This is a genomic window from uncultured Bradyrhizobium sp. (assembly GCF_947648125.1).
Lineage (GTDB): Bacteria > Pseudomonadota > Alphaproteobacteria > Rhizobiales > Xanthobacteraceae > Bradyrhizobium.
This window is the reverse complement of sequence record NZ_CANSMR010000023.1, coordinates 1-115,343: the sequence shown is the minus strand read 5'-3', so window position 1 is coordinate 115,343 and position 115,343 is coordinate 1. Positions and strand designations below refer to the sequence as shown.

The window sequence follows — 115,343 nt, the reverse complement described above, 5'->3', positions numbered from 1 at the left end:
TTCCGGTCTCGATCTGTCCGCGGACAAGCAATATCTGATCGAAAGCCGCCTGCTGCCGCTGGCGCGCAAGTGCGGCCTGTCCGGCATTCCCGACCTGATCGCCAAGATCAAGGCCGGCTCATCGACGCACACCGTCCAGGCGGTCGAGGCGATGACCACCAACGAGACGTTCTTCTTCCGCGACAAGGTGCCGTTCGACCATTTCCGCGACACCATCATGCCCGAGGTTCTGAAAGCGCGTGCCGCGCGCCGCAGCATCCGGATCTGGTGTGCCGCCGGCTCGACCGGCCAGGAGCCTTATTCGCTGGCGATGTGCCTAAAGGAAATGGGCGCGGCGCTTGCGGGATGGCGGGTCGAGATCACAGCGACCGATCTGTCGCAGGAGGTGCTGGAGAAGTCGAAGGCCGGCATCTACAGCCAGTTCGAGGTGCAGCGCGGGCTGCCGATCCAGATGCTGGTGAAGTACTTCAAGCAGTCGGGCGAACTCTGGCAGATCAATCCCGAGTTGCGCGCGATGGTGCAGCACCGTCAGCTCAATCTGCTGCACGATTTCTCCCAGCTCGGCACGTTCGATGTGATCTTCTGCCGCAACGTGCTGATCTATTTCGATCAGGACACCAAGATCAACATCTTCAACCGGCTCGCCAGGTTGATGGAGGCCGACGGCTTCCTGGTGCTCGGCGCCGCCGAAACCGTTGTCGGCCTGACCGACACGTTCAAACCCATTCCCGAGCGGCGTGGCCTGTACCGGCCGAGCGGCGTGCGGGCAGCGCTTGCAATGCCGAGAGCTGCCATGGCGGTCGGATATTGAGCGATGACGGAGGACGGCAAATCCATTGAGCGTGTCTCGTTCAGCCGGGGCGTCGATGTCTGCATCATGGCCATCGATGGCACCTGGCGGCGCGACTGCCAGCTCAATGCCATCTCCGACAATGACGCGGCGCTGACCGTCGAGGGTTCCATTCAGGGGCTCAACCTGAAGGAGTTCTTCCTCTTGCTGTCGTCGACCGGGCTCGCTTATCGCCGCTGCGAGCTGGTCCGCGTCAACGGCACCGAAATGGACATCAGCTTCCTCAAGGGCAAGCCGAGCAAGCGGCGGTCGGGCTCCGACGAAGAGCGGGCCAGGGCCTGATATCAGGAAGGCCTGACTTCCAGAAGGCTTGACCCGGCTGGGCGGGAGATGCCTGCCGCCAATCCGAATGTGGAACGGATCGTCGCCTCGCGGGTTGGGCCGTCGTCGGCACAATCTGCGTGATGGCGCCGAATTGGGTGGCGGCCGGTCCGGCTGGTCAGTTCAGGAGACGCGCCGGCGCCTCTGGATCGCGCAGCCGATCGAGCGCCATGCCGAGGCCGGCGTCGCAGGCCTTTAGGGCCGTGAAGGCCACCGCGTAGCGCGGGGTGACATCGTCGAGCACGAAGACGTCGGCGGCGGCGTCCTGCTCGGCCAGAAATGCCTCGCGCGCAATCGCCGCCTCGATCAGCCGCAGGCTCGCCTGGACATGGCCGATCAGCGCGACCAGGTCCGTCACGATCAGGCTGTGGGGATCGCTGCCCTCGTCCAGGCTCACCTAAACGCCGTCCGCCGCTGCATTTTCCATGCATGTTTCTCCACTGCCACACTTTTAGGGAACGCGGTGCTACTTGTGCGTTAAGCGGACGTCCCGTACAAATACGGGTCCATTGATCGAGATGGTCAAGTTACGTCTTGTGCAGTCTGGGCAGCACGCTTCACCACTGATGGACGGATGCATATGGTTGAGAATGGCGCTCCTCGCGGGGAAATCTTCGTAGTCGACGACGACCCCGCCGTTCGCGAGACGCTTTCCGTGGTCCTGTCGACCGCTGGCTACAAGGTGATCTGCTTTGCGGACGGCGCCGCGCTGCTTGCGGTGGCGCGCAGCCGGACGCCGGCCTGCATCCTGCTCGACGTGCACATTCCCGGCAAATCCGGCCTCGATATCCTGAAGGAACTCCACGGCGAGGATTATCCGGCGCCGATCTTCATGATCTCCGGCCAGGGCGACATCACGATGGCGGTCAGCGCCATCAAGAACGGCGCGCTCGACTTCATCGAGAAGCCGTTCCGCGGCAACGAGATCGTCAGCCGCCTCAATGAGGCGATCGACGCCTATACAAGGCGCCAGGCCGAGACCTCTGCATCGCGCATCGCCGCGCTGCACTTTCCCGGCCGCGAGCCGCTGACCCGCCGCGAACGCGAAGTGCTCGAGCAGTTCACCGCGGGCGCCTCCAACAAGGAGGCCGGGCGTCACCTCGGGATCAGCCCGCGCACGATCGAGGATCACCGCGCCAACATCATGAAGAAGCTCGGCGCGCGCAACGCCGCCGACCTCGTCCGCATCGTGATGACGGCGCAGCAAAAGTAAGCCGAGGTCGGGCAAGGCTGGTTCACGCTCCGATTTCCACGTTGCGGAGTTTGTGCGCCGCACGCCCAGCGGGTGGAGCAGGCCCGTACAGATTTGTGCAACGGGCGCGGGCGGCGAACGGCACGTCTGCGCCGCGCGCGGGACGACACGTCCGGAAATCCTGTATATGCGTGGCGCAGGGCATGCGCGCTGAGGCCGCGCGCGTGCAATGTCGAAACACGCGATATCGAAACACGCAATATCGAAGCAGATGGCGCATCCAAGATGACCAAGAGGAACAAAACCCCGGATCAATTGCGCAGCGCGCGCTGGTTTGCGCCCGACGATTTGCGCGCCTTCGGCCACAGATCGCGCGCGATGCAGATGGGCTACGCGCCGGAGGAGTGGCGCGACCGGCCGGTGATCGCGATCATCAACACCTGGTCTGACGCGCAACCCTGCCACATGCACTTCAAGAGCCGGGTCGATGACGTCAAGCGCGGCGTGCTGATGGCCGGCGGCTTTCCGCTGGAGCTGCCGGCGCTGTCGCTGTCGGAATCGCTGCTGAAGCCGACCACGATGCTCTATCGCAACATGCTGGCGATGGATGCCGAGGAGCTGTTGCGCGGCCATCCGGTCGACGGCGTGGTGCTGATGGGCGGCTGCGACAAGACCACGCCTGGGCTGCTGCTCGGGGCCACCAGCATGAACCTGCCGGCGATCTATCTGCCGGCGGGGCCGATGCTGCGCGGCAACTGGAAAGGCAAGACGCTGGGCTCCGGCTCGGACGCCTGGAAATACTGGGACGAGCGACGCGCCGGTAAGATTTCCGACAAGGACTGGGTCGACATGGAGGCCGGCATCGCCCGCAGCTACGGCACCTGCATGACCATGGGCACGGCCTCGACCATGACTGCGATCGCCGAAGCCATCGGCATGACGCTGCCCGGCGCCTCGTCGATCCCCGCGGCCGACGCCAACCATATCCGGATGAGTTCGGAAGCCGGCCGCCGCATCGTCGCGATGGTGTGGGAGGATCTGACGCCGCAGAAGATCCAGACGCGAAGAGCGTTCGAGAATGCGATCACGGTCGCGATGGCGATGGGCTGTTCGACCAACGCCATCATTCACCTCATTGCGCAGGCGCGCCGCGCCGGCCAGGACATCTCGCTCGACGATTTCGAGATCGCGAGCCGCAAGGTGCCTGTCATCGCCAATGTGCGGCCGAGCGGCGACCTCTATCTGATGGAGGATTTCTTCTATGCCGGCGGGCTGCCCGGCCTGATGAACCGGATCAGGCAGCATCTGCATCTGGATTGCGTGACCGTCACGGGCAAGACGCTCGGCGAAAACATCGAAGGTGCGGAGGTCCACAATGACGACGTCATCCGCACCGTCGACGACCCGATCTACAAGGAGGGTGCGCTCGCGGTCTTGAAGGGCAATCTCGCGCCCGACGGCTGCGTCATCAAGCCGAGCGCCTGCGATCCGCGTTTCCTCAAGCACACCGGACCTGCGCTGGTGTTCGACGACTATCCCTCGATGAAGAAGGCGGTCGACGATCCCGATCTCGACGTCACGGCCGATCACGTCCTGATCCTGCGCAATGCTGGCCCGCAGGGTGGGCCCGGCATGCCGGAATGGGGCATGCTGCCGATCCCGACCAAGCTCGTGAAGCAGGGTGTGCGCGACATGGTGCGGCTGTCGGACGCGCGGATGAGCGGCACCAGTTACGGCGCCTGCATCCTGCACGTCTCGCCGGAATCCTTCATCGGCGGTCCGCTGGCGCTGGTGAGGAACGGCGACCGCATCACGCTCGACGTCGCCGCGCGCACCATCGATCTCGATGTGCCGGAGGCGGAGCTGGCCAGGCGCCGCGCGGAATGGAAGCAGCCCGAGCAGCGCTTCGAGCGCGGCTATGGCTGGATGTTCTCGAAGCACATCAAACAGGCCAATGAGGGCTGCGACTTCGATTTCCTCGAGACCGGTTTTGGCAAGCCGGTGGGCGAGCCGTCGATCTATTAGCCGTCATTCCGGGGCGCGAAGCGAACCTGGAACCTCGAGATTCCGGGTCTGGTCCTTCGGACCATCCCGGAATGACAACCGGGAAAATCACATGTCCAAACTCAGCGACACCACCCGCAACAAGCTGAAATCCGTCTCGACCGCGACGGTTGCGACCGCGCTGTTCAAGCGCGGCTTGCGCATCCAGATCATCCAGGATGTTCACCCCTTGAGCCCGGATCAGCCGACCATGGTCGGCGAGGCCTTCACCTTGCGCTACATGCCGGCGCGCGAGGACCTCAACTCGATCGAGGTGTTCCGCGACCGCGCGCATCCGCAGCGCAAGGCGATCGAGGATTGCCCGCCCGGCAGCGTGCTGGTCATGGACAGCCGCAAGGATGCGCGCGCGGCGTCGGCCGGCGCGATCCTGGTGACGCGGCTGATGAAGCGCGGCTGCGCCGGCGTCGTCACCGACGGTGGCTTCCGCGATTCGGCCGAGATCGCGCGGCTCGGCTTTCCGGCGTTTCATCATCGCCCAAGCGCACCGACCAACCTGACGCTGCACCAGGCGATCGAGATCAATGTGCCGATCGGCTGCGGCGACGCGCCGGTGTTTCCGGGCGACGTGATCCTCGGCGACAGCGATGGCGTCATCGTGATCCCGGCGCATCTCGCCGACGAGATCGCGGACGAGACTTTCGAGATGACCGCGTTCGAGGATTTCGTCACCGAGCAGGTCCAGAACGGCCGCGGCATCTTCGGCCTCTATCCCGCGACCGACGAGCAGACGCTGAAGGATTTTGCTGCCTGGCGGAAGGCGAAGGGGCGGTAGCTGCCGCAACCTCCGCCGTCTTCCTTGATCAGCGACCGCCACGCATTCCGCTGTCGTCCCTGCGAAAGCAGGGACCCATCACCACAGGGAGGAGTTTGGCGAAGACTGGCAGTTGCGTTGTGTGCGGTGGTCCTGCGACTTCCTTGCTCAATAGATCACGCGGTATGGGTCCCGGCTCCCGTGCGCAATTGCGCACTAGGCGGGACGACGATGGGGAGGGGACCGCGCAAGCCAACTGGCACCCCTACACCTCCGCCCTGTCCGCCATCCCGACCGCCCACAGCGCGAACGCGTAGACGATCGCGACTTCGTCGAGGCGGTTGAAGCGCCCGGAGGCGCCGCCGTGGCCGGCGCCCATGTTGGTGCGCAGCAGCACCGGGCCGCCGCCGCGCATCGTGGCGCGCAGCCGCGCGATCCATTTCGCCGGCTCCCAATAGGTGACGCGCGGATCGGTCAAGCCGCCCATCGCGAGGATGGCCGGATAGTCCTTTGCCGCGACATTGTCGTAGGGCGAATAGGACAGGATGGTGCGAAAGTCCTTTTCGCTCTCGATCGGGTTGCCCCATTCCGGCCATTCCGGCGGCGTCAGCGGCAGCGTGTCGTCGAGCATGGTGTTGAGCACATCGACGAACGGTACTTCGGCGACGATGCCGGCGAACAACTCGCCGGCGCGGTTGGCGACCGCTCCCATCAGCATGCCGCCCGCCGAGCCGCCATGGCCGACGATGCGTTTCGCATCCGTGTATTTCGCATCACACAGCGCGCGCCCGGCGGCAGCGAAATCGTCGAACGTGTTGGGCTTCTTCTCGCGCTTGCCGTCGAGATACCAGCCCCAGCCCTTGTCGGCGCCGCCGCGGATATGCGCGATCGCATAGACGAAACCGCGGTCGACCAGCGACAGCCGGTTGGCGGCAAACGACGCCGGCATCGCCATGCCGTAGGAGCCGTAGCCATAGAGCAGCAGCGGCGCGTTGCCGTCGCGAACGAAATCCTTGCGGTGCAGGATCGAGACCGGCACCTGCGCGCCGTCATGCGAGGTCGCCATGATGCGCGTGGTGACGTAGTCGGCCGGGTTGTGGCCGGAGGGAATCTCCTGCCGCTTGCGTAATACCCGCGTCCGCGTCGCCATGTCGTAGTCATAGACCTCCGACGGCGTCGTCATCGACGAATAGGCGAAACGCAGATTTGTGGTCTCGAATTCGTAGCCGCCCATGGTGTCGAGCGAATAGGCCGCCTCGTCGAAGGCGATCGCGTGCTCTTCGCCGCTCTTGAGGTCGCGGATGATGATCGCCGGCAGCGCGTTGGCGCGCTCCAGCCGCACCATGTGGCCGGCATAGAGCTCGACGTCGAGCACATAGACGCCCTCGCGATACGGGATCAGGTCGCGCCAGTTGGCGCGCCCGGGCGCGGCGAGCGGCGCGGTGACGACCTTGAAGTCGATGGCGTCGTCGGCATTGGTCAGGATGAAGAGCTCGTCGCCGCGGTCGGCGATCGAATATTGCACGCCCTCCTCGCGCGCCGCGACCAGCCGCGGCGGGGCGTCGGGATTGGCGAGATCGATCAGCCGCTGCTCCGAGGTCTCGTGGTCGCCGCCGGCGATGACGCAGAAGCGGCCGCTGGCGCTCTCGTGCAGATGGGTGAACCAGCCGGAATCCTGCTCCTCATAGATCAGGACGTCGTCGGCCTGCTTGGTGCCGAGCCGGTGCCGCCACACCTGCATCGGGCGGTGATTGTCGTCGAGCTTGACGTAGAAGAAGCTTTTGGAATCCGCGGCCCAGACCACGCCGCCGTCGGTTTCCTCGACGAGGTCGTCCAGATCACCGCCGGTTGCCCAGTCGCGCACGCGAATCGAGAAATATTCGGAGCCCTTGGTGTCGGCACTCCAGGCATGCAGCCGGTGATCGTTGGAATGCCGGCTGCCGCCGAACTTGAAGTATTTATGGTCCTTCGCTAGCGCGTCGCCGTCGAGCACGACATGGGCGTCGCCGCCGTCGCGCAGCGTGCGGCAGTACAGCTCGTGCTGGCCGCCTTCGCGGAACTTGCGGAAATAGGCGAACGGACCGTCCGGCGACGGCACGCTGGAATCATCCTCCTTGATCCGGCCGCGCATCTCCTTGACCAGCCGCTTCTGCAAACCGTCGGTGTGGCCGAGCAGGCTCTCGGTGTAGCCGTTCTCGGCTTCGAGATAGCTCCGGATGTCGGGATCGAGGATCGAGGGATCGCGCAGCACCTCCTGCCATTTCGGATCCTTGATCCAGGCATAGTCGTCGCTCACCGTGATGCCGTGGGTGGTGAAGGAATGCGGCCGGCGCGGCGCGACAGGGGGCGATGTTGTGGTGGCGGATTTGGTCACGCGATCCTCATGGTGCGGGGTTCCGCTTTATATCGGGATGAATGTGGCGATTGCCAGATGGATGTTGTTCGTGCCCCGGACGCAGTGCAGCGCGTAGCGGTGCGCTGCTGAGCCGGGGCCTATGGTTGCTGGGTCCCGGCTCTGCGCAGCAGCGTTGTCACGCCGCAGCGCGTCCGGGACGCGAGCGTCGCTACCCGTTCCGCAGCTTCGCGCCGGCGTTGCCGCCGGACATTGGGATCTGGTTCACCGCCAGCACCACAGCGAATGTGATCACCAGCATCGCGATGCCGAGTACGGCGATCGCGGCGAGGTCGCCGCCTTCGTTGAGATCGTAGATCAGGACCGACAGCACCTTGGTTTGCGAGGTGAACAGCACGATCGCGGCCGACAGTTCCCGCATCACGCCGATGAAGATGAAGCACCAGGTCGCGATCACGCCGGTGCGCAGCAAGGGGGCGGTGATCTGGCGCAGTGCCTGCAGCCGCGTCGCGCCGAGGATGCGGCTCGCTTCCTCGAGTTCGGGATGGATGGTCGTGAACGCCGCCTGCAATTGCTGATAGGCCGACGGCAAATTGATGGTGAGGAACGCCAGCAGCAGGATCCACAGCGTGCCGTAGAGCACGAAAGGCGGCCGCGTGTAGCTCAGGAACAGGCCGACGCCGAGCACGATGCCGGGAACGGCGACAGGTGCGGTGGCAAGGAATCCAAGGATGCGATGGCCGGCGATCACCTTGCGCGTCGTCACATAGGCGATGACCAGCGCGAGGATGGTGCCGATCGTCGCGGTCGAGGTGCCCAGGATCACGGTGTTCTTCAACGCGAGCTGGGTCGACGACAGCTCGGTGAACACGAAGACGATGTTGTGCAAGGTCAGCGTCGACGGCGTCACCAGCGTGGTGGCGTTGGGCGAGAACGCGGCGTTGAGCAGCGCGAGGTAAGGCAGGAAGACGGGATTGAGCAAGACCAAGAGGCAGAAGCCGAGCGCGGCCCAGCGCCAGCCGCGCAACTCGACCCGGCGCGGCGCGCCATATTTGCCGCCGATCACCGAATAGCCGCGCCGTCCGAGCAGCGCCTTCTGGCCCTGCAGCAGCAGGATGGTCAGCACCAGCAGCGGCACCGCGGCGGTGGCCGCGAGCTCGAGCTTCGGCGGATACTGGAATAGGCTCCAGATCTTGGTCGTCATGGTGTGGAAGCCGGCCGGCAGCGCCAGGATCGCCGGCGAGCCGAACAGCGTCATCGCTTGCAGGAAGGCGATCAGCGCCCCGGCGATCAGCGCGGGCAGCGCCAGCGGGATCGTCACCCTTCGCGCCGTGGTCCAAGCATTGCCGCCGAGGATCGCGGAGGCGTCTTCCAGCTCGCCCGGCATGGTGTCGAGCGCATTGGCCACCAGCACGAACACGAACGGGAATGTGTAGCAGGAGATCACGAAGATGATCCCGGTCATCGAATAGATGTTGAACAGCGCATCGGCATCCTCGCCTGCGAACAGCCGGTAGAGCTGGTTGAGCAGCCCCGAATTCGGCGCCGCCAGCAGTTCCCAGGCGACCGCGCCGAGGAACGGCGGCGTCACGAACGAGGCCGTCACCAGCGCGCGGATGGTTTGCCGGCCCGGCATGTCGGTGCGCGACACCAGCCAGCTGATCGGTGCCGCGACGATGCAGCAGATCAGCGCCGAGGTGGTCGCGATGATCGCGGTCGTCAGCAGCGGATCGAGGAAGTCCGGATTACTGAACAGCGTGACGAAGTTTGCCAGCGTCGGATGACGGTTCTTGTCGGTGAACGCGTAGACCGCGAGCCACGACAGCGGCAGCAGGATCAGGAGAATGAGAACCGCGGCGAACAGCCACAGGACGGGGCGCGTCCAGTCGATGCGGGGGCGGACGATCGAGGAGGGGGTGGCCGTCATTTGAAGACTCTCTCCCCGTCATTCGCGGTGCGCAATTGCGCACCTGAGGGCATCGCGAAGCGATGGGCCCGGAATGACGATGTTGGGTATGTTGGCGCGGCGCATCCTCACACCCGAAACAGCCGCGCATAGCGCGTCTTGATCTCTTCGGTCATCGCCTCGACGCCCGCCGGGTCCTCCTGCATCAGCTTGATGTCGGCGAGCTTGCGCCGGCCGGCCTTCGGCTGCACCTGCGCGTGCACCGAATACTGCCCGGTGAAGTCGACGAAGAATTGCTGGGTCTCGCGGGTGTGCAGCCAGGCCTGGAACAGTTTTGCGGCGTTCGGATGCGGCGCGCCGGCGAAGATGCCGGTCGGTCCCGAGATCGTCGGCGTGCCCTCGGTCGGGTAGACCGGTTCGACCGGCTGCCCGGCTTCCTTCAGCAGCACGATGCCGTATTCATTGCCGTCGGCCATGACCGCGCGCTCGCCGAGCGAGAGCTTCTTCGGTGGATCCGTCGAGGATTGCACCTGCATCACGCGCTGCTTCGAAAGCTTCTCCAGGTAGGGCCAGCCAAGCTCGCGCACGATCTGGAACGTGGTGGTCATGATGGTGCCGCTATAGGCCGGATGGCCCTTCACCATCTTGCCCATCCACTTTGGATCGAGCAGGTCGGCAAAACTCTTCGGCGCATCCTCCGCCTTCACCAGATTGGTGTTGTAGGCGATCGACGACAGCCACAGTCGCGTGGTCACGGCCATGCCGTCCGGGTCGCGATATCCGTCGGGAAAGTGCTTGGCGACGTCCTCGGGGACGAACGGCATCAGCCAGCCGCTCTTCTTCCAGGGAATGAAGTGCGAGGCATCGGCGCTGTTGACGACGTCGGCGGCGTGGATGTTGGCGTCGTATTCCTGCGCCACGCGCTGGAACAGCCGCTCCGAGCCGGAGCGCTCGATCTGCACGCTGATGCCGGGGTAGGCCGTCTCGAACGCCTTGCCGAGCTTTTCGCCGACCGGCAGGTCCATCGACGAATAGAACACGAGCTTGCCTTCCCTGGTCGCGGCCGCAACGAGGTCGGGCGTGATCGCGACCGGCTCGGGTGCCGCGGCGCGCGCGGGCGACGCGAATATCTTGCCGAGCGCAAGCTCCGCAGAGCCTTTCAGGACGTGGCGTCTGGAGATTTGTTTCCGCATCGCGTCCCTCCGTTTCTTGTTCGTTATCGACTGAGCGCCCGGCAGCGTTCCGCCGGAAGTGTCAGCCAGACCTCGCTGCCCTTCTCGACCGCGGTTTCCGTCGGCGTGGTCACCCGCAGCGAGGTGCCGTCAGGGGTTTCCACCATGTAGTCGCGGTTCATGCCGAGATAGACTTGCCGCGTCACGATGGCCTTGAGCGTGTTCTGTGCTGCCGCGGGGGCTTGCGTCGAGATCTGGATTTCATGCTGGCGGATCGCGACCGGCGCGCTCTGGCCGGCCGTGAGCCTGGCGCCGACCACGGCGAGCGTCGCGCCGGCGAAGTCGACATGGGTCGCATCGCGCGCGGTGCCCTTGATCACATTGGCCGCGCCGATGAAGCGCGCCACGAATTCGGATTCCGGCCGCGCATAGATGTCTTCGGGGCTGCCGAGCTGGTCGATCTTGCCGGCATTCATCACCGCGATCAGGTCGGCCGTGGTCATCGCCTCGGATTGATCGTGGGTGACGTAGACCGTGGTGTAGCGATATTCATCGTGCAGGCGGCGGATCTCGAACCGCATCTCCTCGCGCAGGTTGGCGTCGAGATTGGACAGCGGCTCGTCGAGCAGTAGCGTCTCGGGGCCGACGATCAGCGCGCGTGCCAGCGCGACCCGCTGCTGCTGGCCGCCGGAGAGCTCGCCCGGATAGCGCTGCGCCAGCGGTTCCAGCTTGGTCGTCGCCAGGATCGCGGCGAGTTTTTTCGCGATGGTGTCGCGATCCATTTTGCGCAAGCGCAGCCCATAGACGATGTTCTCGGCCACCGTCATGTGCGGCCACAGCGCGTAGCTCTGGAAGATCATCGACATGTTGCGCTGCTCGGGCGGCAGCGTGCGCGCCTTCGACGACACGACGCGGTCGCCGACGCGGATCTCGCCGCCGGATGGCTCGAGGAATCCCGCGATCAGCCGCAGCGTCGTAGTCTTGCCGCAGCCGGACGGCCCGAGCAGGCAGACCAGCTGGCCGTGGTCGATCGTGAGCGAGACGTCATCAACCGCGACAAACGATCCAAACCGCTTGACCAGGCCACGCAGTTCCACCGACGCCAAGCGATCCCTCCATCTTGTTATGTTGCAGGGATCCGTGCCCGGCTGTTGCCGGCAGTAAAGCGGAAAAAGATGACGGCGGAAAGTGTTGGGGCCTTAGCAATGCGTTGCATGCACTGCCTCCCTCATCCTGGTGAGCGGATCATTCACAAGCGACGTCAAACATTCAGTCTCGTCCCGGCCTAGTGCGCAGTTGCGCACGGGGGCCGGGATCCATAGCCACCGATGGTCATTGTTGTGCGCCGGCGGAACGACGAGTCTGCGCACAACATCCGCCGCGGATTATGGGTCCCGGCCTTCGCCGGGACGACAGCGGAGCGTGTGGCCTCGTTCGTACCTCGGGATGATGGGGCGCTGTCTGCGCTTGGCCTACGCCTTCACGTTCTCGCCGAGCCACTGGATGGCGGCGTCGGCGCCGGCCTTGCCGTGCGGGATATTCAGCGCGGTGAGGGCGACCTCGACGACGCCGAGCGTGCCGAGGATCATCGGCGCATTGACGTGGCCCATATGCGCGATGCGGAACGCCTGGCCCTGCAAATCGCCGATGCCGGTGCCGAGCACCACGCCGCATTTCTCCTTGGCATAGCGCTGGATCGCAGCGGGATCGGCGCCCTTCACGGTCACGGTCGTCACCGTGTTGGAGCGCTCGGCGGGTTCAGTGATGTTGAAGCCGAGCACCTGGCCCTCGCCCCAGACCGCGACGGCGCGGCGCACCGCTTCACCGAGCAGGCGATGCCGTTCGAACGCATTCTCCAGGCCCTCGGCGTGCAGCATGTTGATCGCCTCGCGTAGCGCGAACAGCAGATGCACCGGCGCGGTGCCGGCATATTTGCGGTAGTGCTCGGAGCCTTCGCGTTCGGTCCAGTCCCAATAGGGCGTGCGCAGATCGGCCTTCTTGTGCGCGTCCCAGGCGCGGTCATTGGCGGCGACGAAGCCGAGGCCGGGCGGCGTCATCAGGCCCTTCTGCGAGCCGGACATCGCGACGTCGACATACCACTTGTCCATCTCGAACGGCGTGCAGCCGAGCGAGGCAACGGTGTCGACCATGAACAGCGCGGGATGGCCTGCGGCCTTGATCGCCCTGCCGATCGCCTCGATGTCGTTATAGGCGCCCGACGCTGTGTCGACCTGCACGGCGAGGATCGCCTTGATCTTGTGCTCCTTGTCGCGGCGCAGCCGCTCCTCGACCTCGGCCGGGCGGATCGCGCGACGCCAGTCGCCCTTCAGCACCTCGACATCGGCGCCCATCGCGGCCGCCGCCTGGCCCCAGCCGATCGCAAAGCGCCCGCTCTCCAGCACCAGCACCTTGTCACCGCGCGACAGCACGTTGGAGAGCGTCGCCTCCCAGGCGCCGTGGCCGTTGGCGATGTAGATGTAGGATTTGCCCATGGTGGCGAACAGCTTCGAGAGATCGCGCAGCAGGCTTTCGGTCAGTTCGAACATCTCGGCGGAGTAGATATCGAGCGCCGGGCGATGCATCGCCTGCAGCACCTGATCAGGCATCGTGGTGGGCCCGGGGATGGCCAGAAATTCCCGGCCCGCGCGAACGGTCATCGTCCTGTTCCTTTTGGGTAAAGCAACGCAAATCATGCGTGTGAGGGGTCAAGCGTGGAGGATATTCCATCGCGGCCGCGATTGCGAGCAGGTCCAAGCAATCCAGCGTTTCCAAAAGCGCGGGACACGGCCGGCCTTATTTGCCTTTGTCGATGGTCTCGACCACAGAACGCCAGATCTGGTCCTTGAACTGGGTCGCGGCGGGGCTTGGAATCTGCTCGACGATGCCGTCGTTCTTGCGGCAGGCCTCGACCAGCCGCATCACCCAGATTTCGCCGTCGGTGTAATACAGGTCGCCGCCGCCATTATGCCCGTCGAAGGTCGGACCGATGCCGGTGACCTGGTATTTCGCGGTGACCATGCCGGCGGACTCGAGGTCAGTCGCAAGCAGCGCGCGTTCGGCGTCGAGGTCGGCCGCGATGTGATGCGTCACCGCGCCGGTGTAGCTGGAGATGCCGACACTGCGGTCGAGCGTCGCAGCGCCGAGCCACACCGGGCGCTTCTCCTCGCCCTGGTCGAGCACCCGCCAGAAACGGACATGGTTGCGGCGATCCGCGCTCGATCCGACCGGCCGCTCGAAGGCAAGGTCCTCGCGGCGGCCGAGATAGAACAGGTTGCTCACCGGCGCATCCTTGTAGGGACGATCGAGCAGCACGGAGCCGACGATTTCGATGGAGGATTTCAGCGTGACCGGATCGGCCGGGAACCAGCCGGCCTCGTGCATCGCGCAGACCACATCCTTGGTGTCGCCGATCAGCCCGACATTCATGGGATCGCCGGGAATGCCCTGCGCGGTGCGGGTCACCATCGGCAGATTGGCGAGGCCCTTCTGGTGCTCGTAATGCGTCCACAGCGCCGGCAGCACCAGATAGGCCGCGATCAGATAGGTGACCAGGACGAATAGCAGCAGCTGCAGATAGCGCACGCGTTTGCGACGGTGCGCCGCAGGCGGGTTGATTTCGACGTCAGTCACGGCACACGCTTCCAGATCAGTGCGTGGCGCGCGTTAGCGCCGCGTCTCGCGGCAGCCGGCGGCCTCGGCTTCCTCGACCGAGCAGAACCAGCGCGTGCCCTTGCTGATCTTCATCTCGATCTTGGCGTACCAGCGGCTGCTTCGCTGGTGGAAGATGCATTCGCCGGAGCGGTTGACATTGCCCTTGATGGTGCAGTCGGGCGAGGGCGCCACCGGGCCGGAGGCGGAGGCGAGCAGGATCGCGTTGGCGCCTTCGGGGGGCTTCACGGCACCGAGCACCGTGGTCTTCTTGTTGCGCACGCGCCAGTCCCACGGCGCGATGAACGCGCCCTGCCACATCCCGGCTTTGGCCTCGCGCGCCGCCTTCTCGTCCGGCTCGTACTCATGCGAGATGCGGGTGAACGCCAGCGCCCAGCCATTGCTGACCATCCACTTCTGGATGTCCTCGCCGTCGACCTCGCAGCGCGCAATGGTGCGGCCGCGGCGATCGACCGTGCGCGCGTGACAGGTCCAGCTCTTGTTGCCGGCATGCTTGATCAGCTCGTCGCGCGCGGCGACGCCGCAGGTCCAGCGCTCACCCTTGGTGTTGAGGCAGAGCTGGTCGGTCGACGGTGCGTCGATGCCGCCGAGCCGGATCTTGACGCTGCCGATCATGAGCTGGTCGCCGTCGCGGATCTTCGGCACGCCGGTGATGTCGGCGGCGACAGCCAGCGTCGGCAGCGACAGCAGCAGGCCGGCAGTGAGCAGCGTCTTGAGCATCGGTATTCCCGGCCAGGTTCTTCGTTCAGCGTTCAGGGTCCAAAGGATCGGCAAGGATTGTGCGGGCAATTGGGCAACCGTGCCAGTGGTGATGTGTTTCCGCCAGTTTCAACTTCGCGTCATCCCCGTACGCCTGCGCCATTCGCCTTCGTCGATCCGTAGGATGGGTAGAGCGCAGCGAAACCCATCATCTCACCCCGCGGACAAAATTGATGGGTTTCGCTTCGCTCTACCCATCCTACACGGCTACACCGCAACCATCCGCTTCCTGGCCAGCGCGAGGGCCATCAGCACGAACGCGGACGTCACCTCGGGTCCGCCGACCAGGATCCGGGTCGGCGTCTTCATCTTATTCCATTCATAGGCCCTGTAGGGCCCCTTGCGTCCGCCCTCGCCGAGGCCCTGCACGATGCAGTGCAGTGCCGGCGTGAAGGTCGAGACCTCGGCGCCAAGATGCGCCAGCGCCATCAGCGCGAGCGCGGCGTCGAACGGGTTCATCTCATGCGTGATCAGCTCGCCCTGCACATAGCCGAGCACGCGGGCGCGGATCAGCGCGAACACATTGCCGGGATCGATCACGCGCTGCGCCGCCAGCGGCAGTGCGATGAAGGCGGCGTAGCAGCGGCCGAAATACGCCGAATAGAGCTCCGGCAGATAATAGATATGCGAGCGCGGATTCCTGAACGCGCCGCTTTCGACCAGATTCTTCTGGAACGCGATGATGCGATGCACCGTCTCCAGCCGCTGCGGCGTCTCGAGGATGCGCCAGCGCGTGAGGTTGCGGAACGAGACCTCGAGGATGTCGAGGTTCAGCGTCGGATCGAGGTCGTTGCCGTAGGGCCGCTCGCCCTTGAGATTGTCGATCCAGGTGACGACGCCGCCCTCGTAATCGATATTGTCGTTGAGCGGCACGGTGACGCGCGGCTCGTTGGCGCCGGCGCGGACCTGGTAGCCGCGGTAGAAATCCAGCAGCGGCTGCTGCAGGATCGGATCGTCGGAGCCAGCCTGCGTCGCGGCCGAGAACGAACACGCCGTGGTGTCGCAGTCGGGCACATAGACGCCGAAGCCGAGGTCCTGCTTGATCTGGGCGAAGAAGCGCGAGAAGCGTGGATGCCGTCCCGGCGCCAGCGCGGTGATCACCTTCACGACCGAGCCGTCATGCGACGGCACCTCTTCGGCACTGGTCTTCAGGCAGAAGTCCACCATCTCGGCGACCGCGCGCCGCGCCGCGCCCGCCTCATCGGGTGATGCAAGTCCGGTCTCGACAAAGCCGAGCAGCGCCTCGGTGAAGAAGGCGTCGTAATAGGCCGAGCGGTGGCGGATCTGCACCGGCTCCCACATCGGCTCGGCGATGCCGCGCCAGGGCGGGTTGATCAGCGCGCGCGCCGGCGAATGCGCGATGAAGATGCGCGCCAGGCTGAACAACAGCGTCGAGTTCTTGTAGCCGCGCGCGTTCAGCCCGGTCAGCGCCATCAACATCTCGCGCCCGCTGATGTCGGCATCGCCGATCAGGTTGAAGGCGGCATAGGTCGGGATGAAGCCGCGTCTGCCGAACGAACGCAGCAGATGCGCGCCGGTCAAGCGGATTACGCGGTCCATCTCGGCCATCGCGGGCGGGTGGTGAGGTGCGGTCGCGGCTGGCGGGGCGGGGTGACGCACGCCGATGCCGTCCATCAGGTGAGCGACGGGGGCGCCGATCGCGGCCCAGTCCGGCGCCGCGGCGTCGCGCGCCTCCCTCAGCGCTGCGCGCAGGCCCGCGAGGCGGTCGGGGTCGTTGAGGGCCGGCAGGCCGGTGCGGCGGAGCAGCGCGCGCAGCGGCGGATTGCCCAGCGCGGTCCGGTAGAACTTCCCGAGATGGGCATCGCCGCCGCGGTAGGCCTGCAGCACGGGGTCGCAGACGTCGTAAAGCGACGGGCCGTCCTTCCTGGCGGTCAGCGCCCGGCACACCGTCCCGGCGATTTCGTGAAGGCTCATGAATGCCTTTCTCAAGGAACCGGTTAACGCCGCCGCCCCGGCGGTGTTTCCTCCGGTCCTCCCCCAAACGCGCAAGTCTTTGGAAAGCTATATGAATCCCTACGAAATACAAATGTGACCGAAGTCACGTAACGGGATCTTAACGGCGTCAATGGCCTGTGCCGGGCGGCAGCATGCTGCAAACCGGGTTGCTCCGGCGGTCCGGCCGGGTTAAGGGAGTATTTGTTGCGGCGCCGCAAATTGAGCTGAATTCAACGGCACACACACCTCAACCCCATTAAACCTGATCGTCACTGACGCGACTAACTGGCGCGATTTCGCTCGAACGCCATCGGGATAGAGATTGGGACTAGAACGTTATGAACCTTAGGCAGCTTCATATTTCCCGTCGCACCATCGCCGTCTGCGTGGCGGTGGCCGGCACGGTGTCGCTGGCGATTGGCGCCCATGCCGCGCTCAACAAGCGGACACCTGACGTAGCCAAGGGGACCGTCGCCGGCTCCGTCACCGCCGGTCAGACCGGCAGCATTGCGGCCGGCACCTCCCGCCTCGCGCTGATCATCGGCAACGGCCATTATCCGGACGCCGCGGCGCCGCTGGCCCAGCCGATCAACGATGCCCGCACTTTGTCGTCGGCGCTGCGCCGCGAAGGTTTTGACGTCGACGTGGTCGAGGACGCGACCAAGGACGATATGTTCCGCGCGGTCGAGCGCATGAAGGCCAAGATCCGCCCCGACACCGTCGTGATGCTGTTCTTCGGCGGCTACGGCGTGCAGGTCGGCCGCGAGAGCTACATGATCCCGGTCGATGCCACGATCTGGAAGGAAGCCGACGTCAAGCGCACCGGCGTCAGCGTCGAGTCCGTGCTCGATGCGATGAAGGAGCGTGGCGCGAAAGCCAAGCTCGTGGTGCTCGATGCCTCGCGCCGCAATCCCTATGAGCGCCGCTTCCGCGCCTTCTCGCACGGCCTCGCCCCGATCAGCCCGCCGGAGAACACCATCGTGCTGACTTCGGCGACGCCGGGCAAAGTCGCCGACGATTCCAAGGGTGCCAACAGCGTCCTGGTCTCCGAGCTGATCAACAACCTCAACGCCCAGGCCGGCGCCGAGACCGCCTTCAACAAGACCCGCGTCGCGATCTCCCGCGCCAGCGAAGGCGAGCAGGTGCCGAGCGTGTCGTCCTCGTTGCTGGAAGACATCAAGCTCGGCGGTTGAGCCCGACTCTTTCCCCACGTTGTCCCGGCGAAAGCCGGGACCCATAACCACAGGGCTGAGTTGTTGAAGCGCGCTGTGGCCACAGCTCTTCAGCACAATTCGCGTTCGTGGTTATGGGTCCCGGGTCGCGCTGCGCTTGCCCGGGACGACACTGTGAATGTGACGGCGCCTACTTCGCGTCCGCGCTCGTACCCACCGGCCGCACCGGATCGCCTTCGCGCAGTAGCGCGCCGGCGCGGGCGACGACGATGTCGCCTTCCAAGATGCCGTCGCGGATCTCGACCTGGCCGGCCGACATCAATCCGGTCTCGACCCGCCGCGTCTCGACGCGGCCGCCGCGCACCACCTGCACCACGGTGCCGGCGGTGGAATAGAGGATCGCGGTCAGCGGCACCGCGACGCCGCAGCTCTGCCCGGTCTTGATCTGCGCGCGGCCGGACGAATTCACCAGCAGCCGCTGGTTCGATCCGATGCCGACGAACACCTGGCCGAGCTGGCTGTTCGGCTCGATGGTCGGCGCGATCATCCGCACCTTGCCGTCCATCTCGCCGGCGCCGATGATCTTGAGCCGCGCGGTCTGCTCGGTCTTCAGCTTGGCGATGTCGCGGGTCGGCACCATGCCGACCAGGTCGTATTCGTTTCTGGCGATGATCGAGAACAGCGCATCCTTGCCGGAGGCCGGGCTGCCTATGATCGCCGACGACGCCGAGATGGTGCCCGCCACCGGCGCCGTGAGGTTAATCGAATTGGTGCCGTCGGTCAGCCGCGCCAGCACCTGGCCGGCGGTGACGGTGTCGCCGGGATCGGCCTTCACCTCCGCCACCTTCAAGCCGAACCGGTCCGGCCGCACCTGCTGCTCGTCGCGCGGCAGCACGATGCCGGACACCTCGACGATATTGCCGAAGCAGAATTTCGAGGCCTTCAGCACCGTCACCGCCGCGCCCTTCGGCACCGCGTCGGCCTCGCCCGCGGCAAGCGCGGGAGAAGCCGCGAGCATGAACAGCACCGAGGCGCCAAGAGCGGCTGCGTAGGATGGGTAGAGCGCAGCGAAACCCATCAATCGCCTCACACGCAAAATCATCGGCAAACTATTCCCAAAATGAGGGCCTCCTGAATACCAGATGCGGCCTCGCCGAGCCAGCCGGCTGCGCCGCGGCGGCAGCCGCCTCGGTCGGCCCGGCGCACGCGGCGAGCTCCAGCTTCGCCAGCTCCTCGGCACGCCAGATGTGCTGCAGGATCTCCGGGTTGACCCGCTCGGCATGCGTCACCGGCAGCATGTGACCGGCCGCCGGCAGATGCCGCACCTCGGCGCCATCAATGATCGCGGCGAGTTTTGCGACAATGCGCTGCGTCACATAGGGCGACAGCCCGCCCGACACCAAGAGCGTCGGCACCCGCAAGGAACGCGCGGCCGCCGCCACGCCGTCGAGATCGAGCGCGGCGTTGAAATCGTAAGGCAGCTTGTCGGCCTGCTCGATCATCCGCAGCCGCCCGCTCGGCGAGAACTGCTCGCGCGGGCCGGAGCCGGCCCAGAACGCGGTGAACGCCTCGACCGCCTCCAGCGCCGCGCCGTCGAAAATATCCTGCGACACCACCTGCGCGATCCGCGCGAAGCGATCGTACAGCCGCACGTCGGCGGAGCCGTCGCGCAGCAACGTCGGTAAGACAGGCTCGATCAGCGTCAGGCTGCGGATGCGCTGCGAATAAGGCGACGTGGTCGCCAGCCGAAACGCGATCGCCCCGCCATAGGAATGCCCGACCAGATGGATCGGCCCCTTGGCCTTGGCGAGCCAGGGCTCGAGCCGCGCGATTTCGCCATCCAGCGTCCGCGGCCAGTCGCGCCCGCAGGCGGCGACGCCATAGCCGGAAATATCCGGCGCCATGAACGGCGTGCCACCGAGCGCGCCCGCAAGCTTCGTCCATTGCCGTCCCGACCCCAGCGAGCAGTGCAGCGCCACCACCGACGCCGCAGCGTGCGTCCCGTCCAATCCTGTCATCAAACCCATTCCTCGCGTGTTCTTGTTCTCAGCGAGTGCGCGGTTCCGCGCGCCCGTCATGACGCGAGCGAGGTGGGGGATGGGTTATTCCTGCGATGGGGTGGGAGGGGTCGTGATCGTGATTGCAGAAGCAAACAGATTCACTGGATGTTGATTTGAGGCCCGTGGGAGTTCGCGGAAATGAAAGCAATGTCGCAGCAGCCGTTATTTTCTACCCACTTGCGTTGTTCTGAATATCAGAATTTGACCTGACGTCACCCCCAACTCTCGTTCCGCGAGCGCGTATGTTGATCGGGGACTAGATTGGGTGCAGCGCCGTTGTGCTGCCGCTCCGTCACCCCCGCGCAACGGCTTTGCCGTTGTCGCTGGAGGAGCGCGCTCTTGCGCGCGTCTCGAAGGGTCGACGGCCCGACTGGTGGCCGTCCATCCTTCGAGGCTCGCTCCGCTCGCACCTCAGTATGACGGGACCAACGGTCGCGCAGAGCCGTCATTGCGAGGAGCGTCAGCGACGCGGCAATCCAATTCCTGTCGCCGTTTGCGGCAAGATGAATTGCTTCGCTTTGTTCGCAATGACGGCGCCCACAGTGCAGCGTCAGCGCACGATGCGCTTCACGCGCGCCTTCTTCTTGGCGATCGGTGCCGGTGCCAGCTCGGCCTCGGCCGCAGCTTTGGCCTCGCGGGCTTCGCGCAGGGCGCGCAGGCGCTCCATGTTCTTGCGGATCGCGGTCGCGTCGCGCTCGACCTCGGCGATGGCGCGCGCGCCTTCCTCGGCCGCAAGCCGCTGGCGGTCGGCCCTGGCGAGGCTTGCGGGCGATGGCGTGGGCTTCCTGGCGGTCATCGGCAATCTCTCCAAGGCATGATCCCTCTGCGAACGCTTCGCGGCTGTTGCACGGAACGGCGCGATGCGACGTGCTTTGAGATCACGCGCAGCAAGACATGCTAAAACCCGCCCAATCCGGGTGGATCGAGCGGGCCGCAACGTCATCCCAGTACATCCGTGGAATGACGAACTGGCATGATCGCGACAAACGCGGAACGCGTTTGCGCGGAAATCATGCCGAAGCAAGAACCTCAGACGATCTGAAGATTCTCGGCGCTGGTCTTGCCGCGCATCTTGTCGGTCTTCAGCTCGAACGAGACCTTCTGGCCTTCAGCCAGGCCAGTCAGACCGGCACGCTCGACTGCGCTGATGTGAACGAACACATCCTTGCTGCCATCGCTCGGCTCGATGAAACCAAAGCCCTTCTGGCCGTTGAACCACTTCACAGTACCTGTCGCCATCTTCTCTTCTCCAAAATGCGCGTCTGCGCATGTGTTGCGCAGAATCGCGCGCCATCCATTCAACTGACGATGTCTTTGGAGGAGGGCCGTTCTGACCATTCAACAAGGCGCAACGGCTAATCGAATGGCCCCAATATACACACTTTCCGCGCGAATGCAAGGTTCGGACGGTAGCGGGTTCCCGCTCGGAAGGGCGAATGGAGAAAGCGCGGATCACTCCGCTGCCGCCTCCGCTGACGGCTCGCCCTTCCAGCTCAGGATCTCCGCGGCGAGGATCGGGTGATTAAAACCCTTCAGCACGAGGTCGTCGATGGCGCGGCCCTCGACATGGGGCTCGACCATGCCGTAGACGCGGCGGCTCACCACGATCTGGCCGGCCTTGGCCTCGCCGCACAGGCGGGAGGCGAGGTTGGTGACGCTGCCGATCGCGGCATATTCCAGCCGCTGCTCGAAGCCGACCTGGCCGAGTGTGGCGTAGCCGAGCGCAATGCCGATACCGAAGCCGAGGCTATGCCCGCGGTTGCGCCACTTCTCGGTCAGGGGGCCGACCGTGTCGCGCATCTCCACCGCCATCCGCACGGCGCGCGCGGTGTGGTCGGCGAGCTGGATCGGCGCGTTGAACAGGATCATCACGCCGTCGCCGGCATATTTGTCGAGCGTGCCTTCGTACTTGAAGATCAGCTTGCCGAGTGCGGCGTGGTATTCGCGCAGCACGTTCATCGCCTCTTCCGGCTCGGTCGCCTCGGTGAAGGCGGTGAAGCCGCGCAGGTCGCAGAACACGACGGTGACTTCGCGGCGGTGGCTGTCGAGCAGGCCTTCGGGATTGTCGGAGGAGGCGATCAGCTGCGCCACCTGCGGCGCCAGGAAGCGCTCGAGCCGGCGGATGCGCTCGATCTCGCCGAGCTGGGTCTCGACTCGCTGCTCCAGCGACTTGTTCCAGTCCTTGAGCTGCTCTGTCTGCTCGCGCAGCTTGTCGGCCTGCTCGCGCACGGTGGTGTTGGCCTGCTCCAGCGCGTGGCTCTTCTGGTCGACTTCGGTGAACAGCCGCGCATTGCGCATCGCCAGCACGGCCTGGTGCGCAAAAGTCTTCATCAGGCCGATCAGGCTCGCGGGGAAATCGCCGGCCGCCTTGCGCAGCACCACCAGCGAGCCGAGCACGCCCTGCTGGTCGACCAGCGGCACCACAAGCACCGAGTGGAAGCCGGCGCCGACCACGACATCGCGCAGCGGATGATCGGCACTTGCCGCGAGATCAGGGAAGGCCAGTGGCTCGCCCTTCGCCGCGGCCTCGCCGAGCGGGCTGTTCGCCGCGTCGATCGCGCGATGATGGCCCTCGGCTTCGGCGTCGATGCCGATCGATTGCGTCAGGTTGAACGTGCGCTGTGTCGCATCATAGCCATAGATCAGCACGGCGTCGGCATGGGTGATCTCGAGCGCGCGGGCGGCGACTGTCGGCAGCACGGCGTTGAGGTCGAGCGAGGACGCCACCGCGCGGCCGACCTCCTCGAGCACCTTCAGCTCGTTGATCGATTGCGCGAGATCCCGCGTGCGCTCCTTCACCTTGCCTTCGAGGCCGGAATAGGTCTCGGCGAGCTGCGAGGCCATGCTGTTGAATTGCCCGGCGAGCTCTTCCAGCTCATCGGCGGTCTTCACCTCGATGCGGTGACCGAAATCGCCATCGCCAAGCCGCCGCGCGCCGGCGCGCAGCGCGGTGATCGGCACCAGCATGCGCCGCGCCAGAATCGTGCCGGCGATGATCGCGACCACGAGGCCGAGCGCGATCAGGAGTGCGATGCGCACTAGCTGGTCGCGGATTGGCGACAGCGCCTGCGCGGTCGGCTGCTCATAGAACACGTGCCAGCCGAGGTCCGGCGCTGCTGTCGCGGTCGTCAGCACCGCGTTGCCGTCGACATCCTTGCCGGAGGCGATCGGTCTGCCGCTCGGCGACAACACCGCCGCCACCTGCGGCAGCGCGGCGAGGTCCTTGCCGATTTCGGGGCCCTTCGACGAACTCGCCAGCACGCGGCCCTTGGCGTCGACGAGATAGGCATAGGCGGTGCGGCCGACCTGGGAATCGCCGAAATAATCGCCCAGGAAGCGCAGGTCGATCTCGGCCACCGTGACGCCGGCATTGAAGCCGGAATGCTGCTCGCCGATCGACATATACGGCCGCTCGTCGCGAAAGTACGCCGGCGCGTAGGCGGTGCCGCGCGCGACAGCCTCGGTGAAGCGGAGGTCGCGGGAGAGGTCGGCATTGGAGTTCAGCGTGACGGTCTGGCGCGACAGCCGCAGCATCTCGCGGCCCTGGCCGTTGATCAGGGTGAGCTGGTTCACTGCCGGCACCTGGCCGAGCAGCTGGGCATAATCGGCGCGGCGCAGTTCGATCGTGTTGGAGGAGGCGCGGGTCACCCAAGAGATTTGGCGCTCGAGATCGGAAATCGATTGCTCGATGCGCTTGGCGGTGGCGTCCGCCTTCTCGCTCATGGCGTCGGTCAGCGTGCTCTTGATGCCGCGATAGCTGATCCAGGTCTCGAGCGCGCCGTTGACCGCGAGCACGAACACGACGAGGCCGACCAGCGCGAGGACGTATTTGGCGAACAGGCCGCCGCGCAGGAACCAGTTCTTGCCCTTGTCCGGTGCCCCGTTCATCCAGCCTCGTCCGTTCCCCTCCAATCAGTCGGGTGCGCCACTGTATCCGCTGCTGTTTAGCACGGATCGGCCGGGCAAGGCGGGGCCTCCCGTCGCATGGTTAGCCCTGCATTCCAGCGTTGGATATTCGGGAATATTTCAGCGGTTGAACAGCTGCCGCAGCACGTCGTTCATCGCGGGATTGTCGTGCTGCTCGGCGGTGTCGGCCGGCGGAGGGGCGGGCGGTGGCGTGGCGGCCACCGGCGCGTCCGGGTTGGGCTGTGCCAGGCTGCGGCTCGGGCGGGAGGCGCTACCCTGATTGAGGGTGGAAAGGCCCTGCTGCAGCAGGTTCCCGATGGTGTCGCCGAGCTGCCCGCCGAGCGGGTTGTTCTGGCCGGCCGCCGCACCGGCTGGCGCCTGGCCCGTGCCGGGCTGCGCGCCGGTCCCGCCGCCCTGCACGCCGTTGAGGAGGTTGCTGAGCCCGTTGAGGCCCTGGCTCAGCCCTTGGCCATTAGCCCCGAACAGGCCCTTGCCCATCTCCTTGAGCTTGGCGTAGGCGGCCTGTGGGTTGTCGAGGATGCCCTGCATCTCTGGATAGATCCGCGGGGATACCCAGGGGCCCTCGATCATCACGGGAATGCCGAGGCCGACCGGGTTGCCGACGCGGCCCTGGCCCTCTGTGGTCATCACGAGCTGCGGCTCGACGCGGAACCCGATCTGGCGGGTGTTGAGATCGACGGTGCCGACCCCGCTCATCTTCACCAGCGGGCCGATCAGGTTGAGATCGGTGGTGACGGCCTGGCCCTTGTCGAGCTTGAACGACGCCGAGAGTTGGCTGAGATCGGTCGACAGCTCCTGGCCCTGCTGCCAGCCCGACAAGGTGCTGGTGGTGAGGTTGCGGATCATCTGCGCGACGTTGAGGCCGAGGATCTTGCCGTCCTGGAACACGACGAACGCAGTGCCGCCGAGACTGCGGACGATGGCGCGCGCGCTGGTGCCTTGCGAGGCGAGCGCGATCTTCGCCTGCATCTTGCCGTCGAGCTTGTCGAATTCGGCGAGGCTCCGCAGCACCGGCAGCGCGCGCACGCCGGCGAGATCGAGCCGCAGCGCGTAGGTCGGAGTGGTGGTTCTCACATCGATCGTGACGTCGCCGTTGGCGGTGCCCTCATAGGCGCCGAGATCGGCGAGCCGGGCCTTCAGCACGCCGCTGTCAACAGATGCATCGATCGCCGCCTGCGCGAAGCGGCCGTCGCCGATCACGAGCTCCGCCGCCGAGATGCGCGCCTGCGCGTCGACATAGTTCAGCCCGCCGAGATCGATCGACGCGTTGCTCCAAATGTTGGTGCCCAATGGCTGCGCCGCATCGGGCTGGCTCGGTGTCAGCGCCATCGAGATGCGCTGGAAGTCGAGATCGAGCTTCACCAGCGGCTTGTTGCTGGCGAAGTCGACCGAGGCCCAGCCGGTGAAGCCGCCATCGCCGAGCGTGCCCGACACGCCGTTGAACATCACCACCGTGCCGTTCAAGCGCGCTTCCGCATTCGCCTTGATCGGCGCGGGCAATAGGCCGGGCGCATCGATGTTGAACTCGGCCGGCACGCTCTGATGGTCCAGCGGCGCTTGCGGCGCGCTCGCGCGGATCTCGAACTTCAGCGGCTTGTCACCGGCGCCCGCGCTCCCCGTGACGACGATCCTGCGGTCGTAGCCGATGGTCGCATCGGCATTGAGCGTCTCGATCCGATTCTCGACCCGGTCGCGCACATTGGAGAACACGATGGTGCCGCCGCTGACGCTGACATGCCGGATCGTGAGGCCGCCGCTGTCGGACGCGGAAGACTTCGCCGGTGGATTGTGGTCGCGGGTGCGCTCGCGCTGCAGCGGCAGATTGATCACCGGCTTGAGGATCACGAGGTCAGTGATGTCGGGCTGGCCCGACCACAGGCTCGACAGCGTCATCTCGGCTTCGACCCGATCAGCTGCGAACCGGTTGTTGGCCTCGCGCTCCCGCGGGTCCTGCAGCACGACGTCGCGCAGCGTCAGACTGACGGTCGGCCAGAGGCCAATCCTGGCGCCGCCATTGACGGCGAGCGTGTAGCCGGTCTCGCGCTCGACCCGGTCGGTGATGGCCGACGTGAGGATCGAGGACGGGATCCCGACCGCGGCCACCAGCGCGATGATCACGATCACGGCAGCGATGGCGGCCCCGGCGAATTTCAGTGCTCTCATCTCGATATTCCAGGCCGGGCAGAGAGGGTTCCGCCGCGGAAAGGCACGGCCGATCGCACGAGATTATCCCGCAAACGGGACCGCGCTCCAACGAGGCGAAAAATAATCCGTTACCAGCATGAACTTATGTGACCTCTCACACACTCTTATGAGGGTGATTGTTGCTAACCGGGCGTCGGGGGACCGCTCGGATCGATTTGGAAGGCAATACAATGAGCAAACAGGCCGAATTTGCGGTCATTCTGAAAATGAACCCGATGTTCGCCGATCTCGGTGCGGACGAATTGGCGCGGCTTTCGGGCCTCTGCCACACCCAGCAGCTCGCCACCGGAGAGGTGCTGTTCCAGAAAGGCGATCCCGGCGACGCCCTGTTTGGGGTCCGCCGCGGCCAGGTGCGCATCGAAACCGGTGCCTCCGACGGCAGCCGGCTCACATTGAACTTCATGGGGTCCGGCGATCTGTTCGGCGAAGTCGCCGTCCTCGACGGTCAGGATCGCACCGCGGATGCGACCGCGGGCGAGCCCACCGAATTGTTCGTCTTGCGGCGGGAGGATTTCCTGGGCTTCCTCGAGCGCGAGCCGAAGGTCGCGGTCCGCCTGATCGAATTGCTGTGCCAGCGCATCCGCTGGCAGAGCGAGCGGATGGAAGAATCCGTGCTGCAGCCGTTGCCGGTCCGCCTCGCGCGCCGGCTGTGCGCGCTGGCCGAGGATTTCGGTTCCGAGGTGCACATCTCGCAGGAACAGCTCGGCATCTTCGTCGGTGCGGCGCGTGAGAGCGTCAACCGGCAACTGCAGACCTGGCGCAAGGACGGCATCGTCGACCTGCAGCGCGGCCGGATCATGCTGCACAACATGACCAAGCTGACGGCGGTCGCACGCAACGACTAAGCGGTTGCATGCAACGCGCGCGCGAGGATCGCCGTCCTCTCGCGCGCCTTGCTTGCGAATGTTGACGCACTCCTGCCTAAAAGACTTGCTTGCATGACGAGGCGGGTATCGCTTTCATCCGCCTGCCGGTCCTTGGGGTGACACCCAGCCTTGCTGGCCTCACGCCATCCACCTGCAAACCCCTGCGGTCTTTCCCGTTGACCGCAGGGGTTTTGCGTTCCGCGAGTGCGCGACGCGAATGCGCCTACCTCAACACCACTTCGGGATCGGCCCAGCGCAGATACTGGCGCGGCGCGGCGCCGAGCTCGCGCTTGAACATCGCGGCAAAAGCGCTCGGGCTGTCATAGCCGACGTCGAGCGCGACGCAGGTGACGGCTTCGCCGGCGCCGAGCCGGGCCAGCGCTTCGAGCAGCCGCACGCGCTGGCGCCAGGCCGCAAAGCTCTGTCCGGTCTCGCGACGGAACAGGCGCGTCAATGTGCGCCGGCTGAGCTGGCTGCGGTCGGCCCATTGGTCGAGCGTGAGATCGGAGCTCGGATCGAGCAGCACAGCTTCGCAGATCGCGGCGAGCCGCGGATCGGGCGGCACCTGCACATGCAGCGACACTTCGGGCATCCTGCCGATCTCATCCAGCAGGAAATCGACCAGCCGGCCGTCGCGTCCTTCCGGGTCGTAACGGGTCGGCATATGCACCGCTTCTTCCATCAGTGCTTCGACCAATGCGGAAACCCTGATCAGGCGGCAGGTTGCCGGCGCATTCCGCACGCGATCCGGCGTGACATAGATGGTCTGGATCTCGACCTCGCCCCATGCACGCGATTGGTGCGCAACGCCGGCCGGAATCCAGAGGCCGTGGCCAGGTGGCACGACGAAATGGCCGCGCTCGGTCATCATCGAGGTCACGCCTGCGGTCTGCAGAATGAACTGATCGCGTCGGTGCGCGTGTCGCGCGCTCGTGCTTTCGTTCGGATAGGAGGCCGCCATCGCCGCGAGCGGCCGTTCGACCTGTTGCAGTTGTCCGGCATAATGCGCGGCGGCTACGGGACCGGCTTGCTTGCGGCATACGCGCAAACCGGCGGTGTCATTTCGTCGCGCTGCGACTTTCAAGTGTCGTGAGCTCCTGATCGATCGTCGTTTTCGCAGGGTGCTTATGCATCTTCCGGGCCAGTTGGCCCGATCGCGATGGTTGTTGTCCCCAATCAGGTAGCGCGGGATAGGGCGTTTGGCAACAATGCCTCACCCCGCGACATTCGCCGAAATCGAATGCCTGACGCGCGGCGACGGAGAGGTCCGATGAACAGACGCGAATTCACCAAGGCAATGCTGGCCTGCGGTGCAGCCATCCCGTTCGGCATCACGCGGGCGGCGGGCCAGACCCGCGGTGGAACGCTCAACACCATCATCCAGCCCGAGCCGCCGGTTCTGGTGACCGCGCTGAACCAGCAGCAGCCGACCCTGACGCTCGGCGGCAAGATCTATGAAGGCCTGCTGAAATACGGCGCCGACCTCAAGCCGATGCCCGGCATGGCGCAGTCCTGGGAGATCTCGCCCGACGGCCTGACCTACACATTCAAGCTGTTTCCCGGCATCACCTTCCACGACGGCAAGCCGATGACCTCGGAAGACGTGGTCTTCAGCTGCATGAAGCTGCTGGTGGAGACGCATCCGCGCGCGCGGCAGAATTTCTCGCGCGTCGCGTCGGCCGAAGCGCCCGATCCGCTCACCGTCGTATTCAAGCTGAAGCAGCCGTTCGCGCCGTTCATCGGCTGCTTCGACTGCACCTCTGCGCCGATCGTGCCCAAGCACATCTACGACGGCACCGACTATCGCAAGAACCCGGAGAACGACAAGGCGATCGGCACCGGGCCATTCAAGCTGAAGGAATGGGTGCGCGGCTCGCATGTTCACCTCGTCCGCCACGATGGCTACTATCTGAAGGACGAGCCTTATCTCGACGAGATCGTCTACCGCGTGATTCCGGACGCGGCGTCGCGCGCGCTCGCGCTCGAGAACGGCACCGTGCAGCTCGTGCAATGGTCCGACGTCGAATTCTACGACGTGCAGCGCTTCAAGGCGCAGAAGAACCTCGAGTTCACCACCAAGGGCTACGAGTATTTCGCGCCGCATCAGTGGCTCGAGATGAACAACCGCATCGCGCCGATGAACGACAAGCGGTTCCGGCAGGCGGTGATGCACCTGATCGACCGCGAGGCATTCAGCAAGCGGGTCTATTTCGGCAACGCCAAGGTCGCGACCGGCCCGATCTCGTCGAAGACGCGGTTCTACGATCCGAACGTGAAACGCTACGAGTTCTCGGTGGACAAGGCCAAGGCGCTGCTCGACGACATGGGATTGAAAGTGGGCGCCAACGGCAAGCGGGCCGAGATCAAGTATATCGTGCCGCCCTATGGGGAGTCCTATCAGCGCGCGGGCGAATTCTTCCGCCAGAGCTTTGCGCGCGTCGGCATCGACCTCGTGCTTGTCGGCACCGACATGGCCGGCTGGGCCGAGAAGGTCGGCAACTGGGATTACGAGATGACCCAGAACCTGCTCTACCAGCTCGGCGATCCCGCGCTCGGCGTGGCGCGCACCTATATTTCGTCGAACATCAAGAAGGGCATCCTGTTCTCCAACACGCAAGGCTACTCCAATCCCGAGGTCGACAAACTGTTCGACGAGGCCGCAATCACGCTCGATGAAGCCAAGCGGCAGGAGCTCTACAGCAAGGTGCAGCAGATCCTGGTCGAGGATGTGCCGGTGGCCTGGACGCTCGAGATCGAATATCCCATCATCTACGACAAGGCGTTCAAGAACATCGTGACCACGGGCATCGGCTCGCACGAAACCTTCGGGTCGGTCTACAAATCGTGACCCGGCTCGGGAGCGCAGCGGCGATCGGGCTCCAGGCGATCAGCCGCATCGCCCAGCTCGTCGCCGTGATCCTCGTCATCGCGACGTTCAACTTCGTGCTGGTGCGGGCCGCCCCCGGCGACCCGGCCCAGGTGATGGCCGGGCAATCCGGTGCGTCCGATCCGAAACTGCTCGACGATCTGCGCAAGGAGTACGGACTCGACAAGCCGTACTTCGTACAGCTCGTCAGCCACCTCGGCCGCGTCGTCAGGCTTGATCTCGGCTACTCCTACCGCCAGCGCCGTCCGGTCGTCGATCTGATCCTCGAACGGCTACCGGCGACGCTGCTGCTGACGGTCACGGCGTTCTGTCTCGCGCTCCTGATCGGCACCGCGCTCGGCGCGCTGGCTGGCCTCGCGGCGGGCAGCGTGCTCGATACGGTGTTCACCGTGCTCTCGCTCGTGCTGTACGCGACGCCGGTGTTCTGGCTTGGCCTGATGCTCGTGCTGGTGTTCTCGGTGACGCTCGGCTGGCTGCCGCCGTTCGGCTACGAGACCATCAACGTCCAGCTCTCGCCGATCGCGCATGCGCTCGACATCATGAAGCACATGATCATGCCGGTCACCTCGCTGGCGGCGATCTATCTGGCGATCTATGCGCGGCTGATGCGTTCCTCGATCATCGAGGTCGCGCAGCAGGATTTCATCAAGACGGCGCGCGCCAAGGGCCTGTCCGGCATGCGTATCGTTGTCGGCCACATGCTGCGCAATGCGCTGGTGCCGGTCGTCACCGTCGCCGGCATGCAGGCCGGTGCGCTGGTCGGCGGCGCCGTGGTGATCGAGACGGTGTTCGCCTGGCCCGGCCTCGGTCGCCTGACCTTCGAGGCGCTGCTGCAACGCGACTATCCGGTCCTGCTCGGCATCTTCCTGATTCTCTCGATCGTCGTGATCGCGCTCAATCTCCTGACCGACCTGGTCTACCGGCTGATCGATCCGCGCATGACCACGGGAGCGGCGTGATGGAGACGGTGCGCGCCTTCCTGCGTCATTCCAGCGGCATGATCGGGCTTGTCCTGCTGCTGATCGTTGTCGTCGTCGCGATCATCGCGCCGATCGTGTTCCCGGTCTCGCCCTGGGAGATGGTCGGTGCGCCGTTCACGCCGCCCGGCGAGGACGGCTTATGGCTCGGCGGCGATACGCTCGGCCGCGATGTCGCGGCCGGCGTCGCCTATGGTGCGCGCGTTTCGCTGTTGATCGGCATCGCATCGGCGCTCGCAGCGATGGCGATCGGCGTCGTGGTCGGCGCGATCTCAGGCTATTTCGGCGGCAAGGTCGATCTGGTGTTGATGCGGATGACGGAACTGTTCCAGACCATTCCGGCCTTCGTCCTGGCCATCCTGCTGGTCGCGACCTTCAATCCATCGCTGCTCACGATCATCCTCACCATAGGTGCGGTGAGCTGGCCGCCGTTGGCGCGCTTGACGCGCGCGGAATTCCTCCGCCTGCGTCATCGTGAGTTCGTCGAGGCGGCGCTGTGCCAGGGCGAGCGCACCGGGCGCATCGTGCTCGGCCACATCCTGCCGAACGCGATCTCGCCGATCCTGGTCGTGACGTCGCTGACGGTGGCCACCGCGATCCTGCTGGAAAGCGCGCTGTCCTTCATGGGGCTCGGCGATCCCAATCTGATGTCATGGGGCTTCATGATCGGCGCGGGACGCACCGTGATCCGCAATGCGTGGTGGATGAGCGTGTTTCCCGGTCTCGCCATCCTCGTCACCGTGCTGGCGATCAACTTATTCGGCGAAGGCCTGTCCGATGTCCTCAACCCGCGTGTCTCGAGGCGCCGGTCATGAGCGACGCCATGCAGCCCAGCGCGCCGGTTCTTGCCGTCGAGGGTCTCTCGATTGCGCTTCCGAAAGGTGGCGACCGGCCCTTCGCGGTCGAGAATGTGTCGTTTGAGATCAAGCCGAACGAGGTGGTCTGTCTGGTCGGCGAATCCGGCTCCGGCAAGTCGATGATCGCCCATGCCGTGCTGCAGCTGTTGCCGCGGGGCGTCGACATCGTGTCCGGCACTGTGACGGTCGCGGGGCAGGATCCGTCGAAGCTCGACGGTCGCGGGCTGCGAAACCTGCGCGGCGGCAATGCCGCGATGATCTTTCAGGAGCCGTTGTCCTCACTCAATCCGCTCAAGCGGGTCGGCAAGCAGATCGAGGAGATGATCCTGGCGCACCAGCGGCCGACGCCGTCGATGGCGGAGGTCCGCGCGCGGGTGCAGACGCTGCTGACGCAGGTCGGGCTGCCGAATCCTCAACTGCTGGAGAAGAGCTACCCGTTCGAACTGTCCGGCGGCCAGCGCCAGCGCGTGATGATCGCGATGGCGATGGCCAACCGGCCCGCGCTGCTGATCGCGGACGAGCCGACCACCGCGCTCGATGTCACGACGCAGCGCCAGATCCTGCGCCTCATCGACGATCTCCGGCGCGAGCGCGGCATGAGCGTGTTGCTGATCACCCATGATTTCGGCGTCGTCGCCGATGTCGCCGATCGCGTCGTGGTGCTGCGCCACGGCAAGGTGGTCGAGCAGGGCACGGTCAGCGAGGTGCTGCGCAATCCGCAGGCCGCCTACACGCGCGAATTGATCGACGCGGTGCCGAAGGCGCGGCTCGCCGACATCCATGAGACAATCGTGCGACCGGAGCCGCTGCTGGAAGTCGTCGGCCTGCAGAAGACCTTTCGGGTCAAGCGCGGCTGGTTGCAGCCGCCACGCGAGGTCGTCGCTGCTAACGGCATCTCGCTGACCTTGCACGAGGGCGAGACGCTGGCCGTCGTCGGCGAATCCGGCTCCGGCAAGTCGACGCTCGGGCGCATGATCATGCGGCTGACCGAGCCGGATGCCGGCGCCATCCGCTTCGGCGGCGCCGACCTCCGGCTGTTGCGTGGTGAAGCGCTACGCCAGGCGCGGCGGCAGCTTCAGGTCGTGTTTCAGGATCCGTTTGCCAGTCTCGATCCGCGCCAGAAGGTCGGCGATGCCGTCGCGCGCGGCCCGATGGCTTACGGCACCGCGCGGGCCGAGGCGATGGCGCAGGCGAGGAAGCTGCTGGTTCGGGTCGGATTGTCGGAGACGACAGCGGATCGCTATCCGCACGAATTCTCGGGCGGCCAGCGGCAGCGCATCTGCATCGCGCGGGCGCTTGCGCTCAAGCCGCGGGTCTTGATCGCCGACGAAGCGGTGTCGGCGCTCGACGTATCGGTGCAGGCCCAGGTGCTGGCGCTGCTCGCCGAGCTGCGTCAGGAGATGCGGCTCGCGATGATCTTCATCACCCATGATCTGCGCATCGCCGCCGAGATCGCCGACCGCGTCATCGTCTTGCAGAAGGGGCGTATCGTCGAGGAGGGCACCACGGCCGAGGTTTTCACCGCGCCGCGTCAGGCCTACACCCGCGACCTGCTCGATGCGATCCCGGGCCGCGATTTCTTCGACCAGCCGGGCTTTGCGGTCGCGGCCGGCGCACGCCAGACGGCGAGGATCGATTCCGGCATCGACGCGGTATAGACTAACAACAAAGGGAGGTTCGCTATGGGTCACGAGGGCGCAGGCGGCAAGCCGCCGGTCAAGTCGCAGGAGGATCTTCGCGCGCATTTCGGGCAATTGAGCCCGCTTGCCGAGAAGAAGGTGCTCGACCATCTCGACAAGTTCTGCCGCGACTTCATCGCGCTGTCGCCGTTCCTGGTCATCGCCTCCAGCGACGGCAAGGGCCATGCCGACGCCAGCCCGCGCGGCGATGCGCCGGGCTTCGTCTCGGTGCTCGACGACAAGACGCTGCTGATCCCGGACCGCCGTGGCAACAACCGGGTCGACACGTTCGGCAATATCATCGCTTCACCCGGGGTCGGCCTGATCTTCATGGTGCCCGGCATCAACGAGACCCTGCGGATCAACGGGCGAGCCGAGATCTCGCAGGAGCCGGATCTCTTGACGCCGCTGACGGTGCAGAACGTCACGCCGATCATCGGCATCAAGGTGCACGTCGATGAGACCTACTTCCATTGCGGCAAGGCGCTGATGCGATCAAAGCTCTGGAATCCTGCCGCCCAGGTCGAGCGCCACAGCTTCCCGACGCTCGGCCGCATCATCGCCGAGCAGACCGCCGCGATCGAGGTCGAGGTCGCCGAGAAGACGATGGAAGAGGCCTATCGCACGCGGCTGTATTAGAGCGCGACAGGACTCGCTTCGGCGCGCCGCCATATCCTCGTCCACCGTGGTCATCGCCCGGCTTGACCGGGCGATCCAGTACGTCGCAGCCTCTCGGCTCAAGCACTGCGGTCTCTGGAATACTGGATCACCCGCATGCGCGGGTGATGACACTGAGCAAGGTGAAGGGGCGTCTGCACGATTTCTGGATAATGGAAAAATACCGCTGATTTGCCCGACGAGTCAAGCTGCCGTTGCGAACGCCGGCGGCCGCCGGCTACTTTGCATGGGGTTGTTTTCGATATTTTGGCAGCGCGCCCCTGCGACGGCGGCCTGCGCGACCGCTGCCAAACCTGACTTCACCATGCTTTAGCGGCGCCGCTGGCGAGGCGCGGCTTCAGCTCACTCCGCGGCGGGAGAGATCATGCTCGGCGGGCCGGGCTTCTTGGCCTTGTCAGCCTCGGGCTCGCTCGGGGTCAGCTCGTGGTCGGCATGTGAGACCACGAGCCGTCTGCCGAAGCGCCAGATCAGGCTGCCGATATCGTCCATCACCATGAACATCGCCGGCACGAACACCAGCGAGAGCACGGTCGAGAAGATCAGGCCGCCGATCACCGCGAGCGCCATCGGCGAGCGGAATTCGCCGCCGGCCCCGAACGCCAGCGCCGACGGCATCATGCCGGCGGCCATTGCGATCGTGGTCATCACGATCGGGCGGGCGCGCTTCATGCCGGCGTCGATCATCGCCTCCTCGCGCGCCTTGCCGTCGCGGATCGCCTCCACCGCGAATTCCACCAGCATGATGGCGTTCTTGGTGACGATGCCCATCAGCATCAGGATGCCGATCCACACCGGCGTGGTGAGCTGTTTGCCGGTCAGCAGCAGTGCGCCGATCGCGCCGCCGATCGAGAGCGGCAGCGAGAACAGGATGGTGATCGGCTGCAGGAAGGTGCCGAACAGCAGCACCAGCACGGCATAGACCATCATCAGGCCGGCGGTGATCGCTGTGGCGAAGCCGTCGGAGAGTTCAGCGAGGCTCTCGGCGTCGCCGGACGGGCTGACCTTCACGCCCTTCGGCAGGCTCTTCATCACAGGCAGGTCGTAGATCAGCTTGGTGGCATCGCCGAGCGCGGCATTGCCGACGAGGTCGGCCGCGACGGTGGCCTGGCGCTCGCGGTCGTAGCGGTTGATGCTGGTCGGGCCCTGGTCGAGCTGGATGTCGGCAACGACGGAGAGCGGCACGCCGCCGCGCTCGCCACGCGCACCGAGCGGCACGCGCAGCTGCTCCAGCATCTGCAGGTCGCTGCGCGCATTGTCCTCGAGCTGGACGCGGATCGGCACCTGACGTTCGCCGGCGTCGAATTTCGCCAGCGCCGGGCCGACGTCGCCGATGGTGGCGACGCGGATGGTCTGCGACAGGCTCTCGGTCGAGACGCCGAGCCGCGCCGCGAGCTCGGCGCGCGGGCGGATGCGCAGCTCGGGCCGGTCGAGCGCGGTCTCTGAGATCACGTTGGCGATGATCGGGATCCGCTTCATCTGCGTCGCCAGTTCGCTGGCGACGTTGTTGACGATGTTGCTATCGGTGCCGGTGACGACCAGCGAGATGGCGCGCAGGCCGTTCTCGTCGAGGAACCAGAACCGGATATCGGGGACGTTATCGAGCTCCTTGCCGATCGACAGCTCTAGCTCGCGCTGGGTGATCCTGCGGTCCGCCTTCGGCGTGTAGTTGATGATCAGCGCGGCGCGGCGCACTTCCTGGATGCCCGGCGGCACGCGGCCGCCGTCGACGAACACGCTGCGCACCTCGGGCCGCTTGCGCAGCCGCGCCACGATCTCCTCGGTGACCTTCTCGGTGTAGGCCAGCTGCGAGCCGGGCGGCAGCTCCATCGCCAGCAGCGAGCGCGCGGTGTCCTGCGCCGGCAGGAAACCCTGCGGCAGCAGCGTGATGCTCCAGATCGACGCGGCGAACACCGCAAAGCCGATCAGCACGGTGACGTAATGGTGCTTCACCGACCAGGTGACGAGGCCGTGATAGCTGCGCAGGATGCGGCCGGGCGGCGGGTCGTCGTGGTCATGATGCTTGAGGAAATAGGCGGCCAGCATCGGCGTCACGAAGCGCGCGGCGAGCAGCGAGAAGAACACCTGCACCGACACGGTGATGCCGAACTGCTTGAAGAACTGCCCGGCGATCCCCGACATGAAGCTCGCGGGCGCGAAGATCGCGATGATCGTGAGCGAGATCGCGATCACCGCGAGGCCGATCTCGTCGGCAGCCTCAAGCGCGGCCCGATAGGGCGTCTTACCCATCCGCATGTGGCGGACGATGTTCTCGATCTCGACGATGGCGTCGTCGACGAGGATGCCGGTCGACAGCGTGATGGCGAGAAAAGAGACCAGGTTGAGCGAGAAGCCGAGCAGGTCCATCGCCCAGAATGCCGGGAAGATCGACAGCGGCAGCGAGACCGCGGCGATGATGGTGGCGCGCATGTCGCGCAGGAACAGCAGCACGATGATGACGGCGAGGATCGCGCCCTCGAACAAGGTCGAGATCGCGGCCTCGTAATTGCCCTTGGTGAACTCGACCGAGGTGTCGATCAGCTTGAGGTCGACGTCGGGATAGGCAACTTTCAGCGCGTCGATCCGCTTCTGCACCGCTGCCGCGACGACGACGTCGCTGGCGCCCTTGGAGCGCTTGATGCCGAGCGCCACCACCGGCTCGCCGTTGAAGCGGGCGAAGGTGCGCCGGTCGGCGATGGTGTCGGTGACCGTGCCGAGATCGTCGAGCCGGATCTCGCCGCCGCCGAACAGCGGAATCATCGTGCCGGCGAGCTCGTTCAGCGTCTTGGCGCCGGCGAGCGTGCGGATGGCCTGGTCGTTCTTGCCGATCTCGGCGCGGCCGCCGGCAACGTCGACGTTCGTGCCGCGCAGGATCTGGCTGACATTGACCGCGGTGAGCCCCACCGCCTGCAGCTTGTCGGGATCAAGCGAGACCAGGATCTCGCGCTCGACACCGCCGATGCGCTCGACCTGGGCGACGCCGCGCACGCCCTGCAGCGCGCGCTTGACCACGTCGTCGACGAAATAAGATAGCTGCTCCGGCGTCTTGCCGGGCGAGATCGCAGCATACGTCACGATCGGCAGGCCGATCACGTCGACGCGCTGGATCAACGGCTCGGTGACGTTCTGCGGCAGGTTGGCGCGCACCCGCGTCACCGCGTCCTTGACGTCGTTGAGCGCGCGGTCGGTGTTGGTCTCCAGCGCGAACTGGATCGTGGTCACCGACAGGCCGTCGGTGATCGAGGAGGAGATATGGCGCACGCCCTCGACGCCGGAGACGCCGTCCTCGATCGTCTTGGTGACCTGCGACTCGAGTTCCGAAGGCGCGGCGCCGAACTGCGAGACCGCAACCGAGATCACCGGAATGTCGGCGCTCGGCAGCCGCGTCACCGCGAGCTTGGTGAAGGAGACCCATCCCAGCACCAGCAGGATGATCGAGAAGACGATCGAGGGAAGCGGGTTCCGGATCGACCATGCCGAGATGTTCAAAGCCATGAGCGTGCCCGAATTAGCGTGATCGCGTGCGATCGAGTTCGTCGGCGAACATGGTCTTGATCTGGTCGCCGTCATGCAGCGAGGTGCCAGCATCGGCCACGACGATTTCGCCGACGTCGAGGCCTTCTAGGATTTCGGTCGAGGTGTCGGAGGTCAGCCCGACGCGCACCCTGCGGGTCTCGACCGTATTGCCCTTCACGACCTGCAAGGTCAGGCGGTCGATCGCGGTGCGCGGCACCGCGACGCCGCAGGAGCGCTTGGCGTCGATATTGGCGCGCGCGAACATGCCGACCTTCAGCGTCGGATTGTTGTTGATGGTGATGCGGACGTGCCCGAGCTGGGTAGCGCGATCGATCTGCGGCGAGATCTGGCGGACCTTCCCGACGATGTCGGGCGCGTCGTCGCGGCTGATCCGGACATTGGCGCCGGGATTGAGCTTCAGGAGCTGGAAGCCCGGCACCTCGGCGTCGAGCTCGATCTCGTTGTTAACGGAGATCTTGAACATTGGCGGCGCCTGCGGCGAAGCCGGGGCGCCGGGCGCGGTGCGCACCTCGGTGACAAGGCCGGCGGCCGGCGCGCGCAGCACGACCGGCTTGGCATTGCCCTGCGCCGCCTGCTGCGGCGGCGGGGTCAGCCGCGCCAGTTCCTGGTTCTCGGTCACGGTGTCACCCTCGCGGACCAGCACGTCGGTGACCTTGGAGCCGTCCTGGTCGACATTCACCTGCGCCTCGCGGCGCGGCACGATAAAGCCGGTGACGCGGACCATGTCGGAGAAGCAGGCATTGGTCGACTTCGTCACCACGACCAGCGCCTGGCCCGGCGTCTCCTTCTCCTCCGGATGGGAGCGGTGCTCGAACGCGTAATAGGCGACAGCCAGCGCGAGGAAAACCACCGTGCCGAGCGCAGGCTTGAGGTACTGGGAGAAATTCATCGCCTGATCAATCCAGAACTTGGCGCGTATCGACAGGGATTGTCTTGGGCGCTCGTCGAAGTCTCATCTCGCCGTCGTAGTGTGTGGGCATCGGAAAGGCCGGGGTCCATTGTTCCGGATCATGCCCTGACGTCATGTGAGGCGGGTCACCTGTGGCCGCTTTGGGCATTCGCCCCAAAGCAAATGCGCCCCGCCGGGGTGCGGGACGCATTGTAACCTTAAAAAGGAGCCACGCCACCGCCCATCACTTGGAGGCGGTGTCCTTGTTTTCGACGTTCACGACCTGCACGCGCCGGTTGACGTCCGCCATCGGGTGGCTCGGGTCCTTCAGCTTGCTCTTGCCATAGCCGACGGTGACGAGATCGGTGCCGTTGATGCCATATTTGTCGACCAGATAGCGCTTGATGGCGTCGGCACGGCGCTCCGACAGGCCCTGATTGTAGTCCTCACCACCGGCGGCGTCGGTGTGGCCGGCGACCACGAAGGTCGAGCCCTTCAGGTCCTGATTGGTCAGGGCGCGGCCGAGCGCTTGCACCGACGGCAGCGACTTGGCGCTGATGTCGGCGGAGTTGTAATCGAAGTTGATCTCGAGATCGATCTTCGGCTTGTCCTGGACGATGGTCGCGATTTCCTCGCGCTCAGCCGAGGACAGCGAGCGGGTGGCGCGGCCACGGACGCTCTGCACGAATTTGGCCTGGTCGGCATTCAGCCCGGGCGAGGTCTGCGGGCCGGCCGAAAGGCCGCGGGTCAGCGGTTTCTTCTCGGGCGTCAGCGCCTTGATGATCTGGTCCTCGGTCACGTCACCAGCGCAGGCGGCCGCCATGCCGAACGACAGCACGGCGCCGACGGTTACGATTGAAAGGATCGCGGCCCTTGCCGACGGCTTGAACATTTCGGTCCCTCCTGCGCCGGCTGGCGCGGTTCCATGCAACGCTTCAGATTGATCGCGGGCATCGCTGCCCGGCACGCACCCTCTGATTAGTCGCGCAATTCCATCCGCGGTTCGAGCCGCGGGCGGGTCTCGGCCTGTTGTCATTGCACGCCGTAGTCGGCGAATTCCTTGACGATATTCGGGTCCATCGCCTTGGCGTTGGCGATGTCGAGATCGCCTTCCGCGACCGCGCCGTTGCGCTTCTTGGCCAGGCCGCGCCCGTACAGCGACGAGGTCAGCCGCGGGTTGATCTTCAGCGCGGCGTCGAAATCGGCGATCGCGTTCTTGTTCTGCCCGCCCTTCAGGTTCATCAGGCCGCGGCTGTCGAGCGCATCGACGAAATTCGGGCGCAGCCGCAACGCTTCGTTGCAGTCCTTGAGGGCCGCCTGCAGGTCGCCGATCACGGTGCGGACCCAGCAGCGGTTGTTATAGGCCTCGACGTCCTTCGGGTTCAGCCGCAGCGAATTGGTGAAGTCCTTGACCGCGAGGTCGTAGGCGCCCTTGCTGGCAAAGACCTGGCCGCGGCGATACAGCGCAGCCGCGTCATCCGGGTTCTTGTCGAGCTTTTCGTTCAGGCTCTTGATCGTCGGATCATCGGCGAGCACGGGCGAATTGCTCGGAGCCGGTGTGGGCTGGATCACCACCGGCGGCGGAGGCGCGGGTGGCGGCAGCGCGATCTCGGGCGCTTTTGGCGGAGGCGGTGGTGCCGCCGGTGCTGTCGCGACGGCTGGCTTCGGCGGCGCGGGTGGTGGCGTCGGCGCGGTTGCCGCCGGAGGCGTCGGCGTCGGCTTCGGCGTTGCGGCGGGCGGGGCTGGCGGCGCCGGCGGCGAGACCGGCGGTGCCGTTGCCACCTCGGGCGACGGCGATGCGGCCGGCGCGGGCGCAGCGCTCGACGGTCCCGGCGCGCCGCTTGGAGTGGCTGCGCCGCTTTGCGTGGCTGCGCCGCTTGGAGTGGCTGCGCCGGCTGGAATGAACGAGAAATCCTCGGCCAGCGACGACGAGATCCACGGCACCTGTTCCTGCCGCGAGGCGCGGGTGACGCCGACGCGGGTGCGGTTCAGCGTTTCCTCCGCCATCAGGTCGGGGGTGCGGATCTCCTTCAGCAGTTCCCGCACGAACAGGCTGCGGTCGCTGCCATTGTCCGAGACCACGGACGACAGTGCGGCCGAATACATCACCAGCGTTCCGTTGGGTGCGATCACCGGGGCAAGCCCCGCCGAGAAGCTGCGGAAGCGGCGCTCGAACGGGTTGCGCCTGGAGGCGTCGACCAGGGCGATCTTCACCCCGGCGCCGCGGCTGTTGATCTCGCCGAGCACGGTCTCGAGGCTGAAGCCGTCGCGGCGGACATCGGCCTCGGCCCAGATCTGGGCATCGATCGGGATCATGTAGCTCTGCCGGTTCGACTGGATGCCGTAACCCGAGAAGAAGATCAGCGCGACCGAGCCCGGCTTGATCTTGCCATAGAGCCGGTCGAAGGCGCGGCGCATGCCGTCGCCGGTCAGGTTCTCGCCGACCTCGACGGTGAAGCCGTCGCGCTTGAGCTCGTCGGCGACGTCACGCGCGTCGTTGACCGGCTCCTTCAGCGGCGCGTCAGCGTCGGGATATTTGGCGTTGCCGATGACCAGCGCGAAACGATCGCCGGCGGCGAAGGACAGGGTCGGCGACGCGATTGAAAAAATCAGCGTGGCGAGCAAGGCAAGGCGGATTTTCATAATCGCGGCAAATCCAGATCGCGGCATTGCAATGAGATGGCGCCGCTTCCAGCCTGCGCCCCGAGGACCTTACTCTAGCGAAATCGCATTATCAAACCACGGCTAAACCCCCGTCAACGACTTGCGGCAGCATCGTTTATCCCGGTGACGATCATTAAGCCGCACTGCAACAGCATGCGGTCACGGCGGCCATCGCCGTCGTGGCATGGTGCTGGTTCCTTAGAGCCGATAATGTGATTGCACTCACAGTGGCTTGGGCTGCCCTGTCATGCGCTCGTTGCACGCCGCGCGGTTTGACCTTTGCGCGAGGCGATGGCTTTGTGTTCGGGACGGCAAGCCATTCAACAAGACTGCAAACAAGAGCGAAACCGATGGGAAACGCCTACGAGATCTACGCCCTGCGCTATGCGACGATGTCGCCGCGCACGCCCCACCTCAACTTCCTGCTGCCCGATCCGCACGACACCACGGCGCAGGATCTCGACTATTTCGTCTGGCTGATCCGCGGCCACGGCCGCGACATCCTGGTTGACACCGGCTTCAACGCCGAGGAGGCCAAGGCGCGCGCCCGCAAGCTGACGCTCAACCCGGTCGATGCGCTCGCCGGCTTCGGCGTCAGCGCCGATGCGATCCGCGACGTCATCGTGACCCATCTGCACTATGACCATGCCGGCAATCTGGATCGCTTCCCGAATGCCAAATTCCATCTGCAGGAACGCGAGATGAGCTACGCGACCGGCCGCTGCATGTGCAACGGCATGCTGCGCCATCCGTTCTCCATTGAACACGTCACCCAGATGATCCGGCACGTCTATGGCGAGCGCGTCACCTTCCATTCCGGCGACGGCGAGATCGCGCCCGGCGTCACCGTGCATCGCGTCGGCGGTCATTCCGACGGCCTGCAGGTGGTGCGGGTCGAGACCGCGCGCGGTCCGGTCGTGCTGGCGTCGGACGCCGCGCATTATTATGCCAACCTGCACAAGAAGAGCCCGTTCCCGATCGTCTACAATGTCGGCGACATGGCGCAGGGCTGGGAGACCGTCGAGCGGCTCGCCGGCCATCCCGACCGCTTCATCCCTGGTCACGATCCGATCGTCAGCGAGATCTATCCGCGTGCCAGCGACAAGGTCGATGCGTTCGCGCTGCATCTGGCGCCGTCGCGATCGTTCGCGAAATAGCCTCGCCGATCGGGCGAGGCGTATCCACAACACCTCAAGAAGCGTCAAAAAGAAGAAGCGATATGACTGAATACAAGACTCTCGGATTCATCGGCCTCGGCGTGATGGGTGAGCCGATTTGCCGCAACCTGGTCAAGAAGAGCGGCAAGCGCGTCGTGGTGTTCGACCTGTCGACTGAGCCGCTGCAGCGCCTGCGTGCTGACGGCGCCGAGATTGCCGGCTCGGTCGCCGATGTCATCAAGCAGAGCGACGTGCTGTTCCTCTGCCTGCCGAGCGCCAAGCACGTGCGCGCGGTGTTCGAGGGCGACGGCATTCTGAACAACATCAGAAGCGGCCAGGTCGTGGTCGATCTCGGCACGTCTTCAGTCAGCCAGACCCGCGACTTTGCCGGGCAGCTGCAGGCCAAGGGCGCTGCCTGGGCCGACGCGCCGATCGCGCGCACGCGGCAGGCGGCGCAGGACGGCACGCTCAGCGTGATGGTCGGTGCGGTGCCCGCGCTCTATGCCGCGATCGAGCCCCTGATCCGCTGCTTTGCTACCGACGTCACCAATTGCGGCGATGTCGGCGCGGGGCAGGTGACCAAGATCCTCAACAACATGGTGCTGTTCGAGACGGTGAACGCGCTGGCTGAGGCCGTCGCGGTGGCGAAGCACAATGGCGTCGATCCAAAGCTGCTGCTGGAAACCCTGTCGAAGGGCTCGGCCGACAGCTTTGCGCTGCGCAACCACGGCATGAAGGCGATCGTGCCCGGCGTGTTTCCCGAGCGCGCGTTCTCGACCGAATATGCACTGAAGGATCTGTCCTACGCGCTGGAGCTCGCCGCCGATGCCGGCATCAGGATCCGCGGCGCGGAGCTGATCGGCACGGTGCTGCAGGAGGCGATCGACAAGGGGTCGAAGGATAATTATTTCCCGGTTATCGCCAGGCATATCGATCGGGCGTGACACCCTTCGTCGTCATTCCGGGCTCGTGCTTCGCACGCCCCGGAATGACGAGGGGATAGAGCGGAGCGCCAAACCCCAGCGTCGTCCTGGCGAAAGCCAGGACCCAGAACCACAAATGTCTTTTGTTGGGCTCGCTGCAACGACGAGTCCCGTCCACAACACCGGCCGCGGAGTATGGGTCCTGGCTTTCGCCAGGACGACAGCGGAGTGTGTGTCCAAAGCGGAGTGCGCGGCTAATACACGTCCTTCGCGTCGGCCTCTTCGCTGGTCTGTACCAGCTCGAGGCTGGTTTCGACCTTGCCGAGCAGGCGTCCGAGATCGCGACGCTCCTGCGCGGATAGGCAGGACAGGATCTCCTGCTCCTTGCGCAGCAGGCGCGGGATCAGCTCCTCATAAAGCGCCTGGCCATTCTTCGTCAGTCGCAGGCGGAATTCGCGGCGGTCGTCGGCGTTCTCGACGCGCTCGACGATCTCGCGCTCCATCAGCGCCGATACTGCGCGGCTGATGGTGGATTTGTGCGTGCGGGTGCAATGCGCGATGTATTGCGCGCTGCAGGGATCGTTGCGGAAGCCCAGCGTGGCGAGCACACGCCATTCCGGAATATCGAGGCCGTAGCGTGCCTGATATTCGCTCGACAGCGCCGAGGACACCTCGGCCGCCAGCCGGTTCAGCCGGAACGGCATGAAGTGGAAGAGGTCGAGGCGCTTCTTGGTCGGCGCGACGTTGTCGCGCGCGTCCGCTTCCACGGCGCTGCGCGGCCGCATCGGAGGCTGGCTTGCAGAGGTCCTGGCCAAAAATTCCTCCAATTTGAGTTGACGGCGAGCCCGACTGGGAGTTTAAGATAGTTGCAAGTGAGACTAATTTAGCAAGGTCGCGGCCGGCTCGCAAGGTGCTGGTTGCCAGCCGGTCACACAAGCCGCAGTCCGAGCCACAGACAAGGGCCGGCGCCAGGGAACATCCAGGGTCACGCAATGGCAGCCAATACGGCACAGGCCAAAACCCAGTTCGGCTACCGCCGTCATCCCGACCAGGAGCGGTCGGGCGCCAACGTCGCGGAGCATCCAGTCGTGGTGGTCGGCGCCGGGCCGGTGGGATTGTCGCTCGCGATCGACCTCGCGCAGCGCGGCCAGCGCGTGGTGCTGCTCGACGATGCCGACCGGATCGGCGAGGGCTCGCGCGCGATCTGCTTCTCGAAACGCTCGCTGGAATTCTGGGATCGCCTCGGCGTCGGCGACCGCATGGTCGAGAAGGGCGTAGTGTGGAGCGTCGGCAAGATCTTCCACGGCGCCTCGCAGCTCTACCAGTTCAATCTGCTTCCTGAAGAGGGCCACAAGCGGCCCGCCTTCATCAACCTGCAGCAGTTCTATGCCGAGGCCTATCTGGTCGACCGGGTCGAACAGTTGCCTGAAATCGATCTGCGCTGGCGTAACAAGGTGATCGCGCTGGAAAGCCGCAACGATGGCGTCACGTTGACCATCGCGACCCCCGAAGGCTCCTACCAGGTGCATGCCTCCTTTGTCGTCGCTTGCGACGGCGCCCGTTCCTCGCTGCGGCAGATGGTCGGTGCGGACTTTGCAGGCCAGGTGTTCGAGGACCAGTTCCTGATCGCCGACGTCAAGATGACCGCGGCGTTCCCGACCGAACGCTGGTTCTGGTTCGATCCGCCGTTCCACGCGGGACGCTCGGCGCTGCTGCACAAGCAGCCGGACGATATCTGGCGGATCGATCTGCAGCTCAATCCGGATGCCGATCCGGTGGCCGAGAAGCAGCCCGAGAACGTCCGGCCGCGGATCGAGCGCATGCTCGGGCATGACAAGTTCGAGTTCGAATGGATATCGCTCTACAAGTTCCAGTGCCGCCGGATGGCCAAGTTCATCCACGGCCGCGTGATTTTTGCCGGTGATTCCGCGCACCAGGTCTCGCCGTTCGGCGCGCGCGGCGCCAATTCCGGGCTCGAGGACGCCGAGAATCTGGCCTGGAAGCTCGACCGGGTGCTGCGCCGGCTCTCGCCGGAAGGCCTGCTGGAGAGCTATCATATCGAGCGCAGTGCGGCGGCGGATGAGAACATCCGCGAGTCCACCCGCTCGACCGATTTCATGGCGCCGGTGACCCGGCAGGAGGCGCGGTTGCGTCAGGCCGTGCTGTCGCTTGCCAAGGACACCGAGTTCGGCAAGCGCATGGTCAACGGCGGCCGGCTGTCGGTGCCGTCGGTCTACGACACGCCGCTGTCGAGCGGCGATCGCGACGCCTGGCGCGGCGGCCCGCGGCCGGGCGCCTCGATGCTGGATGCGCCGGTGACCGAGCAGGGCGGCGGTTCCAGCTATCTGACCGACGTTTTCATCAGACAGGGAACGCGATTCACGCTGCTGGAGTTTGGTAATGGCACGGCTGCCGATGTGCCTGACGGCGTCGGCACCATCCGCATCGGCGGCGATAATGGCCTGGTCGACGTGCAAGGCTTGGCCGGCAAGCGCTACGACGCCGAGCCCGGCACCGCCTATCTGCTGCGGCCGGACGGTTACGTCGCGGCGCGCTTCCGGAACGCGGCGCGGCCGGCACTGGATGCGGCGCTGGCGCGCGCGGCCGGCCTGAGCTGAGGAGCAGTCATGGCGCTGTCGACCAGTTCGAACTTCGCAAAGCCCGATGACGCCTTTCGCGCCATCGTCGAGGCGCATCGCGGCCTCACCGAGGCGCAGAGCGCCGATCTCGATGCCGCGCTGGTGCTGGTGCTCGCCAACCACATCGGCGATCTCGATGTGCTGCGCGAGGCGATCGCGCTGGCGAAGCGGCGGACGCTGGACGCGAGCCAGCAGCAACAACAGCAACAACAATAGCACTGATCAAACGGACAGGATTGAACTGATGGCCAAAGGTTTCGCATCGACCACGGATCTCGCGGAGAAGAAGGTCACCTTCTCCGAGATTGGAACCGATCTCTACGCCTTCACCGCCGAGGGCGATCCCAACACCGCCGTCATCGTCGGCGACGACGGCTGCCTGGTATTCGACGCGCAGGCAACGCCCGCGATGGCTAACAAGGTGATCGAGCGGGTCAAGACTGTCACCGACAAGCCGATCAAATATGTCGTGCTCTCGCACTATCACGCGGTGCGCGTGCTCGGCGCCTCGGCCTATCACGCGCAGGGCATCGTCGCCTCGCAGGAGACGTACCGGCTGATCCAGGAGCGCGGCCAGCAGGACTGGGATTCCGAGTACGGCCGCTTCCCGCGGCTGTTTCAGGATGCGGCGAGCATTCCCGGCCTGACCTGGCCGACGCTGACCTTCGAGGGCGAGATGTCGATCTATCTCGGCAAGCGCGAGGTGCGGCTGATGCAACTCGGCGCCGGCCACACCTCGGGCGATATCGTCGCCTGGGTGCCGGATGCCGAGGTGATGTTCTCCGGCGACCTCATCGAATATCATTCGGCCTGCTATTGCGGCGATGCGCATCTGCGCGAATGGCCGATGACCTTGAACGAGATCCGCGCCTTCAATCCGAAGGCGATTGCGCCGGGCCGCGGCGATGCGCTGAAGGGTCTCGAGACCGGCCGCGATGCGATCGCGATGACCCGCGATTTCGTCACCACGCTCTATGGCGCCGCCGAATCGTCGGTCGCCAAGGGCCGCAGCCTGAAGGAATCGATGGCGGCGACGCGCGAGGTGATGGATCCGAAGTTCTCGAAGTTCGCGATCTACGAGCACTGCCTGCCGTTCAACGTTTCGCGCGCCTATGACGAGGCGTCCGGGATCGACGATCCCGTGATCTGGACCGACAAGCGCGACCAGGAAATGTGGGCCGCCCTGCAAGGAGGAGGATAGTCGTGAACATCAACACCTCGCCTGATCAGATCGTTCGCAGCTCGGGGCAAGTCACGCCGGGCTACATGTCCGGCTTCGGCAACAGCTTTGAGACCGAGGCCTTGCCCAGCGCGCTGCCGATGGGGCGCAACTCGCCGCAGCGTTGCGCCTACGGGCTCTATGCCGAACAGCTCTCGGGCTCGCCGTTCACGGCGCCGCGCGGCACCAATGAGCGCTCCTGGCTCTATCGCATCCGCCCGTCAGTGCGGCACTCCGGCCGCTTCGCCAAGGCAGATAGCGGGCTGTGGCGCACCGCGCCGTGTCACGAATACGACATGCCGATCGCGCAGCTGCGCTGGGACCCGGCGCCGATCCCGAAGGAGGACATGACCTTCCTGCAGGGCGTGCAGACCATGACCACGGCCGGGGATGCCAATACGCAAGCCGGCATGGCGGCGCACATCTATCTCATCACCAAATCGATGGTCGATCAGCATTTCTACAATGCCGATGGGGAGATGATGTTCGTGCTGCAGCAGGGCAATCTGCGGCTTGTCACCGAATTCGGCCGCATCGATGCCGAGCCGGGCGAGATCGTCGTGATCCCGCGCGGCGTGAAATTCCGCGTCGAGATTCCGAATGGCCCGGCGCGCGGCTATCTCTGCGAGAACTACGGCGGCGCCTTCACGCTGCCGGAGCGCGGCCCGATCGGCGCCAATTGCCTGGCCAATTCGCGCGACTTCCTGACGCCGGTGGCTAGCTACGAGGACAAGGACACCCCGACCGAGCTCTACGTGAAGTGGGGCGGCGCGCTGTTCAAGACCACATTGCCGCATTCGCCGATCGACGTCGTCGCCTGGCACGGTAACTACGCGCCCTACAAATACGATCTGCGCACCTTCTCGCCGGTCGGCGCGATCGCGTTCGATCATCCCGATCCGTCGATCTTCACGGTATTGACCTCGCCGTCGGAGACCGCAGGCACCGCGAACATCGACTTCGTGATCTTCCCGGAGCGCTGGATGGTGGCGGACAACACCTTCCGTCCGCCGTGGTACCACATGAACATCATGTCGGAGTTCATGGGGCTGATCTACGGCGTCTACGATGCCAAGCCGCAGGGCTTCGTCCCCGGCGGTATCAGCCTGCACAATTGCATGCTGCCGCACGGGCCCGACCGCGAAGCCTTCGAGCACGCCAGCAACAGCGAGCTGAAGCCGGTGAAGCTGACCGGCACGATGGCCTTCATGTTCGAGACCCGTTTCCCGCAGCGCGTGACGCAGCATGCCGCGACGTCATCGACGCTGCAGGACGATTACTCGGATTGCTGGAAGGGGCTCGAGAAGAAGTTCGACCCGACCAAGCCGTGATCTTACCCTCCCCTGGAGGGGGAGGGTCGACGCGAATGAAATGAGCGGCGGGGTGGGGTGACAGTCTCTCCCTTGAGGCAGTACCCGAGTGGAGGGATCACCCCACCCCGTCTCGCATTTCGCTTCGCTTCATGCGAGCCGACCCTCCCCTCCAGGGGAGGGTGGCGAAACTGGCACCACCATCATTGCATCGAGAAAACGATGACCCACCCCAACGACCCATCCCTCCGCTCCTTCATCGACGTCGCGCCGACCTCCGACTTCCCGATCCAGAACCTGCCCTACGGCGTGTTCTCGTCGAAGGACGGCCTCGCGCCACGTGTCGGCGTAGCGATCGGCGACTATGTGCTCGACCTCTGGGAGCTCGAGCAGGACTCGCGGCTCGACGTCGGGCCGCTCGGCGTGTTATCGCAGCCGTCGCTCAACGCCTTCATGGCGCTCGGGCCGAAGGTGTGGTCGGCGACGCGGGCGCGGATCAGCGAGCTGCTGCGCGCCGATCATCCGGAACTGCGCGACAACAGGGAGTTGCGGGCGCGGGCGCTGGTGCCGATGGCTGACGTCCGGCTGCACATGCCGTTTGCCGTCTCGGGCTACACCGATTTCTATTCGTCGAAGGAGCACGCCACCAATGTCGGCGTCATGTTCCGCGGCAAGGACAATGCGTTGCAGCCGAACTGGCTGCACATGCCGATCGGCTACAACGGCCGCGCCTCGACCGTGGTGGTGAGTGGCACCAAGGTGCGGCGCCCACGCGGCCAGCTGAAGCCGCCGACCGCTGAGGTGCCGAGCTTCGGCGCCTGCAAGCGGCTCGACTTCGAGCTCGAGATGGGCGTCGTGGTCGGACAGGCGTCGCCGATGGGCGAGATGCTCACCGAGAAACAGGCCGAGGAGATGATCTTCGGCTTCGTCATCCTCAACGACTGGAGCGCGCGCGACATCCAGCAATGGGAGTATGTGCCGCTCGGCCCGTTCCAGGCCAAGGCGTTCGCGACCTCGATCAGCCCGTGGGTGGTGCCGCGCGAGGCGCTGGAGCCGTTCCGGATGCAGGGCCCGGCGCAGCAGCCGGAGCCGCTGGCCTATCTCAAGCAGACCCAACCGAACAATTACGACATGCAGCTCGACGTCGCGCTGCGCGCCGGTGCGATGAACGAAGCGAAGACGATCTGCAGCACCAACTTCAAATACATGTACTGGTCGTCGGTGCAGCAGCTCGTGCACCATGCCTCGAGCGGCTGCGCGATGAATGTCGGTGATCTCTTAGGCAGCGGCACGATCTCCGGCCCCGAGAAGCATCAGCGCGGCAGCCTGCTGGAAATCAGCTGGAACGGCACCGAACCGGTCGATCTCGCGAGCGGCGTGACCCGCTCGTTCCTCGAAAACGGCGACTCGCTTGTCATGCGCGGCTGGTGCCAGGGCGACGGCTATCGCGTCGGGTTCGGTGAGGTCGAAGGCACCATCGTCGCGGCAGACTAATTCTCTTGCTGTCATTGCGAGGAGCGAAGCGACGAAGCAATCCATCTATCCCTGCGCGGAGAGGATGGATTGCTTCGCTTCGCTCGCAATGACGAGAGGAAACTCACCGCTCCTCCGGCCTGACATCCCTCAGCCGCGCGGTATTCGCCGCGCAGTCCTCGAGGCTGTATTTCAGATGCACCCGCTTGTCGGACGGCGGCTGGTTCACGGTGCAGACACCCGCCCGCCACGGCTTGGCCGGGCGTATCGGCCGCGGCGCGAAGCCGCCGCCGCAGTTCGGGCAGACATTGCCGAGCTTGGTCTCCGCGCAATCCGCACAGAACGTGCATTCATAGGAGCAGATCCGCGCCTCTAGCGCGCTTGGTGGCAGGTCCTTGTCGCAATATTCGCAGTTCGGTCGCAGCTGCAGCGCCATGGTCGTCTCTCTCGGGGAATGTTGGAGAAATGATCGCAAATCGGGCCGGGAAAGCGAATGACGGATTTCCCTCGATTTGCGCCAGTCAGGTCTGCAGAGCCTTCAGCGGCAGCTTGGTGCTTTCCTTCAGGCGGTCGAGCACGATCGAAGAGCGCACATGCGCCACGCTCTGGTGCGGCATCAGCACATTGTTGACGATGTCCGACAGGCTCTTCAGGTCGCGCAGCATCACCTTCAGCACGTAATCGGCATCGCCGGTCAGCGCGTAGGCCTCCTGGATGTCGTCGACGCGGTTGACCAGCTCGCGAAACCGCTTGGCATTGTCGGGCGAGTGGGTCGCCAGCGTAATGTGGATGAAGGCGATCAGGCCGAAGCCGAGCGCCTCGCCGGCGATATCGGCATGGTAGCCCGAAATCACCTTCTCCTCCTCCAACCGCATCCGCCGCCGCGAGCATTGCGAGGCGGAGAGCCCGACCAGGTCGGCGAGCTGCTGGTTGGTCAGCCGGCCGTCATCTTGCAGCGCGGCGAGCATTTTGAGGTCGAAGGCGTCGACTTCAGGCATGCGTCGAATGTCCATTTCATGCACAGATTGTGCGCGATTCTAGCAAATCAGGGGCTATTTTGCACGCACGTTGCGCAGCAGATGACGGAAACTGATCCCAGACAAATCAGGGAGTTACCGTCATGGGACCGTTTCCGCACGATGCGCCGCCGGCCGAAATCAGCGCTGAGAACCCGATGGGCACCGACGGCTTCGAGTTCGTCGAATATGCCCACCCCAACCCGGCGGAGCTGCATGCCTTGTTCAAGTTGATGGGCTTTGTCGCGGTCGCCCGCCACAAGACCAAGAGCATCACGGTCTATCGTCAGGGCGACATCAACTATCTCGTCAATGAGGAGCCGGGCACCCACGGCTTCAATTTCGTCGCCGCGCACGGCCCCTGCGCGCCGTCGATGGCGTTCCGCGTGGTCGATGCGAAGCGCGCCTATGAGCGCGCGATCGCGCTCGGCGCAGAGCCGGCGGATGTGTCGTCCGCCGAGAAGACGCTGGATGTGCCCGCGATCAAGGGCATCGGCGGCAGCCTGCTGTATTTCGTCGATCGCTACGGCGCCAAGGGCTCCGCCTATGGTGCCGAGTTCGAGTGGTTAGGAGAGGAGAATCCGCGTCCCGCGGGCTCGGGCCTGTATTACGTCGATCACCTCACCCACAACGTCCATCGCGGTCGGATGGATGTCTGGACCGGCTTCTATGCCAAGCTGTTCAACTTCCGCCAGATCCGCTTCTTCGACATCGAGGGCCGCGCGTCCGGCCTGTTCTCCCGCGCGCTGACCAGCCCGGACGGCAAGATCCGGATTCCGATCAACGAGGATGCCGGCGATTCCGGGCAGATCGAGGAATATCTCAACATCTATCACGGCGAGGGCATCCAGCACATCGCTTGCGGCGCGCGCGACATCTACCGCACCGTCGAGACGCTGCGCGCGGACGGCCTGCCGTTCATGCCGTCACCGCCCGACACCTATTTCGAGCGGATCGATGCCCGCCTGCCGCAGCATGGCGAGGACGTGGCGCGGCTCAAGACCAACGGCATCCTGATCGACGGCGAGGGTGTGGTGGACGGCGGCCAGACCAAGGTGCTGCTGCAGATCTTCTCGGCGAACGCAATCGGGCCGATCTTCTTCGAGTTCATCCAGCGCAAGGGCGACGACGGTTTCGGCGAAGGCAACTTCAAGGCGCTGTTCGAATCGATCGAGGAAGACCAGATCCGCCGCGGCGTGCTGAAGGTCGATCACGCGGCTTGAAGCCGTCTCAGGGGTGCTACGCTAGCGCACAGCCAAAAGGTGTCGTCCCGGCGAACGCCGGGACCCATACCGCGGAATCGATCGAGTTTGCCAGGTGGGAGTCCCGCGGAACGGTTGTGCGCAACAACTGCGTTCCGGGGTTATGGGTCCCGGCCCCCGTGCGCAATTGCGCACTAGGCCGGGACGACGGTTCTATTTCCCCGCCTTCCACGCGCTGGTCACGTCGCCAATGCTTGCCAGCTCCGGCTCGCGGATCGCCGACGGTGTCCGCGAGAAGCGCGGTGCGGGGGCGGGCTGGGTGACGCCGTGGCGCTCGACGAACACCTGGCGTGCTGCCATATGCGGATGCTTCGGGGCCTCTTCCATGGTGAGGATCGGCGCAAAGCAGATGTCGGTGCCTTCCATGATTGTGCACCAGTCCGCGCGCGACTTGCTCTTGAACACCTTTTCCAGCTTCGCCTTCAGCGCCGGCCAGGCCTTGCGGTCCATCTGGGCGTCGAAGTCGGCATCGGTCAGGTCGGCATGCTTGCGCAGCAGCGCATAGAACTGCGGTTCGATCGAGCCGATCGAGATGAAGTTGCCGCAGGAGCATTCGTAGACGCCGTAGAAATGTGCGCCGCCGTCCAGGAAGTTCTGGTCGCGGCCGCCGCTCCAGCGGCCCTGCGCGCGCATGTCGTAGAACATCGACATCAGCGAGGCCGCGCCGTCGCACATCGCGGTATCGACCACCTGGCCCTTTCCGGACTTCTGCGCTTCCAGCAGCGCTGCGAGCACGCCGACCACGAGATAGAGTGCGCCGCCCCCGAAATCGCCGACCAGGTTGAGCGGCGGCACCGGCTTCTCCTTGGTGCCGATCGCGGCCAGAGCGCCTGTGATCGAGATGTAGTTGATGTCGTGACCGGCGGCGTTCGCCAGCGGGCCTTCCTGGCCCCAGCCGGTCATGCGGCCAAAAACCAGCTTGGGATTGCGCGCGAGCACGACGTCCGGGCCGAGACCGAGACGCTCCATGACACCGGGGCGGAAGCCTTCGATCAGCGCGTCGGCATGGCTGAGCAGGTCGAGCACTTCAGCGATCGCCGCCTTGTTCTTGAGGTCGAGCTCGATGACCTTGCGGCCGCGGGTTGCCACCGCCTTCAAATTCTTGCCCGCGCCGATCCGATCGAGGGTGATGACCTCGGCGCCCATGTCGGCGAGCAGCATGCAGGCGAACGGGCCGGGGCCGATGCCGGCGAATTCGACGATGCGGAAGCCGGCGAGCGGGCCCGAGGTGCGAGCGGCGGTTTGGGAGGCGGGTTTATCGAGCACGTTGTTATCCGTTGGTTGTGGGGCGTTAAGCGGCTGAGGTGCTTACGGCAGGCTTGGCGCCGAATGTCGTGCGTTCTCCCAGCCGCCCGTGGGACGGTATTTTTAATTAGCTGATTAGCTAAATTGTCTCGCCGAACGCGCGATGAGGCAAGCGTCTTTTGCCTCGAAGCGCCGGTAAAACGAGGCGCGGTAAAACGCGAACGGCGCGCATCGCTGCGCGCCGCCGCTCGACTTGTGTTTAGGCGCTATCAGCCGGCGGCAGTCACCGCCCGCTGTCCCATCACCTTGACCAGATTGGCGCGGTAGTCCGCCGAGCCGTGGATGTCGGCGAGCAGACCGCTCGCCGGAATCGTGACGCTGTCGAGCGCCGAGGCCGCCCAGTTTGCCTTCAGCGCCTGCTCGATCGGCGCCACCCGCATGACGCCGCTCTGCGATGCACCGGTCGCGGTGACGCGGACGTCACCCGACTTGGTCTTGGCGACGAACACGCCGGTCAGCGCGAAGCGCGAGGCCGGGTTCGGAAACTTGGCATAACCCGCCTTGGCCGGAATCGGGAACGCGACCTGTGTGATGATCTCGCCATCCTCGAGTGCCGTCGTGAACAGGCCCTTGAAGAAATCATCCGCCGCGATCGACCGCTTGTTGGTCTTGATCGTCGCGCCGAGCGCCAGCACCGCCGCCGGATAATCCGCCGCCGGGTCGTTGTTGGCGAGCGAGCCGCCGATCGTGCCGCGATAGCGCACGGCGGGGTCGCCGATCATCGACGCCAGATTGGCCAGTGCGGGGATTGCTTTCTTGACCGCATCGCTTTGCGCTACATCGTAATGCGGCGTCGCTGCCTTGATGGTGACGGTGTCGCCCGAAACCTCGATGCCGATCATCTCCTGCACCTTGGAAAGGTCGATCACGTCGGACGGGGCGGCGAGGCGCTGCTTCATCACGGGGAGCAGGGTTTGTCCGCCGGCAAGGAATTTTGATTCCGTGCCCTTGGCGAACGTGGCTGCGGCGTCGGCGACCGAGGAAGCACGGTGATAATTTGTCTCGTACATGGCTCTTCCTCCCTCAACCGTGAATGGCGTGCCAGACGCGATCGGGCGTCGCCGGCATTTCCAGCTTGTTGTTGCCGATGGCGTCCGTGATCGCGTTGATCACGGCAGCAGAGGCGCCGATCGCGCCGGCTTCGCCGCAGCCCTTGACGCCGAGCGGGTTGCCCGGACACAGCGTCGTGGTGTGGGAGAGCTGGAACGACGGCAGGTCGTCGGCGCGCGGCATGGTGTAATCCATGAACGACGCGGTCACGAGCTGACCGGTGTCGTCATAGACCGCGCCCTCGAGGAGCGCCTGGCCGATGCCCTGCGCGAGGCCGCCATGGACCTGGCCCTCGACAATCATCGGGTTGATCAGCCGGCCGAAATCGTCCGCTGCCACGAAGTTGACGAAGGAGGTCTTGCCGGTGCCGGGATCGATCTCGAGCTCGCAGATATAGGCGCCAGCCGGGAAGGTGAAGTTGGTCGGGTCGTAGAACGCCGTCTCCTTCAGGCCGGGCTCCATGCCGTCAGGCAGGTTGTGCGCGGTGTAGGCCGCGAGCGCGACCATCGGCAGCGCGATCGCCTTGTCGGTGCCGGTGACCTTGAACTCGCCGTTCTCGATCACGATGTCGCTCTCGGACGCCTCGAGCGCATGCGCCGCGATCTTCTTGGCCTTGGCTTCCACCTTCTCCATCGCCTTCACGATCGCCGCACCGCCGACCGCGATCGAGCGCGAGCCATAGGTACCCATGCCGAACTGAACCTTGTCGGTGTCGCCGTGTACGATCGAGACCTGGCTGATCGGCACGCCGAGCCGCTCGGCGATGATCTGGCAGAACGTCGTCTCGTGGCCCTGGCCGTGGCTGTGCGAGCCGGTGAGCACCTCGATGGTGCCGACCGGATTGACGCGGATCTCCGCCGATTCCCACAGGCCGACGCCGGCCCCGAGACTGCCTACCGCCTTCGACGGCGCGATGCCGCAGGCCTCGATGTAGCAGGAGACGCCGATGCCGCGCAGCTTGCCGTCGGCTTTCGCCTTGGCCTTGCGGGCCGGGAAGCCGGCATAGTCGATCGCCTTCATCGCCGCATCGATCGAGGCGTGGAAGTCGCCGACATCATAGGCCATGATCACGGGCGTCTGATATGGGAACGCGTTGATGAAGTTTGTCTTGCGCAGCTCGGTCGGATCGACCTTCAGCTGCCGAGCCGCCGTCTCCATCATCCGCTCGAGCAGATAGCTCGCCTCGGGACGGCCGGCGCCGCGATAGGCGTCGACCGGCGTGGTGTTGGTGTAGACGCCGATCACCTCGGCGTAGATCGAGGGGATCACATACTGGCCCGACAGCAGCGTCGCGTAGAGATAGGTCGGGACTGCCGAGGAGAACAGCGACATATAGGCGCCGAAATTGGCGTGGGTCTTCACCCGCAGGCCAAGGATCTTGTTGTCCTTGTCGAACGCCATCTCCGCCTTCGAGACATGGTCGCGGCCATGCGCGTCGGTGAGGAAGGCCTCCGAGCGATCACCGGTCCATTTCACCGGGCGGTTGACCTTCTTCGAGGCCCACAGCGCCACCATCTCTTCCGGGTAGATGTAGATCTTGGAGCCGAAGCCGCCGCCGACATCGGGCGCGATCACGCGCAGCTTGTGCTCGGGCGCGATGTTGTAGAATGCCGACAGCACGAGGCGGGCGACGTGCGGATTCTGCGAGGTCGTGTAGAGCGTGTAGTGCTCTTCGGCCTGATCGTAATGCGCAACCGCCGCGCGCGGCTCCATCGCATTCGGCACCAGGCGGTTGTTGGTGAGCTCGAGTGTCACCACATTGGCGGCCTTGCTGAAGGCGTCGCCGACCGCGGCTTCGTCGCCGATATGCCAGTCATAGACGATGTTGCCGGGGGCTTCGGGATGCAGTTGCGGAGCGCCCGACTTGATCGCGGCCCTGACGTCGGCCACCGCGGGAAGCTCTTCGTAGTCGACGACGACGGCTTCCGCCGCGTCCCTGGCCTGGTTCTTGGTCTCGGCGATCACGACCGCGACCGCCTGTCCGACAAAGCGCACGGTCTCCGGCGCCATCGCCGGCCACGCGCCCATTTTCATCGGCGAGCCATCTTTCGAGGTGATGGCCCAGCCGCAGATCAGATTGCCGACCTTGTCGTCGACGATCTGCTGTCCGGTCAGCACCGCGATCACGCCAGGCATCTTCATCGCCTCGGCGGAGTTGATGCCCTTGACCTTGGCATGTGCATGCGGGCTGCGGATGAAGTGAGCATAGCTCATGCCGACCATTTTAACGTCGTCGACGTAACGGCCCTGGCCGGTAATGAACCGGCGATCTTCCTTGCGCACGACACGTGCGCCAATGCCTTCAACACCCATAGTCTAGTCCTCCCGACGGAGATTCGATTTGCCGCCGTTTCCATCGAGACCGGCGGTGATGAGCTTGATTGTGTGTAGTGCGTGGGCCGGCTATTCGGCGGCCTGCGCGACCTTCATGCGGCCGGCTGCATCGAGCACCGCCTTGACGATGTTGTGGTAGCCGGTGCAGCGGCAGATGTTGCCTTCGAGCTCGTGGCGAACCGTTTCCTCGTCGAGCTTGCCGCCATGGCGGTGCACGATATCGACCGCGGACATGATCATGCCGGGGGTGCAATAGCCGCACTGCAGGCCGTGATTGTCGCGAAACGCCGCCTGCATCGGGTGCAGCTCGTCGCCCTTGGCGAGGCCTTCGATCGTGGTGACGTTGGAGCCGGCGGCCTGGCCGGCCAGCATGGTGCAGGATTTCACCGCCCGCCCATCGACATGGACGACGCAGGCGCCGCACTGGCTGGTATCGCAGCCGACATGGGTGCCGGTGAGGTTGAGGTTTTCGCGCAAGAGATGCACGAGGAGGGTCCGGTCCTCGACGTCGACCGAAACCGCCCTGCCGTTTACCGTCAGTTTGACTGTAGACACGCGTTTCTCCCAATAGCTTCGTTATGGGCCCAGTAGACCACGCTTCATATGGGACGTAACCGCGATCAAAGTCGTAGGTGCGGCCCTGTCGTGAAGGCGCCGGGCTGTACGTCCGATCCTAGCAGGCAGCCGTTCGAGGGGCAATTTGCAAGCTGCCGGGAGCATGCTCCGGCGCGACGAAATCACACCGCAGTGCAAGCGGTTTTCGGCAGGCTGACGGTGCTACGGCGCGCCGAAAATCGCCGCCGCGAATGCTACTACCTTCCGCCTATAACGACGCAATAGCGTTGCTGTCATTTTCATCGTCGACGCAGCGACGGAAGATCGCTGGTTCATGAAATTGGGTATCGATCCGCGCGCGCGATGCATCCATCGCGGCAACGAAACCATATTGGAGGAAGCCAATGAAGCTGAGGAGCGGGATTTTCTTTGCCGGTGTGTCGCTGGTCGCCATGGTGATGGCAAGCATTGGCGCGTCGAAAGCGAATGATTCTGTCGTGAAGGCGGCGTCCGATCCGAACGGATGGGCGATCGCCGGCCACGACTACGGCAATACGCGCTTCAGCCCCCTGAAGCAGATCAATTCCGAGAATGCCGGCAAGCTGCAGCTGGTCTATTCGCTGTCGCTGGCCTCGCTGCGCTCCAACGAGTCGTCGCCGCTGGTGATCGGCAAGACGCTGTATGTGTCGACGTCGTGGGGGCCTAAATACGTCTATGCGGTCGATGCCGCGACCGGTGCGCGCAAATGGACCTGGCAGCCCGACATTCCGGACGACGTGCTTCAATATGCCTGCTGCGACGTCAATAACCGCGGCGTGTCCTATGCCGACGGCAAGATCTTCGTCGGCCGGCTCGACGGCAAGCTGACCGCGCTCGATGCCGAGACCGGCAAGGAGCTCTGGACCTCGACCGTGGTCGACTACAAGCAGGGCTCGGTCATCACCTCGCCGCCGCTGATCGTCCGCGACAAGGTCATCACCGGGTTCGGCGGCGGCGAATATGGCGTCCGCGGCTCGTTGCAGGCCTTCAATCTCAAGGACGGCAAGCTGCTCTGGCAGACCTTCACGGTGCCGGCACCGGGCGAACCCGGCAGCGACACCTGGAAGGGCGACACCGGGCTACATGGCGGCGGCGCCGCCTGGCTGGTCGGCTCCTACGACACCAAGTCCGACACCGTCTACTGGGGTACCAGCAATCCGGGACCGTGGAACACCGGTGTGCGCTCCACCGGCGACGGCAATTTCGGCAAGCTGACCAACCTCTACACCGCCTCGACGCTGGCGATCGATCCTAACACCGGCAAGATCAAGTGGCACATCCAGGGCACGCCGGCCGACGCCTGGGACTATGACGGCGTCAACGAGCTGCTGCTCGCCGACCTCAAGATCAAGGGCGCCGAGACGCCGGTTCTGATGAAGGCGGATCGCAACGGCTTCTTCTTCGTGGCCAACCGGGAAACCGGCAAGGTGATCTCGGCCGAGAAATACGTCTTCGCCAACTGGGCCAAGAAGTGGGACATCAACACGATGCGGGCGGAAGAGGATCCGGACAAGCGTCCCGGCCCCGGCCATCCCGCCAAGGATATCTGCCCGAACCTGATCGGCGGCAAGAACTGGCAGCCGATGTCGTTCAACCCGCAGACCGGCCTTGTCTACATTCCGAGCAACAACGTCTGCATGGATTGGTCGGTTAGCGACGTAAACTACAAGCGCGGCGTGTTCTATCTCGGCGCCGAATTCCCGACCAAGCCGGGCCCCGGCGGCTTCCTCGGCGAACTCGTGGCCTGGGATCCGATCGCCAACAAGAAAGTATGGAGCATCAAGGAAGACCTGCCCTTCAACGGCGGGACGCTGACGACGGGCGGCAACCTCGTGTTCTCCGGCAATCTGCACGGCGACTTCCGCGCCATCGATGCCAAGAACGGCAAGGTGCTGTGGAGCAAGAACCTCGGCAGCGGCATCGGCGCCGGTCCCGTGACCTATTCGGTCGACGGCAAGCAGTATGTCGCGATCGTGGTCGGACGCACCGCGGCGCTGCCGGCCTTCCTCGGCGACATCGGCAAGAAGATGGTCGCCGCGGCGCCCGAAGGCGGCTCGCTGTTCGTGTTCGCCCTGCAGTAAACAATCGTCTAGGAGGCAGCATTGTCCGTGTCCTGCATCGCCCGAAACGAACTGCGCACCCCCTCGCGCAACACGCGGTTGGAACATGCAATCCGGACCGTGCTGCTTTCCGCCCTGCTTATGGTGCCGGCCCTGGCGGCCGGCGCCGACGAGGCAAAACCGCCGCTGCGGCTCTGTGCCGACCCGACCAACCTGCCGTTCTCGAGCGACCAACCGGGCAAGCCCGGCCTCTATCTCGAGATCGGCCAGGCCGTGGCGCAGAAGCTCGGCCGGACGGCGAGCACCAACTGGTACAAGTCCTATTTCGGCAAGCGCACCGTGCGGGAGACGCTGCTCAGCAAGCAGTGCGACGCCATGGTCGGCCTGCCGCTGATCGACGATTTCATGGGCCCGGCGGTGATCTTCTCGAAGCCGATCGCTCACGAAGGCTACGCGCTGGTCGGCGCCAGGGAGCGCAAGCTCACCGGCATCGACGACCTCAAGGGATTGCGGGTTGCGGTGCAGTATCAATCGACGCCGCAGAACCTGCTGGCCCTGCGTGACGACATTCAGAAGGTCACAGTGCTCAGCCCGGAGGAGGGCATGGCGGCCCTCGAACAGGGCAAGGTGGACATCGCCTTCATCTGGGCGCCGGTGGCGGGTTGGCTGAACAAGACCAGCTACGGCGACAAGTATCAGATCGTGTCCACCGAGGGCGACGGCCTGCTCTGGCCGACCGCGATCGGCTTCGCCAAGGCGTCCGGCGCGCTGCGCGATGAGGTCGACGGCGTGCTGCCGTCGCTGGCGCCGGAGATTTCCGCCCTGTTCGCCAAATACGGCGTGCCAAACGGCGCCCCGGTGAAGTTCGGCCAGGCGGATCGGGCAACGACGTCGTCGGTTGGGGCCAGCGAACCCGTCACGGTCGGGCAGGCGGCCGCGGTCGAGAAACCGGTCCAGACCGCCGCAACCGCCGGGGATGCCAAAGGGGACGCCAATGCGGGGCGGGAGGTCTTCAACGGCACCTGCGCCCATTGCCACGGTCCGGACGCGGTGCAGGCCGAGCGAAAGATCGATCTCAGGCTGCTCAAGAAGCGCTATGCTGACGACATGGAAGCGACATTCTGGAAGACGGTCCATGACGGGCGGCCGGCCAAGGGCATGCCGGCCTGGAAGGACGTCTTCAGCGACGACGAGCTCAGAAACGTATATGCCTATCTGCAGAGTGTGCAGGATACCGGCGGGTCGAACTAGCTGCCGCGATCCGCAATAGAAGCGTTTTCGAGCGAAGTGGATACCGGTTCGCGTGAGGAAAACGCGTCAAAACAAGAATCTAGAGCCCCGTTCCGATTCAATCGGAACGGAAACGGCTCGAGCAGTGCGAGGGTCCTCATGATGGGGTTCCTGATCATCGACGATCACCCCCTGTTTGGGGAGGCGCTTGGCAACGCCATCCGCATCTCGCATCCCGATGCCCGGATCTATGAAGCGACCTCGATCAAGGAGGCCCTTGGCATCCTCGCCAGCGAGCCGAATATCGACCTCGCGCTGCTCGATCTGCTGCTGCCCGACGTCGTCGGCTTCTCCGGCTTCCAGAAGATCAGGGATCGCTATCCGCGGCTGCCGATCGCCATCGTCTCCAGTGAAGAGGACAAGCACACCATCCGCGAGGCCCTGGAAATGGGTGCGGTCGGGTATCTGCCGAAGTCGACCTCGCTCGGCGAGCTGTCGCAGGCGATCGCCCGCGTGCTGAGCGGGTCGGTCTCGGCGCCGCGGGATTTCGTCGCGGTCGGCGCACTGGATCAGTCCGAGACCGCGCGGACGCTGCGCGAGCGGATCCAGAAGCTGACGCCGCAGCAAATCCGCGTACTTCACCTGATCATCCGCGGATTGCAGAACCGCGAGATCGCCTCCGAGCTCAAGCTCGCGGAATCCACGGTGAAGGCACATGTGACCGAGATCCTGCGCAAGCTGAAGCTGTTCAGCCGCAACAAGGCGATCATCGAGCTCGGCAAGATTCCGCTGCCGGTCCCCGACGCCTGCGCGGGAGCCAAGGCGGAGAAGGCACCCTAGCCTTGCTGCACTGCGAGGCGGGCGCATTGACTATCCGCCTATAGGCTGACGATCGGCTTTGAGATAACGTCATGCCAACGATAGCTGTCATGAGCATTCGAGGGAGGACGGCGCAGCATTGACCACGACCGCGCCCCTGGCGGACGAGCCGCCGGTCGATAGAGCGGGTGCGCCTCGACTGCTGATCGTCGAGGATCACCCGCTGTTCCGTGCTGCCTTGATCGGTGTGATCGGGGCCGAGTTTCCCGACGCCGAGGTGCTGCAGGCGACCTCGATCGATGGCGCGCTCGACGTGATCGCCGCGCGCGACGGCCTCGATCTGATCCTGCTCGATCTGTCGATGCCGGGAACAACTGGCCTGCTCGGCGCCTACCGGGTGCGTGCCGCGGCGCCGCGCAGCGCGCTCGTGATCGTGTCGGCGCATGACGATTCCCGGATCATCGGCGGCGCCATCTCGCTCGGCATTTCCGGATTCATTCCGAAGTCGACGCCGAAGCTCGAGCTGGCGCGCCTGCTGCGCGGCATTCTCGAAGGCGAGGTGTGCCTGCCGACCCGTTTCCGCGATTCGGCTGCCGCACGGAAGGGGCAGGCCGACACCAAGCAATTGGTGCAGCAGCTCGGCCAGTTCACCGCGCAGCAGCTTCGCGTGCTCGACATGATCTGCCGCGGGCTGCAGAACAAGCACATCGCCTACCAGCTCGATATCTCGGTCACCACCGTGAAGGTGCACGTCTCGGAGATCCTGCGGAAGCTCGGCGTGCGCAGCCGGACCGAGGCCATCATCGCGCTGTCGAAACTGGATTTCGGCAAGCACGACCACGCGCCGGTGACGGCCTCGCCGCCGCATAGCGCGGAATCATAACCGCGCACCCGACTGCTCCGCCGCCAGCAGGAACGACAACAGCGAGCGCATCTCGGCGGGCTTGATCGGCTTCTTCAGCAATTCGTGTCCAAAGGCCGAGACGTCGGAGGCGGCCTTGGCCGAGTAGTCGGCGGTCACGATGATCGCAGGAACCTTGGCGTTGATTTCGCCGCGGATCACGTCGACGGCCTGGATGCCGGTCTCGCCATTGTCGAGGTGCAGGTCGGCGATGATGGCGTCGGGAATGCCGTCCAGCGCGTGGATGCGCTCGAGCGCCTCGGTCTTGGAGATCGTCACGGCGACGTCGCAGCCCCATTTTTCCAGCAGATGGGCGAGGCCCTCGGCGCTCGAGAGGTCGTTCTCGATCAGCAGGATCTTGGCGCCTTCCATGCCGCCATAGCGATAGTCGACGCTGGCCTGTTCGCGCACCGGGATCGCAACCGGATCGAAGGTGCGCGGCACGGTGACCGAGAACACCGAGCCTTTGCCGGCGCGCGAACTCAGCCTGATGTTGTGGCCGAGCAGGTCGGCAAACCGGCGCACGATCGAAAGGCCAAGCCCGATGCCTGCCTTGTCGCTGGCGCCGGCGTCGCCGCGCTGAAACTCGACGAAGATGGCTTCGCGCTGGGCTTCCGGGATGCCAGGCCCGGTGTCATGCACCTCAATGCAGATGTCGTCGCCCTTGAGGCGGCATCCCATCAGCACGGTGCCGCGCTGGGTGTAGCGTAGCGCGTTGGCCAAGAGGTTCTGCAGGATCCGGCGCAGCATCAGCGGATCGGAGCGAACCACCGCCGACGTTGGCACGATCCGGAATCCGAGGTTGCGCTTGGCGGCGGTCGCCACAAACTCGTGCTCCAGCGGCTCGAACAGCGAGGCGATCGCGACCGGACCGAATTCGGGCCTGAGCACGCCGGCATCGAGCTTCGAGATGTCGAGCAGCGTCCGCAGCATGTCTTCCAGCGTCGCCAGCGAACGGTCGATCTGGTCGGTCAGCGCGACGCTCTTGGGCTCGTTGGCCATCTCGGTCAGCGCGGACAGTGTCAGCCGTGCCGCATTGAGCGGCTGCAACAGGTCGTGCGTCACTGAAACCAGCACCGATGATTTCAGCGAGCTCGCTGCCTCGGCCTGCTGCTTGGCTTGCAGCAGGCGTCCGTTGGTTTTCTCCAGCGATTGCAGCGCCTGCTTGAGTTGCTGGGTGCGGTCGCGCACCTGCTGATCCAGCGCAATCGCGGTCTCGAACAGGGAAAAGGCGTTGAGCTGCTGGTCGGTCGAGCGTTCGACGCGCGACATCAGCGCCGCGTTGATCTTGCGCAGCTTCTCGGTTTCGCGTTCGAGGGCCGCAATGCGCGTGGTCTTGCTGTCGGTCATTGCGGCGCGACAGCCCGCTTGCCGATGGCGATGCCGGTCAGTGTCTGGTTGACATGCATGGAGCGATACTGCTCGCCATAGGTCTGAAAGCCAATCACTTTGTTGCGGCGATAGAGCTCCGACATCTCCCGCGACAGCTGGCGTTGCTCGACATCGAGCCGGCGCAGCACGCATTCGAAGCCGATGAACATCGAGACCTCGCCGAGATCCTCGGTCAGCTCCTTGAGCAGGCGGCTAGTCACGTCGATCGGGTCACGCTCGCGCGCCACCGTCAGCACCATGCCCTCGTCGATCGCGCAGAAGAATTGCAGCGACCCGTCGGGATTCGTTCGCTGGATCGACCGTGCGTAATAGGCGCCGCCGACGCGCACCAGGACCGGATGCGCGGCAAAGGAGAACAGTTCGAGCTTGCTGTCGCTGAGGCCGACGGCGCGGGAATATTCCAGCGCGGCTGGCTCGGCATTCAATTCCTTGACGATGCGGTGCTCGATGTCGGCCTCGGTCACCACCATCTTGGTCGAGGTCGGCTCGAAATGGTCGCATTTGAACGTGCGGAACGGCAGCCGCGTCCGGATCAGGATCAGGACGGCAGCGTCGGTAAAGGCTTCGCCGCCGTAGAACACCCACGACTTCTCGAAGCGCAGGCCGTCGCCGGCGGAGCCGCCGACCACCGGAATGTCGCCGAGCGATGCATAGATCGCCGACATGATGGTTTCCTCACGCTGGCACATGCCATCGATGAAGAGCAGCCCGAAGGCATCCTCGGTGTGGTCGCAATGCTCGGTGCGTTGCGCGAATTCGCTCTGCAACTCGGTGCACATCGAGCGGCCATGATCGACCCGGAACGTCGCGAGATCGAACAGCGGCCGGGCCGCGATGACGAAATCGGCGGCGTTGAAGCCCATCGCGACCACGCTGTCCTCGTCCCAGCCGCCGGGCGACAGTTCGCCGGCCGTGGTGCAGCCGAAGATCGGAACGTCGCCCATCTGCCTCGACAGCTCGGCAATAAATTCCTTCGGGTCATAGAACGGCGACACGAACACGACGAGCATGGCGAGATCAGCCGCTGCCAATTGGCGCGCGATCTCGTCGGCTGCTTGCCGCGGCCCGTCGGTCTTTGCCTGCACCACGACGATGCTGTCGGTGGCGCTGCCGTTCTGCTTCGCCAAAGGCGTTCTCCCTGACCAGAATTTTTTGTTTTTCTTGGCGCGGCCTGTCGTGACAGCGCGGGTCGAAAGGGCATACGGGCCATGCCGCGATCGGTTGCGGTCAGGCCCGCCGGTTCTAGGTCGTGAGGGGAAATGTCATTGGCCGGGCGACTTCGCCGGCAGCTGCGCCCGCCGCAAGCGCCAACGGCGCCGCTCGACGCGATGACATGGGACACCTCCCGATGTGTTCTCCCGGCCCGGGCAGGGACAGGTTTGATCGGTTCTAAACTATCGGGCGGGACCCGCGCGTCAATCACCTTGCCCACCCTCCGAGCCCGACCAAGGTAGTAGCGCACCGAATTGGCTGACCTGTTGCCCATTTACCGGGCCTTATTGATTCTGCCTTAGTTTTGCCCTCCGGGGGCTGGGGCGGGTTGCTGCCGGACCCTGCGTGGTTTTCAGAATGAAGACGGGGGTTGGAATGCCGGGACTCAAGCGATCGCTGTCGATCAGGTTCCCAACCCTCAGATTTCAAGCCAAGATCATGCTCGGCTTTGCCGTCACGCTGGCGCTGTCGGCGGCCACTATGGGCTTTGCCTATATGGGCTTCGAGCGGGTCTCCGCCGGCGTCGGCTCCTACCGCCAGAGCGTCGCGGAAGCCGACCTCGCCCGCAACATCGATCGCGAATTGATCTCCTACCGTTCGCTGGCGCGCTACTACGTCGCGACCGGCAAGGAGGACGACGCCAAGGCCGCGCTCGCTGCCGAGGCCAGCCTGAAGGACGCCATCCTGGCGTCGATGAAGGGCACCACCAATCCGGCCCGGCTCGAGCAGGTCACCAAGCTGGAGCGCGAATTCCGCGCCTTCACCAAGATCTTTGCCGAGATCGTCCGCACCAAGGACGAGAGCGCGCAGACCGCGCAGAACAAGCTGGTCCGCAGTGCGACTTCGATGCGCTATAAGCTCGACGATCTGCCGAGCAACGCCGACGATTCCGAGCTGCAGTCGATTCAGTTCGGCGCCAAGAAAGTTTCCGATCAGTTGCAGTCGATCACCGGCGCCGTCAACACGTTCGTCGTCAACGGCGACAAGACGGTCGCCTCCAGCGCGCTCGCCCGGCTGAAATTCGCCGACAATCTCGTGAAGGGGATCACCTCGAAGAACGAGCGGATCACCCAGGGCGTGAAGGACATCACCGGACTGCTTGAAGAGTACCGCGAGGCGCTGGCCAAGCTGATCGCGAATGCGAAGTCGATCGACGAATTGACCGTCGAGATGACGGAATCGGCTGCCGCCATCAGCCAGGGTGCGGCGGCGATGAAGTCCGACCTGCTCGCCGACCAGAAGCGGCTCGAGACCGAATCGCATTCCATGATCGGCGAGACCGAGCAGCTGATCCTGATGCTTGCCGCAGGCAGCTTCGTGCTCGGGCTGGTGTGGGCGTTCCTGCTCGGCAAGGGCATTTCGCGCCCGATCGCGGCGATGTGCGCGGCGATGCGCGAGCTTGCGGCCGGCAATTTCGACGTGGTGCTGCCGGGCCTCGGTCGTCGCGACGAGCTTGGCGAGATGGCCGGCGCTGTGGAAGAGTTCAAGGTCCAGGCGGTCGCCAAGGCCGAGCGCGACGCCGCGACCCAGGAAGCGCAGAACAAGGCGAGCGCCACCGCGCGGCGCGCCGAGCTCATTCGTTTTGCCGATGAATTCGAATCGGCCGTTGGCTCGATCGTCTCCAACGTATCGGCGTCCGCCGTCCAGCTCGAATCCGCGGCCGGTACGTTGACCCGCACGGCCGAGACCACGCAGAACCTGTCGAGCCAGGTCGCCGGCGCCTCCGAGGAGGCCTCCAGCAACATGCAGTCGGTCGCGTCCGCGACCGAGGAGTTGTCAGCCTCGGTCGACGAGATCGGCCGCCGTGCCAAGGAATCCAGCCAGATCGCCGATTCCGCCGTGCGCCAGGCCGAGCAGACCGATGCCCGGATCGGCAAGCTCTCGCGCGCCGCGCAGGAGATCGGCGATGTGGTCAAGCTGATCACGGCGATCGCCGAGCAGACCAACCTCCTGGCTCTGAACGCCACCATCGAGGCCGCGCGTGCTGGTGATGCGGGCCGCGGCTTCGCTGTGGTTGCATCGGAAGTGAAGTCGCTGGCGAGCCAGACCGCGAGAGCCACCGACGAGATCTCCACCCACATCTCGGGCATGCAGGCCGCGACGCAGGAATCGGTCGCCGCGATCAAGGAGATCGGCGGCACGATCGGACAGATCTCCGGGATCGCGACCAACATCGCGAGCTCGGTCGAGCAGCAGAGCGCGGCAACGCAGGAGATCGCGCGCAGCGTGCAGAACGTCGCGCAGGGCACCCAGGAAGCCGCCTCCAGCGTCACCCAGGTTAACCGCGGCGCCACCGAGACGGGAGCCGCCTCCGAAGAGGTGCTGAACTCGGCCCGCTCGCTGTCGGTCGAGAGCTCGCGGCTGCGCGAGGAGCTCGACCGCTTCATGGCGAACATCCGCGCGGCGTAGGGCGCAGGTCTATCGATTATCGTCGTACCGGCGCAGGCCGGGACCCATAACCACCAATCGTTATTGTTATACGTGCAATTCGCTGCGTGCCCATTGCCATGGCCGCGGCGTATGGGTCCTGGCTTTCGCCAGGACGACGGAAACAATTGTTTTCGCCGGGGCGACGGGATCATTTCTTTCGAACCGTTGTCAGCAATACGGCGATTTTCCTCGCTCTCCCGCATTGCGGAACCCTTGCCGGGCTGCGGCGTTGACGTCGCGTGGCGGGCACTCCGTTTGCCGCAATCCTGGGAAAGAGAACCTTGGAACACAGCGTTCCGGGGCTTTTCTCATTGGCCGGTTCTGATGACACTGCAGCGGACACAGTTGAGCTCGGCGACGACGCACGAGGGCGTGGCTCCAGACACGCCAAATGACGGCCGCATCATCGAGACCTCAATTCCGCTTCGCCTCGACAATCTGAGCTGGAGCGGTTTCCACACCCGCGTCGTGCTGGCGCTCGGCATCACCTGGATTCTCGACGGGCTCGAAGTGACGCTCGCCGGTGCGCTGTCGGGAGCGCTGAAGGAGAGCCCGACGATGAGCTTCTCCAACGCCGATGTCGGGCTTGCCAGCAGCGCCTATCTCGCCGGCGCCGTGCTCGGCGCGCTTGGCTTCGGCTGGCTCACCGACCGGATCGGCCGCAAGAAGCTGTTCTTCATCACGCTCGCGTTCTATCTCTCGGCGACGGCTGCGACCGCGCTGTCGTGGAACGTCGCGAGCTACGCACTGTTTCGCTTTCTCACCGGTGCCGGCATCGGCGGCGAATACACTGCGATCAATTCGACCATCCAGGAGCTGGTGCCGGCGCGCTATCGCGGCTGGACCGATCTCGTCATCAACGGCAGCTTCTGGATCGGCGCTGCGATCGGTGCGTTGAGCGCCATCGTGCTGCTCGATCCTGCGTTGCTTGCGCCGGATCACGGCTGGCGGATCGCCTATTTTACCGGTGCGGTGCTCGGCCTCGTCGTGCTGTTGATGCGGATGTGGATTCCGGAAAGCCCGCGCTGGCTGATGATCCATGGACGCCCCGAAGAGGCCCACAGGATCGTCGCCGATATCGAGACTTCCGTGCTCGGTCACGAACAGCCGGGCGAGGGCTTCGAGAAGATCAAGCTCCGGATGCGCGATCACACGCCGCTGCGCGAGGTCGCGGTGACGCTGTTTTCGACCTACCGGCAGCGCTCGCTGGTCGGACTGACGCTGATGGCCGCGCAGGCGTTCTTCTACAACGCGATCTTCTTCACCTTCGCACTGATCCTGACCGATTTCTTCGGCATCGCCGCCAGCAATGTCGGCTGGTACATCCTGCCGTTCGCTGCCGGCAATTTTCTTGGGCCGCTGCTGCTCGGCCGCCTGTTCGACACGCTTGGCCGCCGCACCATGATCGCGCTGACCTATGGCATCTCGGGCGTGCTGCTGGCGTTGTCCGGCTATCTGTTCTCGATCGGCGTGTTCAGCGCGCAGACCCAGACCATCGCCTGGATGGTGATCTTCTTCTTCGCCTCGCCGGCCGCGAGCGCCGCCTATCTGACCGTCAGCGAGACGTTTCCGCTCGAGGTTCGCGCACTCGCGATCGCCATCTTCTATGCTGTCGGCACCGGGATCGGTGGCGTGATTGGACCGGCACTGTTCGGCGTGCTGATCGACACCGGGTCGCGCAACAGCGTCTTCGCCGGCTACCTGCTGGGGTCGGCACTGATGATGGTCGCCGCCGCGGTCGCATGGCGCTATGCCGTCGCGGCCGAGCGAAAACCGCTCGAATCCGTCGCGCGGCCGTTGGCATTTGTGGAGTAGACTATGACGAAGCATGACGTGGCCGAAATGCCCCAGGAAGACGACATCACCCCCAATGCTACGACCGGCAGCGCGCCGGCGCCGGCATCACTGATTCCGCCGCTGGATCGCACCGCGGTGTTGCTCGACATCGACGGCACCTTGCTCGATTTCGCCGCGACGCCGCGCGAGGTCTGGGTGCCGCCGGAGCTCGCGACGACGCTGAAGCAGTTGCATGAGCGCACCCAAGGCGCGCTGGCGCTGGTCAGCGGCCGTTCGCTCAACGATATCGATCTGATCTTCGCGCCGGAGCAGTTTCCCGCAGTCGGCGGCCATGGCGCGGAGATGCGGCTGCAACCGGACAGCGAGGCGGTCGCCGCGCACGCGCCGCCGCTCGACAAGGAATTGAAGCGCCGCCTCGCCGCGATTGCCAAGCTCAGCCCCGGCATTCTGCTCGAGGACAAGGGCTATTCGCTGGCGCTGCACTATCGGCTGGCGCCGCAGGCGGAGAGGGCGATCTATGAAGCGGTGTCGCTGATCCGCGCCGAGCTGCCGAATGCGCCGATCGAGGTGTTGCCGGGCAAGAGCGTCTGCGAGATCAAGCATTCCGGCTTCACCAAGGCCACCGGCGTGCGCGAGCTGATGACGCATGAACCGTTCAAGGGACGCCGCCCGTTCTTCATCGGTGATGACGTCACCGACGAGACCGTGTTCGCGATCATGCCCGATTTCAACGGTCTCGCATTCTCCGTCGGCCGCCGCGCCACCGGCGTCGCCGGACATTTCGATGGGCCGAGTGACGTGCGCGAGTTTCTCGCGCAGCTGCTCGACGATGATAGGGCCGTGGGCCTGTCCTAACGAGTCAGATTCATCACAGCCGATTCGAATGCGGTGCTTTTGCGTCGTGTGAGCGACCTCGCATGAATTTTTCTTTTCGCGAGTTCCCGTGAGTTCCATGCGTCTTCGCCAGAATTTGGTTTCATTTGGGAGATTCCTTGATCAGGAACCATCTTGATGAATGGTTGTTAATACGCGAGTTGACCAACAGGAGGGGACCGGGTGAACCTCGTCGTCGTATCGAACCGCGTCTCGCGCGGAAAACCCAATGAACCCATGACGGGGGGGCTGGCTGCGGCCTTGTTGCCGGTGGTGGAAAAGACAGGGGCAATCTGGGTTGGTTCCAGTGGGCGTGTTCGCGACGGGAACTTGAAGGAACCTTTTGCAGAAGTCGAAGCTCTCGGCGCCGGCGCGCTGGCGATGCTCGATCTGCCGGCCGCGCACTACGGCGGCTACTACGAAGGCTTTGCCAATTCGGCGCTGTGGCCCGCGATGCATTCGCGCGCCGATCTGATACGTGCGTCGCACGAAGACTATAAGAGCTATCGCGAAGTGAACGCGTTCATGGCGCGCGCGTTGCTGCGCTTCCGCAAGCCTGATTCCGTGTTCTGGATCCAGGACTATCATTTCCTCGCGCTCGGTGCCGAGTTGCGCGATCTCGGCGTCACGCAGCCGGTCGGCTTCTTCCTGCATACGCCGTGGCCGGCGCGCGCGGTGATCGCCGGCGTGCCCAATCATCGCGAGCTGATCGAAGCGATGCTGTCCTATGACCTGATCGGCTTCCAGACCGATGAGGACTGCGAGAACTTCCTGAGTTATGTGCAGAACGATCTCGATTTCGGGGTGCGCGACGGCGTGATCAATTCGTCGTTCGGCCGCACGCGCGCTGCGGTGTTTCCGATCGGCATCGATCCCGGAAAATTCGCGCAGCAGGCAACCAAGGCGATGATGCATCCCGACGTGACGAGGTTGCGACGCAGCCTCAACGGCGAGAAGCTCGCGATCGGCGTCGACCGGCTCGACTATTCCAAGGGTCTGGTTAACCGCATCAAGGCGTTCGACCGGATGTGGTCGCTGCATCCGAACTTGAAGCGTTCGGTGTCGCTGCTGCAGATCGCAACGCCGTCGCGCGGTGCGATCGAGGCCTATGGCAATCTCGCGAGCGAGGTCGCAAAGCTCGTCACCGACGTCAACGGCGTGCATGGCGAGGTCGATTGGACGCCGATCCGCTACCTCAACAAGGGCTTTGGCCAGGGCGTGCTCGCGGGGCTCTACCGTACCGCGCAGGTCGGTGTGGTGACGCCGTTGCAGGACGGCATGAACCTTGTCGCCAAGGAGTATGTCGCCGCTCAAAATCCGGCCGACCCCGGCGTGCTGGTGCTGTCGAAATTCGCCGGTGCGGCGAACGAGCTCGACGCCGCGTTGCTAGTCAATCCGCATGACATCGACGGCATGGCGCGCACTTTGGCGACGGCGCTCGCGATGCCGCTGACCGAGCGGCGGATGCGCTGGGAAGCCATGATGGAGAAGCTCAACAGCGGCACCATCCAGCAATGGTTTGCCGATTTCATCGAGGCGCTGCAGGATACGCACAGTGCGGGTACAGCGGCGCTGCCGGAGCCACCGAGCCTGTGGCCGCGCCGCACGGCGGATTTTGCCGCGCGATATCACTGAGCGAGCACGGGCTCGCCAGCGTACAGCGAGGATGGGCACACCAGCGCTGGCCCATCGTCGTGTATCGTGTCTTCCGATTCAAAATGTCAAACAGCATCTTCGGTGTCATCACCCGCGCATGCGCATGCGGGTGATCCAGTATTCCAGAGACGCCTGTTCTTGAGATGTCGCGGCTTCTTCCGGGCGTCGTCCCTGCGAAAGCAGGGACCCATACTCCGCGGCCTGTGTCGTGAACGGGACTCGTCGTTCCACCGTCTTTCAAGATAACCGTCTGTGGTTATGGCTCCTGGCTTTCGCCAGGACGACACCGAAGTTGTGGCACGGTCGGGAGGCCATGCATTCGCATTCTCGCGACATGATTGTCCCAGTCTTGCATCTTGCTTCGCCCTCTCTTGAACAGAGGACGCAGGGAAAGCCGGGTGCCGATCGCACCCATGGGCCCCCGAGCAAAGGTGGAAAGCTCGGGGGTGAAGCCGCATGCGCCGGGGTATGCAATTACGCACCTGGGCGTGACGAGGAACGGCCGACCGATTGCATGGCCTGATTTGCGCGGTTCTTTGACCGGCCAGCGGCCAGAATCGCGCACGGCGGCAACCGAGGCCGCAAGGCGCAGTTGATGTCGCCGCCAATTTACCCAATATTTTCAATCCATTGGGGAAATTTCGCGCCCCGGCCGCGCGGCCCTTGCAAAATCCGCCTCAGCCCTTCAAGAGAGGCCTCCCGGAGAGATGGCCGAGTGGCTTAAGGCGCACGCTTGGAAAGCGTGTGTGCGGGAAACCGTACCGTGGGTTCGAATCCCACTCTCTCCGCCAGTCCCTCCCAAAAACGCCAATAATTCAAATTCGATCGGTAGAATAAGGCTTTCTGCAAACGCCCGGTGGTACACAAAGGTGGACCACGATGGCGTTCAAAATGACGAAACCTTGGAAAAACCCACGCAGCGACAATTTCTGGTTCAGGCGACGCGTTCCTGCGCGGCTGGTTGGTTTCATGGGCAAACGCGAGATCAAGTTCTCGCTTGGTACGGCCGATCCGGAACTGGCGGGGCTTCGCTTCGTGGAGGAGACCGCCAAGCTCGAGCGGATGTGGCATGAGCATCTGCACGGGCGCCAGTCCGTGCAGCTCTCGCAACGCCAACTCTCAGCATTGTCGGGCGAGTTCTACAGGGAGATGGTCGCGAAGCATCGCGACAATCCGGGCTCGCCGTTCGACTGGGAGCTGATGCTCAAGCGGGACCGCGAGAAGATTGCGCGGCGGTTTCCGGGGCGCAGCCACATGCGGTTCTCGTTCGGAGCAGAAGCCCGATCCTTCCTTGATCGTAAGGGTTACCATCTCGTCGGCGACACCTTCAATCAGTTCATCGACGAGTTCGTACACGCCAAGCACCTTGCGGCCGAGCAGCTTCGGCGCAATGCCTCGAAGGATTGGAAGGAGGATCCCAAGGCCGACGACTTTGCCAAGCCGGAGGTCCTCGTTAGCGATGGCAAGGTCGGCGCCATGGACATGTTCGATCGCTACGCGGACGAGGCTCAGATCGACGACAAGACCCGACGGTCATGGAGCGCGAAGATCAAGTCGTTGACGACCTTCGTAGGCCATGACGATCTCGCACGTCTGACGGAAGATGACCTGATCGCTTGGAAGGACAAGCTGCTCATAACGAAGAAAAAGCAATCGAAGAAGGACAGGGAGGCAAAAAAGCCCGAGGAGACGCTCGACCCCAGGACAATCAAGAATTCGTATCTCGCGGCTGTCAAAGCCACGCTTAAGTATGCGAAGCAGCAGAGGAAGTTGTCGCAGAACGTGGCGAAGGAAGTCACGGTCAGAGTGAGAAAGAAGGTAAAGCAGCGTGAGAAAGGCTTTACCGAAGAAGAAGCGTTGCTGATTCTCCAGGCGACGTTGGCGCCGGCACCCTCCAACATGTCTGAGGAGCATGCAAAGGCAAGACGCTGGGTGCCATGGATCTGCGCCTATACGGGCGCCCGCGTGAACGAGATCACCCAGTTGCTGCCTTCCGACTTCCAGACCAAGAAGGGTATCCGTTACATCCGGATCGACGCCGACGCGGCAAAGATGGGTGAGTATCGCGAAGTGCCGCTGCATGACCATCTCATCAAAGAAGGGCTGCTCGCATACAAGGATTCCCGCAAAGGGAAGCCGCTCTTCTACGATCCCGGTCGTTCTCGTGGAGGCAGGGATGCTGGCAAGCATTTCCGGAAGACCGGCGAACGCCTCGGCGAGTGGATCAGGAGCGAGGAGGTGGGCGTCACCGATAAGAAGGTAGCTCCCAACCACGGTTGGCGGCACCGCTTCTCGTCGCTCGCGCGCCATGTGGACATGCACATCGATGTCCAGAACATCATCCAGGGCCACGCCGGTGACAAAGTCGCGTCCGACTACGGCGATGCCTGGATCGAGACTGCCTATCGCGAGATCATGAAGATCCCAAAATATGATCTAGGAGCGTAACAGGAAGTGGAAGCCCTTCCTCGCAGAATCGCTTGAACGCGGACAATTCTCCCCGGTCTAGGGACCCTTCTTTGCTCACTTCGCTACGATGGCGTCAAACGGGCGTGGGTAGTTCCACCTGTTGATAAAGAACTTGCGCTCGTCGGCAGGAAATGATCGGGCGCAAAATAGGAAAGCGCGTTTCTGCTAGGCATCCATGCCTTCGAAGTCTTCCTTGAATTCGCGAAGCCAGTCCGTCGCGTCGCACGCGCTCGCTGCCAATAATATCTCTCGCTTTGCGAACGGGTCGCTGCCAGCATAGATCTCAGACGAGCGCCGAAAGCGGCCGTCTAAAGTTTAGGTTCCCAAGATCGAATCCTTCCCTTAGGTTGCGGAATCACTTTTTTTCAACTATTTGAAGGCCAATTTGCCGTCCCCGCTCCGAAAACAATCACTCGACGGATCGCCATATCATCGTCCCGCGGAGGTGCAGGCACAATTAACTGCCCTGGAGCAGGTGTCGCGCGACGAGCTTCTGCGGAGGTGCCGGATCACGGACGAGTCGGACCTGGACTACGTGCGCAGCGAGTGCGTTCTGCATTACTTGCGAGCCAGCCACCGGGACAACAGCCAAGCCCGGTTCTCCGCCCTATACGGCATTCTGCTCGAACGTGCGACGCGCCGTCTGCCCCGGTCGGGAAGCGAACAACATGTCTCGTCGAGCCGGGCCGAAGCCAACGATCTCGTCCTGCATCGTCTCAACGTGCTCATCTGCTCCGACCGGAACGTGTATTCGGAGCAGCTCGACTTCTTCGAGATCCGATTCGACAAGGGGATTGCCAGGCTCCGCACCGATGCGCTGAGGAAGGTCGGACGCCAGCAGAAGCGGGAAGCCTCCCTCCATGACGAAGAGACTGGCGAACTATCCAACGACGTGGTCAAGGCGATAGGGAACTATAATCCGTTCGAAACCGGGAAAATCGAGGACCGAGATTACCGGTCGAGACTGGACAGTGCGATTGATACTCTGCCACCCCTACAGCAGAGGATCGTCCAAATGCTCCGAAAGGAAGTCCCCATCGATTCGACCAGCGACCAGTACGCCGTGACCATCTCGAAGACGCTGGGCAAGGTCGAAAAGACGATCAGGCTCAACCGGGACAAGGCATACGCCGTTTTGAGACGCATCCTGGAAGGAGATCAGAGATGAAATCCGTTCCACGCGAAGAAGACGTGCTCGATGCCTTCGCCGCCGAGCCAAGCCACGACGCCGCTACCTTCAAGAGGTATCTGAAGGATTATCCTCAGTACGCGGAGGCGCTCGTCGACCTTTCGCGCGAGTTGTCCCGCGAGATCGGGCAAGACGAACCTCTCTCCAAACGGGAGATTGCCTGGATCGACGAAGCCGTGCGCAGGTATTCCGGAGATCCGACGTCCGCCCCTTTTGCGACCCCAACGGTTGAGCAACAGCGCGCGGCCGCGAAGGAGCTTCGCGTACCGCGCCAGATCATCACGGCGATTCTCGAGTGCAAGGTCGCAATCGAGACGATTTCGTCGCGCACCCGTCGGCGATTGGCGCTTCTGTTCGACGCGACCGTCGACGGCCTCGTTCAAGCACTTTCGGGGCCGCAGATGGCCGCTTCGCGGAGTTACAAGGCGGATGGCCGCCCCTCGACCGACGAGAAGGTCAGTCTCGAGCAAGCTCTACGCGAGGCCAAGGTTTCGGAGGATGTCATCTCCGATCTCGTTTCGGAGGAAGACTGAACGTGGATGCGGTCGAACTCGGAAGGCAGAGGGCGGCCGATCTTCACAAGCGGGCCGTGGAACTCGGCAACGATCCATGGCGCCCTTACGACTTCGCGGTGGCGGAAGCCAACCGGCGAGGCTTCGATGTCGAACCGACATCCGTGGGCGCTACCGTCCTCGATGGAAGCCGAGCGACCCTCGTTGCGGCGCATCGCCTGATCGTGCACGAAGATACCGGAAGCCCATTCGAGCAAGCTTTCCTAGTGATGCACGAGGTCGCGCACGCAGAACTCGGCGACGCGACCGACGAAGAGGGCACGCCCGAAATCGATCCGACGCGCCCCGCGGAGCCGTCGCCGACCGGCGTCGATCGCGTCGTTGATTACGGCCGGCGGCAGCGGCGCGAAGTCCAGATGGACCTGTTCGCTCGGGAATTTCTCCTTCCCCGCCCGGTCGCCAAAAAGCTCCACGTCGACGGGGGAATGACGGCTTCGGATATCGCGGCACGTCTGGGCGCGCCTTTCGACGTGGTGGCGCAGCAGCTCCTTGATGCGGTCCTTCTGCCGGCGATCGCGCCTCCGGCGGAAAAGAACGAAGCCGCCAGACCCCTCAACAAGGAGCAGGCGGACGCCGCCGCGCATCGTGGCGACGCCTACATGCTCGAGGCCGGTCCGGGCACCGGCAAGACACAGACACTGACCGCCAGGATCGAGTCGCTTCTGGCCGACGGGGTCGACCCGCGCCGCATTCTCGTCCTGACGTTCTCGAACAAGGCCGCAGGCGAGATGGCCGGCAGACTCGCGCGCAAGCGTCCGGTGGAAGCCTCGGCGATGTGGATCGGTACGTTCCACGCGTTCGGCCTGGACATCATCCGCCGCTTCCACGTGGAGCTTGGGCTGCCTCCCGACCCTCGGCTCATGGACAAGACCGAAGCGGTAGAGCTGATCGAGAACGAGTTTCCCAAGCTGGGGCTGCAGCACTACCGCAATCTGTACGATCCGACGCAAAAGATCGCCGACATTCTAGCTGCCATCTCGCGGGCCAAGGATGAGGTGGTCGATGCCGAAAAGTACGGTCGCCTGGCAAGGGCGATGCGGGACAGCGTTCCCGCGGCTCGCGCGGAGGAGGCCGACAAGACGCTCGAGGTCGCGGAGGTCTATCGCTGCTACGAGAGGCTGAAGCAGAGTGCACAATGCGTGGACTTCGGCGACCTTGTTTCTTTGCCGGTCCGCCTCCTGCGAGAGAACGCCGCCGTCCGGGAGCATCTGCGACAGGCGTACGACCATGTGCTGGTCGACGAGTATCAAGACGTGAACCGCAGTAGCGTTCTGCTTTTGAAGGCACTTTGCGGTGACGGCCGCAACCTTTGGGTCGTGGGCGATGCCAAACAATCGATCTATCGCTTCCGGGGCGCGTCTTCCTTCAACATGCGGCGCTTCGGCCGCGAGGATTTTCCTGGCGGCAAAAGAGGTCGGCTGAAGAAGAACTACCGGTCCACGCCGGAGATCGTGAATGTCTGTTCGACGTTCGCGAGGCAGATGATCGCCGGTGGCGAAGGCAGTGCCCTGGACGCGACCCGCAAGTCGATCGGCGCCGCGCCCGAATTCCTCACCGTTACCACCGCCGCCCACCAGCCGGCGGCCCTAGCAGGCGCCATCCGCGAGATGGCGGCTCTCGGTCATGCCTTCGGGGATCAGGCCGTCTTGTGCACGGGCAACGAGAAATTGTCTGAGACCGGCCGGGAGCTCGAGCGGCTCGGAATCCCGGTGTTATTCCTCGGAAGCCTCTTCGAGCGTCCGGAAGTGAAGGACCTGCTGGCCTTCCTGTCTCTCCTGATTGACCGCCGGGCGATGGGCTTGTTGCGCATCGGATGCTGGCCGGAGTTCGAGATGGCCATGGCCGACGTCGCAGCTTTGTTCGCCGCGCTGCGCGAGGACAAGTGGGAGCCGCTGGCGGGTCTCCGAGATCCAGTCATCTCGAGCAGCGTGTCAACACAGGGCCGCGACGCGGTCGCGAGACTGACGACGGCGCTCAAGGGGTTCGAAAGCAAATCCGGTCCATGGGACGTTCTAGCCAGACTGCTCTTGGACCGAACGCGTATCGCCGCACGCCTAGCCTCGTCCACCTCGGTCGCCGACCGCTCGGCCGCGATCGCGATCTGGCAATTCATGAATTTCGTGCGGGTTCAGCCCGCAGCACAAGGCCTGCCGGTCCGGCGGCTCCTGGATCGCGTCCGAAGACTTCTCCGGCTGGGAGACGACCGGGATCTGCGCCAGCTACCCGCGGCGGCGCAAGGCATCGACGCGGTGCGTCTGATGACTATCCACGGATCAAAGGGGCTGGAATTCCGCGTCATCCACCTGCCGGGCATGAACGTGAACGTTCTGCCGCGAACAGTACCGGCTCCGCCCTGTCTGCCACCGGACGGGATGATCAAGGAGGCGAGCGGCACAGCGCTCGACGTCTTCCGGTCGGGGCAGGTCGAGGAGCAGGAGTGTCTTTTCTATGTGGCCTTGTCGAGGGCCGAAGATCGACTCTTCATCTACGCCGCGACGCAGGATGTGAGGGGATACCGACGCGAACCTTCGGAATTCGTGAAGCGCATCGGGCTCGCCGCGCGGCATTTGGACGGCCTGGCGGACTGTCCCGTGCCGCCGGAGAAGGAACCGATCCCGATCGAGATTGACGGGACCTTAAGCGTGAGCGGATTCCAGATCGGTCTCTACAAGTCTTGCCAGCGCCGCTTCTTCTACACGCATGTCCTGAACGTCGGTGGCCGTCGGACACTGACGCCATTCCTGCAGTTACACGACGCGGTCCGCGCCGTGATCAAGGAGATCATCTCGCAGAAGGGCCCGGCTCTCGACTCCGGCCAGGTAGCGAGCCTGGTTGACCAGGCCTTCGCGGAGCGGAAGTTGACCGAACAGGGTTACGTCCAGGAATTCCGCGCGATGGCGTCGGACATGATCGGCTACTTTTTGACCCAACGCGCTGATCTCACCGCGACAGCGCCGGTGCCGCTGCGATTTCCCATCGACGCCGGCGAAATTGTCGTCACGCCGGACGACGTGCTCGTCATGAAGGGCGGCAGACAGTTGTTCCGGAGAATCCAAACCGGCCATTACCGGGAAGACGACGTCAAGGAGATCGAAGCCGGGGCGTTCGCCATCGCCGTGCAGCAGAACGCACCTGGCACTCAGGTGCAGGTGCTGCACTTATCAGACCGCGAGACGTCTGACATCTCGTTCACGGACAAGTCTCTGAAAACAAAGAGAAAACATCTCGAAGAGGCCCTTTCCGGCGTTCGCGAAGGCGCGTTTGCCCCCAACGTCTCCTTGTTCACCTGCCCGAACTGCCCGGCCTTCTTCGTTTGTGGGCCGGTGCCCGCCGGCTCATTCCAAAAAAAGTTCGCATGAGATTACCGGTCGAGGTTTGCCGCACCGATTAGTGGGGTGAGGGCCGCAAGGCTCACCCAACCAATAGGTGCAGATATGACAATCAACGACCCCTCTTCCCCGCCGGAGCACGGTGATCCGGTGGAACGTGCTCTGGATCACATCCACCACGCCGAACAGGACCTCGAAGAGGCCCACCAGCAAGAACAGCGCGCCGAGCGTGAGCTGGCCGATGCCGAACATGAGCTCGAGGAAGCGCTCCATCCGCGCGAGTCCGAGATCATCGTGAACGCGCGCAAGCGCACCGTGAAGGGCGACGTCGTCAGCTTCGAAGAGGTCGTGCAACTCGCCTTTCCCGGCGCCCACGATCCCAACGTGGCGTTCTCGATGACGTATCGCCACGCCGCATCGGAGCCGCACGCTGGAGAACTCGGCCCCGGCGGGCACGTCAAGGTCAAGAAGGAAGGGACGATCTTCAATGTCACAAAAGCTATTCGATCGTAACCCGGACCTCGGCAAGCTGCGCGAGGACGGCTATGCGGTGCAGATCCGCGGCGGCTTTCTCGTCATGGACGTGCCGTACGTCGACGCGAAGGGCGGGGTCAGGCTGGGACGCCTGATCTCGTCCCTCACCTTGGCTGGCGACGTCACGCAGCGCCCCGACTCGCACACGGTACACTGGGACGGTGACTATCCCTGCAACACCGGCGGCGAGGAGATCGAGCCGCTGCGCCACAGCAACGCCGCCGTCGACCTCGGGGGCGGGCTGGCCGCCAAGTATATGTTCTCCTGCAAGCCGCCCGAGGGGTACGCGGACTACCACGCGAAAATGACCACCTACGCCGGCGTCATCGCCGGCCCCGCGGCCGCCGCTAAGCCGGAGCTCAAGCTCCGCTCCTATGCGGTGCCCGAGCCGGAGGACGACACCGTCTTCAACTACACCGAGACGGCCTCCGATCGCGCCGGCATCGGAGCCTTGACGGCGCGGCTCAAGAACGAACGGGTGGCGTTCATCGGCCTCGGCGGCACCGGCGCCTACGCTTTCGACCTCGTCGCCAAGACGCCGGTCGCGGAGATCCGGTTGATCGACGGCGACGACTTCCTCACGCACAACGCCTTCCGTACCCCTGGCGCGCCGTCACTGGACGAACTGCGGCAGGTGCAGAAGAAGGTCCACTACCTTGCCGGTATCTATTCCAAGATGCACAGGAACATTGTTCCGCACGCGGTCGCGCTGGATCAGAGCAACCTCTACCTGCTCGACGGCGCGACCTTTGCTTTCATCAGTATGGACGCCGGGGAGGCCAAGAAGCTCGTGGTGCGGAAGTGCGAAGAGATGGGCATTCCGTTCGTCGACGTCGGCATGGGCCTCGAACTCGTCGACGGATCGCTCGGCGGCATCTTGCGGGTGACGGCGAGCACGCTCGACATGAGGGCACACGTTCACGGCGGCCGCATCTCGTTCGGCAGTGCAGACGATGAGAACGACCTGTATGCCACCAACATCCAGGTGGCAGACCTGAACGCGCTCAACGCGGCGATGGCGGTCGTGAAGTGGAAGAAGATCCGCGGCTTCTATCGCGATTTGGAGCGGGAGCATCATTCCACCTACACGACCGATGGCAACATGTTGCTGAACGGCGACCAGTCATGATCAAGATTGGGCAGCTTCGGCACCGCTTCGTCGAGACCATACCCGACAGCATCGAGCCCGGCGTCTTGTACGTCTCGATGGAGTATGCGACGGCGGCTCATCGGTGTTGCTGCGGTTGTGGCGAGGAGGTCGTCACGCCATTCAGTCCCGCGCAGTGGCAGATGTCGTTCAACGGGGACGCGGTCTCGCTGCATCCCTCGATCGGCAACTGGAATCTGCGTTGTCGTTCCCACTACGTGATCAGGGACAGCCGCGTGATCGATGCGCCGAAGTGGACGAAGAAGCAAATCGAAGCCGGCCGGCGTCGAGACAAGGACGCGCGTACGAAGTACCTCGCCGGCGCATCCTCCATGGCCAATGTTTCCGGGTCGATCGAGAAGCCGGTCGAACCGTCGTGCCTCGCTCGGGCGATGGCGAGGTTCAGGTCCGCCATCGGAAGTCGTTGACGAACAAAGCGTGCCGGCCGCCCGAGTAGAAAGGGCGACCTGCACTTCACGAAAGCGATGAAGTCAATGGGAATTCCGATCCGAGGCTCAGGAGGCCACCGCAATCCGCTGGGGATATCGAGGATGGCGACCGCAGGTCGTTTCCGGAAACAAACTGACGATTGTCACGTCCGGTAAACTTCGCTGATTCGATGAAAGTGAGTTGCCTACGATGACTGCCTACCGTTTTGTCCATGCGGCCGATATCCACCTCGACTCACCGTTGCGTTCGCTCGCCCTGCGCGATCCGAGGCTGGCCGAGTTCATTGGCAACGCCAGCCGACAGGTTTTCGCGCGCATCATCGACCTCTGTCTGGAGGAGCAAGTGCAAGCGCTCTTGCTCGCCGGCGACCTCTATGATGGCGAGCAGACTTCGATGAAGACTGCACGTTTTCTCGGCGAGCAGCTCCGACGGCTGGATGCCGTGGGCATCAGTGTCTTCATCATTCGGGGCAATCACGACGCTCTGTCGAAAATCACGAAAGAGCTTGTCTTTCCGGAGAACGTGCACCTGTTCGGTGGACGTGCCGAAGCCATTGAAATCTCGCGGGATCGTGGAGAACGATCGATCGTGATGCACGGCCTCAGCTTCGCGAAGCCGCAGGCAACGGAAAGCCTTCTGGCCAAATACCGGCCTCCCGTCGATGGCGCCGTCAACATCGGATTGATGCATACCAGTTTGGGTGGTTCGCCCAATCATGACATCTACGCGCCGTGCAGCACGGGGGACCTTCTCAACTCCGGCTTCCGTTACTGGGCGCTCGGGCACATCCATAAGCGTTCGACGACCGAAGGAGCCTGCGCCATCGTGATGCCAGGGATCCCGCAAGGGCGGGATATCGGCGAAAGCGGCCCAAAATCCGTGACGCTGGCGAGCGTTCTGGACGACGGATCCATTGTCCTCGACGAGCGGATCGTCAGCTTAGCGCAGTTCGAGCGTATCGGAGTCGACGCTTCCGGAGAGGTCTCGTGGTCCGATCTGGTTGCCAGGATCGAGACTACGCTTCGCGACGCTACCGCCCGGTCCGCCTCCGACCACCTCGTTGCGCGCCTCGCGGTTTCAGGAACGACGACGATGGCTTGGAATATCCGGCGCGACGCGGATCTTTTGCGGACCGAAGCCGAGGCCCGGGCGGAGGCGATTGGTAACGTATGGATCGAGAAGCTGGACATCGACTGCCGACGGCTTGGCGCCGGCGCGGTGGAAAATGCGGACCCCGTCTTCGCGCTTCGAAGGATGATGAATGACGAAATCGTCGGATCCGAAGCCTTCCGGGCCGAGGCCAACAACATCGTCAACGACCTGCTCGCACAATTGCCGCCGGAATGCCGACGAAGCATCGCTCCAGACGACACCGGCCTCAGCCTGCTCGTGGGGCGACTGGCCGGGGAGGGGTCGGAAGAGGTGCTTGCACGACTCGCCGCGGGCAACGCGGATGGAGAACGTTGATGCGCATCCGCAAGCTCGGACTCCGTCGCTATGGCAAGTTTACGGACGCGTTCATCGATTTTGGCGAGCGGGTCGTCGGTAGTCCCGACCTGCACATCGTCTATGGGCCCAACGAGGCCGGCAAATCAACCGCGATGTCGGCGTGCACGGAACTGCTCTACGGCATCGCCCCGCAGAGCAAGTTCAACTTTCTTCACCCTTATCCGACCATGCGAATCGAGGCTGAGCTCGAAACGTTAGGGGGGATTCGCAGCTTTGCCCGAATCAAACGGCTTCAGAACAGCCTGCTGGACGATGCTGGCAATCCCGTTCCCGACACCATGCTTCTCGGCGAACTCGGAGGTCTCGATCGGGGCGCCTACCAGACGATGTTCTGTCTCGACGATGAGACGCTTGAGGCCGGTGGAGAAAGCATCCTAGCCAGCAAGGGCGATCTTGGCCATTTGCTATTCTCCGCGACCGCCGGGCTGGCCGATCTGAGTGATCGGCTCGGCTCTGCGCAAGCGGAGGCGGAGGCCTTCTTCCGGCCCGGAAAGCGGTCGGGAATCCTCGCCGACCTCAAGAAGAATCTGTCGACGCTCAGGGAGGAGAGAGAGAGGATCGATACGCTCGCGACCGAATATTCGCGCTTCGTCATCGAGCGCGATGAAGCGGCCGCGGCCTACACCGAAGCCCTCGCTCAACGGGGCCGCACGCAGGCACGAATCGACAAAGTACAACGCCTTATCAACGCCCTGCCGCGACTGCAAACGTTTCGCGCGCTCCGTGCGGAGCTTGTTCCTCTCGCGTCGTTACCCGAAGCTCCGTCAGCGTGGAATCAGGATCTCCCGGGCTTGACGACCCAGCAGACGAGGTTGTCGACGCAGACACAAGCGGTTGCCGAAACTATCGCCGATCTGCGGTGCGAGCTCGAAGGGCTCATCGTGAACACCGCCGCTTGCGGGTTGAAAAGCCGCATCGAATTGCTTGTGGACCTGCGGGCGCGGTACATCACGGCGGAGAAGGATCTACCCGATCGTCGCCTCCGCCTAGGGCTCGCCGAGCAAACGGTCGCACGTGTTCTGACCCGCATCGATCACGGCTCTGAGCAGGATCCTGCACGGCTCATCCTGTCGACTGGTGTCACAGGGCCCCTTCGCGACCTGATGGAGCAGCGATCGGGTATTGAAGCGGCCCTCGCCGCAGCCGAAACAGAGATCGAAAAGGCAGGCGATGCCCTGTCGGAGGCAGAAGCGAGGATCGGAGAACGTGGCGAAGGGCTGGACGAAGCGACGGCGGCCATTTTGACCGCGGTCATCACGAGCGCTCGCCAGTCGGATGACGTAGGTCGGTTGCGTTTAGCTGACCGCTTGCACCGGGAGCGTGCGGACGAACTCGACGACCGCTTGATCGAATTGCTTCCTTGGGGCGGAGGTAGGGATGAACTCCTAGTCGTTTCGGTGCCGACGCTGGAACAACTTCAGCATTGGGCATCGGCGGAAGCGAATCTTTCTCGCAACGTCGCTATGCGGCAAAGCGAATTTGATCGCTTCGACGCCGAGGCAGGACGTCTCGAAGCAAGGATCGAGGCGCTTCGCTCCGCCGCAGGCACTATCAGTGATCTGGAAGCCGGCGAGGCCAGGTCCGCCCGCGAAGCCGCCTGGGCCGTCCACAAGTCTGCGCTCGACGCAATCACGGCCGCTGAGTTCGAGACCGCGATGCGGAAGCTAGATCTGATTACGGAGCGGCGATCCACTCACGCCGCTGGAATCGCGGACCTAAACCGTGCGCTCCTGGACAGGGCTGAAGTTCGAGCAGCCTTAGAACAGGCGCGGTCACAGTTGCAAGAGACCCTTCAGAGGCGCGCGATGACGGCCAAGGAGATCGAGAAATCTCTCCGCGTCATCGGTCTCGACGATACTATCGGTGTTGCCGGCCTGAATCTGTGGGTACAGAAGCGCGACCGGGCAATCGAGGCACAAGGAAAGCTGACGGCGGCCGAACGAGAATGGCGGCGAACGCAGGTCGATGCCGCCGATTCGCGTGAGCGGATCGCTGAAACGATGCAAGCGGCCGGAGTTGAGGTCTCGCGGAACGACGATATCGCTGTAATGTTGGCAGCCGGCCAAGCGGCTCTAAACCGCGCCGTCGAAGCGAGGAATTTGCGCACGGCCGTCGACGATCGTCGACGCGACCTGAAGTCTCGCGAGAAGAAACTCGGGGATGCCCGGCTGGCTGAGCAAGCTTGGAGCACGGCCTGGCGAAAGGCTTGCGCGGCCTGTTGGCTCGGCGAACGCAACGTCGAACCTACAACGGGCGCCGTGCGGGAGATATTGGAAGCGCTTGCCGAATTGAGTTTGGCGCTGGACAACAAAGCGGAATTGACGGATCGCATCGCAAAGATGGAGCGCGATCAAGCTCGATTTCGGGCCGAGGTCGATGCGCTTGCAGCTGTGATTGGGGCGCCTCCGAGTCCTTCGGACCTTCTCGCGCTTTGCGAGGCTGTCGTGGTCGGTGTCGCGTCCGCAACGAAGACGCTCGATCGTCGGCAAGAGGTCGAAGCTCGGCTCACCGCCGAGCAGGACAAGGCTCGATCGCTTGCAGAAGAGACGACGGAAGTGCAGGCCCAAGCGAGCCTCATGATGGACCGCTTCGGAGTTGGTTCCCTGGCAGAAGTCGACGGCTGCCTGCGATCGCTCGGTCGTAGGTCGGAACTTGAGGCGCGTCTGATACAGTCGCGCGACGAAATACTCGAAGGATTGCAGGTCGAAACTATCGAGCAAGCCGAAGGGACACTCGACGCGATCGACCGCGGCTCGCTGGAGGCCGAACTGATTGAGCTGAAAAGACGATTCGAGGACGAGGACAGCCGGAGCCGCGACCTGTTCGCTGCACGCAACAAGGCGGAGGACCGGATAGCCGCTGTTGGTGGCGACGCCGCGGTCGCGATCATAGATTCGAAGCGGCGCACAATATTGCTCACGATTGAAGACAAAGCGCTAGAGTTTCTGAAGCTGAAGCTTGGCGTGGCGGCGGCTGACAGGGCGCTACGGATCTACCGCGACCATCATCGAAGTTCGATGATGGCGCGTGCTTCGGAGGCATTCGCATTGATCAGTCGGGGTGCGTACTCAGAGCTGGTTACCCAGCCTTCGAACGGAAGCGAACTCCTGATCGCGAAGGGATCTAACGGCAGTTCGAAGATCGCTTCCGAACTATCAAAAGGAACTAGATTCCAACTGTACCTAGCGTTGCGGGTGGCGGGCTATCACGAGTTCGCCAGGGCCCGCGCTCCAGCGCCGTTCCTTGCCGATGACATCATGGAGACGTTTGACGATTTCCGAGCGGAAGAAGCCTTCCGCTTGCTTGCCGCAATGGCCACGAAGGGCCAGATAGTCTACTTCACTCATCACCGCCATCTCTGCGAAATTGCAAAAGTTGTCGAGCCGTCCATTCGGGTTCATACGTTGGAAACGGAGTCGTCGAGAAAATGGGCGATCTCGGTCCTGCATGAAGCCGGCGCGATCCGCGAATGCGAAGAGCATGGCTGGATGCAGGACCGTGCTGATCCCCATGCGCGCGAAAGAGCCTTGGAGATCGCGCGTCGGGATCCGATGGTTGGGCTTACCGGTCGAGAGGCGGTCGCGGCGATCGGAGAGATCCTGAACGGTATGGGCGACGCATGCCCGGAGTGCCTACCAGACTGAGGTACCCGTCGAACTGATGTTCAGGTTGTTCGCATCGTCCGCACCCCGCGGGGCTTTTAAATAGGCTTCGACGAAAGGATGAGAAGCAAAGCCTGGATTCTGCTCAAGCGACGTCTGGCAGCGGATAACTTCCACCCCAGGGATCTCCGCGGGAGGCGCTGGGGGCCGTGCGAGAGCACTTACATCCCTGCTTGACCAACCGTTACACGGTCCTGCAATCTGCGGTTTTAAGTTGCGGGGGTTTCATTGACGTCGCTTAGGGATAGGCTTCTCGCCGATCGAAAGGCGCTGCTCGACCTGGGCACGCGAAATCGGCTGATCAACATCCCGCTCAGGACGAAGAGTATCCGGGCCATCGAAATTGTCGATGAAAAGACGCCTGAGGTGTTTCGGCTCCTCGGAGAAGGAAAGCGCCTGACCTTTCTTCCGGCCGACGCAGAGAACTCGGACGAGGATGCCGTTGCATCTCAGAGCGAGCTGCAGCAGCCCGTTGAGACTGGTCCGCAAGCGCGTCATCTCGACAAGCGCCTTCAAACCAAGCTTTCGCCCGAGGGACTGCAAAAGCGCCTCTTGGATATCTGGTACGATGCGCGAACGCTCGAGGAGGAGCAGGGCGTCAATATTCTCTATCTCGCTCTCGGGCTGCTTAAGTGGTTCGAGGACGAAAAGTCCGATGTTGAGCGCCTCGCACCTCTCGTCTTGCTGCCAGTGCGCCTGGAACGCAGCAGTGCCGCTGATCGGTTCCATCTGGTGTCGCGATCAGAGCCGCCTTCGCCCAATTTGTCGTTACAGGCGAAAATCGATGGGGAATTCGGTCTCAAGATCGAGGACTTCGGGGACGAGGATGACGTTGACATCGCCAGTTACCTGTCCGGTGTCGCCGAGACCGTCGCGAGCAAATCGCGATGGGAGGTCCGGCCGGACGCCATGGTTCTCGGCTTCTTCTCGTTCTCCAAATTCCTTATGTATCGGGATCTAGATCCGGAGAACTGGCCAACCGACGGATCGCTGGACCGGCATCCTTCGATCAAGGGGCTGCTGCAGGACGGTTTCGAAGCCCCCGAACCAATTGTCGCGGACCACGGCAAGATTGATCCGATCATTCACCCCGTTGCCATGAACCACGTCATCGACGCTGACTCCTCCCAAACCGTCGCAATCGAGGAAGTTGCTCGTGGTCGTCATCTGGTCATCAAGGGGCCGCCAGGGACAGGTAAATCCCAAACGATTACGAACATTATTGCCGCTGCGGCCGCGCAAGGCCGTACAGTGTTGTTCGTTGCCGAGAAGATGGCCGCGCTCGACGTCGTGCATCGTCGCTTGCGGGATGCGGGTCTATCGTCGCTTGCCTTGGAGCTTCACTCAAGCAAAGCGAACAAGCGCGCCCTGCTCGAAGAGTTGAAGCGTGCACGAAGCGGATCTGCGCCGGCTCCCAGAGGGGAAGCCACATTGGTGCAAAGGTTGACCGATAACCGCGACAAGTTGAATGCGCACGCCGATATGATGCATCGGCCTCACGAGCCGAGTGAGCTTACTCCGTTCCGGCTATTGGGGCACCTTGTTGGTTCGCGGGATACCGCAGGAGAGCCAGGCTACTCTCTGGATGCTCCTGAGGCGTGGACACCGCTCGAATATGAAAGACGGCAAGAACTCGTTGAAGAGCTTTCCGAAAGGATCGCGTCAGATGGGCCTCCAAACCAACACCCATGGCGCGGAGTCGAACGAGATGCCCTTGATCCAAGCGAGATGCAGGGTCTGCGTGACGCAATCGACGGCCTCGCTGAGAACCTCCTCAACTTGGTCGTTTGTGGGGAGCACGCTTGCAGTATGTTCGGGCTCTCTTTTCCGGAAACCTTCGGCGAAATGGAAAGGTTGCTCGGGATCGCCGAGGCAGCAGCGATCATGCCGGAATGTGATCGCCAGGCCTTCATTGGCCCGGCTTGGACGAACGCTGGTGATGTTGCCGAGATCGTAGAGAAAGGTGAGCGCTTCTCGACACTACGCCGCACCTTCGATTCGGCATTCGTCGAATCTGCCTGGGCCGCATCCCTCGATGAATGCCGCGCTACCATCGCCGCAAAGGGACGGTCGTGGTTTCGGTGGCTCAGCTCTCGGTACCGCGAGCAACTGTCCCTGTTGAAGTCATATCTCAAAGTTCCTCTGCCGAAGAGCGCGGAACAACGTCTTCTGCTGGTCGATGGCCTTATTTCGGCGCAAGCCGCGAAGCGGTCGTTCGAAGATCTGCAGGAATCCGGCCGCGCCGCATTTGGTACTGATTGGCGTAAGGATAAGTCCGACTGGACGAGGCTTGGTGCTCTTACGTCTTGGTGGTCTGCTTTCCCGAAAGAAGGACTTCCTGAGGATGTGCGCGAGCGTCTCGCTAGGTTGACCCTGACAGCAGACGACAGACGATCATTCGCTTCCTTTCGAGAAAGTCTAGAGACCGCCAAGTCTATTTTCGCTCATTTGATTGATTCGTTGCAACTCGACTTGCGACGCATCCCGCTCAATCCAGACGTCGGCACGTCGGTCGGTGGGATTATTGAAACTGTGACAGGTTGGCGAAAATCTCCCGAACGCATCACGCGATGGATCGCATTCACAGATCGTATCCGCATGGCGCGAGACAGCGGTCTCGGCTCATTGGCGAATGGGCTCCTCAACGGATCTCTCTCAGGAGCCTCGCTGGTCGCTACCTTCAAGCGGTCGTACTTCGAAGCCATGCGGGGGGTAATTTTTGCAGATCATCCTGAACTCAGGCGTTTTGATGGTGAAGTGCACGGACGTCTTGTCGATAGCTTTCGCAAGTTGGACATCGAACGAATGCGGCTCGCGCGTGATCAGATCGCTTACGAGCATGCCTCTCGCCTGCCGCGGAATGGAGGAGGTATTGGCCCGCTAGGTGTGCTGAACGGCGAGATCGCAAAGAAGCGAAATCACCTTCCTATCAGGCAGCTGCTCGAACGCGCTGCTCCTGTAATCCAGCAGATCAAGCCGATTTTCTTGATGAGCCCGCTTTCCGTGGCCCAATTCTTGAAGCCAGGTTCGATCTCATTTGATCTCCTGGTCGTGGACGAGGCGTCGCAGATTGAACCGGTGGATGCACTTGGCGCGGTCGCGCGGTGCCGGCAGATGGTTGTGGTGGGTGACGAGCGGCAACTTCCGCCGACGCGGTTCTTTGCTAAACTAACAGGCAATGATGACGACAGGGACGAAGACGACGAGGTGACGTTCCAGGCGAAGGATGCAGAGAGCATCCTAGACCTTTGTCTCGCCAAGGGGCTCCCACATCGGATGCTGAATTGGCATTACCGCAGCAAGCATCAGTCCCTTATCGCGGTGTCCAACAAGCAGTTTTACGATAACCGCCTTTTCATTGTGCCGAGCCCGTATGACGCAGTCGCCGGAATGGGGCTGAAGTTTAACTACAATCCTGAGGCTCACTATGATCGCGGAAACAGTCGCGCGAATCCAAAAGAGGCTCGGATCGTTGCCGAGGCGGTAATCCGGCATGCGCGCGAGGCTCCGAACAGAAGTCTGGGCGTCGCTACATTCTCCGTGGCGCAACGCCAGGCGATCCAGAACGAATTGGAGGTCTTGAGGCGCGAACATTTAGACACCGAGGAGTTCTTCGGGCGCGGCACCAGCGAGCCATTCTTTGTGAAGAATCTCGAGAACATTCAGGGTGATGAGCGCGACGTTATCTTCATCTCGCTTGGATACGGCCGAACAAAGGAGGGGTTCATTTCGATGAGCTTCGGCCCCTTGAACTCGGACGGCGGCGAGCGGCGCCTGAATGTCCTGATCTCTCGCGCCAAGTTGCGATGCGAGGTCTTCTCGTCGATTACGGGTGACGACATTGACCTTTCACGCGCAAAGGGACGGGGTGTCGCGGCCCTCAAGATGTTTCTTTCGTTTGCCCAGACGGGGAGACTCGGTCTCGCCGAGGAAACCGGCCGAGATGCTGACTCGATCTTTGAAGAGCAGGTCGCTGCCACACTGGCAAATTTGGGTTACGACGTGAAGAACCAGATCGGGACGGCCGGGTTCTTTCTGGATCTTGCCGTTTCGGATCCCGAAAAGCCTGGGCGCTTCGTCCTGGGAATTGAGTGTGACGGCGCGCAATACCACTCGTCGCGGTCTGCCAGGGATAGGGATCGGCTCAGGCAAAACGTTCTCGAGGCCCATGGTTGGATCCTGCACCGTATCTGGTCGACCGACTGGTTCCTTCGACCGGACGAGGAGACGGCAAAGGTCGTACAGGCGATCGAGGCGGCGAAAATGCACTGGCGCGAAACAGATGAACGTGCGGCTGATTCCGTCTCAGCTGTCCCCATTCGCTTTACCGCACACGAGGAGGGTGATGTCGATGTCGTCGTGGCGGAGATCACGAATGAAAAACCCGACGTCCCGCACTACGAGATGGCCAAGTTTTCAGTCAATCGCCGACACGAGCCGCACGAAGCTCCGCTTCCTGAAATGCTGCAGTATGTAGTTCGTGTGATTTCTGCAGAAGGTCCGATCCATGAATCCGAAATCGTCGTGCGGATTCGATCATTGTGGGGACTTGCTCGAGCGGGAAACCGTATCCGCGATGCGGTCGTAGCCGCGGTGAAAGCCGCTAAACGGAAGGGTGAGGTAGTCGGTGGCCCGTTCTATTCGTTGCCCAACCAGCCAGTCGTTATCAGAGATCGAAGTAACGTCGACTCCAACACGTTGCGCAAACCGGAGTATTTGCCGCCAGAAGAAGTTAAGTTGGCCATTAGTAGGGTCGTGGAGGAGAATTTCGGAGCTGAGCAGGATCAACTCGTTCAGGCCGTAGCGCGCTTGTTCGGCTTTGCAGCCACCAGCGCCCAGTTGCGGCAAGTTGTAGAAGACTCGCTCGCAGATCTGCTCGATGTCGGTCATTTGCGTCTGGAAGGACGCCTAGTCTCGCGACCCCAGTCGGAGGTCAGTCCGTCATCAGCGAGGAGCTAGACGTAAGGAGACGGTTACCTGGGCAGGGCGACCCTGCCTCCCATAGATCGCGTCGTCGATGGCGATTCAGTCTGTCAGAGAATTCGCGTCAAATAAGCGCGCCAGAAAGCATTCGAACGGAGGCGCCGATCCTCATCTCGACTGCGGCAATGGCTGCTGATGGCCCGTTGCAGACAACGCCGCGGGCATTGCTTACGTCAACAGTTGGAGCGGCCAAGCCGGTGGCCCAACACGCCTGCTGCATGAGCTTCAGAGCCTGCTCTACAAGCCGCATCGGGCGCCAGAACAAACCGATGCGTGATCGAGCCCGCAATTCTCCGGCATTGAAGCAGTTCCCTTGAACGCTAGGATCGATTTCCGCGACCTTGGGACTTGCCAGGTCCCCGGGTTGAGGGAACGGACATTGACGAAGGAAGAACTCGCCAAGAACGCGGCGGCGATATTTCGGCTACTGCGCGCGTTCCGCTCAATCAAAGATCGAGCGGTAAGGCTTCACGTTGTCGAGGTGGTCGAAGCGATGGCGGAAAGCCGCACGGTATCTGACGCCAAAGCCGGAACCGAACGACAGGACTGAGATCACTGGTCGCGCTGGAAAAAGATGGGTAAATCGCCGCCACTTGCTCCACGAGAGGCCGCCGCGGCGGAAGCCATCATTCGGCTAGGTTGCCGCCTTGGCATCGGTGGTATCTGTCCCATAATTCTGAATGCTCAAAGGCGCATCACTATACAACTTACGCCTCATCTTGTCGCGCGAGCCATTTCCAGCGATACCGCAGCCGTAAACTCGATGACGTTGGAGTTAAACGTTGTACATCACCTCGTCCGAAATGGGGCTCCGGTTGTTCGTCCCAGCGCCGAATTGCCGGCGAGACCATACGTCGAGAGCGGCTTTGTTTTCACGTTCTGGGAATTCGTCAAGCACTCGAATGCCGACAACCACAACGTGGAGCACGTTTCACTAGCGGCGAACGCGCTACGACGCGTCCACGACGGGTTCACAGATTTCCGGAGCCTGAAGGACTTCTGGTGCCCAATTGACCGATGTCGTCGTTCGCTAGTGGATGAAACGCAAATAGTTGCGCTGAGCGAGCAAGATCGCAGCTTCCTGCTAAAAGCGTTCGATCGCCTACGCGCTTTAGCGGCCGTCCCGCTGAGCGACATGAGACCAATCCACGGCGACGCGCACCTCGGAAATGTATTCATCACAGCGGAAGGCGCGTTTTGGGACGATTTTGAAGATGCCTGTCTCGGTCCGCGCGAGTGGGATATTTGCTGGTTTTACGATAAAATAGACTTCACCGTGTTTGGGTCGGTCAACCGCGAGCTAGTTTCGACACTCCACTACATGCGTAAGCTGTGTACAGCTGTCTGGTCCTATCAATCTAATGACCCCGAAAGGCACAAGGCCGCAGAGTGTATTGTGGCGTACCTCAAGGCGGCACATCCTTTTTGATCACTTTTCATCGTGACCAAACGCTGGCCTCGGATACTCGTACGGCTAAGCGGTGGCGCATATGATTTACCTCCGGCCGTTGTGCTCCAAACTTGCGTGGTGCGCCAAGTTCTTCAACTCCTAGCGAGGGTCCCGAGAATTTGAAGTTCCGAACGCCACGACAGTGATGAGCAAGTGCCGGCGAAACAGCAGATCGCTTCGCGCCAACAATTCGACGGCACTCGATGTTACTTGATCCCCGGCATGCGTCGGTTGAGCGACATCGATTCAACGGCAGGATCGGCCTCAAGACGCTGCATGTCGCCGAAGGTGATTTCGGCCGAAAAGATGCGGGATGTAATCTGCGTCCGCGGCTTGATGAACGACGGCCGCTTGGCGCCCTTGCGGAGCTTGACGAGCACCTGAACGGTCTCGTTCGCGCTCCGCGTCCGAGAAGACAAGGAGCCCGGCACCGATTCCAATTTGTGGAGCGACTTGAAATCAATGGGCATGGCGGTCCGCCTAGTGCTCCCTTAAGCTAAGAGCTATCCGAGAACGGTGCAAGAAACGTTAACGGGGGGGCGGCGTCGCGTCGCATCAAAAGTCGGTGCGCGTGGCATCCTTACTACAGTTTAATGCTGCGACCGTTGGCGCGGCCATACCCGTAGATCGGATGCCATTCCCGCTTTGATGTTAAATTAGGCGGTGCCACCGAAACGCCGGCGATAAGTTTCTCTCGCAGGTCTCCAATGGAAATATCCTTCCGCTGCCGCTTGGCTTCGGCAAACAGCAACGCGACGAGGCCGGTCACCGCTGGTGCGGCCATGCTCGTCCCGGACTTCTTCACAACGCCATCTCGCGTTCCTGACATGGCAGCCAGTACGAATTGGCCGGGGGCCGATAGCTCCGGCTTGTCCCTGCCATCTCTCGTCGGACCTGCACTCGAGGTGGATGCGTTGGGAAAATGCTTCTTGTGACCGTCGTAGCTGCCAATGACCAGCGTGTCATGACCAGTAGAGATCGACCCCAGCGTGTGCGTGGCTACCGCGTTCACGAAGCTGCCTTGCTTGCGGTCGTCGCGTTCAATCCAGGCGTGGTACTCGAGATCCTCATCAATATCGTCCAGGATCCTCAATTCAACTTTGAAGTTCTCGTCCGACAATCCTTCGGCGATCCAGATCCCGATCATGTTGTCGCGGTTGTTGGGATCGTTGAGCCGGCTGCTGATGAAAGCGGCCATTTGACTACCGCTACCCATGGCCAAATAGTCGTTCGGCGCCACGGGATCGAACTTCGTGCCATCGGGTGCGACGAGAGTGACTTCCAGACGGCGGGATCCCGGGTACCACAATTCGAACTCGCCGCCGCCGGCCGCTTGCTGCCGCCATTCAATGACGTGCGTTTCTTCCTTGCCGATGGCGCCCTGGGTATGAATGTTGTCTGCCTGAGCATTTCCGGCGGCGATCACGATCGCTCTGTTGGGCGCTTCTCTGACGATCGCATCGAGCGCTTGCTCGACCAACGTGGTCCCGTCGTGTGGTCCGCCGTTGGTGCCGAGGCTGATGTTGCAAACGCAAGGACGATCACCGGCCGTGTCGAAGATAAACCTCACGGCTTCGAGGAGCTGGACCGAATCTCCGAAGCTGCTGTCGACAGTCGCATGACCATGCCATGCGATGTCGGTCACGGCTGCTTCGACGAATACGATATCTGCATTCGGCGCGACGCCCGGAACGCGCGTGCCGTTCCCATTTCCCACCGCAATATCCATGACGTGCGTGCCATGCGTACCGCCCCGGTCGCTCCGTGGTCCGTAGCCGAGAGCCAAATACGGATTGGCCTCCAAGAGAGCGTTGTCGATCTCAGCGCGCGAATAGACGCTGCCGTACTTGACCGAACTGCCTGGCCGCGTCTTTCCGCTCTGGTGCCAGATCGACAAGAGGCGCGTTTTGCCGTTCTTCAGTCGGAAGTTTCGGTGCGCGAAATCACAACCGAAGTCGACGATGCCGACGACGACGCCTTCGCCGCCGTCGGGAGCGCTCTTCTTCGGAAGCGCGCTCGGCACTACCTCCATAGCCGTCGTCGTAGCCGCCAAACTAGGCTGAACCGTCTGCGAAGCCGTCAGAGCGACGACGCCTTCGCCGCGGCCAACAGCCTCGACACGTTTGATCGGAACGCGGCCGGTGACGATCCACGATTTGCCGTCGCGGGTGGTGCCAAGGACGACGCCGGGATCGACGTCGGCCATCTCTTCCCAAGTTTCGACCGAATTCACACGCGCGATCACGGCCACCTCGTCGCCTGCGGTAGAAGCAAGCTCCGGGCCAGTCTTGCCCATACGGAAGTTCGCGACGGCGAGTTGCAGGCGAGGATCCAGGCCACGCTCGAGGCCAAGTGACAGTCGTTTGAGGTCGCTGGCCGCGTGGATGGGGATTGGCGACAGACGCGTTTCGAGCCCATCCGGAGACACGGCGGCACTCGGCAGGAAGCTCGTCATCACGTTCGGAAGCAGGGAGAATCCCAGCCCGTCCGGCTGCAGTTCGAAACCGGGAGGAGGGCTGAACCCGTACAGGAGGGGACGAGCCGCCTCGACGGTGGCAGCAGTCCGTTTTCGAGAGGTCTTCTTCCTCGCTCGGGAGCGAGCAGGCCCGCGCCCCGGTTTAACAGACGTCTTTTTCGCCATTTCCGAAGTCTCCTCGCAAGGTGCTGCGCCTGGACAAGCGTGCACGGACGATTTCTCTCTCGCCCGGCTGCCCGCAACTGGGGAAGTGCCTAGGAGATCACCGCAGTCCCCCGACCATTGCCTTCTCGTAGATAGCTGAATGCGAGGCGAGCTTGCAGCTGTCCAGTTCGAGAATGTCGTCACCCACCAGCGACAGGACGCTGCCGGGCAATCTGACGGCGAGAACCTTGCCGCCGCCTCCGGCAACGCCTTCTCTCGCGCTTACCAGCACCTCGCCCAGCTTGGAGCCGTTGCCCGTGTACAGAGGCGGAAGGCTAAATTCGACCATCCAGAAGGATCCATCGAGCGAATCCAATTTCGACAGAGCGAAGGCGTCCATCCGTGTTCGGTCGTGCGCCTTGGCGCACTTCAAATGTTCCATGTATTCAGCTTTGGTCATCAAGACGGACCTAAGAATTGGGACGTCGCGCTGCTCGGTCAGATACCGAATCCAGTAGTTTGTGCTGTCCTCGCGGACAAGCGGAAGCAGATGACTAAGCACGCCCGCCGCGATCAGCTCCGCGTGGTTGCTGCTGATCGCAGACTCCGGGAGCAGACCGATGACGCAGTTCAACCTCATCACCGGATTACGCATGAATGAACGGGCGCTGAGGGAAAGATAGGGACCCAGGTTGTCGTCGTGGATGATGAAGTTGTCGATCCAGGAACTACTCGGTAGATATGGCGATGATCGAGGGCCGGAGTATGTCTGCATGGCCTGCGCGTGCCACTGATTGGCGTTGCGCGAGTGGCCGAACGCCGTGACGACGTGACCCATGATGGGCCTTCCCTTCTCCTGCTTCGTGGTGAAGCCGAGGAGGGCCATGTATCCAGAATCGATCAGCGCGGCGAGTTCGGACAGGTATTCGTCGGGCTGGAGCTTCGTCCTGACCGCAGCCTTTAGTCCGCAGGCGTCGATGATCTCGGCAATCTGGCCGGAATCCAGCGAGCCGACCTGCTCTCTGATGCCGAGGAGCCGATTGATTCTGTTGCTGCTGATCTTGCCCGTGGAGTGCTGCGACGAGCCGATCGCCATGCGGAGGCAGGAATGAGCACACACATGCAAGGTGTCGTTCTGCTGGCAGTACAACACGCCCTGGACACCGAACGTGCGGTCGAGGACCGTGCAGTTGAATTCCTGCAAGGGCAACACAAGGGTTCTGGGGAAATCGAGGGGGCGGCCGAGCGTCCTACCAGGGGGAGGCAGAATGGCCTCGTAGACGTAGGAGTGGGTGAAGTTTGAATAGCCCTTGGCTCGATAGTTGATGAGAACCGCATGCGCCAGCAGCCGAGGCGCGCTGGCATCGTCGAGCTTCTTGACGCCTTGGGCGACCTTGAAGAACGAGAGCGCGATGGCTTGAGCGTCGCCTCCGCCGTTGTACCGCGCGTCCAAGGCCGTGATCTCTTCGATCACGTCGGGTCGTGACAGCACGGATTCAGCGACGAGCAGGTTGGCACCCTGCTGTCGCATTAGTGTGCAGATCCGATGTATCGGTGCGCGGTTAGTGGTCGCAGCGAAAAACTGCTCGATGACGTCAGAGAAAAACGAGAACGGAGCGGAGCACAGCCACTGATCTGGCAACTCGGCCGCCTCGACCGGCGCCGCGCTCCACCTTGCCATGAACTACAGGGCAGGCGTGTTGCGCGGTCCGCCCAGCGGGATGCCGAGATCGGGATTTTCTTCGGACGTGCGGATACGGCTCAGGTACTGCTTCTGGTCCTGAGTAAGGGGAGGAATTCTGAATGTCGGAGCCGGCGTCTGCTGCGTCTGAGCAGGCGACCCCTCTCGCTTTGTGCTGTTATTCTCGGCCATGGGTAAGCGATCCTGAATAGCGCGGCCGACGACGGCTGAACTAGATGGGTCCGCGACGCATTACCATGCTCGGAACCATTCCTCAACGCCAGATTGCCGAATCGGATCCGCTAGGGGCTCATTTTGGGTCGATTTAGCCCGGAATTGGTTATGGAACCCCGAATCTATGCCTGATTCGTGCATTTCGGGAGGCCGTTCGGCCCGAAATACACGGAAAATCGCTCCTGTGGGCGCCGGCGCGGCCCCAATGGCTGCTACTTGGGGCTGTAGGCTGACCGTAGGTCGTCCACCATCCCCCTTTCCCAGTCCAAATAGCCCGTGGGCCGAGCCCAGAGCTCGGTCCAGGCGTCGTTCGGCACCAGCCGAATTCTTCCTGGCATCGACGGGGCCGCAAGATCACACCCGATCGCCGCCGTGGCTTCGACTGCCCTCGCGACGCAGGATTTGAGGAGTGCGGGAGGGTAGCAGCGGCGGAATTCGGGCGGTACGGACGGTTCGGAGACCTGAACGAGTTCGGCCCATCTGTCGGCGACCGCGCCGGCGTCGGCGACGAAACCGAGTCGGTCGAGCGTGGCTAAGTTTAGCAAGCAGTCAAACCTAGGGTATCGCCTAGGGTGTCAGATGCCTTTCTGTCTGGCTGAATTGACATGATAGCACGTCGGTCGCTGGCCGACAGCAGCAGGAGCCGATCGAATGGGTGCCCAAACAAAGCCGTCCGATCCAGTCGTCGTCACATTCGAGCAGATTTCGAAGGCGATCGGCTCCGACGAGGCGATGGGGAACCTTGGCGAAGCGTCGGGGCGAGACGCTACGATCGATCCCGTTCAGAAGGCGACGATTATGGCCGGCGTCGGCAACGTGCTCAGAATGCTCCAGGACGCCGAGCGAACCGCTGGCGCGAAGGTCTTGACCGCGCCGCATGATGCTCGTGCGGCTCGACTGCAGAGCCTGGTCGCATCGGGGGAGGCCGCCAATCTCCGATATGCGGCGTTGCCCAGCGGTGGACTGGAAGCCATGTTCGATACGAACGATTGGTCGGGCTGGGCGACCGTTGTGTGGGAAAAGCTGAAACATCTCATTCCCCATCCGATGGTGCGGCCTAAGACGGACGTCGCTGCGTCGCTTCCGGACAAGTGCCGCATTGCAGTTTTGGGAGATTGGGGGACTGGTCTGTACGGCGCTCCGAAGATCGGCGCAGCGGTCCGGCAGGACCGCGATCCGTTCGACCTCCTGCTGCATCTCGGTGACGTCTACTACTCCGGCACCAGTTCGGAGGTCGATCAGAGGTTTCTCGAAATCTGGCCGACGCGTCGCGGGGCGATCAACCGCGCTCTGAATTCCAATCACGAGATGTATTCCGGCGGCGATGCGTATTTCGGTCGGACACTGCCGGCATTCGGCCAGGAAGGCAGCTACTTCGCGTATCAGAACAGTCAATGGACCCTGATCGGGCTGGACGTCGCCTACAAGGATCACGCCATCGACGACGAGCAGGTGAGATGGCTCACCGAGGTCGTCCGCAAGGCCGGCGACCGCAAGATCGTGCTGTTTTCACATCACCAGCTGTACTCGAACCTCGAAAAGGAGCAGGGCGCCAAGCTGTGGTCGCATCCCGGTTTTGGTGAGTTGCTGCTCAGCAAGCGGATATTCGCCTGGTATTGGGGACATGAACATCGATGCACGGTGTACGAGGCGCCGGACACCAACTTCGGGATTTGGGCACGATGCATCGGACATAGCGGTATGCCGCAAAGCCGCGACCTGACCATTGGCTTGTCGCGGGCAACCGGTCCAGCCTATGAGCGAGCCGACTGGAGGTTCTGTCCTGCCGTCACGGTGGAAGGAAATCCCCTGCCGCGCGCGGTAGTGCTCGAGGGCCGCAACGAATTCATCATTGGTGAAGAGGACAAATTCACCCCGCACGGATACGCGGTGCTGAATATCGACGGCGTCCATCTCGAGGAGGAAGTACGGAGTGCGACTGGCGAAGTCATCTATTCCAAACGACTGGTCTAGGCCGTGCCCGCTGATCACGCCGCACTGTTGGCGCGGGCGGAACGCGCGTTGGCCGGCAATTCGCCTGTAGAGGCGGTGCGCAAGGTCCGGTCCATAATCGGTCCCCTGAACATTCCCGATAGTGAGGCCGAAGCCCAATCGGCGCTTGAGGCCCTGCGGAACGGCGAGGCGCCCACTCCGCAGCAGCTCACGGCTCTTGAGATTGTGGTGCGGTTATTGCGACCGGTCGTGCTTCTCCGAAACGGCCAACTCGACGACCTTCCCGAGACCACTAATCGGGACCTAAGACCGGTGGAGCTCAAGGATGCCTGGAGCAAGTTTCAGACGATCGCCAAGCAATACGTGGGTTCGGTCGGTCGGATAGAGGACGCTCGCAGCCGTCATGTCGGGACCGGGTTCGTTGTCGGAGCCGGCCTTGTAGCAACGAACCGGCACGTGCTCGCCGTCTTGAGCAGCGGTGCGGAGGTGCTGGCTCCCGGAGCGGGCCGCATTGTTTTCAAGCAGGAATACCTTGCAACGAACTCGGCCGCCGACATCGCCGCCCTGGTCGAAGTGGTTGCGATCCATCCAGTCAAGGACATCGTGATTCTGCGCGCAGATACGGCGGCTCGCATGCCAGTCGCTTTCGTGGACGGTGTGCCTACGGCAGGTGCAAACATCGTTACGATCGGCTTCCCCGGAAAGGACGAGGCCAACAACCCGCTGTTCCTTACCTCCGTCTTCGACGGAAAGTTCGGCGTGAAGAGCGCCGCCCTGGGGGAGGTCCTCGACGGGACTGCGGCGAGCGATATCTTTCATGATTGTTCGACCACGCAGGGAAATTCCGGCTCTCCTGTCTTCGTGGTTTCCACGGGCCAAGTCACTGGAATTCACAGATCCGGGTATTTCATGTATCGGAATGAAGCGGTTAGCTCGGCCGAGATCCGAGCGCTTCTCTGAGGTCGTCGCTATGGGTCGGCGCGCGCTGATAATCGGTATCGAAGAGTACGCCAACGTAAGCGACAACAGCATCGCGGCCAAGCTCGAAGGGACTCTCAAAGCAGCTGAGGATTTCCAGCGCTGGCTATCGGCGAAGTGGGATGCAGAAGGGGTCGCGGCCGCCGACAGGCAGATCATTTTCTGCTCGGAGCCGGTGGTCGCCGATGGCCGACACGCCGCAGCCGAAGACATAACGCAAGCATTGTTGGACCTGAGGAAGGAGGGGCAGAACGCTACCGAGGAGTTCTTCTTCTATTTCAGCGGTCACGGCTTCTCATTCGTCAAACCCGATGCGCGGTCCGACGTTTTGATCGCATCGAGCTACAAGTCGATGGATCTGTCGGGGAGTTCCTGCCTCCAGCTCGACAAGGCCATCTATTGGCTTCGACAACACTTGGGATCGGGACACCAGTACTACTTCGTCGATGCGTGTCGGAACGACCTCGACGGACGACGGATTAACCCTGGCGGCATCGTTCCGCCAAGCGACCCTCAAACCTCGGACGAAGCTACGACCTTTCTGCTTCAGTCGACTGCCCCCGCTGCTACCGCCGCCGTCGATGGCCGCTTCGCGGCCTCGCTTCTCGCGGGGTTGAACGGAAAGAACACGGCGAAGATGTGGGGCGAGGATGACGACGACACGATGATGGTGAGGTTTGATACGTTGCGTGGCTTCGTGAAGGAAAGAATGAAGCCGCAGCGCGTTCACAACAACGTCGCCGGCAGCGACGGCGAAACTGATGGTGTCATCATTCGACTTAGGCCCCCGCCGACGTCTCGGTTTACCGTTCGAATCGAAGGCGGTAGCGGCGTTCCGGTTGGCACGATCGTTTCAACTGGCAAACGAGCGCCAGCGCGCACCGACACCGCAATAGCCGGAGAAGCGACGTCCTTGGATTTAAAGCCCGATCGGTACACAGTCTCCGTCCAGGTGGAGGGCGCCCAAGTCCGCGACAACGATCGCGAGATCGTTGTATTCGACGACGCCACGCTGACCTTTCATTGCGAGCCGCCCGGCGCGGGCATGACGACCGCGACCCCCGCGGCGAATACGGGCGACGTCGCGATCCCCAAAAGTCTCTCGCTCGAGTTGGAAGAACTCGCCACGGGAAAACGGGAGCTGTTCCGTGGAATGGAAAAGATCGCCGTGCCGCGAGGTCGCTATGCCGCGACCATATTCGATCGCGACCATCGCGTGCTGAATTCGCACGACCTTGTGGTCGAAGCGGAAGAGCCGGTCAAGATCGCTGATTGGTCGGGCAGCGCTCCCCATGAATCTCTCGCACGTCGGTTCGACGTCCACGACGGTGCCATCGATTTTTCTGAATCCTTGGGTCCCTTGTCCGATCCTGACCTCAACGTCTGGCTGGCCCTAGTAGGTGGCGGAAGGATCATGTCCGGTACGCCATACACGGATTACTCGAAGATCAGACAGCTTCCGCTGCAGGATTTTTCCCTCGAGCCACCGGGCTCCTCGCCCGTATACGTGCTGGCGGGTCTGGAAGATCAGGGCTCGCTTCTGGATGTCGCCGTTTCGTACGATCAGTCACATATCCAGTGGTCCTCGACGATCGAGCCGACGGGAATGCCAGGCCTGAAGGAGGCCGTTTTCCGGAACATGGGAGGTCCGATTCTTGTGTCGCTACGGGTGAACGGGGGCACGTCCTACACGGTCGCCTCGGTCGCCTCGCCCAACCGTGCAACGCTTGTCACCATCACGCTCGACGAGTTCGGGACCCCGGTGATTTCGCAATACCTGCTCCCGATCGGTAGGCTGGTGCACTATCTGCACCCCCTCGTTGCGCAACGGATTGAGGCGCGTAATCAACTGGCGGATCTGAAAATGCTCGCCGAGGCTGAGCGGGCTTTTAGGAGTCGTCGCGATATTCTGCGAGGTAGCGTCCCGGACCGTTTTCTCTACGACGTTCTGGACCTCAAATGGGTCGATCCAATCGCCGCGGCCATGGTTGCCTACGAATTCATCCGCCGGCGCCGCTTGGACCAGCTGTCGGTCGTGGTCCAGAACATGAGTACCTATTTCCCTGATCTGCCCGACAGCATGGCGCTGGCGCAGCTCACGGGCGCGCCCTCGGCTGCGCCTGTTCAAGGGGTCCCACTCTTCCTGGACGGGCTGCGGGCCTTCGACGAGCGTCGCATGCCGCTTTCGCCCAACGCGATAGACTACAACAGTCCGTGGACCGCCTGGCGAGGAGCTTACGATTGACCGGCGGCGGCCCCGCACCAGGCTCCTGTCGGGAGTGCAATTTATGGGTGTGACCGTGAGACGCTCCATTGACCGTCAATCTGCAAACCGGATAAGTTGCGATTCGCCTTCTACCTTTCTTTGGTCTAAGCCATCCTTTGCAGAGTGACATGGCACGCGACGCGCCTGCATTTTGTCGCGCCCGCGCTCTGGAGAGGTTGATGGCAAAAAAATCTAAGAGTTTCAGTAGCTTGAGAGTCGAGATCACGCTTGCAGAAATGGACCGGCTGGTGGCCGCGTGGGTGTCCTCGCCCGAAGGTCAGCGAAAGCTGGACGCCGCCGAGCGCGCCGCGCAAGCTGCGGCCGATCAAGTTATGTCGGACGCTAAAGTCGATCCCGAGCAACTCCGCCGAGCAGTCACCCTCTAGTTGGTCGTACGGCGACGCCGATCCTCATGACAATAGCGCGGCTCGAAGTACGGACCTATAACCCGTCCGTGCTGGGCACCTTGCTTAACGAGCTCAGTCACAAGCAAGCGCTCGATGCCACGACCAAGCCCCACCTCAGCTACCTTCAGGACTATCTGCGGGACATTGGTGCCAGGACGATTGTCGTCGAGACGCCGTACACCGATCGCGACTATCTGGAAGACTACGCGGCCTATTACGCCCGCTGTCACGAGCAATATGGTCGGCGATGCTCCCGGCTCCACTTCTTCAGCAGCTCCTTCGACCAGGCCTTGATCGACCGCGCCATTGTCGGCGACAAGACCTGCGTGTCGCAATTGCAGGGCAACTACCTCGGCTTCATCGTCGTGAAGCCGCTGCCCTCGACGGTCATAGGCCGCACCTGCCTCGTCACTTACGCGCGATTGGAAGGGAGCCGGGAGTACCCGGCGACACGCGAATACAAGGTTCACCTCTTTGGGATTGAACTATCGGTAAGATCACTACCGTTCCAAGAACAGGACCGGGACGTCGCCGCCTGCGCCACGAGCGCCCTATGGTCGGTCTTCAACGAAACCGGCCACATCTTCCAACACAACATTCCCTCGCCGGCGGAGATAACCAATGCCGCGGCCGAATCCCGGCGAGTCATGAGCCGGGCGCTGCCCGCCGGATCGGGATTGACGGCGGAGCAGATTGCCGACGCCATCCGAAGCGTGGGCCTCGAGCCCGGCTATATCAAAGCCGAAAACATCGACCTCCTGCTGATCAGCGCAACCGCTTACCTACGGGCAGGAATTCCGGGAATTCTTTTGGGTGCGCTAATCCGGCAGAAGAACAAGCGCTCCAGGCCAGTCGAGCTCGGTCTGCATGCGGTGGCACTCGCCGGATACGGGCGACCGGAAGGCAAGCCGGTGCAATACGGCTCCACGCTTTTCTCTGCGACCGGCTCGACGCGGCTCTATGCCCACGACGATCAGCTCGGCCCTTTCTCGAAACTCATAGTCGACCGCAACAAATTTCCCGGACTATTGTCGTCTTCTGCCTCCGAGCGGACGGGCATTCGTTTCAGCCCGCAGACATTGCTCGTTCCCCTCTATCACAAGATAAGGGTACCGGTCGAAGCGGTGATATCCGCGATCGCGGCGCTGAACGGATTTGTCGAGGCAACCAGACAGGCGATCGTTGTACCGCTGGACAAGCCCGTGGTCTGGGACATTCAACTCGTCTCGAATGCTGACTTGAAACGTGAGGTTTACGGTAACGGGGCGATCCTGGGCGAGTTCAGGCGCAAAGCGTTGCTCGAAGATCTTCCGAGATATATGTGGCGGGCGAGCGCGGAGGTTGGGGGATCGCGTCTGTTCGATCTTCTGTTTGACGCAACAGATCTCCTGCAGGGCGGCCATTTCACGACCGGCATCCCCTATTCGAAGGAGACCTGCATGAAGATCGCTTCGCTGGCGAGGGTACCGCGCGGCATCCTCTCGCGTTCGTCGAACCGGGTCATGGCGATGGCCCTCAACTGGTTCACGGAAAATGCCAACGGCTTTGACAAAGCGACGCCCGCGTCCCACTAGCAAAACCTCCTAGTCATTCGGTCGGTCCGCCGACCTGCTGCTTGAGCATTCAGTTGAATAACAAGGTAGATCTCGATCCCGAAAAGAAACTTGAGCCGTTCGTCCGCCTCATCGGCGCCGAGTTCGTCGAATTCATCTTCGAAAGGGCGCCGCGCAAAGTGGCCTCCAGGGTCTCGAAGGCCCTCGATCACTTTTCCAAAGCCATTCAGCTCACTGGCGTCGACGAGGAGATGGGTGCCATCCGCTGCATTGCGGCCGAAGAGGAGCTTGTAGTCGCGATTTTTGAGGCGCTCAAATTGAACGCCGCAAACCTTCCCGCGCACGGAGACTTCATCGGACGGTACAAAAACCATTACGTGAAGCTCTCCTTCCATCCGGTACTCTCTCAATTTCGCTGGATACTGGGCGACATGATCCGGAACGGGATCACATTTCCGGGTTGGGAGAACCTCATCACCATGCGGCTCGAACCGGTGGTTGACGAGGGGCGCGTCAAGTTGCGAATGCACAAGGAAGATGGTCAGGAACTGGTGGCGCTGAACCCGCTCGACGTTTCCATCTCCTGTGACGATCTCGATCACGAAGATGTCGTGGAGGCGTTGTTCCGCGACTTCGAAGTGGAGATTGCGAGGCAAAGCGGGATGACCGTTCGACAGTTCATCACGGCGCGAGCCGAGTTTCGCAATACGCTCCTGTATGCGACGGACGCAGGCTACGCTGCGATGGCCGATCGGCTCGACGAACTCATCGAGGGTTCATTTTCCGTGGCCTATCGCGATCTGCTGTGGGCGCTTGCGATACTGCTGGACAACAAACCGGCGCATCGTAACTGGGGACTAGTCAGCCAATTTGTCGGTCTTTACCGACGGGTCCTGTCTCACAGTAAACTGATCTAGATCCAGCTCGGTCCGGCGCGGCGAGGGGACGCCAGTCAAGACGGCCGATAGCTGCGTCCCGCTCACTTTCGTGAACGAAAGACGACACAGAATGCTGCCCGTACTAGGGACGTTCCCAGTAGGGGGAATCGATGCGGACTGCTTTGTATTCCGGGTCCTTGAGCGAGGGATCGGCATGATCGAAGCATTCTCGTTGTCCACCGCCCATCTTTTCCAAGATGCATTGGCCTCCCAAGCTCGCCTGAGATATCGCGTGTTCGTTCAGCAGCGGGGGCTGCCCCATTTGCATCACTGCGATCTAGAATTCGACGAATTTGATACCCCTGCCGCCGTATATCTGGTTTGGCGTGATGAACAGCGGATCGTGCGTGGCCTTATCCGCATGCTTCGTACCGACCGGCCCTACATGCTGAAGAGCTATTGGCCTCACCTCGTTCGGGGCGAACTTCCACACTCCGCCGACATCTGGGAAATCACCCGCGTTTGCGTCGACAAGGCGGTGGATCCGTTCTGTCGTCGGACCATTCTACCAGAACTGCTTTGTGCCGTCGCGGGACATCTCGATCTGACAGCAGGCATCGGCATCGTCGGCGTAACCCGGGCCCACCTGCTATCCCACTACATCAAACGTGGCGTGAGTTGGCTGGGTGAACCAGATGTTATCGAAGGAGAAATTGAGCGCGCCTTCTTCGTGCCGCGGGAATTCATCCGACCTCAGCACCATTGCATAAAGTACGGCATCGAGCGTGTGAGACTACGCAGCGGCGAGTTTGGGGAGATGGCTGCATGAAAGAGGAATCCGTCGACGCCGAAGAACCCGCCGAAATTGTTGCGGCGAGGATGGCCGACGCTCTCGCATATCTCAGTAGAGTCGCACACGATGCAGGGCTCGAGTCAATCTCAAGCGATCTGCTGTCGATACGGAGAAAATTGAAGCAGGCGGCAAAGTCCGTATCCGCCACGGAGAAGAAGAGCGCAAGAAGGAACATCCGAGCTTGACCAGTTCAACGATCTTCGATCAATTCGAATCCGGAGTCCGCTACTATTGTAGACAGACCCCCAATCTTTTCGTGACTGCCCGAGGTGCAATCGTTCGGGATGCGGATGGAAACGAATTCATCGATTTCGTCGCAGGGTGCGGTTCGCTGAACCTTGGACACAACCATCCAACACTGAAGCGTGCCATCATCGACTACCTCGATCGGGACGGTATCGGAAACGCGCTCGACTTCCATACGAAAGCAAAGCGTGATTTCATTGATAAGTTCGTGACCCAAATTCTGGGTCCGCGAGGGCTCGACTACCGCCTTCAATTCACCGGCCCGACGGGGGCCAACTGCGTGGAGGCATCGTTGAAGCTCGCACGCAAGTACACTGGCAGACACAACGTGGTGGCCTTCACCAATGGTTTTCACGGGATGTCGATGGGCGCTCTCGCGGCAACCGGATCGCTGAACGCGAGGCGGGGGCTACAGGGAACGATGGACGGCGTCGTGAGGCTGCCTTACGACGGCTATCATGGCGCAGGCATGGAGGATCTCGAGCGCTTTGAGACCATGTTGGGCGATCCCTCGGGAGGGATAGACCCGGTCGCGGCAATTATCGTGGAAACCGTGCAAGGCGAAGGGGGATTGAACGTAGCTTCGGAAGCGTGGCTTCGGAAGCTAAGGCAGATCGCCTCGAAAACGGGGGCGTTGCTGATTGTCGACGACGTGCAGGCCGGCTGCGGACGCACCGGCTCTTTCTTCAGCTTCGAACGCGCCGGCATCGTACCGGATGCTATTTGTCTTTCGAAATCAATCAGCGGAATCGGCCTCCCGATGGCCCTGAACCTCGTGGCTCCCCAGTTCGATGCGTGGACACCGGGAGAGCACAACGGCACGTTCCGGGGAAACAACATGGCCTTTGTCGCCGCGGCAGGCGCTATAGATATCTGGTCAGATCGTTCGTTTCAGAAAGGAGTAGAGGACAGATCGGCGATGCTTGGTCACTGGTTGGAGGCAGCTGCAGCCAAGCACCCGACCATTGTGCAACGGACGAAAGGCATCGGAATGATGGCCGGGCTTCAGTTCCGGGATCCAGATATCGCTGCAGCTGTCGCTGAAGACGCGCGCAGGCGGCGACTTCTCATCGAGGACTGCGGACCGCGCGGCGAAGTAATCAAGATTTTTGCCCCGCTCAATATCGAACTGGAGATATTCGCCGAGGGTCTGCGCAGGCTCGGCGAGGCGATCGAGGTCCATTGCGGAAACGAGCAGCGCGCGGCCTGAAGGGGATCAGGGGAGAGCCAAGGCGCGCGATGCTTGCCGAGCGCCGCACGCGCCCCGCTCAGGGGCCGTCTGACTCGGCGATGAAGTTCACTAGACATCGGTTGAATTCACTCGGATGCGTCCAGTGCGGCGCATGTCCGCCGTCAATCATCACGGGGCTGTTGAGCCACAAGTTTCCATAAGCCAAGCGTTCCAAATGCGAAAGGTTGACGAAGGGATCGTTTCTTCCCTGCAGGATCGCGAGTGGCTTCGGACAAAGCGCGACGGCGCTCTCCTCGTCGTGGCCAAGGCCGGCCAAACCATTCTGCAGCATCAAGCTTCTGGCGGTGCCGTCTGTCCTGGCCACGCGTCGTCCGAACCATGAATCCGGATCGATCGACTCTCCAAGCATCGCGCTACCGTAAGCGGAGACGTCGGCACGAGAAAAGTTTTCCTTGCCGGCCAAGTCCATCACTGTGGAAGGAAGAAATCCTTCCGATGCACCAATCGGGCTCAAGCGGACAGGAGGCGTGCCCGTAATCGTCAGAGAGCGTACAGCCTCGTCCTCGAACCACATTTCGAGCCCGATATGTCCGCCCAGCGACCATCCCACGACGTGGTACTGATCGATGCCCAGCCCTGACATTAGACGTCGCAGCACACGGCCATAACCTGGAAAGCTGTACGTCTCGCGCGGCTCCGATGCGTTGTCCGATGCGCCGTGGCCCGGGAGGTCGGCGGCAATGACGTCGAGGCCGCATTCCGCAAGGAATGAGATCTGATGCTCGAATACTTCCTTGCAGGCCGAATTTCCGTGGATCAGCAATACCGCTGCCCCTTGGCCACCCGCACGTATGAAGGCGACGGAGTTCCCATCGATAAGGATCGACCGTTCGTTCGCTAAGGCCCGAGGCCCGAACGTCAATAGGCGGCTTGCAGGCGGCATGCTCGAATGCTCCGGCTTGATCCGGTCTGGAGCGACGGGAACGTCGCTCTCAGTCTCATCACCAAAATTGCGTCCGATCGGGCGTTTCTCTGCATCAATCGCCAAATGGTCGCGTCATTGCGCGAATGCCGTTGTCGCGACTCCGCCGTCGAGCAACCACTGCTTCACTTGAGGTACCGTAAGTTTGGCGTAGATGCCGCCTTTGCCGCACGCTCCGCTCGGGTCCACCGAGCGAGATGTAACGGCTGCAAAATAGAGGTTGATGTCCTGACCCAGTATGTAGATAGGACCGCCACTATCGCCGTTGCAGGTGTCGCGGTTCAATCCCGCGGCGATCATTTCGGAATCTGCAGTACATCCGTATTTGCCTCCGCCGCTCACGGCCGCGCCCTTGCAATCGTAAGAAGCGACCACGATGTCCACGACAAATTTCGTGCCGGCTCCCGTATCCTCAGTCTTGCCGAAACCTACTGCCCTGACGGAAGCCGCGGCGCGGATAACCGGCTCAGTCGCAATCTTTCTCAGTGTCACGCCGTTCAAGGCGGTCTTGAGTGTGAGGAGAGCGATATCTCCCTTGCCTACGTTCGCCGCGACATTCTTGGGCGTCATTTGATCGCAGTCGATATGGCTTTTCGATTTTTCAGCATCAACTTCGGCTCTCGTCGTCACGTCAAGCAGGCTCGTTCCTACCGCTACCTCGTGGCTTATCCCGCCACAGTAGCAGTGCGCGGCCGTGACGACATGCAACGGGTCGACGAGTGTCCCCGTACACAAGCCGCCATTGCCCGAAACGAGTACGACATCCTGATAGACATCGGGCTTGACGACCTTCTGTCCGCGCCAAATCCTGAGGAAGCCGGGCTCACCGGATTGCTTCGCGACCAGCGACGTGACGTTCTGTTCGAAGACGGGTGAGCTCTCGACTGTAGGAGGAGTTCCGAATAGGTCCGGCAGTTGATCTTCGATCGACTTATAATCTATTCCGAGCGCCGCGTTCAGGGACGTCTGGAATCCCGCCTTGGAAGAAGACGTCACCAGGTCGCGGAGGACCTTTGCCACAGGCTGATCCTTCGCTTCCGATATCTTCTTCGACAGATTGACTTCAGGAAGAACCTGTTCGGCATCCAACCGTTTGGGAATGCCTGCGGGTCCTATCCGGTCGATGATGACATTGGGTTTGGCCGCGGCGCCTATCGAGTTCAAGTTGTTGATAGACTTTAGATCGAAAGCCCAGGCCGGATCAGCCAGAAACCACGACAGCGTGGCCGCCGATACCAAAAAGAATCGAGAATAGCGGAAGCCTGAGCTGATCATTGAACGGCACTCCTCGCCTTCGTGAAGGACCAGACGAAATCCATAGGCAGAAATTGGTAGGGAGGTCTCGGATCGGTGAATTTGAACGGCGGCTTCGTTGCGAAGAACGTGCCTGGGTCCGGATATCCGAGAGGACCGGTCCCATCGGGATTGAAGCCGCCAGAAAATTTTGACTTTGCAGATGTGTTGAGGGCCGAACGGGAATGGCACGACATGCAGGACGACGTGTCGACGAATCCGTCTTCCGTAATTGAGTTGGCCAGCCGCGTGCCCCACGCGCTTTGATCGGCGAAATCGATCTGAGAGCCCTTGAGGCAGTAGAAGGCCCAGAATCCTTCACGCAGGCCGGCATCGGTGAACATCTTGTCGAGCGCCGCCGTGTGCTTGCACTCCGGATAACCCTTGTTGGGCATGTCATTTGGTTTGACGTCGGCTTTCTCGGTGCCGAAGTGGTCACGGCATCCAATGATGTCGCAGCGGGCCACATTGTCGGCTTGTTCGAAGGTGGCCCAAGTCCAGTTTGGCACCGCTTTGGTCATGATGTGCAACCCGACGAGGCCGAACTCTCGACCGTCGGGCGTCTTGTTCACGTAATAGCGGGCTCGTTGCGCCGGCGCCAAGCCATCCATCGGCTTCCAGACTGCCTTGAGTTCGATAGATTCCGGCGGAAAGGAGAGAGGCTTCTGGGCCTTCACCGCGTCTACAATTCCTTCCCGGAAGTACAGATTGTTGTTCACGATGAAGTCGAAGGAGGCCTGGTTACGACGTACTTCCTCCGAGCCGTCAGGCGAAATCCTGAGCCGGTTTCGGCCGATGAGGGCAGCTCGGAGGATCTGTTGGCTCACCGCCTCGAGCGCGCGCTGAGGCGCCTGCGTGGGAAACTTGGGCTTGTCGGTTCGGGATGGTCTGCTCGGAAAGGTCGTAGGGTTGTCGGCCCATGTTTCCCAAAGTCTATTTTTACCGTCGGGAGCCGGCGCATTCACCTTCACGAAGAGAGACCAGTTGAATTGGTCGGGCGAATTAAGGGCCAACTCCGCGTCGTCGGCATGGGTGAGAGCGGGTGCCGTGGCCACGGCTACCGCCGCCAGGCAAACCATCGAAGCGAATCGCAATGACATAAATCTCCTCCTCCACGTTCGGCGATCCAGTCAAGCCAATGCGCCGGTCTTCCGAAACTGGGAGGGTCCCTAGCGGCAAGCTCTCTCGTGGGGAGGTCCGCCGAGACGACGAGCAAACGCCGGTCACCGCGGGACGATGGTCGGCGCAGCCGCCTTCGACCCGTACCCGGTTCGATTAGCGTTGCGGCCGGAGATTGAGTGGAGGAGTCAAGGGTATGTTTCCGGGACCGGTCTTTTCGCTGCGCAGGAAATTGCTCGCGTTGTTGGGATCCTTGGGGAAGCACCATCCGACCAGATTGATCGTTGGGGTACGAACGATCGAATTCGCGACCGACTGAGCCGCACCAGCGCACGCGTCGCAAGTGTCGAACTCCATCGAACCCGTCGTCTGGAGGACCCAGTCGGGACCATTGACGCGCGGCGGTGCGTTCAAGAACATTAGGAAGAGCACATGGGGTCCCGAAGCACCCGTGCAAACCTCGGGCGCGCTTGCGGAGGCAGATTTGCCTGCCGAGTGCGCTGTACGGACGAATATTGTGCCGGAGAGTAACAGGGCAAAGGAGAGGACCCACAGCGCCTTATTCGATCGGCTTTTTCTCATTGGCCTTGTATCCGGAGATTGCGGAGGATTTCTTCCTGCTGGATCTGGTCCAATCTGAGCTGGGCGCCAGGTGACACGTGCGATGGGGCAGGGACCGCGGTGGGTTTTACGATGGGAGCGCCAAGCGGCAAGGTGTTGACTGGTACCTTTTTCGGATCGGGGGTGAACGCGATCGAAAGGGTTTCGTCCCGAATCCGCGATCCAAAGAACGTTGCGCTTATTGTCGAACCGTTCGGAACGAACCAGGTCGGACCTCCGTAGCCTCCGTCGTACTTGATGATGATCTCCGTATTGAATGCAGGCTTGTCCGGGTTGGTGAGCATCTCGAGACCGCTACCGGTGCGCGGTATCAATCTTTCGAGCCAGGCCTGAACCCCAAGGTATTGTTGGGAAACGAAAGCGTTCGCGTCGGGTCGATCGCAATTTTGCAGGTTGAATCCGTTACGGAAGAGCAATTGAGAGGAGTGCAAAGAGAATGAAACCGAACCGTCCCGGTGACCTTTGACGTCGTATTCGAGGCCAGGTGTCGTCCCGAGAGTCCATGTGACGTAACGTAGGATCTTGGGGTCCGTAGTGCTCTTGCCGGTGTAGCCGAGGCGGGCGGACAGTTCGACATCCACCTTCGGAGCCAGCGATATGGCAGCGGCCCACTGATCGGCTTTGAAATTCGGGAATTTCTGATGATCGGAGAGGTCCTCAAATGCCCAGTGCAATTCGCAAACTGCATTGTGCAGAATGCTTTGTACTGGCATCTCGAATTCGTCGGGCAGATCAGGAATGACCGAACAGGCGGAGAGACCTGTCATCGTCGCCGCCATTGCAACGGCGCGCATGCATCCGAACGGCGTCGGAGTGGCGACTGCCCGAAGGGCATCGTTATTTTGATCGAAATGAGTTTCCAATCCCCGTCCCCAATTCGCGGCCCGCCGCGATCTCCCGTATCCCAGTCCACGCCCCGCTGGGCTGCGCGTCAACACACCGGCCCAAGTGGAATCGGTTCGACGCTGAGTATGAAGTGGTCAGTCCTCTGCAGGAACTAGGGGAGGTCCTAGGGGCTGCGCTGGGCCTAGCCGTGCACGGGCATTGGGTTCGTGCTCTGAATCCGGCTCGCGAGCCAGGATGTTAACTCTGCCAAATCGATCGGCTCAAGCTCGAGGTCGTCGTCGCGCGCAATTCGTCGCTGTGACCGCCGCCTGGGCGCAGGCAGGTATGGCGCGAGACGCACGGATTCGAGCTTGCTATTCCAAACGGAGCAGGAGCGACGGTGGGCAATTGAGGATCTCGCGCGAAACCGTCATCCGATAATGGCCTTGAAGCCGACCCTTACTCAAATCGAGATGATACCGCGCTGGATCGCCTTGACCACGGCGGTCATGCGGTTGCTGACCCCCAGCTTCCTGATCGTATTCGAGAGGTGAAATTCGACCGTCTTTTCAGAGATTGCGAGAATCTCGCCGATCTCCCAATTCGTCTTGCCTTCCTTACACCACTGGAGGCATTCGATCTCCTTAGTAGTGAGGTCCTCTCCGGAGTACTGCGTCTCGCCGTTTAGCTCACTGAGCCGAAGGCGGTATTGCACCGTTAGACCGTAAACCAGTGGTAGGCGGTCCGTTGGCACGGACTTCTCGTCGCGGAGGCTTAGGCTGATGAGGTCTACGTCGGTTCCAGGACCGTGCAGCGGAATCGTTATTCCGGAATGAACGCCCATGGCACGGCAATCGGCGAGAAATGCCTTTTGCTTAGTAGTCAGCTTTGTTCTCTCGCAAACTTCTGTCCACGCGAACGGTCGTCGTGCCGAGTGGATCTGGTGGACAACCGGATCGATCTTGTCCCACTCATTTGCTACGTAACTTTCCGAATATCCCGCCGGAAATCGAAGCCATGGAATCCCAATGATTCTCCGGTCTCGCGCCTTTGCGAAGACCGCGTTCTGAAAGCCCTCACGCTCCACGGCATCGAGATAAAGCGTCTGCAGATCCTGCGCGGCTCGAACCGACTGCGATGAGGAAATAAAATCTTCCAATAAAAATGTCATGCGTCCCCCGCGCATGTCTAAGACTATCGATCAATTTAGTTCCAGAAATCTCCATAGCGCGCGGCGCCAAAAATTCGCCGCAAGATTCGAGCGGGAATTGTCCCGCATCCACAAGTAATGCTTGCTTCAACCAGAGGTTAGCATACCTGGGTTTCCCGAGAAAGAAAGCGAAGATTGGATCGGCCGCCACCGGTACCGCAGATCCCGATGTCCAGGCGTACCGCGAGAAGTGGGCGGGCAACTTGGAAGACTGCTTCGTCAAGAATCTCGAGAACGTGCAAGGCCTCCGCCGGCCCCGCGCTACCGGAAGCTACGTGGCTCAAGGACCCGCGCCTCTTTGTCCTGCTCGTTCGGTGCGAGGCATCAGTCGCTCTCCCGCTCAGCCGCATCGCCTGATCGATCGCACGGTTTGCGTCCGGCAACCCGCGCCAAGGGACTATCGTCGCACCGCCATTCGTTCAACTGCATCGCGAAACGGTGCGAGATCAATAAAGATCCTATAATCTGCGATTAAATCGTCATCTCGGATGCGGATGGTACTGGTCACCGGCACGGTTACCGCAGCATCGTTTTGGAAAGTGTAGGTGACGTCCGCTTCAATACTGACGACGTCGAGATCTCCTTCTTTGCCGGTCCAAACGCCCTGAATCTCATGGTGCCTTTTCTTGGCTTCTCCAACAACTCGACCCGTCTCTTTGGAAATCGCGTCGATACCAAACACTGGAGCGGCGTTGCCGAATCGGAAACGGGCATTCGGCGCAAAAGAACTAAAGATAATGTCCCGGTCGCCAGCATCAGATGCGGCCAGGAGTCTTCGTGCCCATGCGATGGGGTCGTTCTTGTGGTTCACTTTTGGCTGTTGCGGTCTGATGAGCGCCTCGGCCTTTCCGGGCGTCGCAGTGATGTCGACCGATTTGCTGGCGCCTTGAGCGTTAGACGACGCTGCGGCGAACGTTTCTGCCGCCACTATCATCGCGGCCCCGGCGCCGCCTAACATAGTTTCTCGCCTGGATAACTTCACAGCTGGACCTCCCGCTTAATTTGCACGTGCCTTTAGCCCACGTCGTCGGATCATCGCGCACACATCTCAGGTGTTCGTCAGCGCGACGCGGAATTCCGCCTCGGTCTTGGCCTTGA

At 63.0% G+C, this 115,343-nt stretch carries 89 protein-coding genes, 1 tRNA gene and 1 pseudogene (1 of these 91 running past the window's edge); 51 read left to right on the top strand and 40 right to left on the bottom strand.

Annotated features, from left to right (window positions below):
* Both Q0030_RS30740 and Q0030_RS30735 read left to right on the top strand, forming a co-directional pair.
* Nucleotides 1-811, top strand: partial view of a protein-glutamate O-methyltransferase CheR gene (locus Q0030_RS30740; RefSeq protein ID WP_298375806.1) — the 3' portion only. 47 nt of this gene lie to the left of the window's left edge; only the last 811 of its 858 coding nucleotides appear in the window; the start codon falls outside the window, past its left edge; the stop codon is at nucleotides 809-811.
* A gap of 3 nt (nucleotides 812-814) precedes the next feature.
* Nucleotides 815-1,132 carry a PilZ domain-containing protein gene (locus Q0030_RS30735; RefSeq protein ID WP_298375801.1) on the top strand — a complete coding sequence of 106 codons (318 nt, stop codon included), beginning with the start codon at nucleotides 815-817 and terminating at the stop codon, nucleotides 1,130-1,132.
* Nucleotides 1,133-1,289: 157 nt separating this feature from the next.
* Here Q0030_RS30735 and Q0030_RS30730 read toward each other — a convergent pair whose 3' ends face one another.
* Nucleotides 1,290-1,568 (bottom strand): hypothetical protein, encoded by a 279-nt coding sequence (locus tag Q0030_RS30730; protein ID WP_298375798.1) that lies wholly within the window; start codon nucleotides 1,566-1,568, stop codon nucleotides 1,290-1,292.
* Between the two features lie 183 nt (nucleotides 1,569-1,751).
* On the opposite strand from Q0030_RS30730, the gene Q0030_RS30725 reads away from it, so the two are divergent.
* The 3 genes from Q0030_RS30725 to Q0030_RS30715 all read left to right on the top strand — a co-directional run bounded on the left by Q0030_RS30725 (nucleotide 1,752) and on the right by Q0030_RS30715 (nucleotide 5,199).
* A complete protein-coding gene (locus Q0030_RS30725; protein ID WP_092121810.1) occupies nucleotides 1,752-2,384 on the top strand; it encodes a response regulator in 633 nt (210 codons plus the stop codon).
* 264 nt (nucleotides 2,385-2,648) lie between these two features.
* Nucleotides 2,649-4,388: an L-arabinonate dehydratase gene (gene araD / locus Q0030_RS30720; protein WP_298375793.1), complete on the top strand. Its 1,740-nt coding sequence runs from the start codon at nucleotides 2,649-2,651 to the stop codon at nucleotides 4,386-4,388.
* Between the two features lie 91 nt (nucleotides 4,389-4,479).
* Nucleotides 4,480-5,199 (top strand): ribonuclease activity regulator RraA, encoded by a 720-nt coding sequence (locus tag Q0030_RS30715; RefSeq protein ID WP_298375791.1) that lies wholly within the window; start codon nucleotides 4,480-4,482, stop codon nucleotides 5,197-5,199.
* A gap of 244 nt (nucleotides 5,200-5,443) precedes the next feature.
* Here Q0030_RS30715 and Q0030_RS30710 read toward each other — a convergent pair whose 3' ends face one another.
* The 8 genes from Q0030_RS30710 to Q0030_RS30675 all read right to left on the bottom strand — a co-directional run bounded on the left by Q0030_RS30710 (nucleotide 5,444) and on the right by Q0030_RS30675 (nucleotide 16,972).
* Nucleotides 5,444-7,552: a S9 family peptidase gene (locus tag Q0030_RS30710; protein WP_298375788.1), complete on the bottom strand. Its 2,109-nt coding sequence runs from the start codon at nucleotides 7,550-7,552 to the stop codon at nucleotides 5,444-5,446.
* 190 nt (nucleotides 7,553-7,742) lie between these two features.
* Nucleotides 7,743-9,458, bottom strand: coding sequence for an iron ABC transporter permease (locus Q0030_RS30705; protein ID WP_298375787.1), 1,716 nt, complete (start codon nucleotides 9,456-9,458; stop codon nucleotides 7,743-7,745).
* Nucleotides 9,459-9,565: 107 nt separating this feature from the next.
* A complete protein-coding gene (locus Q0030_RS30700) occupies nucleotides 9,566-10,630 on the bottom strand; it encodes an extracellular solute-binding protein (protein ID WP_298375784.1) in 1,065 nt (354 codons plus the stop codon).
* Nucleotides 10,631-10,653: 23 nt separating this feature from the next.
* On the bottom strand, nucleotides 10,654-11,706 hold the full coding sequence (locus Q0030_RS30695) for an ABC transporter ATP-binding protein (RefSeq protein ID WP_298375826.1): 1,053 nt from the start codon (nucleotides 11,704-11,706) through the stop codon (nucleotides 10,654-10,656).
* A 375-nt stretch (nucleotides 11,707-12,081) separates the two neighbouring features.
* Nucleotides 12,082-13,266, bottom strand: a complete 1,185-nt coding sequence (locus Q0030_RS30690) for an aminotransferase class V-fold PLP-dependent enzyme (RefSeq protein ID WP_298375781.1) — start codon at nucleotides 13,264-13,266, stop codon at nucleotides 12,082-12,084.
* A gap of 136 nt (nucleotides 13,267-13,402) precedes the next feature.
* Nucleotides 13,403-14,239: an LssY C-terminal domain-containing protein gene (locus Q0030_RS30685; protein ID WP_298375778.1), complete on the bottom strand. Its 837-nt coding sequence runs from the start codon at nucleotides 14,237-14,239 to the stop codon at nucleotides 13,403-13,405.
* A 33-nt stretch (nucleotides 14,240-14,272) separates the two neighbouring features.
* Entirely contained in the window at nucleotides 14,273-14,998 is a 726-nt protein-coding gene (locus Q0030_RS30680; RefSeq protein WP_298375775.1) for a thermonuclease family protein, read from the bottom strand.
* Between the two features lie 246 nt (nucleotides 14,999-15,244).
* Nucleotides 15,245-16,972 carry a hypothetical protein gene (locus Q0030_RS30675; RefSeq protein ID WP_298375772.1) on the bottom strand — a complete coding sequence of 576 codons (1,728 nt, stop codon included), beginning with the start codon at nucleotides 16,970-16,972 and terminating at the stop codon, nucleotides 15,245-15,247.
* A 359-nt stretch (nucleotides 16,973-17,331) separates the two neighbouring features.
* On the opposite strand from Q0030_RS30675, the gene Q0030_RS30670 reads away from it, so the two are divergent.
* Nucleotides 17,332-18,186, top strand: a complete 855-nt coding sequence (locus tag Q0030_RS30670) for a caspase family protein (protein ID WP_298375769.1) — start codon at nucleotides 17,332-17,334, stop codon at nucleotides 18,184-18,186.
* Nucleotides 18,187-18,355: 169 nt separating this feature from the next.
* Here the strand turns inward: Q0030_RS30670 and Q0030_RS30665 are convergent, their stop codons facing one another.
* From Q0030_RS30665 to Q0030_RS30640, 6 genes are all read right to left on the bottom strand, one after another.
* Entirely contained in the window at nucleotides 18,356-19,183 is an 828-nt protein-coding gene (locus tag Q0030_RS30665) for an HlyD family efflux transporter periplasmic adaptor subunit (protein WP_298375824.1), read from the bottom strand.
* Nucleotides 19,184-19,274: 91 nt separating this feature from the next.
* Nucleotides 19,275-20,183: an alpha/beta fold hydrolase gene (locus Q0030_RS30660; RefSeq protein WP_298375766.1), complete on the bottom strand. Its 909-nt coding sequence runs from the start codon at nucleotides 20,181-20,183 to the stop codon at nucleotides 19,275-19,277.
* A 592-nt stretch (nucleotides 20,184-20,775) separates the two neighbouring features.
* Nucleotides 20,776-21,021: a hypothetical protein gene (locus Q0030_RS30655; protein WP_298375764.1), complete on the bottom strand. Its 246-nt coding sequence runs from the start codon at nucleotides 21,019-21,021 to the stop codon at nucleotides 20,776-20,778.
* A gap of 233 nt (nucleotides 21,022-21,254) precedes the next feature.
* Complete coding sequence (locus Q0030_RS30650; RefSeq protein WP_029084280.1) at nucleotides 21,255-21,464, bottom strand: cold-shock protein; 210 nt, start codon at nucleotides 21,462-21,464, stop codon at nucleotides 21,255-21,257.
* A gap of 213 nt (nucleotides 21,465-21,677) precedes the next feature.
* On the bottom strand, nucleotides 21,678-24,113 hold the full coding sequence (locus Q0030_RS30645; protein WP_298375757.1) for an adenylate/guanylate cyclase domain-containing protein: 2,436 nt from the start codon (nucleotides 24,111-24,113) through the stop codon (nucleotides 21,678-21,680).
* Between the two features lie 138 nt (nucleotides 24,114-24,251).
* The gene (locus tag Q0030_RS30640) at nucleotides 24,252-26,315 is read right to left on the bottom strand and encodes an AsmA family protein (RefSeq protein ID WP_298375755.1); all 2,064 of its coding nucleotides are present in this window, start codon (nucleotides 26,313-26,315) and stop codon (nucleotides 24,252-24,254) included.
* Between the two features lie 212 nt (nucleotides 26,316-26,527).
* Between Q0030_RS30640 and Q0030_RS30635 the strand changes: the two genes are divergently transcribed.
* Nucleotides 26,528-27,202: a Crp/Fnr family transcriptional regulator gene (locus Q0030_RS30635; RefSeq protein ID WP_212316557.1), complete on the top strand. Its 675-nt coding sequence runs from the start codon at nucleotides 26,528-26,530 to the stop codon at nucleotides 27,200-27,202.
* A 244-nt stretch (nucleotides 27,203-27,446) separates the two neighbouring features.
* On the opposite strand, the gene Q0030_RS30630 is transcribed toward Q0030_RS30635, so the two are convergent.
* A complete protein-coding gene (locus Q0030_RS30630) occupies nucleotides 27,447-28,307 on the bottom strand; it encodes a helix-turn-helix transcriptional regulator (protein ID WP_298375751.1) in 861 nt (286 codons plus the stop codon).
* Between the two features lie 186 nt (nucleotides 28,308-28,493).
* Here Q0030_RS30630 and Q0030_RS30625 point away from each other — a divergent pair, with 186 nt between their 5' ends.
* The 5 genes from Q0030_RS30625 to Q0030_RS30605 are packed head-to-tail and all read left to right on the top strand — an operon-like array spanning nucleotide 28,494 to nucleotide 34,262.
* Nucleotides 28,494-30,071: an ABC transporter substrate-binding protein gene (locus Q0030_RS30625; RefSeq protein WP_298375749.1), complete on the top strand. Its 1,578-nt coding sequence runs from the start codon at nucleotides 28,494-28,496 to the stop codon at nucleotides 30,069-30,071.
* Nucleotides 30,068-31,069 carry an ABC transporter permease gene (locus tag Q0030_RS30620; protein WP_298375746.1) on the top strand — a complete coding sequence of 334 codons (1,002 nt, stop codon included), beginning with the start codon at nucleotides 30,068-30,070 and terminating at the stop codon, nucleotides 31,067-31,069. Before Q0030_RS30625 ends, Q0030_RS30620 begins: the two co-directional genes overlap by 4 nt.
* The gene (locus tag Q0030_RS30615) at nucleotides 31,069-31,902 is read left to right on the top strand and encodes an ABC transporter permease (RefSeq protein WP_298375744.1); all 834 of its coding nucleotides are present in this window, start codon (nucleotides 31,069-31,071) and stop codon (nucleotides 31,900-31,902) included. The genes Q0030_RS30620 and Q0030_RS30615 overlap by 1 nt, the downstream gene beginning before the upstream one ends.
* Nucleotides 31,899-33,602 carry an ABC transporter ATP-binding protein gene (locus tag Q0030_RS30610; protein WP_298375742.1) on the top strand — a complete coding sequence of 568 codons (1,704 nt, stop codon included), beginning with the start codon at nucleotides 31,899-31,901 and terminating at the stop codon, nucleotides 33,600-33,602. The genes Q0030_RS30615 and Q0030_RS30610 overlap by 4 nt, the downstream gene beginning before the upstream one ends.
* Before the next feature lie 24 nt (nucleotides 33,603-33,626).
* Complete coding sequence (locus tag Q0030_RS30605) at nucleotides 33,627-34,262, top strand: pyridoxamine 5'-phosphate oxidase family protein (RefSeq protein ID WP_298375739.1); 636 nt, start codon at nucleotides 33,627-33,629, stop codon at nucleotides 34,260-34,262.
* A gap of 381 nt (nucleotides 34,263-34,643) precedes the next feature.
* Here Q0030_RS30605 and Q0030_RS30600 read toward each other — a convergent pair whose 3' ends face one another.
* From Q0030_RS30600 to Q0030_RS30585, 4 genes are all read right to left on the bottom strand, one after another.
* Nucleotides 34,644-37,793, bottom strand: coding sequence for an efflux RND transporter permease subunit (locus Q0030_RS30600; RefSeq protein WP_298375737.1), 3,150 nt, complete (start codon nucleotides 37,791-37,793; stop codon nucleotides 34,644-34,646).
* 13 nt (nucleotides 37,794-37,806) lie between these two features.
* Nucleotides 37,807-38,724 (bottom strand): efflux RND transporter periplasmic adaptor subunit, encoded by a 918-nt coding sequence (locus Q0030_RS30595; RefSeq protein ID WP_298375734.1) that lies wholly within the window; start codon nucleotides 38,722-38,724, stop codon nucleotides 37,807-37,809.
* Nucleotides 38,725-38,968: 244 nt separating this feature from the next.
* Nucleotides 38,969-39,616, bottom strand: coding sequence for an OmpA family protein (locus Q0030_RS30590; RefSeq protein WP_298375732.1), 648 nt, complete (start codon nucleotides 39,614-39,616; stop codon nucleotides 38,969-38,971).
* Nucleotides 39,617-39,756: 140 nt separating this feature from the next.
* A complete protein-coding gene (locus Q0030_RS30585) occupies nucleotides 39,757-41,367 on the bottom strand; it encodes a caspase family protein (RefSeq protein ID WP_298375730.1) in 1,611 nt (536 codons plus the stop codon).
* Nucleotides 41,368-41,738: 371 nt separating this feature from the next.
* Here Q0030_RS30585 and Q0030_RS30580 point away from each other — a divergent pair, with 371 nt between their 5' ends.
* Nucleotides 41,739-42,545 carry an N-acyl homoserine lactonase family protein gene (locus Q0030_RS30580; RefSeq protein WP_298375728.1) on the top strand — a complete coding sequence of 269 codons (807 nt, stop codon included), beginning with the start codon at nucleotides 41,739-41,741 and terminating at the stop codon, nucleotides 42,543-42,545.
* Complete coding sequence (locus Q0030_RS30575; RefSeq protein WP_363323517.1) at nucleotides 42,530-43,489, top strand: NAD(P)-dependent oxidoreductase; 960 nt, start codon at nucleotides 42,530-42,532, stop codon at nucleotides 43,487-43,489. Before Q0030_RS30580 ends, Q0030_RS30575 begins: the two co-directional genes overlap by 16 nt.
* A 233-nt stretch (nucleotides 43,490-43,722) precedes the next feature.
* Here the strand turns inward: Q0030_RS30575 and Q0030_RS30570 are convergent, their stop codons facing one another.
* Complete coding sequence (locus Q0030_RS30570) at nucleotides 43,723-44,283, bottom strand: MarR family transcriptional regulator (protein ID WP_298375725.1); 561 nt, start codon at nucleotides 44,281-44,283, stop codon at nucleotides 43,723-43,725.
* A 177-nt stretch (nucleotides 44,284-44,460) separates the two neighbouring features.
* Here Q0030_RS30570 and Q0030_RS30565 point away from each other — a divergent pair, with 177 nt between their 5' ends.
* The 5 genes from Q0030_RS30565 to fahA all read left to right on the top strand — a co-directional run bounded on the left by Q0030_RS30565 (nucleotide 44,461) and on the right by fahA (nucleotide 50,130).
* Nucleotides 44,461-46,086 carry an FAD-dependent oxidoreductase gene (locus Q0030_RS30565; RefSeq protein ID WP_298375722.1) on the top strand — a complete coding sequence of 542 codons (1,626 nt, stop codon included), beginning with the start codon at nucleotides 44,461-44,463 and terminating at the stop codon, nucleotides 46,084-46,086.
* Between the two features lie 9 nt (nucleotides 46,087-46,095).
* Nucleotides 46,096-46,323 (top strand): DUF2783 domain-containing protein, encoded by a 228-nt coding sequence (locus tag Q0030_RS30560; protein WP_092121894.1) that lies wholly within the window; start codon nucleotides 46,096-46,098, stop codon nucleotides 46,321-46,323.
* Nucleotides 46,324-46,351: 28 nt separating this feature from the next.
* The gene (locus tag Q0030_RS30555; protein ID WP_298375720.1) at nucleotides 46,352-47,308 is read left to right on the top strand and encodes an MBL fold metallo-hydrolase; all 957 of its coding nucleotides are present in this window, start codon (nucleotides 46,352-46,354) and stop codon (nucleotides 47,306-47,308) included.
* 2 nt (nucleotides 47,309-47,310) lie between these two features.
* Nucleotides 47,311-48,657: a homogentisate 1,2-dioxygenase gene (gene hmgA / locus Q0030_RS30550; protein WP_298375719.1), complete on the top strand. Its 1,347-nt coding sequence runs from the start codon at nucleotides 47,311-47,313 to the stop codon at nucleotides 48,655-48,657.
* A gap of 201 nt (nucleotides 48,658-48,858) precedes the next feature.
* Entirely contained in the window at nucleotides 48,859-50,130 is a 1,272-nt protein-coding gene (fahA, locus tag Q0030_RS30545; RefSeq protein WP_298375717.1) for a fumarylacetoacetase, read from the top strand.
* 103 nt (nucleotides 50,131-50,233) lie between these two features.
* On the opposite strand, the gene Q0030_RS30540 is transcribed toward fahA, so the two are convergent.
* Together Q0030_RS30540 and Q0030_RS30535 are read right to left on the bottom strand one after the other, a co-directional pair.
* Entirely contained in the window at nucleotides 50,234-50,545 is a 312-nt protein-coding gene (locus tag Q0030_RS30540) for a DUF1272 domain-containing protein (protein ID WP_092121905.1), read from the bottom strand.
* Between the two features lie 85 nt (nucleotides 50,546-50,630).
* Nucleotides 50,631-51,107 carry an Lrp/AsnC family transcriptional regulator gene (locus Q0030_RS30535; RefSeq protein ID WP_298375710.1) on the bottom strand — a complete coding sequence of 159 codons (477 nt, stop codon included), beginning with the start codon at nucleotides 51,105-51,107 and terminating at the stop codon, nucleotides 50,631-50,633.
* A 122-nt stretch (nucleotides 51,108-51,229) separates the two neighbouring features.
* Here Q0030_RS30535 and hppD point away from each other — a divergent pair, with 122 nt between their 5' ends.
* Nucleotides 51,230-52,348 carry a 4-hydroxyphenylpyruvate dioxygenase gene (hppD, locus tag Q0030_RS30530; RefSeq protein ID WP_298375708.1) on the top strand — a complete coding sequence of 373 codons (1,119 nt, stop codon included), beginning with the start codon at nucleotides 51,230-51,232 and terminating at the stop codon, nucleotides 52,346-52,348.
* A gap of 192 nt (nucleotides 52,349-52,540) precedes the next feature.
* Here the strand turns inward: hppD and Q0030_RS30525 are convergent, their stop codons facing one another.
* From Q0030_RS30525 to Q0030_RS30505, 5 genes are all read right to left on the bottom strand, one after another.
* A complete protein-coding gene (locus Q0030_RS30525; RefSeq protein WP_298375705.1) occupies nucleotides 52,541-53,653 on the bottom strand; it encodes a CaiB/BaiF CoA-transferase family protein in 1,113 nt (370 codons plus the stop codon).
* A gap of 248 nt (nucleotides 53,654-53,901) precedes the next feature.
* On the bottom strand, nucleotides 53,902-54,702 hold the full coding sequence (locus Q0030_RS30520; RefSeq protein WP_298375702.1) for a xanthine dehydrogenase family protein subunit M: 801 nt from the start codon (nucleotides 54,700-54,702) through the stop codon (nucleotides 53,902-53,904).
* Between the two features lie 13 nt (nucleotides 54,703-54,715).
* Entirely contained in the window at nucleotides 54,716-57,055 is a 2,340-nt protein-coding gene (locus Q0030_RS30515; RefSeq protein WP_298375700.1) for a xanthine dehydrogenase family protein molybdopterin-binding subunit, read from the bottom strand.
* Nucleotides 57,056-57,145: 90 nt separating this feature from the next.
* Nucleotides 57,146-57,631, bottom strand: a complete 486-nt coding sequence (locus Q0030_RS30510) for a (2Fe-2S)-binding protein (RefSeq protein WP_097675807.1) — start codon at nucleotides 57,629-57,631, stop codon at nucleotides 57,146-57,148.
* Nucleotides 57,632-57,899: 268 nt separating this feature from the next.
* Nucleotides 57,900-58,100, bottom strand: a complete 201-nt coding sequence (locus Q0030_RS30505) for a hypothetical protein (RefSeq protein WP_298375696.1) — start codon at nucleotides 58,098-58,100, stop codon at nucleotides 57,900-57,902.
* Between Q0030_RS30505 and Q0030_RS30500 the strand changes: the two genes are divergently transcribed.
* The 4 genes from Q0030_RS30500 (at nucleotide 58,084) to Q0030_RS30485 (ending at nucleotide 62,662) form a co-directional block, all read left to right on the top strand.
* A complete protein-coding gene (locus Q0030_RS30500) occupies nucleotides 58,084-59,751 on the top strand; it encodes a PQQ-dependent dehydrogenase, methanol/ethanol family (protein ID WP_363323514.1) in 1,668 nt (555 codons plus the stop codon). The two genes, Q0030_RS30505 and Q0030_RS30500, sit on opposite strands and share 17 nt — an antisense overlap.
* A 27-nt stretch (nucleotides 59,752-59,778) precedes the next feature.
* On the top strand, nucleotides 59,779-60,981 hold the full coding sequence (locus tag Q0030_RS30495) for a transporter substrate-binding domain-containing protein (RefSeq protein WP_363323516.1): 1,203 nt from the start codon (nucleotides 59,779-59,781) through the stop codon (nucleotides 60,979-60,981).
* 138 nt (nucleotides 60,982-61,119) lie between these two features.
* The gene (locus Q0030_RS30490; RefSeq protein ID WP_298375688.1) at nucleotides 61,120-61,800 is read left to right on the top strand and encodes a response regulator transcription factor; all 681 of its coding nucleotides are present in this window, start codon (nucleotides 61,120-61,122) and stop codon (nucleotides 61,798-61,800) included.
* Nucleotides 61,801-61,918: 118 nt separating this feature from the next.
* Complete coding sequence (locus tag Q0030_RS30485; protein ID WP_298375686.1) at nucleotides 61,919-62,662, top strand: response regulator transcription factor; 744 nt, start codon at nucleotides 61,919-61,921, stop codon at nucleotides 62,660-62,662.
* Here the strand turns inward: Q0030_RS30485 and Q0030_RS30480 are convergent.
* Together Q0030_RS30480 and Q0030_RS30475 are read right to left on the bottom strand one after the other, a co-directional pair.
* Complete coding sequence (locus Q0030_RS30480) at nucleotides 62,657-64,030, bottom strand: ATP-binding protein (protein ID WP_298375684.1); 1,374 nt, start codon at nucleotides 64,028-64,030, stop codon at nucleotides 62,657-62,659. The two genes, Q0030_RS30485 and Q0030_RS30480, sit on opposite strands and share 6 nt — an antisense overlap.
* Nucleotides 64,027-65,199, bottom strand: a complete 1,173-nt coding sequence (locus Q0030_RS30475; RefSeq protein WP_298375681.1) for an FIST N-terminal domain-containing protein — start codon at nucleotides 65,197-65,199, stop codon at nucleotides 64,027-64,029. Before Q0030_RS30475 ends, Q0030_RS30480 begins: the two co-directional genes overlap by 4 nt.
* 460 nt (nucleotides 65,200-65,659) lie before the next feature.
* On the opposite strand from Q0030_RS30475, the gene Q0030_RS30470 reads away from it, so the two are divergent.
* The 18 genes and pseudogenes from Q0030_RS30470 to Q0030_RS30385 all read left to right on the top strand — a co-directional run bounded on the left by Q0030_RS30470 (nucleotide 65,660) and on the right by Q0030_RS30385 (nucleotide 93,313).
* Nucleotides 65,660-67,693 carry a methyl-accepting chemotaxis protein gene (locus tag Q0030_RS30470; RefSeq protein ID WP_298375677.1) on the top strand — a complete coding sequence of 678 codons (2,034 nt, stop codon included), beginning with the start codon at nucleotides 65,660-65,662 and terminating at the stop codon, nucleotides 67,691-67,693.
* 345 nt (nucleotides 67,694-68,038) lie between these two features.
* Entirely contained in the window at nucleotides 68,039-69,529 is a 1,491-nt protein-coding gene (locus tag Q0030_RS30465) for an MFS transporter (protein WP_298375675.1), read from the top strand.
* Between the two features lie 27 nt (nucleotides 69,530-69,556).
* Nucleotides 69,557-70,366 carry a trehalose-phosphatase gene (gene otsB, locus Q0030_RS30460; protein WP_298375818.1) on the top strand — a complete coding sequence of 270 codons (810 nt, stop codon included), beginning with the start codon at nucleotides 69,557-69,559 and terminating at the stop codon, nucleotides 70,364-70,366.
* A gap of 201 nt (nucleotides 70,367-70,567) precedes the next feature.
* Complete coding sequence (locus Q0030_RS30455) at nucleotides 70,568-72,019, top strand: trehalose-6-phosphate synthase (protein ID WP_298375672.1); 1,452 nt, start codon at nucleotides 70,568-70,570, stop codon at nucleotides 72,017-72,019.
* Nucleotides 72,020-72,741: 722 nt separating this feature from the next.
* Nucleotides 72,742-72,831: transfer RNA gene (locus Q0030_RS30450), tRNA-Ser, on the top strand.
* 88 nt (nucleotides 72,832-72,919) lie between these two features.
* The gene (locus Q0030_RS30445; RefSeq protein ID WP_298375669.1) at nucleotides 72,920-74,488 is read left to right on the top strand and encodes a DUF6538 domain-containing protein; all 1,569 of its coding nucleotides are present in this window, start codon (nucleotides 72,920-72,922) and stop codon (nucleotides 74,486-74,488) included.
* Between the two features lie 496 nt (nucleotides 74,489-74,984).
* Nucleotides 74,985-75,677: a DNA-binding response regulator gene (locus Q0030_RS30440; protein ID WP_298375667.1), complete on the top strand. Its 693-nt coding sequence runs from the start codon at nucleotides 74,985-74,987 to the stop codon at nucleotides 75,675-75,677.
* A complete protein-coding gene (locus Q0030_RS30435; protein ID WP_298375663.1) occupies nucleotides 75,674-76,231 on the top strand; it encodes a hypothetical protein in 558 nt (185 codons plus the stop codon). The genes Q0030_RS30440 and Q0030_RS30435 overlap by 4 nt, the downstream gene beginning before the upstream one ends.
* Before the next feature lie 2 nt (nucleotides 76,232-76,233).
* The gene (locus Q0030_RS30430) at nucleotides 76,234-79,629 is read left to right on the top strand and encodes a UvrD-helicase domain-containing protein (RefSeq protein WP_298375660.1); all 3,396 of its coding nucleotides are present in this window, start codon (nucleotides 76,234-76,236) and stop codon (nucleotides 79,627-79,629) included.
* A 75-nt stretch (nucleotides 79,630-79,704) separates the two neighbouring features.
* Nucleotides 79,705-80,112 (top strand): multiubiquitin domain-containing protein, encoded by a 408-nt coding sequence (locus tag Q0030_RS30425; RefSeq protein WP_298375658.1) that lies wholly within the window; start codon nucleotides 79,705-79,707, stop codon nucleotides 80,110-80,112.
* The gene (locus tag Q0030_RS30420) at nucleotides 80,087-81,262 is read left to right on the top strand and encodes a ThiF family adenylyltransferase (protein ID WP_298375656.1); all 1,176 of its coding nucleotides are present in this window, start codon (nucleotides 80,087-80,089) and stop codon (nucleotides 81,260-81,262) included. The genes Q0030_RS30425 and Q0030_RS30420 overlap by 26 nt, the downstream gene beginning before the upstream one ends.
* Nucleotides 81,259-81,708, top strand: coding sequence for a DUF6527 family protein (locus tag Q0030_RS30415; RefSeq protein ID WP_298375653.1), 450 nt, complete (start codon nucleotides 81,259-81,261; stop codon nucleotides 81,706-81,708). The genes Q0030_RS30420 and Q0030_RS30415 overlap by 4 nt, the downstream gene beginning before the upstream one ends.
* A gap of 211 nt (nucleotides 81,709-81,919) precedes the next feature.
* Complete coding sequence (locus Q0030_RS30410) at nucleotides 81,920-83,197, top strand: DNA repair exonuclease (protein WP_298375649.1); 1,278 nt, start codon at nucleotides 81,920-81,922, stop codon at nucleotides 83,195-83,197.
* Nucleotides 83,197-83,787, top strand: a pseudogene (locus Q0030_RS30405) (AAA family ATPase); the annotation flags it as partial. The gene Q0030_RS30410 and the pseudogene Q0030_RS30405, both read left to right, overlap by 1 nt.
* Before the next feature lie 2,841 nt (nucleotides 83,788-86,628).
* The gene (locus tag Q0030_RS30400; RefSeq protein WP_298375815.1) at nucleotides 86,629-86,883 is read left to right on the top strand and encodes a hypothetical protein; all 255 of its coding nucleotides are present in this window, start codon (nucleotides 86,629-86,631) and stop codon (nucleotides 86,881-86,883) included.
* A 246-nt stretch (nucleotides 86,884-87,129) separates the two neighbouring features.
* Nucleotides 87,130-91,860 (top strand): DUF3320 domain-containing protein, encoded by a 4,731-nt coding sequence (locus Q0030_RS30395; protein WP_298375646.1) that lies wholly within the window; start codon nucleotides 87,130-87,132, stop codon nucleotides 91,858-91,860.
* Nucleotides 91,861-92,263: 403 nt separating this feature from the next.
* Nucleotides 92,264-92,434: a hypothetical protein gene (locus Q0030_RS30390; RefSeq protein ID WP_298375643.1), complete on the top strand. Its 171-nt coding sequence runs from the start codon at nucleotides 92,264-92,266 to the stop codon at nucleotides 92,432-92,434.
* A 24-nt stretch (nucleotides 92,435-92,458) separates the two neighbouring features.
* The gene (locus Q0030_RS30385) at nucleotides 92,459-93,313 is read left to right on the top strand and encodes an aminoglycoside phosphotransferase family protein (protein ID WP_298375641.1); all 855 of its coding nucleotides are present in this window, start codon (nucleotides 92,459-92,461) and stop codon (nucleotides 93,311-93,313) included.
* A gap of 227 nt (nucleotides 93,314-93,540) precedes the next feature.
* Here Q0030_RS30385 and Q0030_RS30380 read toward each other — a convergent pair whose 3' ends face one another.
* The 4 genes from Q0030_RS30380 to Q0030_RS30365 all read right to left on the bottom strand — a co-directional run bounded on the left by Q0030_RS30380 (nucleotide 93,541) and on the right by Q0030_RS30365 (nucleotide 97,827).
* A complete protein-coding gene (locus tag Q0030_RS30380; protein WP_298375636.1) occupies nucleotides 93,541-93,714 on the bottom strand; it encodes a hypothetical protein in 174 nt (57 codons plus the stop codon).
* A 203-nt stretch (nucleotides 93,715-93,917) separates the two neighbouring features.
* Complete coding sequence (locus Q0030_RS30375) at nucleotides 93,918-95,975, bottom strand: S8 family serine peptidase (protein WP_298375633.1); 2,058 nt, start codon at nucleotides 95,973-95,975, stop codon at nucleotides 93,918-93,920.
* Nucleotides 95,976-96,072: 97 nt separating this feature from the next.
* On the bottom strand, nucleotides 96,073-97,485 hold the full coding sequence (locus Q0030_RS30370) for a hypothetical protein (RefSeq protein WP_298375630.1): 1,413 nt from the start codon (nucleotides 97,483-97,485) through the stop codon (nucleotides 96,073-96,075).
* 153 nt (nucleotides 97,486-97,638) lie between these two features.
* On the bottom strand, nucleotides 97,639-97,827 hold the full coding sequence (locus tag Q0030_RS30365; RefSeq protein WP_298375627.1) for a hypothetical protein: 189 nt from the start codon (nucleotides 97,825-97,827) through the stop codon (nucleotides 97,639-97,641).
* A 693-nt stretch (nucleotides 97,828-98,520) separates the two neighbouring features.
* On the opposite strand from Q0030_RS30365, the gene Q0030_RS30360 reads away from it, so the two are divergent.
* The 9 genes from Q0030_RS30360 (at nucleotide 98,521) to ectB (ending at nucleotide 108,213) form a co-directional block, all read left to right on the top strand.
* On the top strand, nucleotides 98,521-99,843 hold the full coding sequence (locus Q0030_RS30360; protein ID WP_298375624.1) for a metallophosphoesterase: 1,323 nt from the start codon (nucleotides 98,521-98,523) through the stop codon (nucleotides 99,841-99,843).
* Nucleotides 99,844-99,891: 48 nt separating this feature from the next.
* The gene (locus tag Q0030_RS30355) at nucleotides 99,892-100,782 is read left to right on the top strand and encodes a serine protease (protein ID WP_298375621.1); all 891 of its coding nucleotides are present in this window, start codon (nucleotides 99,892-99,894) and stop codon (nucleotides 100,780-100,782) included.
* A 10-nt stretch (nucleotides 100,783-100,792) separates the two neighbouring features.
* The gene (locus Q0030_RS30350; RefSeq protein WP_298375618.1) at nucleotides 100,793-103,045 is read left to right on the top strand and encodes a caspase family protein; all 2,253 of its coding nucleotides are present in this window, start codon (nucleotides 100,793-100,795) and stop codon (nucleotides 103,043-103,045) included.
* Nucleotides 103,046-103,245: 200 nt separating this feature from the next.
* Complete coding sequence (locus Q0030_RS30345; protein ID WP_298375616.1) at nucleotides 103,246-103,452, top strand: hypothetical protein; 207 nt, start codon at nucleotides 103,246-103,248, stop codon at nucleotides 103,450-103,452.
* A gap of 68 nt (nucleotides 103,453-103,520) precedes the next feature.
* On the top strand, nucleotides 103,521-105,047 hold the full coding sequence (locus Q0030_RS30340; RefSeq protein ID WP_298375613.1) for a hypothetical protein: 1,527 nt from the start codon (nucleotides 103,521-103,523) through the stop codon (nucleotides 105,045-105,047).
* A gap of 41 nt (nucleotides 105,048-105,088) precedes the next feature.
* The gene (locus tag Q0030_RS30335; RefSeq protein WP_298375612.1) at nucleotides 105,089-105,943 is read left to right on the top strand and encodes a hypothetical protein; all 855 of its coding nucleotides are present in this window, start codon (nucleotides 105,089-105,091) and stop codon (nucleotides 105,941-105,943) included.
* 175 nt (nucleotides 105,944-106,118) lie between these two features.
* Nucleotides 106,119-106,733 carry an acyl-homoserine-lactone synthase gene (locus tag Q0030_RS30330; RefSeq protein ID WP_298375610.1) on the top strand — a complete coding sequence of 205 codons (615 nt, stop codon included), beginning with the start codon at nucleotides 106,119-106,121 and terminating at the stop codon, nucleotides 106,731-106,733.
* On the top strand, nucleotides 106,730-106,942 hold the full coding sequence (locus Q0030_RS30325) for a hypothetical protein (protein WP_298375609.1): 213 nt from the start codon (nucleotides 106,730-106,732) through the stop codon (nucleotides 106,940-106,942). Before Q0030_RS30330 ends, Q0030_RS30325 begins: the two co-directional genes overlap by 4 nt.
* Nucleotides 106,939-108,213 (top strand): diaminobutyrate--2-oxoglutarate transaminase, encoded by a 1,275-nt coding sequence (ectB, locus tag Q0030_RS30320; protein WP_298375608.1) that lies wholly within the window; start codon nucleotides 106,939-106,941, stop codon nucleotides 108,211-108,213. The genes Q0030_RS30325 and ectB overlap by 4 nt, the downstream gene beginning before the upstream one ends.
* 58 nt (nucleotides 108,214-108,271) lie before the next feature.
* On the opposite strand, the gene Q0030_RS30315 is transcribed toward ectB, so the two are convergent.
* The 6 genes from Q0030_RS30315 to Q0030_RS30290 all read right to left on the bottom strand — a co-directional run bounded on the left by Q0030_RS30315 (nucleotide 108,272) and on the right by Q0030_RS30290 (nucleotide 115,227).
* Nucleotides 108,272-109,243 carry an alpha/beta hydrolase gene (locus Q0030_RS30315; protein WP_298375607.1) on the bottom strand — a complete coding sequence of 324 codons (972 nt, stop codon included), beginning with the start codon at nucleotides 109,241-109,243 and terminating at the stop codon, nucleotides 108,272-108,274.
* 9 nt (nucleotides 109,244-109,252) lie between these two features.
* Nucleotides 109,253-110,452, bottom strand: coding sequence for a S1 family peptidase (locus Q0030_RS30310; protein WP_298375606.1), 1,200 nt, complete (start codon nucleotides 110,450-110,452; stop codon nucleotides 109,253-109,255).
* Nucleotides 110,449-111,570 carry a hypothetical protein gene (locus Q0030_RS30305; RefSeq protein ID WP_298375604.1) on the bottom strand — a complete coding sequence of 374 codons (1,122 nt, stop codon included), beginning with the start codon at nucleotides 111,568-111,570 and terminating at the stop codon, nucleotides 110,449-110,451. Before Q0030_RS30305 ends, Q0030_RS30310 begins: the two co-directional genes overlap by 4 nt.
* A gap of 597 nt (nucleotides 111,571-112,167) precedes the next feature.
* Nucleotides 112,168-113,073 (bottom strand): hypothetical protein, encoded by a 906-nt coding sequence (locus Q0030_RS30300; protein ID WP_298375603.1) that lies wholly within the window; start codon nucleotides 113,071-113,073, stop codon nucleotides 112,168-112,170.
* Between the two features lie 425 nt (nucleotides 113,074-113,498).
* The gene (locus tag Q0030_RS30295) at nucleotides 113,499-114,206 is read right to left on the bottom strand and encodes a LuxR C-terminal-related transcriptional regulator (RefSeq protein WP_298375602.1); all 708 of its coding nucleotides are present in this window, start codon (nucleotides 114,204-114,206) and stop codon (nucleotides 113,499-113,501) included.
* A 436-nt stretch (nucleotides 114,207-114,642) separates the two neighbouring features.
* A complete protein-coding gene (locus Q0030_RS30290) occupies nucleotides 114,643-115,227 on the bottom strand; it encodes a nuclear transport factor 2 family protein (protein ID WP_298375600.1) in 585 nt (194 codons plus the stop codon).
* Nucleotides 115,228-115,343 lie beyond the last annotated feature (116 nt).

What these genes read in the sequence shown, in the direction of transcription:
- Q0030_RS30635 (WP_212316557.1), top strand. Translation starts at nt 26,528, where the DNA reads ATGAGCAAACAGGCCGAATTTGCGGTCATTCTGAAAATGAACCCGATG.
- Q0030_RS30465 (WP_298375675.1), top strand. Translation starts at nt 68,039, where the DNA reads ATGACACTGCAGCGGACACAGTTGAGCTCGGCGACGACGCACGAGGGC.
- Q0030_RS30675 (WP_298375772.1), bottom strand. Translation starts at nt 16,972, where the DNA reads ATGAGCCTTCACGAAATCGCCGGGACGGTGTGCCGGGCGCTGACCGCC.
- Q0030_RS30690 (WP_298375781.1), bottom strand. Translation starts at nt 13,266, where the DNA reads ATGACCGTTCGCGCGGGCCGGGAATTTCTGGCCATCCCCGGGCCCACC.
- Q0030_RS30665 (WP_298375824.1), bottom strand. Translation starts at nt 19,183, where the DNA reads ATGCTCGCGGCTTCTCCCGCGCTTGCCGCGGGCGAGGCCGACGCGGTG.
- Q0030_RS30610 (WP_298375742.1), top strand. Translation starts at nt 31,899, where the DNA reads ATGAGCGACGCCATGCAGCCCAGCGCGCCGGTTCTTGCCGTCGAGGGT.
- Q0030_RS30305 (WP_298375604.1), bottom strand. Translation starts at nt 111,570, where the DNA reads ATGTCATTGCGATTCGCTTCGATGGTTTGCCTGGCGGCGGTAGCCGTG.
- otsB (WP_298375818.1), top strand. Translation starts at nt 69,557, where the DNA reads ATGCCCCAGGAAGACGACATCACCCCCAATGCTACGACCGGCAGCGCG.
- Q0030_RS30410 (WP_298375649.1), top strand. Translation starts at nt 81,920, where the DNA reads ATGACTGCCTACCGTTTTGTCCATGCGGCCGATATCCACCTCGACTCA.
- Q0030_RS30470 (WP_298375677.1), top strand. Translation starts at nt 65,660, where the DNA reads ATGCCGGGACTCAAGCGATCGCTGTCGATCAGGTTCCCAACCCTCAGA.
- Q0030_RS30595 (WP_298375734.1), bottom strand. Translation starts at nt 38,724, where the DNA reads ATGAATTTCTCCCAGTACCTCAAGCCTGCGCTCGGCACGGTGGTTTTC.
- Q0030_RS30345 (WP_298375616.1), top strand. Translation starts at nt 103,246, where the DNA reads ATGGCAAAAAAATCTAAGAGTTTCAGTAGCTTGAGAGTCGAGATCACG.
- Q0030_RS30360 (WP_298375624.1), top strand. Translation starts at nt 98,521, where the DNA reads ATGGGTGCCCAAACAAAGCCGTCCGATCCAGTCGTCGTCACATTCGAG.
- Q0030_RS30660 (WP_298375766.1), bottom strand. Translation starts at nt 20,183, where the DNA reads ATGACAGGATTGGACGGGACGCACGCTGCGGCGTCGGTGGTGGCGCTG.
- Q0030_RS30590 (WP_298375732.1), bottom strand. Translation starts at nt 39,616, where the DNA reads ATGTTCAAGCCGTCGGCAAGGGCCGCGATCCTTTCAATCGTAACCGTC.
- Q0030_RS30480 (WP_298375684.1), bottom strand. Translation starts at nt 64,030, where the DNA reads ATGACCGACAGCAAGACCACGCGCATTGCGGCCCTCGAACGCGAAACC.
- Q0030_RS30655 (WP_298375764.1), bottom strand. Translation starts at nt 21,021, where the DNA reads ATGACCGCCAGGAAGCCCACGCCATCGCCCGCAAGCCTCGCCAGGGCC.
- Q0030_RS30540 (WP_092121905.1), bottom strand. Translation starts at nt 50,545, where the DNA reads ATGGCGCTGCAGCTGCGACCGAACTGCGAATATTGCGACAAGGACCTG.
- Q0030_RS30350 (WP_298375618.1), top strand. Translation starts at nt 100,793, where the DNA reads ATGGGTCGGCGCGCGCTGATAATCGGTATCGAAGAGTACGCCAACGTA.
- Q0030_RS30565 (WP_298375722.1), top strand. Translation starts at nt 44,461, where the DNA reads ATGGCAGCCAATACGGCACAGGCCAAAACCCAGTTCGGCTACCGCCGT.
- Q0030_RS30560 (WP_092121894.1), top strand. Translation starts at nt 46,096, where the DNA reads ATGGCGCTGTCGACCAGTTCGAACTTCGCAAAGCCCGATGACGCCTTT.
- Q0030_RS30515 (WP_298375700.1), bottom strand. Translation starts at nt 57,055, where the DNA reads ATGGGTGTTGAAGGCATTGGCGCACGTGTCGTGCGCAAGGAAGATCGC.
- Q0030_RS30445 (WP_298375669.1), top strand. Translation starts at nt 72,920, where the DNA reads ATGGCGTTCAAAATGACGAAACCTTGGAAAAACCCACGCAGCGACAAT.
- Q0030_RS30535 (WP_298375710.1), bottom strand. Translation starts at nt 51,107, where the DNA reads ATGCCTGAAGTCGACGCCTTCGACCTCAAAATGCTCGCCGCGCTGCAA.
- hppD (WP_298375708.1), top strand. Translation starts at nt 51,230, where the DNA reads ATGGGACCGTTTCCGCACGATGCGCCGCCGGCCGAAATCAGCGCTGAG.
- Q0030_RS30645 (WP_298375757.1), bottom strand. Translation starts at nt 24,113, where the DNA reads ATGAACGGGGCACCGGACAAGGGCAAGAACTGGTTCCTGCGCGGCGGC.
- Q0030_RS30370 (WP_298375630.1), bottom strand. Translation starts at nt 97,485, where the DNA reads ATGCGACAGCAGGGTGCCAACCTGCTCGTCGCTGAATCCGTGCTGTCA.
- Q0030_RS30625 (WP_298375749.1), top strand. Translation starts at nt 28,494, where the DNA reads ATGAACAGACGCGAATTCACCAAGGCAATGCTGGCCTGCGGTGCAGCC.
- Q0030_RS30425 (WP_298375658.1), top strand. Translation starts at nt 79,705, where the DNA reads ATGACAATCAACGACCCCTCTTCCCCGCCGGAGCACGGTGATCCGGTG.
- Q0030_RS30365 (WP_298375627.1), bottom strand. Translation starts at nt 97,827, where the DNA reads ATGGCCGAGAATAACAGCACAAAGCGAGAGGGGTCGCCTGCTCAGACG.
- Q0030_RS30420 (WP_298375656.1), top strand. Translation starts at nt 80,087, where the DNA reads ATGTCACAAAAGCTATTCGATCGTAACCCGGACCTCGGCAAGCTGCGC.
- Q0030_RS30520 (WP_298375702.1), bottom strand. Translation starts at nt 54,702, where the DNA reads ATGTACGAGACAAATTATCACCGTGCTTCCTCGGTCGCCGACGCCGCA.
- Q0030_RS30385 (WP_298375641.1), top strand. Translation starts at nt 92,459, where the DNA reads ATGGGTAAATCGCCGCCACTTGCTCCACGAGAGGCCGCCGCGGCGGAA.
- Q0030_RS30325 (WP_298375609.1), top strand. Translation starts at nt 106,730, where the DNA reads ATGAAAGAGGAATCCGTCGACGCCGAAGAACCCGCCGAAATTGTTGCG.
- Q0030_RS30605 (WP_298375739.1), top strand. Translation starts at nt 33,627, where the DNA reads ATGGGTCACGAGGGCGCAGGCGGCAAGCCGCCGGTCAAGTCGCAGGAG.
- Q0030_RS30585 (WP_298375730.1), bottom strand. Translation starts at nt 41,367, where the DNA reads ATGAAAATCCGCCTTGCCTTGCTCGCCACGCTGATTTTTTCAATCGCG.
- Q0030_RS30415 (WP_298375653.1), top strand. Translation starts at nt 81,259, where the DNA reads ATGATCAAGATTGGGCAGCTTCGGCACCGCTTCGTCGAGACCATACCC.
- Q0030_RS30600 (WP_298375737.1), bottom strand. Translation starts at nt 37,793, where the DNA reads ATGGCTTTGAACATCTCGGCATGGTCGATCCGGAACCCGCTTCCCTCG.
- Q0030_RS30435 (WP_298375663.1), top strand. Translation starts at nt 75,674, where the DNA reads ATGAAATCCGTTCCACGCGAAGAAGACGTGCTCGATGCCTTCGCCGCC.
- Q0030_RS30555 (WP_298375720.1), top strand. Translation starts at nt 46,352, where the DNA reads ATGGCCAAAGGTTTCGCATCGACCACGGATCTCGCGGAGAAGAAGGTC.
- Q0030_RS30295 (WP_298375602.1), bottom strand. Translation starts at nt 114,206, where the DNA reads ATGACATTTTTATTGGAAGATTTTATTTCCTCATCGCAGTCGGTTCGA.
- Q0030_RS30640 (WP_298375755.1), bottom strand. Translation starts at nt 26,315, where the DNA reads ATGAGAGCACTGAAATTCGCCGGGGCCGCCATCGCTGCCGTGATCGTG.
- Q0030_RS30700 (WP_298375784.1), bottom strand. Translation starts at nt 10,630, where the DNA reads ATGCGGAAACAAATCTCCAGACGCCACGTCCTGAAAGGCTCTGCGGAG.
- araD (WP_298375793.1), top strand. Translation starts at nt 2,649, where the DNA reads ATGACCAAGAGGAACAAAACCCCGGATCAATTGCGCAGCGCGCGCTGG.
- Q0030_RS30505 (WP_298375696.1), bottom strand. Translation starts at nt 58,100, where the DNA reads ATGCTTGCCATCACCATGGCGACCAGCGACACACCGGCAAAGAAAATC.
- Q0030_RS30650 (WP_029084280.1), bottom strand. Translation starts at nt 21,464, where the DNA reads ATGGCGACAGGTACTGTGAAGTGGTTCAACGGCCAGAAGGGCTTTGGT.
- Q0030_RS30330 (WP_298375610.1), top strand. Translation starts at nt 106,119, where the DNA reads ATGATCGAAGCATTCTCGTTGTCCACCGCCCATCTTTTCCAAGATGCA.
- Q0030_RS30725 (WP_092121810.1), top strand. Translation starts at nt 1,752, where the DNA reads ATGGTTGAGAATGGCGCTCCTCGCGGGGAAATCTTCGTAGTCGACGAC.
- Q0030_RS30705 (WP_298375787.1), bottom strand. Translation starts at nt 9,458, where the DNA reads ATGACGGCCACCCCCTCCTCGATCGTCCGCCCCCGCATCGACTGGACG.
- Q0030_RS30680 (WP_298375775.1), bottom strand. Translation starts at nt 14,998, where the DNA reads ATGCTCAAGACGCTGCTCACTGCCGGCCTGCTGCTGTCGCTGCCGACG.
- Q0030_RS30715 (WP_298375791.1), top strand. Translation starts at nt 4,480, where the DNA reads ATGTCCAAACTCAGCGACACCACCCGCAACAAGCTGAAATCCGTCTCG.
- Q0030_RS30500 (WP_363323514.1), top strand. Translation starts at nt 58,084, where the DNA reads ATGGTGATGGCAAGCATTGGCGCGTCGAAAGCGAATGATTCTGTCGTG.
- Q0030_RS30615 (WP_298375744.1), top strand. Translation starts at nt 31,069, where the DNA reads ATGGAGACGGTGCGCGCCTTCCTGCGTCATTCCAGCGGCATGATCGGG.
- fahA (WP_298375717.1), top strand. Translation starts at nt 48,859, where the DNA reads ATGACCCACCCCAACGACCCATCCCTCCGCTCCTTCATCGACGTCGCG.
- Q0030_RS30670 (WP_298375769.1), top strand. Translation starts at nt 17,332, where the DNA reads ATGAACCTTAGGCAGCTTCATATTTCCCGTCGCACCATCGCCGTCTGC.
- Q0030_RS30735 (WP_298375801.1), top strand. Translation starts at nt 815, where the DNA reads ATGACGGAGGACGGCAAATCCATTGAGCGTGTCTCGTTCAGCCGGGGC.
- Q0030_RS30490 (WP_298375688.1), top strand. Translation starts at nt 61,120, where the DNA reads ATGATGGGGTTCCTGATCATCGACGATCACCCCCTGTTTGGGGAGGCG.
- Q0030_RS30375 (WP_298375633.1), bottom strand. Translation starts at nt 95,975, where the DNA reads ATGGCGAAAAAGACGTCTGTTAAACCGGGGCGCGGGCCTGCTCGCTCC.
- Q0030_RS30310 (WP_298375606.1), bottom strand. Translation starts at nt 110,452, where the DNA reads ATGATCAGCTCAGGCTTCCGCTATTCTCGATTCTTTTTGGTATCGGCG.
- Q0030_RS30580 (WP_298375728.1), top strand. Translation starts at nt 41,739, where the DNA reads ATGGGAAACGCCTACGAGATCTACGCCCTGCGCTATGCGACGATGTCG.